Below are 115,343 nucleotides of genomic sequence, written 5' to 3'. Positions count from 1 at the left end.
ATTTCAGTTACGATCAAATTTTCTGTTACCGATAGCCATGTCTTAGTTTCAAACCCCTTTTCAGAAACGGCCTTTACAATTCCATCCTTCAGACTCTGCTCATATCTAAACGGACTATTTCCTGCACCGGCATCTATTCTTTCATAAATAATACTACCAAATGCAGTATTGTGATGATCAATACCGCTGGCAGGTGAATCCTCCCAAGCATCAGAGCGAGAAATAAATAGTTGCTGCTTGTTTTTATCTCCACCTAAAAAGGCGAGAACTGTACCATTTCCCATTAATGGACCGTCTGGTGTAAGTGAAGTTGTGTTACTAATTTTAGGAAGTTCTGTGTATTCGACTAGGTATTTATCTAAAACCTCTCTAACTTCCATCCATTCCCTATCAAGCTCCATCGATCCAAGTATGTTTTCGATATTCATTTGGCGTTATCCCCGTGTTCTTTTTAAATTGACGGATAAAAGTAGCTTGACTGTATATGCCAACCTGCTCTGAAACATCTGAAATTTTAATGTTTTTATCATTGAGCAACATTTGCTTTGCTTTTTCAATACGCAAATTCGCAATATAATTCGAAATATTAATGCCTACCTCTTTTGAAAAATAACTTGACAGATAAACTGTACTGATTTTGAAATCCTGCGCAATTGAATCTAAACTTAACTGTTCATGATACCTGGAATTAATGTACTCAATCAGTCTGCTTTTTAGGTCATGACGTTTTTTTTCATTACAGAGTTTATTGACTGCAGCATAATTGCCAAGTAAACAATCAAACATATATTTCGGGTTGTATAGTGTATTAAAATCTACTTTATGCGGTAACTCATCCTTTATATCAATCTTCATTATATTAATTACATATTCCAACAAAGTGGACAATAATGCATAATTATTTCGAAATTCCTGCAAGCTGCTATTTCCATTCAAAAGCTCCTCGAACACCTTATTAATGGTATGAATGGAGCCATTTATCGTGCAGTTCACAATTTCTTGTTGGACCTCGAGTTTTAATATGTGTACGTTGTTCGAAGCTTTATTTTCTCTTATTATCGTCAACGGTTTATTCGCTTCAATCGGTGAGCCATTTAGACGACTTAGGGTGAGATTAAATATATCTTTGATATTGTGACTTGCATCAATTCTGTCACTTATCACAACAAACACCTTTTTATCATGGAAATTTTCAATCATTTTTTCTAATTGACTGAAATATTCCTCGATTTTGAATTTGTTCGGAACAATATATGTAGTCAAATATCTATCATTGTTCGTACAAGTGATATCGGGAAACGTTTGTAGCAGTTGTTCCTTGATTGTTGTATCCGAATTGCCATTTTTATCTTGACAAGCAACCAGTAAAATAGAGGATCCATTATAAATATCGCCTATTTGCCCAACTAAATCCGGAATCCCTTCTATATTATTTAAAAGGTAATAGAGCGAAATATCCAACCCTAGCGAAGGTTGCAATTCATCCATGGAGTTATATTTCTTATCTTTCGTTATTAACTCTTGAATCTTGTCGGAAATAATATCGAAATCATTTTTTAACTGAGTATTGCCTCCGCCAATCAGTTTTATTATCTCATCTATAGGCTTATAAACCCCTCTATTGTAAAGTATGATGATCACACTAAAAAAAACAGAAATGAAAACGGATACAACACCAAGTGTAATAATAGACTTCAAATTCGATTCAATTAATTTAACTGAATTTAACGTTAAGCTACTGTATCCAATTGCTGACATTTCCTTGTAAGTTACGTAATAGGTTTGTCCATCCATCTCCATTTTCTTTTTCGCTTTAATGGTTTCAATATCATGGTGACTCATTTCTAAAGCATTGTTGCTAGTTAAAAAGACCTCTCCTTCTTTATTATAAATCGTATATTTTGTATTCTCCGGCAGACTTGCAATATTTAATAAGGACATAAACTTTTCTTTATTAATTTCGATGAATATGGTCCCGTAATTTTCTATATTACACAGAAATACTAAGTTATTGTTGATTACATAAATACCACTTTCTTTGGGTAATGAAGTCATATCAACTTTAAAATGCGGCATGTTGTCTAAAAAATATTGCACATCAACTAGTCCGCTTTTATAAACCAAGATCTTGTCCTTACTATTAATATATGCATAAATATTTTGCGCATAAGAAAGTGATGCCTTAATAAGCATCAGTTTTTCCGTTGTGAGCCTGCAGCTTTCCAGAAACGTTGAATCAGGGGATAATCCCGATAAACACAAAACAATGTCCCTGTCATTTTTGCTTAGTGTCATCAGCTGGTTTAGTCGAAAATATTCATCTTCAAAGCTTTTTGCTATGATATTGGAGGTATTCTGCATACTTTCAATATTGTCTTTTCTTACATTCAAAAATAAGTATAAAAAATTCACAATCATGACTACCAATAATATTACAGTCAACAAAAAATTTATTATTACCATTTTTTTCTTAACATTATTCGATATGGCCATCATTCACATCCCTAATATTATCCAAATGAAATAACGCAGCAATATTTGTTAAACATTGCTGCGTTTCCAATTCACTGAACAACGAACGATCGAAATTGTATCTCTTTTCCTCTAACTATAGCCAATAAACATGAACAATTCAATAATGAACGTACTACAGCTTACTGTTCATAATATCTAACGCATTATTTATATTACCCATTTTACCAATCTCTTCTAAATATTTGTCCCATTCATCAAATGAACGTTTACCAGAAATAAATTTTGCTTTCTGCTCCTTGGCGTAAGTATCAACAGCGGTCATCACATTCGCATAAGATTCATTTTCATCCGTGCTTAACACAATACTCGGTGTCAGGGGAGCTTCACGTTTCTTATCAAATTTTTCTCTTACGAAACTGTAATAATTCGTTTCTCCTAACATTTCGCCGTCATAATAAATATTGTTATTATCAGTCAAATATTTACCGCCAATACTAGGATCACTATAAGGATTTGCTCCGAGCTTTGCCCATAAAGTTTTATCTTCCATATATTTTTGTGTTAACTTATACTCGCCATTGGCCTCAACGGTGTAAGATTCATCTTTTATCCCCCACGTGCGCAAATCCATAACTTCTTTTGTGTAGTTTAAATTCATAAGAGCCATCAATTCATTTTTCACTTTGGACTTGGAAGATATAACATCTGAATAGCCTACATTATATTTCATATTATCTTTTGACGGATTAGTGAATACCCACGGCTCGCCGTATTTGTCATTTCTCAATGCGGGTACCAATACCCATTCCTGATCGGGATATGCTATATTCCATTCGCTAGGATATCCTGTCCATGCTTTAGGCATCAGAAATGCCTCTCCCTTTGACATGGAAGATTTCCCCTGCTCTACTGTATGAGTTAGAAAATCCGGTGCAATCAAGCCTTCGGAATAAAACTTGTTCATTAACATTAAGGCGTCCTTGTAACCTTCTTCAATTGGCCCATAGGCAAACTTGTTCCCATTAAAATATTTCTCTCCAGCCGTATGATTTGCACCAAATATGGCGCGCTCCATCGGTTCCCATTCCTCGTAAGTCATGATGGGATAAATGTTAGGATAGGCCTCTTTTAGAGCCTTCGCAACCGTATACAATTCATCAAGCGTTTCTGGAACCTTCAGACTGTGTTTATCCAATATATCTTTTCTAAACACAGAGCCGTATGCTAAATCAAACTCTCCGCTCGGAGTTGCGGAAGCGTTAGGGAAAATATATAGCTTGCCATCTGCTGAATAACCAGCATTTCTAAATTTGCTGTCTTGCTCTGCGGTTTTGAAAAAATCCGGAAGCTCATCGGCATTTTCAGTCAACTCGACGAACATTCCTTGTTCACCATATTTATTAACATCCGCTAAAGGATACCACGCTATAGAAACCACATCAGGAATGCTACCGCCTGCCAATAATACCTTTAGCTTTTCTGCATAATCATTAAACTGCACATATTCAGTTTTAATGTCCAATTCAAATCCAAGCTTCTCTTTTACAATCCTTTTATACTCCTCTTCTACTTTCGTATCCGTCGCGGGAGGCGTATTCGTACCATAGAGCCATGCCAATTTGGTGAATGAAAGTTTTTTGGTTTCGCCAGGCGTAGTGGTTGAGTTGCTGCTATCACTGCCGGTATTGCTGCCAGAGTTGCTGCCAGAATTGCTGCTGCAAGCCGCCAGAACTGTAGCCAATAATACACAGATCAATGCGGATGAAACGATTGATTTCCATTTTTTCATAGTCCTAATCTCCCCTGTTTTAATTTTATGTAAAAATCACGATTTTCGTGATAGATACCATGATAATAGAGACATCTGCTAGCCTTTTACCGTTCCGACAAAGACACCCTTTACGAAATATTTTTGCAAGAATGGGTAAATGCACATAATCGGAAATGTTGTAATCATAATAGCCGCCATTTTAATGTTTTCAGCTACCAATTGCTGATCTCTTAACAGAGCTTTTGTAGCCGGATCTGTATCACCTGCAAGCATTGTGCTGTTGAATAATAACTGTCTTAAAATCATCTGCACCGGAAACTTCGAGTCATCATTCAGGTAAATCAGTGCGGAAAACCATTCGTTCCACTGTCCTACAATCGTAAACAATCCAATGGTTGCAAGTATTGCTTTTGATAACGGTAAAATCATCGTTATGAAAATTCTAAACTCTCCTGCACCATCTATTTTGGCCGCTTCCCTCATCTCGGGAGGAATTCCCTGAAAAAAGGTTCTGAAAAGAATAACATTATAGGCACCTACACAAAAAGGTATAATCATGACTAGTGGGTTATTGATCAAGTGAAGGCTTTTCATTAGCAGATAAGTTGGTATCATACCGCCTCCAAAAAACATGGTAACCGTTATAAAAATAGTAACTGCCTTTTTTAATACAAAATCCTTCACTGACAAAGGATACGCAGTTAGAGCAGTAAAAACCAGAACCATAATTGTATTACCTAATGCATAGAAAATTGTATTACCATAAGCTGTGAAAATTCTCGAATCTTTGAATACGGTTTCATATCCTTTCAGATTAAATCCTTTGGGATAGAGGAAAATACCGCCTTTCATGACTTCCTTTGCATCACTCATTGAGACTGAAAAAACGTGAAGCATAGGGAATAGCATGGCTGCAATTATAAAACACATAAACAAAGTATTTGCGATGTCAAAAACCAGTTCGCCTTTAGTTCTTTTTATTTTCATATATTCCAAGTCTGAAACAACTCAGACTTTCCCTCCTTTACCACAGGCTGTTTTCACTTACACGTCTGATCACTTTGTTAGCGGTAAACAGCAAAATAAACGACACAATATTCAACATGAGTCCAACAGCGGTAGTATATTCAAACCGCCCGCCAGCAATCCCTTCTCGGTAAACATAAGTACTTATTCCGTCTGCTACCTCGTAGGTAGATTCACTGTACATCAATAAGATTTTCTGAAAATCAGATCCCAAAATACCGCTTATAGATAGAATAAAAAGAATGGTCGTAGTTGGAATCAATGTAGGCCAAGATATATAGCGTATCCTCTGCCAGCGATTCGCACCATCCATTAACGCTGCCTCATGTAATTGTGGATCAGCATTAGATAGTGCAGCTAAATATATAATTGTACCCCAGCCAATTCCCTGCCATATACCACTTCCAATAAAAAGGCTTCTGAAATACGATGATTCCGTCATAAAAGGGATTTCAGTCCCTCCGAAAGCAACCAATATGTCGTTGACCACTCCATCTACCGAGAAGAATTCCTTTAGTATTCCGACGACGACCACCATAGAAATAAAATGCGGTAAATAGGAAATCGATTGTACTAGTTTTTTAAATTTAGGAAATGAAATTTGATCTAGAAGAAGTGCCAAAATGATCGGTGCTGGAAATGCCCATAATAACGAATACAAACCCAATAGAAACGTGTTTTTGATTATCCGGAAAGCGAATGGATTTTCGATAAACATTTTAAAGTATTTGAGTCCTACCCACTCGCTTCCCCATATGCCAAGCGCGGCGTTATATTTTTGAAATGCGATTAATACTCCGTACATGGGAATGTAGTTAAAGATGAATACAATTAAAACGCCCGGAATTATCATTGCAATTAATGATTTCTGTAAAGCACACTTTTGGAAAAAAGTTTTGTTGCTTGTCACGGATTTCTCCAATACGTCTCCCTCCTTTTAATCATCACATATTCAAATCGCTGGTGTTAGCCAACTTCATGTTAGCCAGCTTCTTTGCAATATCGTATGTTAAGTATCCTATTAATTCAATTTTCAGATGCACTTTGTGTTTATCATTATTTTGGATGATCCTTTTTCAGTTTAAATAATGATAACTGTATTAAAATTTGATAACTCCATGCTTATAAAATAGAAAAACCCAGACTCCACTAGGGATTTCTGGGTCTGGGTCATTATAAGATAAAGTTAACAACCACATTTCTGTGGGTTACCGTTTCGATTTTTTTGTTCGATTAAGCAATGCTTTTATTTGTTTGTCCTGATATCGGTACAATAATTGCACCTTCAGCACCACTTCCTGTTTGAGATACAGCCTTAACAACCACTAAGCCATTACTTTTTGCAGAAAGTATACCAGTATGACTAATTGTTGCTTTGTCGCTTGCTGTTCCGTCCAGATTTTCTACACTCCAACTAACATCATTGTTTGAAGCAACCAATTGTAAGGTTGATCCATGTTCAGTTATTGCTGCCGGGTTAGTCGTTGTAGTAATTGTAAAGAGCTGCTTTTGGTCTTCATGCAGTTTGTAATAATAATTTTTATTATCTGAAAGGCTGATAACTCCAGTATTCGTGTAGTTTCCTGCAATAGTGAACTGCTTTTTTTCTATTCCTGACAAACCATGTGTTGTATAACCCCATTCATTATTTATATTCAATCGAACGCTTTGGTCTGGATTGACGCTTGCACGAACAGAACCTTTGCCAAGCGTTGTCAAACTTAAGATAATGACAAGCCTCAATCGATCTGCTCCGGCTCTCCTCCGTCTTCAAACCTGAAGCTGCTCTTCCATCCGCTGACTGTAGGCCTGCATATCAATAACCTGCTTGGTCAACCGGGATTCTTCCGCAGCAAAAGCCATTAAATGGCTTTGTAACGAATTTTTCGCGGAAGTAAGGCTGTTGCTGGACTCTCCGTTCTGCAACTGTCTAATAAAATCGCCTACAATACCGCCATCGCCGCCGCCATGCCCTGCCAGACCTTCCGATTTATTAAGCGAAATCGGTTTCTTCTCCCCTGTGTCGAACCGGAGTATTTCAATCTCTTCCTTTTCCATTGCAGCTCGAATCTCGCCCTTTGTGCCCATTAGTTTGAGCGTCCGACTGATTTGCTGGGTAAATGCGCTCATTGTGAATGCGGCAGTAACATCATTTTCGAATTCCATATTGACAACCTGATGGTCAACGACATCGTTGTCACAGTAGAACACGCATCGTCCGTATGGCCCTTCCTCAAGCGCCTTCACTCTGCCTTCGTAGCTCATGTCGTCAGAGATCGCATTTGTCGGCCATTCAATGCTTTCTGTCAAATATAGTTTCGGCGCATAATATTCACACGTTTCCGCCGCTGGACATCCGTCAAGGCATCGTTTGGGAGCACCATCTGGCGCGTTCTTCGCGTTGAAATATGTTAATGAGCCAAATGAAGACAGGCTTACACAATCCGCACCTATTAGCCAAGATAAAATATCAAGATCGTGACTGGACTTGGATAAGATCATCGGACTTGAATCGGCCTTCCTGCTCCAATTGCCGCGCACGAAGCTATGAGCCTGGTGCCAGTAACCAACATTCTCGTTGTGCTGGATCGTGACAAGCCGTCCGATTGCGCCCTCGTCAAGCAATCGCTTTATTGTCTGGAAAAACTTTGAGTACCGCAGCACATGACATATCACTAGCATTCGATTATGTTTTTCGGCTGCTCGGACCATCTGTACACACTCTCCGGGATCGGTCGACATCGGCTTTTCCAACATGACATGGTAACCCGCTTCAAGCGCCCGAAGAGTTGGCTCGAGATGCATCTGGTCTTGCGTGCAAATAAACACGGCATCGGCAAGTTTCGGTCCCGCAAGCAGATCCACCCAGCTTTTATAGCATTCGGATTCGTCCAGTCCGAACGATTTCCGCACATTATCTCGCCGGACGGGATTCGGATCGGCAACGGCGACGATTTCCGCGTCCAGCTGTTGATTTTTTACTTCATTTATATAATTAACTCCGCGAAGTCCTGCTCCTATTAGTGCAATTTTCATTTTTCTCATCATATGAATAGCTCCCTTAAATAGTATTATTTATTCTCCTAGCTTCTGAGTTACTCTTTCAAAAGCATTTTTAATTTTACATTTATATCTGTCAACGCATTAGGATCCACAATCATCTGCTTATGAATAAGCATCTCAGCGAATCGAACTTCTTTAGAGATATTGGCGTTACTTCCAATAGCACTGGCAGCCATAAGTCGATGATCGTTTGACAAATGAAAATAAAGTTTGTCAGACTTACTTAATTCACGACATACCGTCAGCACAGCGCTATCCGGCAATCCGGATACTTGAAGCGTGAGGTCATATTGATCGGACCAGAACCAAGGAAGATTCATATAAGTTTTGGAACCGCCGAGCATGTTGTGCGCCGCATGCATCCCCTGATCTTGCGCGTTTCTCCAAGCTTCAAGTCTAATTCTTCTTCCCTCGTACAGAGCATGCGGAAAGGAGCAGCAATCACCTGCAGCAAATATGTCAGGGTCACTCGTCGCCAGCGTTTCATCCACATATATGCCGTTTTCTATCTTTAAGCCACACTTTTCTGCCAAGTACGTCTCCGGTATGGCTCCTATACCTACGATGATATTATCGGCATCGATGACTGTTCCATCTGCTAGTACAACAGAATGTCCATCGCGATTTTGCACAATACTCAAAATGCCAACCCCAAGCTTAAACTCTACGCCAGCCTCACGGTGCCGCGCAGCAACGATATTGGCGATTTGTTCAGGAACGCCTCGCATCAGAATACGTGGACCGACTTCAATAACCGTAACCGAACATCCGATTTCCCGTGCGCTCGCCGCCACTTCCAGACCGATGAAGCCAGCTCCGATCACGACGATGCTGCTACCGGCCTTTAATCGCGAACGAAGCTCGATTGCATCCTCAAACGTTCGTAAATATAAGAGCCCGCTTGTATCCGAGCCCTCGACACTTAATCGCCGCGAGGATGCTCCAGTTGCTAAAAGCATTCGTTCATACCGAATTTGCTGTCCATCGTTTAATTCAATCGAATGGGCATTACGATCAATTTGGGCAACGGATCGATTCGTTATGAATTCAATATCGAATTCTGCTATTTTCTCCTCGGTAAGAATCGTTGAAGGAGAAGGTTCATTGCCGTCTGTCAGAACGCGCTTAGATAAGGGCGGTCGTTCATAAGGCGGCCGTTTTTCTTTTCCAATCAGCGTAATCGGACCTTTCCAACCCTCTATTCGAAGCTCAGCAGCCGCTCGGGCTCCTGCCTCACCTGCTCCGACGATTACCATTCTTAAATCTTGCATGACGCCCTCCCTAGTCGATTTGGATGAAAATTTTATCATTGTCAATCTTCACCGGATAGGTTTTAAGATCCACACAAACTGGAGACCGCTTTGCAGCGCCGCTTGTATAATCGAACCTGCCGTTATGCTTAGGGCATTCAATAATCTTGCCCATCACTAATCCATTCGCTAAGTGAAATTTCTCGTGAGTACAGTATCCGTCAGTTGCATAATACTCGCTATCCGCCGAACGATATACGGCAAACGTCCGATCTCCATGATCGAATCGAATGACATCTTCTTCGTCTATCTCCTCTTTATCGCATATTTCAATCCAATTCATAATAAGACTCATGGATTCAATCCTCCTCAATTAGTTGTTGTGCCGCGCCCGGATCCGTTCTGTTATACAGCACGAGGGTCCTCTCCGCCTTGCCGATCTCTTTCCACTTTTTCGGCAAATTCGCGATAACGCGGCACAACGTAAGTTGGGTCTTTTCTCGCCCGCTTAACGGCAGCAAACATTTCGCGAACGGCGCTCGGAAAGCTTGGCGCCGCGGCCGGACAATCATGCTTGATCTCCTCATGCAGAGCAGGCAAGTTATAATACGGTACTAAAGGGAACATATGGTGCTCCACATGATAGTTCATGTTCGTATAGAAAAATCTTAAAACACGATTTGTGTAGAATGTTCGCGCACATAATCTATGATCGAGCTTATCCTCATATAATCCCATATGCTGCGTGGCGACCAGGAAAGCGTTCAAGAAAAATCCGTAAATAGCAGGCAACCCAACGAACATAAGCGGTAGAATGCTATTCATGTAGAAGCAAGCGACAATCAATCCGCCGTAGCCGATTATGAAGAAACGCGCTTCCCAAAACAATTTGTTGTGCTCGATTTTCGGGATAAGCTCCCTCTCAACTTTGCTAAGATGACCAAAGGAATGGCTAAACAGTCTTACTACGGTTGGAATCAGTACATTATCGCGAATGACCCAATGAATCATCCTCCGCCATTTCGGAGGACGAGGCTCGAATATTTCCGGGTCACTTCCGACGATAAGGGTATCCGTATGATGACGGGTATGTGTCCAGCGAAAGTTCGTTGCTTGCTCCAAAGTAAGGAAAGAACAAATTTGGTACATTGCCTCATTGGGCCAAGCGGTACGGAACGGGGTACCATGGCTGAATTCGTGCCATTTGGACACTGCCGCCGTGCAATATATGATCCCATACAGGGCAAATGCCGGAATGCTCCACCATGTCCCCCAAGTTAAATAAGCGACATATCCCACTGCGATCTGGATCACGATCCAAAGGAACGTATCCCAAAGCGCAGGGGCATCCCGTCGAACCATAAGCTCCTTTAGACGCTTTCTTGGAACTTGGCATTGATACCACTCCGCGGATACGAGTCCTTTCGCAATCGCTTTTTCCCGTTCCGGCCCTAAAATGCTATAGTCCCTTTTACTAGACTCGCTCACGATGACACTCCTCTTCCTATTTCCGATTTGTTCTGAACTAAGTGTAAGCGAATACATGCGATTTGACTTCCCTGATTTAATTAAATAAAATCAGACACATAAGAACAACAGAAACAAACGAAGGAGTAACAGTATTTGGATAAATTTAGCTCGGCATCCATGCGGTGGGTGTATTACTTCGAAGATGAAGTTAGCGGTTTAAGCGGTATTCCCGAGCTGCTGCAGCTCGGAAGCCAAAAGCTCGCAGCAGCCTACCCGATCCCCCTTCATACCCATGATCAAGCTTACGAGTTCGTTTACGTAGTGAATGGAAACGTCACTTGGGAAATCGACAGCGAATACTACCAAGTCAATGCGGGGCAATGGTTTTACACACGGCCAGGAGAGCTCCATCGGGCGCGCTTCGATCATCTGGAGCCTAGTCGGATCTGGTGGTTCGTCTTAAAAGATCCTGCCGGTGAAAGCAATTGGCTTCGCTTGGATTGCAATGAGTTGGCTTTCATAACGAAGAGATTAGAGCAACTGCCGCGAATCTTTCGTGCAGGTTCACGTGCCTCGGAGCAGTTCATGCGTTTGAAAACAACCGTTGAGAACGATATACCGAATAAAGAGCTGTTCGCCCGCCATCAGCTTTTGGACATTTTGCTGGGGCTGCTGCAGCAGCCCCAAGCCAAACCAGTCGATCCGGATCTCAAGCAATCCATTGCAAACGTCGTCTTGCAGTTCGCACAAAATCCTGAAACTAGATTTTCAATTGAACAAATAGCCCAATCCATAGGAGTGAGCGTCTCACATTTTTACAAATTGTTTTATGAGCTTTACGGACAAGCTCCGCTCGCTTACATCGAACGCATTCGAATGGATCATGCCTGCTCATTATTGAGGACCGATAGGTTGATTACCGACATCGCGCTGGAGCTCGGCTTCAAGACGAGCCAGCATTTTACGACTGTATTCAAGAAGCTAATAGGCAGCTCGCCGAGTGAATGGCGGAAGCATACTAACCGCGTTGAGGGAGAATGACGATCTCCATACAGGCTCCCATGAGGGTGTCCTCACGCAAATAAGTTTGACGTTGAAGAGCAAAACCCCCATACATACAGGATTCCTACCTGATCATGGGGGTCTTAATGTGGACAAGCTATTTTATTTTTTTGTGACAAACTTACGTCTTATCTTTGACAACAGTAGGTATTACACATATTTGTGGGTAACGGTTATAAATGAGATAAAAATCAATCGAAAACAGGCGTTATTTCATCTATAAATGAGACTTATTACATTGTAAATTGAGACTTTTCGTTGTTTTTACAACTATAAGTGAGATTTATTGTTTATTTCATTTTACTAACTTATACTTAATTCTGAATTTTGTTTGCTTGCTGTGGAAGGTGCTTGCGAGCCCCAGTTTAGAACTCTCACGCTAGAGATGACACCCATGCCCATGCTTGGCATACCACAAACAAAGCGGACATCCATTGGGAATGTCCGCTTGTTTGTTAAGTTTTATATTTTTAGATCGAGCATTTAATCGAAATTAGCGGCAGTCTTAGACTTTAACTTCAAGTCTAAGACTGCCGCTTTTATAATGTGTTTTTTACCAATAACCTTTAATCCCCTTTTCCATGCGTACAAGAGCTTCAAGGTAAAAATAGTCGCCCCAAATCATATAATCATCCGGACCTGCAGAGCCACGGACATGGTATGATCCGTGTTGCAAAAGGCCTTCAGCATCCGGAAACTTCATTGTAGAGTAACGCTCCACAAGAGATTGCATTGATCGGTCAAATCCCTTGCTAAGTATCATTCGATCCGTGTCTTCTTCCGGTAGCAGCCCAAGCAGCTCAAGCAGTCCGGCAGCCACGATCGCTGAAGCGGAGCTATCTCTCGGGGTACCATCCTCAATCGGCACATCAAAATCCCAATATGCAACATGATCTTCGGGTAAGTGGTCAAGAAAGTATACTGCCAGTTTTTTTGCTGTCTCTAAGAACAAAGGGTCTTTCGTGTAACGGTAGCATAAAGCGAAGCCATACACGCCCCATGATTGTCCTCGTGTCCAAGTCGAGCCGTCTTGATAGCCTTGATGGGTTCCACCACGAATCGCGTTACCGGTCTCTTGATCGAAATAAAAGGTATGATATGAAGAATAATCTCCTCTTACTAGGAATTTACAGCTTTTGAGCGCATGTTTGTACGCAATGTCATAGTAACTTTGTTCACCCGTTTGTTCGTATGCCCAGAACAAAAGAGGTAAATTCATCAAACAGTCGATAATGATTCTGCCCCCGTTTATAGGATCATTCTCTTTTCCCCAAGCCTGAATAGCTTCGTATGCTGGGCGCCAACGGTCGCGCAGCTTCGCTGCAGCTTGCAGAGCGAGCTGCCGGGCATGTTCGTTACCCGTGATTTGCCACTCGGCAGTAGCCGATAACGAATACAGAAAACCAAGGTCATGATGATCAAGCTCAATGTGCTGCTCCAGCCTATGCTTAAAATTTTCATGGAACGATTCTGCGGCGTTTTTGAATGCTACATCCCCGCTATACTCGTAAGAAAGCCACATCAGTCCTATATAGAAGCCCTCAATCCAATCATTATTCTCTCCCCAACGGTATCGTTGATTTTCTGTTATATGAGGAAGTAAACCAGGATTTCGTTCAATATTCTGCTTAATTTTCGACATTGCGTCTTCGATTGCCAAATGCCACATTTATATTCACCTCTAGATTTTTTCTTCTTTATTTTCAGCATTATTCGAATACACCCCATTTTCATAAAGTTGTATCCGCTTACTATTAAGATAAACAAAATCGCCAATATCAAGTATGGACGATTGTTAGATAATCTATGGTAATTGATTAGGTCAATATCACTCATAAACTTTCGATATGAGTATTGGTTTCCACAGTTTTTGTCCCGTCAATTACTAGTTCTAAACTGTGTTGGCGTCATGTTAAATTGCTTTTTGAAAATTTTCGCAAAATAATAATAATCGCTGTAACCTACTTTTTCTGCTACTTCACTTACAGTTAACTCTGTTTCTTTCAACAACAGACAGACCCGTTCAAGTCTGATTTGAAGCAAATATTTAGTGAAAGTAGTTTGTAACTCTTTCTGAAAGAGTTGGCTTACATAGTTTGGATTAAAATTGAATTGATCTGCAAGATGATGTATGGTCAAATTTTCAAAATAATGTTCCTTGATATAGTTCACGAACTTTTTGGTATTAGCACAGAAATCGAGAGTTGAAAAGGATACACCTTCATATTCTAAATTTTCTATAACTTTTCTTTTGATTGATGAAAGCGTTTCACTAAAATTTGGGTACATCTCCATAAGCGCTTCATAGTTGTGCACATAAATATCATCTTCTTCTCCACTATGATACACAAAAGCATTAATAGCATTATAGAGTTGGTAGGCGTGCCGAATTGTCACCCCCCCTTGCTCTGCCTTATCCCTAATACTATCTATACAAACTGAAATTTCGATAGTATCTTTTGCGCGAATAGCCTCAAACAGCGGTATTAGAGAATCCTGGATTTGGAAATCAATATGCGATAACGAATAAGTCAGTCCAAATTGGCCCTTCATAAAATATTGACAAGACGCCTCACTTGCTTCTAAAATCGCTTCTGTTAAGGAGTTTCCACTTGTAATCGGAGTAGATACTCCAACCCCATTCATCTCTTGCGGCATCTGTGATAGAAAGCTTTGTATATCGTCTGACGACATTAAATAAGCAGTGGTATTTTTCCCAGTAATCACTTTCATAATATTCAATAGAAATGGTATGTTCACATTATCTCTATCATTATTTCGTATGACCACAACCGATAATGAGCTATTATTCCTCTTTATCCCCGAGTTGTCTAGGATGCGATTAATCTCCTCCTCTGAGTGGGATGCTCCGCTGAGAAGCAATCCCATTAATCGAGCCGATTCATCTTCTCGCAGTTTAGCCTTCCGCTGAATAACAGCTTCTATTACAGGCCGTAGTTCTTCTTCATCAAAGGATTTGAGTATATAACCTTCCGCACCTAGATGAATTGCCTTCTGTACATATGTAAATTCGGAATATCCGCTAATAATAATAAATTGCGTTTTAAGCCCAGCATCACGCACTCGCTCGATAAGTTCCAACCCATTCAAACCAGGCATGCGTATATCGGTAAATACAAGATCAGGCTTTCTTTGAATAATTTCTTGAAAACCATCCATACCGTTATAAGATTCACCAATTACCGTCATTCCATAGTGCGTCCAGTCTACTTTGGCCTTTATGCTTTGCAGGGTCCAATACTCATCATCCACTAAGAATACGTTCATCTGCCTCACTCTCCTGCGGCATTTTTAAAATTACCTCGGTGCCTTCTCGCTCAACACTTTGTACGGTAATGCCATACTGATAGCCGTACTCTAGCTTCAGACGTTGATTGACGTTCGAAATTCCAATTCTTTGGTTATTGTTTGTTTCCAGCATATCTAATTCATCTTCCGACTCGATATGCAAGCTTTGCTTCAGTTCTTGCAATCGTTGTGCTTGAATCCCGACACCATCGTCTTTTATCTGAATGATGATGTCTCCATTTTCAATACGTCTAGCCTTAATCCATAAATTACCTTTCGTCGACTTCATTTCAAGTCCATGAAAAATAGCGTTCTCGACGATCGGCTGCAAAATCATTTTTTTGACGGGTAACTTAAGTAATTCATCTGGAATGTCAAAGTGTACGTCAAACCGATTAACAAATCGAACAAGTTGAATGGAGATATAATGTTGCACTATACTTAATTCTTCGCTCAGACTAACCGTCTCATCACCTTTAATACTGTAACGGAAGATTTGACTTAAAGCAGCCGTCATCCTTTGAATCTCCTGAACACCTCTTACCGAAGCAATCCCTTGTATGCACTCCAACGTATTATATAAGAAGTGCGGGTTGATTTGACTGTTCAAGTATGCAATTTCAGCCTGCTTTTTCAATATTTCTAATTCGTAAATACGTGTATTCGTTTTGAGCAAATGCAACGTAAGCTCATTAATCTCGTCCATTAGTTGATTGAATTTTGTACTTACAACTCTTATCTCAGCATATCCGTCCAATTGAATATGACCCTTTGGCATATCTTCATTGTTACCTTTAATATTACTGACAAACTTCACGAATGCCTTAATAGGCCGAATAATATTGTTTCCTATTACTAAATAAGTTACATACATCAAACCAAACATTACAGTGATAAGTACTGCGGATGTCAAACGAACCTGATTTAACCCTCTGTATAATTCTGATTTTGGTATCACACTAACGAGTTTGAATTCAATATCCGGAATATCTTTCGTGCGAACAATTGCATTTTGAACCCATTCTACACTCCACTTACTCCCAATTTTCGCACTATCATTACTAGATACAACAACACTCTCCGAATCAAGTACATAATAATTTCCCGCGGTTTTATCCGCTTTAATCTCCGGAATAATCGCTTTTGTATCCATTAGCATAAACATATATCCTATTTCAAGACCGTATCGCACTCCGGATTCAACATTACGAATAGGAATTGCAGCAACTACATAGTTTGCTTTTGTCCCCTCAAAATAAAGTTCATTGATTCCCATATAAGTCGTGTTATTCGAACCCCATGAAACCCGGTCAATAATAGCCTCCATTGCCGAACGTGTAGCTGGAACATATCCAAGGTTGTAATCGTTTCCATAACTCCCGACAATAACAAAATCAACGATGCTGCGATTTAAAGGCTTAATGTTTTTTTCTAATGTAGTTACCACACTTTGGTGTAAATTGAACTTTCTCCTCGGATCTTGTTCAACCAGGTAGCGTTGAACCGTATCATTATACGCTGTCGATAATAAAATACGGTTTACAGCTTTGAAATTGTCATTTATTGTGCCAGCGACACTATTCATAAGCTCATTCAAATACTCGTCATTTTTATTTAAAATCGTTTCTGACATTTGCTTATAGTTAATCGATTGTGTCAAAAACATGAACATTGTGGGTACGGCAATTAATACCAACAATTGTATTTTTACCCCTTTACTCTTAAGCATCTGGTACATCCTTACCGCCCCCTATGCTCATTATACCAACTACTGTGGTACGAATAAACCTATGCCCATCAAAAGATGGGCATAGGCGTCTCTTTTTTTATTTTATTCAATGCCTAGCTCTGCAGCGGCATCGTTTACTTCTTTAATAGCATCATTAATTACTTTTTGATCAAATTGGGCATAAGCATCCTGCCACATTTTAACTGGATCATCCTTGCCTAGCACCACATTTACAACAGCATCAGCCCACTTGATTCCAGCAACATTTACTTTTGCCGGAGTATTTAGACCTTCTATATCGAAGTTAATCGGCACCGGCGTGGAGTTTTTAAGGAGGTCAATGTGCATTTCATTTGCTAGATCAATCAGCTTTTCCGGGATTGTAACTTTTTTGACTTCCTTCGCTGTTTCCATGCCCCAGCCAAGACCATTCATGTAGAAAAATGCGCTTGAACTTGGGTATTCCATTTTTTGAAGAATGGTAATTTGTTCGTTCTCTCTCTTGTAATTTATCCCTTCTATGCCATATGTGAACAAATCTTTACCTTCATCTGATAAATTAAAATCTATCAACCTCAAAATCGCATCCAACTTATCATCTTCAACATTACTGTTTACATATACTCCGGTATAAAACGTACTTCCGTTAAACCTGTAACTGTTTCCATCCGGTGCTGGCCAACCCGGAAGAAGCATAATTGAATCTTCAAATGCATTATCATGGGAGAAGTTATCCCACTTATTTTTTATACCATTCATCATGCCATCACTCATTTGAACGTTCAACGCTCCAACTATTCCTTGAGCGAATTTGTCCCCGCCGTCACCTACTTTGAGCAGTGCGAAATCTTTGTCCAAAGCTCCTTCAGCATAAAGGGTCCGATATTTTGTCAAATATTCACCCATTCCTTCAGATGCAAACGCTGGGATCCATTGACCATTTTCCTTCATCCATCCACCAAGGTTCGGTACAGGGCTGCCTAATTTAACCGTCGTGGTCAAAACATCTAAGAAGTTCGTCGTTAGACCGATTGTATCCTGCTTATTGTTACCATCTGGATCATTTTCGGCGAATGCTTTGAACATTGCCAAGTATTCCTCAAATGTTTCTGGGACCTTAATTTCAAGCTTTTCCATCCAATCCTTACGAACGATATAACCGCGTTCAAGTGCCCATTCATCCATTGAATTTTTCGAGAGACGAGGAAGTGCGTAAAACTTGCCATCTACTTTCGTTGCTTGGACATCTGGTAAATTCATAATTTTATTTAGGTTAGGATATTTACTATACATTTCTTCTGGTATTTCTCTTACTAATTCTTGCTCGATCCATTGGGAAGCCGTAGGACCGTTTGGCATTTCATACACTAGCATTTCCGGCAACTGATCGGATGCTGCCCATAGCTTAAACTTTTCGTTGTAATTATCCCATGTAACCCCTATTGGCTTTATCGTAATATCTAATTCAGTTTGAACCTTTTGAAGAAGCGCGTCCTTTTCCGGCTCTGCTAAAGATTTGTCAATGTCGAAAAAAGAAACCGTTATTTCTTGGTGCTTTTTTGGTTCTGCCGTTGTACCAGTTGGGGTTGCCGTCCCTTGTTCGGACGGACTTGGAGATGGTGAAGCTGGGTTATTGCTTCCGCTGCCGCATGCAGCTAAGAGCGAAGCTGAAAGCATCATGACAGATACAGCCGTTGTAATCTTCTTAACTACTTTCTTCTGATTCTGTTTCATTTAATAATCCCCCTCTAACGATTATGTTTTTATTTTAAGACAATTGTCTCAAAACCAATAGTATTATCCTTTAACCGAGCCGATCATTGCGCCGGCAGTAAAATAACGCTGAACCCAAGGATAAACAAGTAAGATAGGCAATGTGGTTACGACAACCATAGCCATTTTCAGACCATTCGTATATACATTGGCCCGATCCGTTAATTCCGAGGCAGCAAGTTCAGATCCTGCGATTCTACCTACATCGGCTAACAATTCCCTTAAAAACAATTGTAGCGGATATTTATTTGTATCTTGCAAATAAATCATGCCGTTATACCATTCGTTCCATCGATCCACCGAATAGAATAAGCCAATCGTAGCCACTATGGGCAAGGAGATCGGGAGGATAACTCGAAATAAGATTTGAATATCGTTGGCCCCATCAATTTTCGCCGATTCTTCCAATGCTTCTGGAACCGACCTAAAATAATTCATCATAATGATGAGATAAAATGTATTAACTGCGACCGGTAATATCATGGCAAATATATTATCCAAAAGACCGTAACTTTTCATCGTTAAGTACGTTGGAATTAGACCACCATGAAACAGCATTTGGAACACTATCAAAGCGACGAACAGCGTCTGTCCAGGCATACGTTTTTTCGTTAAAGCATAGGCACCGCAAACCGTAAGTAGCATGTTGATCGCTGTTCCCGCGATCGTAACGATAAATGAAACGCGAAATGCAGACCAACTGTTTTTATTCTCAAAGATAAGCTTAAATGAGGTGAAATCGATTGTCGTTGGAATTAAATAGATCGGCTGCTTCGCAATCGCAGCAGGCGTCGCAAATGATTGAAGCACGACATTATAGAATGGTATAACTGTAATCAGTGCCACCACCATCAAGAAAGCATGGATTGTATAGTCCGCCCAATTATTTTTATGCCGCATTAGAAAATTCCCCCATTCCCTCTGGACTTCACAATATAATTAGCAAGCAGCAGCAAGATAGCATTAATAATTGATTTGAATAACCCGACTGCAGTTGTAAACGAGAAGCTAAGTCCAAGGAAGAATGAAGCTCGGTAAATATAAGTATCAAGTACTTCTGAACTACTACGAACTGCGGCGTTATCCATATTGAAAATTTGGTCGAAACCTGCCCCGCCCATAATATTGCCAAGCGCTAAGATAAGGAGGATAAGCACTGTACTCTGCATAGAAGGCCATGTAATTGCCTTCATACGATGCCATCGATTCGCACCATCCATACTGGCAGCCTCGTACAATTCAGGATTAATTCCAGCTATTGCAGCGAGATAAATAATTGTTCCCCAGCCCATTTCCTTCCAAATACTGGTTCCGAATAATAAACCTTTAAACTTTCCTGCATCTAGCAGCCAGCTTTGCTTCTCCAAGCCGATGGCCTGAAATATTTGATTTAATACCCCCATATCGCTTAGAAAATTAAGCATGATTCCCGAAACGATTACCCACGACAGAAAGTGTGGGAATGTGTAAACCGTCTGATACACTCTTTTCAATTTTTTCGATGTAACTTCATTAATTAACAAAGCCATAATAATCGGAACCGGAAATTCAATAAGCAACCTACCAAAAGCAATTACAAGCGTGTTTTGAAACACTTTCCAAAACTCACGGAGTTGGAACATAGTTTCAAAATTTTGAAGTCCAATCCACGGGCTTCCCGAGATACCCGCTCTAATTTTGTATTCTTTGAAAGCTAGAATAATCCCGTACATCGGTACATAATGAAATAAGATAAAGTACAGCATAATCGGGAGGACAAGTATATACAAATATTTGGCATCCCACATTCGTTTCAGCAACTTTTTCGAAGCTTTTCGCTCTATTATTTGTTCTTTCCGAACCTCTGTTGGCATCGCTTCCATATGTATACCTCTCTGTTCTCAAGTAATTAATTTAATTATAAGTAATCGCTTACAATCTTTGTATGGAATACACGCAGATGGAATATGGAGAGAAATTAGTTTTCGAGAAATGCAGCCGTTGTGTTTTTATCGCTCGACACATAGCAAAAATTAACTCCACCCGACTTTTCACTGTCCCATTACAACATCACATTGGACTCGCAGAAATCTTTGTATTCAAAAAAATCCGACACCTATATAAACAGTGTCGGATTTTCACCTAAACTAGTGAAACACTTCTATTTCTATAACATTACCATACCTACTTGTTATAATTCAGTAGTGATAGAATCAGTGTAACAGCCTCCGCTCTAGTTGCAGATGCAGCAGGGATAAATTTCCCGTTTGGATATCCTTTAACAATGCCCGCTTCTGCAGCTGCTGCGACATAAGGCTTCGCCCATGCAGGTATTTGATCCGCATCTAAAAATGCTAATGTTGATGTTGAATCAATGGAAAGCCCTAGCGCACGAACAATCATTGCTGTAAATTCAATGCGTGATACCTTATTATTCGCGCGGATTGTCCCATCGTCATAACCTGACATTAATCCTGCTTCCATAAGTGCCTGAATAGCTGGCAGAGCCCACTTTGGTGTTTGATCCTTGTCGGCATAATCCATATCAGCATCTACAGACTTTAACTTCAATGCCCTAGCGAGCATCGTTGCAAATTCACCTCGTGTTACCATGCTATTAGGCCTGAATGTTCCATCCCCAAACCCTTTTACAATTCCAAGCCCAACTGCTTTTTCAACCGCCTCACTAGCCCAATGCCCGCCAATATCGGCAAAATCTATTTCAGGCGTTTCAGGTTCTGGTGTTGGTTCTGGCGTTGGTTCAGGTGTTGGTTCAGGTGTTGGTTCAGGGTTTTGCGGCGGTATCCATCCACCGTTTGAAGAGCCTGACTTAGTAGTTACTTTTATACTTGGACCATTAGAGCTCAAGTTCCCTGCAGCATCACTTGCTTCTACTATAAAGGTGTAACTGCTGTTAGCAGTTAGCCCGCTCACATTATAACTGGTAATATCACCCTCGACGGTCGCTATTTCGTTGCCATTTTGATAAATTTTATAGCTGGTTGCACCGGCATCACCCGTTAATGCTAGCCATGTCAGCGTAAGGCTCGTAGTGCCAATATTGGTAGCTGATAGTGTTGCATCTTGCGGCCATACTGGAGCTATTTTATCAAGATAATTAGGTTCATTTATTACAACATACGCTTTTCCTGATATAGCTACTTTCGGGTAAAATAACGTTTCTACACCGTCATCCGTTAAGCGGAAAGGAGTGAACTGTTCTATAGCAATAATCGTAGAATCATCTGTCTCTGTAAAACCCTTCACCTTTACGCCGTATCCGGAACCATCACCGAACTTAGTTGATAGCCACGCCCCTTTTAGTTGCTCCTGATTCGCAATTTTCCCACGAACAGTAATCGTATTTTCTCTAACCTCTGGATCTAATGCAAGATTGATTGAAGCTGTAGTTGTACTGGTAATTTCCAATTGTTGCGATTCAAAACCAGCCAAACTGCTATTTTTATCTTTTACCGCACCATCTCCGTAAATGTAACTGTATACAAGCTCATTAGTTGCTTTATCTATTCTCGCAAAAGCGACATGCCCCGAAAAAGTGAGCGAATTATATTGACGCTCAATTAAATCATTGCTTGTATAAATAATGTCTACATAGTTTTTGCTCGTTACAACAGCAATATTTGTCATCGGATCTGCATCGTCTGGTTTGACCCACTTAACACTTTCAATCTCTCCAGTTCGATCTTTTTTAAGCGTTTCGTACACAGCGCCATACTGCGTTATTTCGCTACTATCAGAGACGATATTTCTTCTCGTAATATGGGGTGTAGTGTACTTAGTTTCGTCTGCTTTTGTTGTAGTTCTTCTAGCTGTTGGCATTTGCGTCAGAAATACATCCGATCCCTCTACCCCGTTCATGAACGTTCGAACTTTTGATCCCGTCTCTTCCCCTGTCCATTCAAAGGAAAAATCGCTCGCTCCAGATCCGGCTTTTGGATTCTGCAGAACATCTCTACTATTCGGGTAGCCTTCTAAGCTATTAATACTCGTTAAATATTCTTTAAGATTGGTTTTCCCTGTATCCTCCAGCATTTCACTATCATCAAATTGAACGTTCATATTTTCTAATTCTGTCCCACGCTGGAAAATCTCATGCGCTTGGCCACCCTTCATACGGGTCAAATCAAATGCAAAGTTTCGATTTCCTCCTAGATTTACAAGCATAACCAATCTTCGATTCATTTCTGCACCTATCTCCACTGGGCCGGGATTAGATGCTTCAACTAACTGTATTTGATTTCCGTTCGTTGTCCCAGAATCGTATGCTAATAAGGCAGATCTTTGCCAAGATCCGTCTGATTTGATATTTTTTCCATCCGCTCGGGATACCCACGGCATATTTCTCCATATAGGCCCCATCGAATGATATCGTAATGTACCGCCACTTCCATCCCCATAGCTAGTTCTGTTAATATAGCCTGTGTACGGGAACATCTCGATTCCTCCGCCCCATAAATTAAGAGACAGTAAATTAAAGTGGGTATGACCGCCACTCAATCCCAAATCTAATGGCTGGGTCAACAATCCTACATGCATGGCATCATTCAGATCACCTTGATGTAATCCATAATACCCTAAGCCCGGCAAAGTAATATTCTTCATGCCGTTTTCAGTCAGTGGCAAAGGTTGTGGATCCCCTGTTCTGCCATAAGAATCTCCTAGCGGAATTGTTGTACCATCCGGATAGATAAGCTTCTCCGAAGCAGCCTTTTTTGTAAGTTCAAGTAGTGGCCATCTTGAGCTCAAATCAGTTCGATCAAGGTTTAATCCGAATCTTTCATCGTGAAAGCCTTCAGGATCCGTAAATTTTTTAATTAATTGCAATGAATGTGCTGTCACGGCGTTAGATACTTGATCCGCATATGAGCTAGCTTGTTCATTCCATGTTCCGTCAAACATATAATATTCTGTGCTTAGAAGGTCATCAAAAATACCAATGATTTCGCGAACATAAGTTGGGTCATTAAGAATCAAAGCTGTTGCAGCAACTGCCCGCGCCCCAAAAGGCGTTATATTGTTCTTTTTAGTATTAGTATCATTCATAATTCTTAATGCCTCATTAACAGCGGGTCTAATCCAAAACTCCTCAACAATCTGCTTCATCTCTTCACCAGAATAAGACGAGTTAATATCACCCCATACATCTGAGTTAAGTAAAATATTGTAAGCATTAATTGCACGTATTGGAACTACTAAACCTGAATCAAAAAAAACTATCTGATACTTGCTTGTTACAATACGGGAATAATCCAGTGCCTGGGTATAAAGAATAAGCGCTGCCTTTCTAGCATAACTGACTTCTTTAGTTTCTTGATAGATCTGGGCAAAAAATGATGCATACCCTTGGAATTTTGTTTGTTGATTTGGAGCAGTAATTGATCCCGATGCTGCCCTTACTTCTTCAACTAGCGTAGCTTCATCCATGTCCATGTACTTAACAAAATCAGGATACAAATTTACAATTTGCTCTTTACTATAATCTAAAGAGACAGCATCTGAAACTCCCATTCCCTTCTTCATATCATCTTTATGAATGGCTTGAGATTGCCATTCATTCGATGCTGCTTCCACAGTGACCTTAAATGTGCTGCTTACTCCCGACAATTGCTCTGTCACAGTAATGAAAGCTTCACCTGTTTCCAATGCTAGCAATCCATTGCCCACTACTTTTACAGTTTCGGGATTGAGAGATTGTACCTCTACTTTTTCAATATAAGACCTTTCTGGAATTTTCTGATAGCTGAAAACGGCTCCCGACCCTTTAGCGATAACCATATCCGAAACTTGGATTTCTTCTATTAGGGGTACAATATCGCCCGCTCTCATATAAGCAATCATCATGCTGCTTGGCACATCTTCACTATGTTTATGTTGCTCAACCTTATTTTGGAGTATTCCTACATAGTTGTTTCCCAGATCCAAATTGTCGACCTTTAGTTCCCCATTAATCCAAACACTGTAGCGATGATTAGGGATGTCGAAGTCAATCAGGAGATCATACCATTTCTCTGCTTCGTATACTCCAATTTCATTCTTCTTCCAATCCAATATTTTTCCGTTATTGCTGAATTGAAGCAATAGCGGCCATGCTGGACTGCCAGTTGGCGGATTAATACTCTTTACCTCGAAAAAATTTCTATTCGATTCGGTATTATTAAACTTAACCCGGGTTTGAATCCCGAATCTGTCAGTTTTATTAATACCAAATCTATAAGTACCAACTTGCTTGGTAACCGCCTCCATTTGCAGCGCTTTTCCGAGATCATATTCTACTAAACTCACACTATTGGCATCCGGTGTCACATCAGTGTATCCTAAATATCGAGAATCTATTGTAACTCTGTTTCCAGCTCGTTGAGGCTCGTAGTTGGTAAAATTAATATTCACCAGATTAGGATCAATATAAATTAGAGAAGACGCCACAGTACCTGGATCAGCTACTTCCACAGTAACTTTAAAAGTGGTACTCACTCCAGACAACTGTTCTGTCACAGTGATGACAGCTACTCCCGGTTTCACCCCTAGCAATTCATTGCCGACTACTTCCACAATCTCAGCATTGGAAGATTCTAGATCCAACTTTCCAATATAAGCACGTTCAGGAACTTTCTGATAGCTCAAAACAGTACTTTTCCCCTCAGTCATAACCCGATCTGAGACGTGAATCTCTTCTAAAGGAGGTAGAATATCGCCCGCTTTCATGTAAGCAATCATTACACTGCTGAGCTTATCTTCTCTATGCTTTTTTTGCGTAATCTTATTTTGAAGTATTCCTACATAATTGCTCCCTAGATCCAATTTATCAACCTTTATTTCTCCATTAATCCAAACGCTGTAGCGATGGTTAGGGATGTCAAGGTCGATTAGAAGATCGTACCATTTCTCTGCTTCATACACTCCTATTTCATTTTTTCCCGAATCTTTTATTTTTCCAGTATTATCAAATTGAAGCAATAGCGGCCATGCTGGACTGCCAGACGGCGGATTCATACTCTTTACTTCGAAGAAATCTCTAGTCGAATCGGTATTATTAAACTTAACCCTGGTTTGAATGCCCAATCTGTCAGTTCGATTAACATTAAATCTATAAGTACCTACTTCTTTGGTAGTTGCTTCCAATTGTAGTGCTTTTTCAAGATCGTGTCCTACTAAATCCATACTATTAGCATCTGGTGTCACTTCAGCGTATCCCAAAAATCGGTTGTCTACAGTAACTCTGTTCTCAGTTCGTTGAAGCGCATGGTTTGTAAAATTAATATCGACAAAGTTGGGATCAATATATATTGGGGGAGGCGAGGCATTATCTGAATCAGGTACCGGGCCTTGCGCATAAATCGGCGTAGCTGACATAATTAACAAAATAGTTAGCAACATAGTCATTAACTGTTTTCCAAACTTCATAATTATCCCTCCAAAAAATTGATTGTAAGTAATAACGGTCAGGATCTGGATCGTTTAGTTGGCTTTGTTGGACGTAAAGATGACATTAGTTAACCGCTTTCAAAACTAATTATTTATTTTTGAAGAACCTAATTTAATTTCAACAACCGTATTGATATGCACCTTAGTAGCAGTAAATACAAATTCTTTCGCGTTGAAATTAATAAGCCATCATAGCGTCCGTCAAACGACCGTTTCCTTAAAAAATCATTACACTTTCCCAAAAACTTTTCGTATGTTATGTGTCATGCCCTCCCTTCAAGTTTTATTTTCAAGGTATTTGTTGCAATAAGAATTAGTTGTGTCGTTGAAGTGCTATACTAAGCCCCTCTGTACCTAAGTAGTCAGTTAGATTATAGGTAATCGTTTACAAATTCGGTATGGAATACACGCAGATGGAATATGGAGAGAAATTAGTTCCAGAAAAATGCAGCCGTTTTGTTTTTTATCGCCCGATACACAGCAAGATTATCTTCAACCGACTTTTCACTGTCTAATTAATTGCCTTGCATAACCACAAAAAAAGGTCCATCGATAAACGATGAACCGTTGTGAATCAGAACTCTAGCAATCAGCATCCATATAGTACCTAATACAAATCATGAATTTAATGGGATAACCATGTTCCAAGTATTCTCAGCGTTTGTAAACTCTCCTGGTCCGTCTGCTGTCGCAAAAAACATGTGGGTTCGCTTGTTATCTTGAAATAGGATAAACGGTCTTTCTAAGCTTCCCATTACTTGTTCCGTCCCATCATCCCACTCGATCTTACGCGAATATGATTTTTCCCCTTCTATAAAGTCCCACTTTGTTCCATCCGATGATTTTGCCACAACCCCACCATGTAATTCACCGCAAATATCCCCAGTCATATCTTTCGCAACCATCTCATAACCGCCAGGTACTTGGTAAATAAATGGATCTTCTAAATTATACTTTTCCGAAGGGAATATATTTTCATCCGATACTGCTGTATAAGGACCCAAATAATGATTAGCGCGCGCAACTCCAAATGACATTTGAAAACTATGCAAAAATGTCGGGTATGGCCGCGATTTATAAGTTCTTGTTTTATAGACTAATAATACGGAACCATCCTCGTGAATACATGGCGCCGGATTAGAAGTGAAAAAGTTATCAAACTTATCAGGTCTAGGGTGCAAAATGGGGGTAACCAATCTTTCCCATGGACCATTAATACTCTTCGAAGTCGCAATTCCGATTCTTTTATTTGAACGCGCTACAATGCATCTCGGATCATCCATATCAAATGGTTCATCCGCCTCTACATCCTTAAACGGATGAGTCGATCCCATATAATATAAAATATAGGTATCCTGATGCTTAAATATTTGCGGGTTATGCGTACTTCTTCCATCCCAGTATTCCGCCCCTCTGCTTGGCAAAACAACCTCTTCAAATTGATAGGGCCCTTCGGGAGTATCTGATACTGCACGTACAATTTCTGAAGCAGCAAGCCAGCCCGGATGCATAGAAAAATCTTTGCTCCATCTTGAAGCAAACATATGAAATCGACCGTCTTCAGCCTTTATAACGGATCCGCACCATATCCAATAGCCATCCATTTTAAAACCGCCATTTCGAGGTGCAGGCAGCATGTTTTCAATAATATTCATTATTCATCTTCACCTTCTACATTAATTTTCAAAGCTTACCAAGAGATGAACCATTTGATTGGCTTCAAGTTTTAACTTAATAATATCCTTTTCTATATCCGCGATTTCCTCTAAAACTTCCTCCAGCACATTTGTGGTAAAAGCATTACGGATTTTCTTTTTTGGAAAACTAATGTCAGCATTTACTTGTTGATTGTTGCAATTTCTCAAGCGCACAACAATGCACGAACCTTCTTCCGAAGGTAATACATCGTATACTTGTACACCATCTCCGCTTACATGTATAAATTTTCCTGACTCTTCTTCCTTGCATATGATTGCCGGTACAATTAATATTGGTGCAGTTGCTTTTACCGACGCTTTCATTACTGACACCGGATTAAAAGTTTGGAATGTTAACAATAGATACGTAAAAGAAACTGCTCCGGGTTGAGATGCACGGAAATTGGTATCCCAGTAATTATTCATCGGCCATGCCAATAAGAGCGGATTCGCTTGCTTAATAATAGTTTGCTGCTCTTTGCCAAAGTTGAAATCGCCTACCTGTACTAACGGGGCATCGGGACAAATCAATGTAACCCCATGATTGTGATCATAAACAGATACACTTTTGTCAACTGTAATGTAATCTCTACAAACATCTGGCAACTGTTGAGCGTCCAATTCAACAAATTGACCTGCCGTATCATAATGATAACGCCATGCCTCGACATTGATTGGAATTGCGAAATAAATGCTTTCAGGCGTCTTAATATCTAGTTTATTATAAAAAACCTTCATTTCTATTTCAGGCTGGTAGTCGAAGAAAGTATATCTTTGTTCCAAATTCTCTACGCCAGGAGCTGTAGCACGAATAATAAGAGTAGCATGATGCGCGCTTCGCTCTACACTGCACAATTTGATTTCTGTGTACGATTGTCGCTCCGCCTTCCAACTATGATTCCATACACTTATTCCATCATTTCCTTTATCCCCATCCCTTGGAAAGATAGTTGTGCGGTAATTCAAGTTGTAGATAGGATCAATCGTTTCCTGTACATATTGAAACAATGTCCAAGGGCTTGATAAGTCAAGCACTTCCCAATCGCGTTGTTTATCGTATAGACTAGTAATACGTCCTGTAATCGGATCAAAGCTGCATTTGTGGTAAGGAGTTTCTATAGATCCTTCTGTTACAGTAATATTCCGCAACCATACCCATCTTCCTTCCGGCTCGATAGTCCCCGGATGAGTTACAAGTAATGTTGATTCAGCCTCCTCTATGCTTGTGTCCTACTTCAGTCGGGTAGAAAGCGTTTCCGAAATGACACTTTGTGAAAATGCCAGCCACGTTTATATGTGCCCGTACCAACTCGCTTACAAATTGTTTCGCATTAAAATCCTTTACAGCTTCTTTCGGGAATTCGGGCATATGGAAATCCACATGAACCTGACAAATATAGTCTTCAAACCAATCTTTGCACATGCTATCCTCCAATATTTTTCCAACAAATTTATTACCTCAAACAGTGAGGCTACGTCCATAATCAAAACTTAATCGGCAGAAGCCAACGTACCTGTACAGTTGTAGCTCAAATATTAAAACCTTAATATTTGAGCTGCTGTTCCACCTATTTTAAAAGTTATTAGCATCCAAACGCTTTGCTACACGATGCAATAGTTCAACAGATTGTTCAGCCAAACTGCCGTCTTCATAAATCCCGATGTTTATAGTAGCAGCAGCGCCTCTCTTCTTGCACTCCACAATAAATTCATACAATTCATCTTCCGACATTTTAGGCGGTACAATCTCACCAGGCGCCTCCCAATGCCCCCAAGCACAATCGATCCAAAACAGCGCATGAGGCTGCATCCCAGGAGGAAGATCGTCAGGCGGATAAATTCCAAAGAACGCCTCGCCAGCCAAATAATCCTCCGTATCAAAAACATACTTCATATCGTTGGCGCCTGGACACATGGCGACAGCAGCATTGGGGTTCCCAGAACGAGTAGCTGCAAACCATAACTCACGATCAAATCGGGTGTTATCCCATTGCATACCGCTTTCTGGGAACTTAGTAGGCGTATCATAGCAACCATCAAACCACCAGCCATCAAGCAAAAGACCAAATTTTTTCGCATAATCCTTAATAAATTCCATGTATCTTTCCATGAAAACGCTCTTATCATACGGATGTATATCCCAGCCCATTGGGCCTTTCACATTGTCATTTTGTTCAAAGTCGGCAGGAAGATACGCTATAAACTTAATACCCTCTTCCTTCACCCGAACAGCTATTTCTAGACCAAGATCACGTCTTGAAAAACAGCCAGGCACCAAGCTTTCAAGATACTTATTATAAGAACAGTAGTGGCCTGAATTTTGACCCAACGTGAAAATCAACCAATCGGCGCCCGTATATTTCAGTTGTTCCATAAACTTTTCTATATCAAAACGATCAATCATTCGGTCAAAATCTTGCTCATGTTCTCCTGTTCTAGGCTGTGTATTACTTAAATAATGTACCATTACACCAAAATGTTTCGATTCTTTCATCCAAGCTGCATTATTAGACATTCTGATTTTCCTCCATACTATTTTATAGCTATACCGATGACTAATCCGGACAGTCAGATAACACTCAAACTGTCCGGATTCTTCTACATTTACGTGTGCCCGTGCCAACTCACTTACAATCTTTTTACATTAAATCCCCTTACAGTTTCTTTCGGAAATCCGGGCATATGGAATTCCACATGAACCCTAAGAATATAGTTTTCAAACCAAAACTTGCGCATGCTCTCCCTTCAAAATATATTTTCAATGTAAATGCAACAAAAGAATTAATTGTGTCGTTGAAGTATTATTCTATACCCCTCTGTTCTCAAGTGGGTAATTAGATTATAAGTAATCGCTTACATTCTTTGTATGGAATACACGTAGATCGAATATGGAGAGAAATTAGTTTTCGAGAAATGCAGCCGCCGTGTATACCGTTTGAGCAAACCTAACTCCTCCTGACTTTTCACTGCCTAATTAATCGACTTGCACAGCACACAAACAAAGGCCCGTCGATGAACGACGAACCCTTGTGGATTAGATTTATATCAATCAGCAATCATTTAGATCATGTGCGTAATAGTTATAAATGAGACTAAAACCATAAGAAAAGCACCCAAATTATACTTATAACTGAGACTTTTTATATCATAAAATGAGACTTTTCGTAGTTATTATATGTCTAAATGAGACTTTCAATTTCTTCTAAAGTAATAACATAAATGCTGTCTGCTTTTATAGGGAATTAATTAGCGGCAGCCGTTTCTACAAGAGCTACTTCCTTACTTCGAAGCTCTTGACTCAGCTTTTTGATTTGGCGTTCTTTCTCGCGATTATTCTTTTGTAGTTGATTGGCATGTTCTGCAACACCGCCATTGGCTTGCATACAGGCATCACGCCAGGATTTTCTTTGTTCCACATACAATCCTTTACTACGGCAATATTTTGCCAGTTCTATTTCTCTAAGCGCAGCGATCTCAACTAAAATGGAAAACTTGTCCTGCGTACTCCAACGTTCGGAATAAAAACAGAATTTATGTCTAGTAATCGTTACATTCTCTGCTATTAGAAAATAACAAAAACAGTTGATGATTTGATTATCAACTGTCTTGTTATATTTATTGTGTTATCCTACTGGCACACATTCTCCATGCGAATGAAGGTTTTTGCCTATCACCGTGACCACTAAGATGTTGTCCTCACCTTCGACTGTAGGACCAATAAAAAGTTCGCTAGGATCATGTTTAGTCCAAGCTCTTATGCTCGGTATTTTTCTCTCTTTCCTTGCTATTGCCCATTTCCAAACTACCAATCTGTGACATATTACTTTTTCATGTTAAACAACTCAACATATTATTCGGTTTTGTCTAACTTTATTGCCCAGAACCGGCTAATGGGAAATCATTCAATCATTCAGAATTAACTGTTCGACCTAAAGACAAGGTAGCATAACTCGCATTTCTCGGCAATGTACAATTATTTTTTCTGTATTCAAAAACACCTAATGAACATCTCACGATTAAAGTCATGAGTTTGCGACAACTGTTCATCAATGAAGCATTTCTCATCTATCAACTGCTGGAATTAATGAGCTCCATAAGGAGCAATATTTTCAATTCCGCAAGGTCCTCCTTCAGTATTCGCTTCAATATCTACCGGTTGTCCATCTGCCCGATACAACGGTCGATAGTAATCTGCAATCTTCGTTGCCGACCCATTCGCATAATGGCATATAAATGCCCTACGGAATCGGTCTTTGGATTTATTCCGATATGAGCCATGAATCATATTCCCGTTAAAGAAAAGCACGTCGCCCGCTCCCATATTCGCAGGCACAGCCTTTTGATCTTTGGGCGGTTTAACAAGATGTGTCGTGAATGACTCTTTGTCATCTGCTACATCAGGACATACCAATTCATATTGATTCGTTCTCGGCACGACTAGCATACCGCCGTTCTCCTCATCGGCAGGATCAACTGCCGTCCAGGCTGCAATACAATTGCCTGGCTCCACCATGAGATAGAAATTATCTTGATGCAAAGCTTGACCCCGAGAGCCTGGAGGCTTGTAATAAAACATACTCTGCACGGCCAATGGCTCTTCTTCGTACAGGTCCTCCATTATGGACATGACTTTAGGATGAACCATATACTTCTTAGCAACGTCATTGAACCGATGTGGGTGGATAAATCTCGGATAGCGCTTGAGCGGATCTTCCGTCTCTTGATTCAGCAACGGTTCGAAATATCCGGGAAATGTTTCGTGACTAAGCTTCTCGAAGGTTAGCTTAATTTCATCTAATTCTTCCTCAGAAAACAACTCGCGAATGATGAGGTACCCCTCCGTATTGAATTGTTGTTTTTGTTCCGTCGTTAAGATTAGCATTTTCTTAGTCATGTAATTGTTCCCCTTCTCATCAAAGTAACGTTTCTTAAACAACATCATAGGACTAAGACCGATCATATAGAAGGATAATTCCTGCTCAAAACTCATCATATTCTGCTATGATTAAGCTAGAGGAGATGAGCACATGATCATAGCAGACCACTTTAACGAGACAGGGACATTCGGGATTGAACGACCTGAGGGGTATAAGGAATGGGAATGGTTGCTTTGTTATACGCTGGATGGAGAGGGGTTATTTCATTCAGAGCAAACCGGGGAGAGACGATGCAAAGCCGGAGATATGGTACTATTGCGCTCCGGTATACCTCATGGGTATCACGCAGCTCCCGGGCACCATTGGCGATTCGTCTGGGTTCACTATAACCATATTCCTCAGAACTCTTTTTTCTCTGATATTTCCCTGCTGGTTTGCCCGATCGATGCGGATCATCGTCGTAAACAAGTGTATCGCGCCTTTAAAAACATTATCCTACATTTCCGCGAGCGCACGCTACTTTGGAAAGAACTGTGCATGACACTCATAGGGGAATTGCTACTATTATTAGCCGAGCAGCATAACAAAACATTGGACCCCCGAGTGGATAAACTCCTTCATCTGCTCACTATAAGAATGAAAGAACAAGTTCGAATCGAGGAATTGGCCCTAGCTATTGGCCTATCGGCCTCGCGTCTTTCCCATCTATTCAAACAGCAGACCGGTCAATCCATTATACAGGTCTTAACTGAAATGCGGCTCCGTCAGGCAGCGCTATTGCTTGAACATTCTAGTCGAACCGCAACCGAGATTGCCTTTGAAGTCGGGTTTCAAGACTATAATAATTTCGCCTTACAGTTTTTCAAATATTACGGTGTTAGACCAAGGGAGTACTCTGCAAAATGCCGGACAAAGGTTTGAGCTTTCTTTCATCACCGCTAGCATTTCAGCTGTCATCAATTCTTGCAGCTCACCGTATCAATATGCATGATACCTACAATGAGATGATCGGGCTTTTCCTTCTGAAAGATGCCGAACCAAAAACACCTCCAAGTTGTACGATTATTTTAAAATAGTCGTACAACTTGGAGGTGTTTAATTAAGACCAACTTAGTCAGCTAATATCGCGCTTCCTTGCATATCACGCAATAATTTCAATGCTGCATCAGTTTGCCATGGACATGGTTCTATTTCTATTTCCGAAAGACATAATAAACGATCAAATCCTTTTTGGAGACGAATTTCCTGCGATTGAAGTTCCAATCTAACATTCATGCTCGAAGATCTACCTGATAATAGTGCTTGCATCTGAGCTTTTGTAGGCATAACTACTTTCAACTAGAATACCCCCAAGTACGATTTCAGTAATATTATACCAGATATTGTATATAATTGACTGTCGATAATAGTCGTTAAATATCACAATTTATAATTAAAAAATCATCTTTATGGTGGATTGATTTACTTTATGTTACGGCATGGTATGTCGTTCGCCATGCAATGTTAAAGGGGCATAGCCCAAAGGCCATACCCCTTAATTCATTAAGGTTGTTCCGGATCTGTGGAACCGGAATATTTGTTTATCAATCTGTACATAATGACTGCGACTTCTGCTCTTGTCGTCGTAGCATTCGGGCTAAGTAAATCTGCTCCTCTACCTGATATAATGCCATCCTTGACTAGTGTCGCCACAGCATCTACCGCATACGCTGCAATGTCAGAGGCGTCAGTAAAGCGTTTCAGATCAGATGCCGTTCCATGAGATTCCCATTGACCGCTAGCCTGTAGTGCTCTTGCCACTAGCACCATCATATCCTGTCTAGATATTTTCTCCTGCGGATTGAACATCCCATCTCCAGTTCCTTTCGCGATTCCTAGCACCTTCATAATGCCGAGCGCTTCATAGTAGTAATCGTCTTGCGCGACATCCTGGAAGTTGTCGCTAATGTCAGCTTTTAAGCCTAGTGCTCTGACAAGCAACGTCGCGAAATCAGCCCTTGTTATCTCTTTACCAGGCTTAAACGTCGTTGCCGAAGTGCCTTTAATGATACCTTGTTTGGCTAATGTCTCAATCGCTAACTTAGCCCATCCATAATTGTCGATATCTCCAAAGATCGGAGTGCTCGGATCTGGATCCGGAGATGAACCGTCGCCATCGCCCCCAGAGTCCTTAAGGATTACCGTAACTGCAACTACTGTTGATTTCCCTAAATAGCTTACCGTTACGTTTGCACTTCCCTTTTTGACTGCTGTTACGACACCATTCGCACTTACTGTGATTACACTTGGATCCGACGATGTATAGGACGCTTTATCCGTTACGTTCGCCTTGGTTCCACCACTATATTTTGCCGTGACATCAATCGCGTGTGTCTGACCTACTTCCAGTGAATAGCCGTTAGAATCGACGTTAATCCCTTCTAAAACGCCCTCACTTTCTGTATTTCCTGCGTTCGGATAATCCCAATCTTTGACAGTTACCTTGTACACAGCCTTGTGTCCGCCGTCAGCTGTCATTGCGGTAATTGTAGCTTTCCCTGCGGATACTGCTGTTACTGTAACGCTTGTCGTACCACTTCCCGCATCATACACTGCATTTGAAATGGTCACTGCGCTTCCTTCCACAGCATAGGTCACCGTTTTATCCGTTGCGTCGGCCGGACTGACCTCTGCAGTTAAGCTATCCGCTGCGCCAATATTCAGTACAGCGGACGTTTTGTTCAGTGTAACTCCCGTTGTCGGTACTGTTATTGCAATTACCGTTACTTTATATTCAGCAGTTAGTCCACCTGCCATTGTAGCTATAATTTTCGCGTCCCCTTCGGATACCGCCGTTACCGTAACGTTTGTCGTTCCGTTTACCTCATCGTATACAGCACTTGAAATGGTCACTGCGCTTCCTTCTACCGTAAAGGTTACTGTTTTATCGGTTGCATCAGCTGGACTAACCGTTGCGATCAAGTTATCTTTAGCTCCAACAATTAGAGTCGAGGAGGACTTATTGAGTGTAACCCCTTCTTCAGGAACTTCAGCTTCGTTAACCGTTACCTCGTACACAGCCTGGTGGCCGCCGTCAGCTGTCGTTGCCGTAATCTTCGCTGTACCTGCGGACAGCGCCTTCACCGTTGCACTTGTCGTTCCGTCAGCATTGAAGACTACATCGGACAATTCAACTACTTGGTCATTGTCTACCGTGAACGTTACTGTTTTATTGCTTGCATTCGTTGGTGTCACGGTTGCCACCAATTGATCGGATGCCCCTACGCTTAACGAAGCCGCTGTTTTGTTCAATGTAACTCCAGTAGCTGCTATCTCTTCAGGAATCGTTGTTGCCGCTAGCACAGTCACGCTGATGCTCGTTGCCAATGCTACGTTGTTTGGATTTACCACTCCTGTAGGCAGGGTTACAGTTCCATCTACAGTAAAGAGTTGTTCCGCCTCAACATCTGCATCATAGCTTGAATCGCCTACATTCCATGTTACATCGGCATTTACGTTGCCTGCATCGGTAACCAATTGCACTGTTGCTGGTAACCTAAGAGCTTCCGCTGTTTTTGCGGTTCCATTTGTCAATCCTGTAACAGCCGCAGGTACTGTAATACTAGTCACGACTTTGCTACCCGCATTGAACATAAACCAATTTAGGTTACTTACATAAGCTTTAGAAGTCTTAAACACAAGGTATACGTCATGAATACCTGTAACACGTGTAATTGGGGTAGTTAGCGTCTTATAGTTCGACCATCCGCCCGTATCACTCACAGTAAGCGTTCCCGCTAATGTACCTGTTGGGCTGTCTAGCCTTACTTCAATCGTACCCCCTCGTTGTTGCTCTACAGATACTCTTGCACTAAATTCCGAAGCGCCACTCGCAAAGTTAAGATTTTTATATACTAAATAATCACCGTTCCTAATACTCCCCATATTCTGGCCGCCGCCTATATCCGGGGTGTTATTTTCGGTTTTAATGTCCCCTGACATGGAATCAAAGCTTTCTGCTTCGATCTGAATGGACAATGCCGAGGGCGGTGCAGGCACTAGAGTCACATCGATGCTCGTTGCCAATGATACTCCATCGTTCGGATTTTCCACTCCTGTAGGTAGAGTTACAGTTCCATCTACAGTAAAGTTCTGTCCCGCCTCAACAGCTGGATTATAGATTGAATCTTCTACATTCCATGTCACATTGGCTCTTACGCTTCCTGCATCGGTAACCAATTGTAGCGTTGAAGGCAATCCAAGCGCTTCTGCCGTCTTTGCTTGTCCGAGGGCCCATCCTGTAATGGCTGCAGGTGAGGTAATGCTTAATAATGTCCTTCCATCAATATATGGAACTATTGAAATAATCATATTTCCCTCAGATCCGTCTCCGGTCTGCGAAATCGCCCTTACTACCACAACACCCTCTGCTAGGGGCGTCAAAACACCGGTATTACTAATGGAAGCGATAGTGCTTGGACTTCCATCCTGATTCACAACACTCCATTCAACATTACTGTCTGAGGACTTCAATTGTAATGATGCCCCTCCTAACATTGTTGAAGAACTGCCGTCATCAGTCGTAACAGTAATTGAATGAGATGGAGACGTGTAGGATTTATAATAATTATTTTTAGTATTAGATAAATCCATCACTACAGTATTGGTGTAGTTTGCCGGAATAGATACAGATTTTGAAGAGATCCCAGACAATCCATCTGCGGGATATCCCCAGTCATTATTTACATTAATAGTAATCGTCTTATCCTTGTTTATAGTGGCACGAACAGACCCTTTCCCATCACCATGTATTGAAAGCAATGTATCAGGATCCTTAAATCCCATTTCTGCGTAATAGAAACCTGTCTTTGAAGATCTAAAATCATTGGTTCCTTTTCCACCTGGGTCAGGAATGCCATTTTCATAGAGCGAATAGAAAAATTCTTTATCATCATCTTTCCATTCCATTTCAGGTTCAGGTTTAACTCCATATTCGCGCTTCCATTCAATCTCTTTCGGCGCAGTACCTGCGAGTCTACCTATCTGATGCTCAGGATAATGGCTTAAATATCCTTGACGTTCCCAAGAAATTGAATTGGTATCCGATGTTAATTGGTACGATACTCCAACTTCATAATTTACAGTTATTGCTGATTTGTTCCCCATTGCGTACTTAGTTTCAATTCTACCGTTTGAATATATTTTCAATGTAAATGTAGTATCGCCTATACTGCTATATTTACCATTAATAGTAACGATAACGGCATTGTCTTCTATCTGTTGAGTTATATTAGTTAAGGTCCAAGCTCCCACAGATGTTTCACCTAAATTTAGTTCAGGACCACCAACTAATACAGATTTCCCGTTATAGATTCCATCCGTAATTTTACCAGTAGCTTTACTGAAAGTGAGCTCATAATTATCGCCTGAAACGGATATCTCGTTGTCATCCTCTGTCACAGCAGGTGCATTGCCATAGCCATCAACAAAAAGATAATTTGGCTCACCGATCGTGATGGCATTCGTCATTACATTTCTTTTCACATCTTGCATTTCCAAACCAGTCGTTGTTTTATAGAAATCCAATGTGATTTGGTCGCCAATTTTCCAGCCAGCTGCAGGTGCAGGCACTGAAATTTTACCCATTTGTTTAGGTGCAATATTGCTTTCAATTGTTCCATTACTTACGATACTGCCATCTTTTGCATGGATCGTATATTGTATTTCAAAATCATCGTCTCCAAAGTTAACGGTTTCATATCTGTTTTCATACTGCAGCTGCAAGGGACTATTCATACCTGGATAATTAACCGCTTTAGCACCTTTATATTGGACTGGTGAATAGACGTTTTTAGTAGCCCAGATTTCAGGCTTATCTCTTCCCCAAACATCTAACTGCCCCCAATTGGTGTTACCAACTACTTGGTTGTCACCCTCATAGGCATTATCCATTGAATTCCAGATTGCACCACCCATCATATACGGTGTGGAATATATTTTTTCCCAATTTGTTTTGATCACATTGTAATAATTTTCTCTGTAACCCGGATCAAAAGGCATGTTTTTTAGCCCGCTTCCATATCCGTGAGCATATTCATCCCATATTTGAGGTCTACTTCCTCTGTTACCGTCCATCTGATAGTGATTACTGTGAATGTCTATCTCCTTAAAGTTAGCAGGTACATTACCGCCCCAAGAAGCTTTCGTTGGAACATACGGATGCACAGCCTTAACATACTTGGCTAATGTTTCAACATTCGGTCCCCAGGCTGATTCGTTAGTGAGTGACCAAATAATGATAGACGGATGACTGCGATCCTTTTCAATCATTTCACTTACCGTGTTCAACATGGGTTTCGTGTATAAAGGACTTTTTTCAAAATCGTATCCTCGAAATGTGATAGAATTCTCCTGTTCTACAAAAATGCCTAGTTCATCGCACATTTCTAATGTTTTATTAGATAGTGGGTAGTGTGCTGCACGGATATAGTTAATATTATTTTCCTTTAATTTTTCTAGCAGCATTCTTTCTACTTCAAGACTATATGACATTCCATCTTGGCCATAAACGGTTAGATAGTTTACACCTCGTAATTTTGTAGGGATACCATTTACTTCAAACACATCATTACCATCAATCTTCTTGATGTCGACTTGCCTGAACCCTATTTTTTTCACTACTGTTTCAACGATTTGCCCGTCCACTTTTAAGTTAGTCGTAAGCGTATATAGATTAGGGTGTTCCGCATCCCATTTTGCTGGGCTAGAAATCGCAGCAGAGATATTATAATCTGTAAATGAAGCGTTTATAGGAATAGATGACGCAGCACCAAGCGGCACATCATTTCCGTCCATATCCTTAAGCGTTACATCTACGGAAGCTTTGACCCCCGTCTCGACGAATGCATTCATGCTAAGCTTAAGTGTCGCATCATTGTAAGCGGAATCAAATTCTGTGTCCGCCTGCACTCTGTTGAGGAAGTTCTGAGGTTTGGCATACATCATTACTTCACCAAGTATCCCTCTCATATGACGAAGCTCAAGAAACTTTAGGCTATCTTCGCCTTGTGCTGTTACGGATATCGTAATCCAATTGTCTTCACCAGGAATTACATAATCTGTAATATCGGCATCCCAAGTATTAAAACCACCAGCGTGTTCGCGGACGTACTTTCCATTTACCCATACGCGTGAGTAGTTGAAGGCCTTGTCAATGCGTAAAAATATTTTTTTATCCGAAAAATTGTCAGGCACAGTTACCTGCTTTTTATAAGCCATTTCCAAGTTATCTCCTGGTTGAAATAAAGCAGTACCATAATTTCCGTACCAATCAGGGTTATAATTAGGAGCATACACGGGAAATCCCTGAGCATCTAAGTCACCTGGCACTTTTGCACTACTCCAAGCAGAAAGATCGGCAGCATCTTGCCAAAAAGCGTTTTGTGGAAACATCGTAAATTCCCACTCCCCATTCAAAGAAATGATTGGGTCAGAAACATCTGTCACAGTTGTTGGTAATGGATTAACAACGACACGATCGTATATATTTGTTGCAGGGTCTTTATACATCGGAACGACCGGAACTGAATCACTCGGGCTGCCAATGACTTCTATTTCACTAATTCCGAATTTTTTACCAGCATTTAAACCAATTGTTTTGATTCTCATGTATTGGCGATGCGTTTCAAGATTAGGAATGACATGATCCTTTGATGACATATAGCCGGTTGGGTTTGTAAAATAGTTATACCAAGAAGTACCATCAGGTGATGTTTGAATGATATATTTATAGTTTGCACTATCATCAGTCCAATGAATACTAATGTTAGAAAGATCAATGCTCGTACCAAAATCAATCTTCAACCACTCACCGGCATTATTGGTGTTTGGTTGCCAATACGTATTCGGGTCATTATCAAATGCTTTGTTTACGCTGCTGCCCGCCAGAGTTGAAGATGCTGTATATGTTTTGCCTGTAGCTAAATTTTCTATAGCATATACAAATCGATATACATCTGATGATTTGTTTTCTCCTGAACTATAGGCCTGAATCATTGTATAGCCTGTTATTAGAATAGGAGCAGAGTAAAGCACTCTAGTAGATGATATTTTTGGATCACTTCCATCAATAGTGTAATAAATAGTAGAATCTACCATATTATTCGTAAGAGATACCTCAGTACCGCTTATAACAATGCCAGGAAGTACATCAGTATCAATTTTTCGTATCGGATAATATAATTCCAATACGTCTGAATCAACCTGCCCACTATTTACAGCGTAGGCTTTAATCTTCATATCACTATTTACTATAATTGGACCGGTATAAGTTAATTTAGATAAGCTACTCGTTGGGTCACTACCGTCAATAGTATAATAAATAGTACTTCCTGCAATAGCTGAAAGCTGTACTTGATCACCCTTTAAGAATATAGTTCCTGAAGGTACTGAGCTTAGAACTTTCGGAACTTTCCCTAAATAATATAACTGAAGGTCAAATATAGCAGGCCAGGATGCAGCGGTTTGATTCACCATTTCAAATTTAACATAGGTAGCTGTTACAGGTGCAAATGAAACCACTATATCTGCTCGTGAAGTTTTTTCAGCCGGTGTTACTACATGGTGGGCTACTTCTTTCCAGTCCGCACCATCGCTTGAATACAAGATACGAAATTCTCCTATTTTCTCATCCTCTCTTCCCGAATTTTTTAATACCGCACTATCGAGGGTTTGCTCTGATTTTAATTGCAGCGTAAGGTTAAATGGATCTCCGTTATTTGCTTGTGCATATGTGCTTAAACTTCCATCTACAGCATGAGAAGCAGGATGTCCTGAATATGCAGGTTTGTCCATACTTGCTGTACTACCTAATGCATAATTGATATAATTAGATAAATCTGTCGTTTGTTTTTGCACAGAAGCCATATCTACTCCACTAGTCTGAGTATTCGTGATTCTTGTATTAATGGTATCCGCAGAAGCAACCTTTGTACCACCAATATTAATGAACATGGAGAAGACAATAGTTACAATACACAAGACTGCTACATATTTACTTTTCCTCATGATTTACATCTCCTTTGAATTATGACCCTTATAAACACTAACTCGATAAGATAATGTTTTTAATTTTTTTCTATTTAATTCAACTTAATCGCAGACCTGAACTTCGAATCTTCTTCATACCATATTCAATTAATCTTATGAGTATCGAAACAGCATTCTCAATATCAGAAGGAATAATCAATATTCCAATTCTACATTATCACCAATAACTTCAAGATCGTATTTAATAGCCGGATTTCCAGTTAGCTCCAGACTTCTGCGATCCGGCTGGCTTCCCCCAACATACAGCTCGAAGCGACCAGTCTCAAGCATCCGTTTTCCTTCTTCATCAATAAGAGATAGATCCCGAGGCGCTATGTTAAAAGAAACAACTCGCTGATCTCCTGCTTTAAGGAACACTTTAATAATTCCCTTGAGTTGCCAATGGGGAACCTCAACTGAAGCTTCAACATCTTTAATGTACAGTTGTACCGTTTCTTTACCATCCCAGATCCCAGTATTGGTAACCTGAACTTTAACCTCTAGCGAGTCACCAGCTGTAATCCGACTAGCATCTAATGGCATTTCTTTATATTGAAATTGTGTATAACTCAGCCCGTATCCAAATGGATAAAGTGCGTCTTGCTTCATATATCGATAAGTCCGTCCTGCCATAGCATAATCGCGGAAGTCAGGTAATTCCTCTGTTGAACGATATAGTGTAATTGGCAAGCGGCCGGATGGACTATAATCACCAAATAATAGAGATGCGACAGCCTTCCCCCCCTCAGCGCCTGGATACCAAGCCTGTACAACAGCAGTAACATGCTCATCTGCCCATGCAAGATCTAGCGCACTTCCAGCCAACACGATAAGAATGACAGGCTTGCCAATCGCCGTAATTGTCTCCAGTAATTCCTGCTGATATCCTGGAAGACGAAGGTTGGGCTTATCACCGCTCCCATCCATGTTATACGCGTCGCCCTGCTCACCTTCCAGATTCGGATCCAAACCTAAGCACATGATGATCGCATCAGCACGCTCTGCTACAGATACAGCTTCTGAGAAACGATCTTTCGGCTCTGCCAAGCCTTCAACGCTTTCATTTGCCAGATGACAACCTTCAGCATATAACACACGTGTATGATTAGCGACTGCTCGCTTGATTCCATCAAGCACAGTTACATATTCAGAAGCAGTGCCTGCATAATTGCCTTTCAAAGCAGCACGGTTGTCTGCGTTCGGACCGATAACCGCAATTGTACCCAGTTTATCGCGATCAAGTGGAAGAATATCTTGCTGATTCTTAAGCAAGACCATCGTTTTCTTCGCAACCTCAACCGCAAAAGCACGATGCTCCATGCTATCATTCAGTTCATAAGGGATTTGTGTGTATGGAACATGTTCGGGGTTATCGAACATTCCTAATCTCATACGGCTGATGATAAGCCTTGTTACAGCCTGATCAATCGTTTCTTCGGTAATTAATCCTTGTTCTACCGCACGAACCAGATTAATGAACATGTTGCCACAATTCAGATCACAGCCATGGTTAACGGCATATGCGGCTGATTCCACAGGCGTACTCGTCACCTTATGGAACTCATGAAAATCTTTGATAGCTTCGCAATCGGATACAACATGACCTTCAAATCCCCAATCATTCCGTAGTATCTGATTAAGCAAAGTTTCGCTTCCACAACTAGGCTCACCATTGACACGGTTATAGGCGCCCATTATTGCTTCTACCTTCGCTTCCTTCACACAGTCACGAAATGCCGGCAAATAAGTCTCGTACAAATCCTTCTTAGATACAATCGCATTAAACTCATGACGCTCTGCCTCTGGTCCGCTATGTACAGCAAAGTGCTTAGCACATGCCGCTGCTTTAAGATAGCGGGAATCATCACCTTGAAGCCCCTTGATAAAAGCGACTCCAAGACGGCCTGCCAAATAGGGATCTTCACCATAAGTTTCATGCCCTCTTCCCCATCTGGGATCCCGAAAAATATTTACATTCGGCGACCAGAACGTTAAGCCTTTATAAATGCCACGATCACCTTTACGCTGAAACTCATGATACTTTGCTCGCCCTTCTGTTGAAGTTACCTCTGCTACTTGGCCAATCAACTCAGAATCGAATGTAGCAGCCATACCGATTGCTTGCGGAAACATAGTTGCAACACCAGCTCTGGCAACGCCATGCAACGCTTCATTCCACCAATTGTAAGCGGGAACACCAAGCTCAGGGATTTCTTTGGCTGTATGAAGCATTTGGGAGACCTTTTGTTTTAATGTCATACGAGAAACAAGATCTTGTGCTCTTTCTTCAAAGCTGAAGCTTTCATTTAAATATATAGACTCTTGCATGATTGTATCTCCTCCTAATTACCCGTTACTTAACTGCACACTGTGATCTCGGTAATGTTTAATATGATTAATTGTAAATACAACTACGACAATGACCATAAGTGAAATAAAGACAGTTACATTGCTAATTATTTGAAATTAATTTCTGAATTAGGGCAAAAAAAAAAAAAAAAACAGTAAAGATGTTATCTGTGGGTGCAATATTGATATCCACTCTGACCACAATTTCTTTATCTGTTATGGAAATTTAAAAAGGGCAATTATAATAAAAACCAATCCTATTGGTAAGACCGCACATGATCCCGATTGCTACTAAACTATCAATTTAGTTTTCTATTTAACTCAAGTTGATCTTGAACCTGAACTTCGAATCTTCTTCATACCACATCGGGAAGTTTGTCCCCCAAACATTGTTATAAAGTAGGTAATGAAAGCCTTCTTCCAATGGGGCGAACGTATTATCGAACTGTAGCAAACGTCTCCTGCCAGGTGCCACTAATGGTGTGTCTAACGTCTCGATCATCATCTTCCCGTCCGCGCCATCATAGACAATTCCCATCTGAACGCCATGCAAATTTCGATTTCCATCCTTAACGACTTCAAATGGCGATATCCAATCCCCCATCTTGTCTAACTTCCACAAGTTCGAATTATTCACCATCGGAGCGAAGGAAAACCAAAAGGCCTCAGGGAGCCGGTTCGCCTGCTTACCGAACCAACTCAAAGTTACTTCGATACTCTTGCTCTGCTTCGAGAAAATATATTCCAGATACACATCCGACGGAACCCCGAACGATTCTAACGTTATAGCTGGAAGCTTCAGGTGCACGAATACTTTGTCCGCTTTATCCCCTTCGCACTTCACAAGCGTTACAACACGTGGAGCATACAATGCATGTCGCGGAACCGGTAGTAAATTCTCGAAGCCGGGCTTACCAAAGTCCGCATCAGCCCAGCTGTGCGTAACACCAATGTTCTCCATATATCGCTCGAACCAATGATGATAATTTTCCGGGCCGAACGTCTCATATACAAATTGACCAAGACGGTGCTGATCATCGGCCCACGATTTCCCTTGATTATCACATAACTGAACGATCGAACCATCTTCTCCGAACTGTACGTTGAACTGCCCCAATCGAACAGATGTGAAGAGAGGAATCTCGATTGCATCTGTAGGTATGTCAAGCTGCTGCGGCTCCAATACTGCGATTGCATCCCGTGCCTCTTGTCTAAGCTCAGCCGATAATGCGTCAGTCGCTTTCGTCAAGTACGCTCTCTGCTCTGACCACGAGCTCTCAAACATGGAATATGTGCGTATGAATTTCTCCTTATCCTTGTAAAGCTCTTGAGATAGTTGGTCAAACTCGTTCATTGCAAATGCGCCTATATAAGCATACTTAGTTGTAATCGCATCCTCAGGCACAATATTAGCTGTTCTAGCTGCTTGAAACTCAGATAACGAGTAATTTTTGAAATCTAACAGAAACTTCTTCTCATCCAGACCCCAAGTATGTTCTGCAATAAGCAGTAGATTTTTAGAAAAATCCCCATGCTCAAGACTATTCTCATCCATTCTTCCTTCTGCCAGCCACTTCCGGCGAAGGCGCATCAGCTCGCGAAACTGGGCAATCTTCTTTGGATCAGTCGCCGCACCATGAATCCAAGTATCTCCAATTTCCTCATGAACGACAGGCAGCAGATACTTTAATGGTTGAAGCTTCTCTGCGAAAGCATCCATCGTAGATGCCACGATCTCCGCACCTGGGAATCGCTCGGCAAGCCTTGCAAATTCCTGCTTGATCTCTTCCGCAGAAGGGGGGCCACAATTATCTCCAGTGTGAGCAAATACCATCGCATCTTTTAACCCGTCTAATTCTAAGACATTGCCGTAATTATCCGCATAGTTAACGATGAGATCAGACCCATCCGCTCCTTTCCAGACGAATAACGCTGGAACCGCCGGAACTTTTGAGGCTGGATTAACCCCCAGATGTAAATATTGAATACCGTGCCTAGACATATGAGCAATAATCGAACGAGAATGCCCAGGCACATCCGTCATTTTCGCTGAAATGGTGTTCATACCGAATTTTCGGTCAAGCTTCTCAGAAAGAGTTAGGCTATAGCTGAATAAGCTATCATCTAGTAGCTCCGTATGTGTGGTGAACGGAAGCCCATGCCAGCGAATATATCCTTTTTCAATCGCCTCTTCCATCTCACTTGCGCATGATTCTCCGCTCTTCATATATTCATGGATCAACCATGAACCTGTCGTCCAGATAAATCTAGCTTGACCACCTTCTGCCTCTAGCTGCTTCGCTAATTGAATTGCTTTAGGAATATATGATTGTATATATTCCTCCCGTACTTGAGCAGCCATTTCAGTAAAGCCAATATCCAAATGTGTCTTGAAGATCACATGAACTTTCTCAATCATTGCCATACCCCTCACTCTCTATCATCAGAATAATATTTTCCTAGCCTTTCAATCCTGAACTAGCAACGCTTTCAATAAATTGCTTCTGGAACATTAGGAAAACAAGTACAACTGGTGCCGCCGTAATGACACTTGCAGCCAGTAACGAAGGAATGTTCTTCGAATTATCCGATGATAAAGACATTTGTGATAGCACAAGAGGCAAAGTTCTCATACCATCCTCAGTAATTACGATTCGTGCCCAAGCAAATTCATTCCACATGAATGAAAACGCTAGTATAGCTAATGCCGTCATCGAAGACTTCAACATCGGCATGGCGATCCGAAAGAAGATCATCGGTTCACTACAGCCATCTAGACGGGCAGATTCCATCATTTCATTTGGCATATAACGGGAAAATTGCATCATCAGAAAAACGCCAAATCCGCTATAGAAGAACGGGAGAGCTAAGCCTAGATGGGTATCGATCAAGCCCAATTTTTGGATGACCGGATAAATCGGAAGGAACGTAATCTCTTGCGGTAGCATCATTGTCGCCATGATCAAAACAATGATACTTTTCTTGAAACGGAAATTGTATTTCACAATAACATAACCCGTCATTGAGCATAATAGAACGTGAAAGAGTAACATAATTACCGATGCCAAAGCACTATTAAACAAGGCTGCATCTATATTCCCTGCTATCCAAGCAGAGACATAATTCTCAAAGGACGGATTAGACGGAATCCATTGAAATGGCACCTTGAAAATTTCTCCTTTCCCCTGGAGTGAAGCCGAAACCAACCATAGAACGGGGGAAAGCATAAGTAAGGCAAATATTAACATGAAGATAAAGGCAATAACAGATTTGAATTTTAAAGTTTCTTTATGCAGCATGGCAAGATCTCCTTATTCGGAAAAGAACTTCGTTACCTTCATTTGAACTAAGGTAATGAGTAGTGTGATTAGGAATATAACGAATCCGATTACGGATGCATAACCAACATTTCTAGACGTAAAGCCCTGATCGAATAAATACATCAGTATTGTTTCTGTTGAACCATAAGGACCTCCAGCAGTTAAAATCATCACCTGCGGATATATTTTCAGAAAGGTCATAATCGCAATAATGGAGGAGAAGACTATGACTGGATTCAGTTGTGGCAATGTAATGTGAAAGAAGGTAGCTGTTCGATTGGCACCATCAATCTTAGATGCTTCATACAATTGTGAATCAATATTCGATATGCCCGCCATGAAGATGACCATGAAATATCCAACAAGTAGCCAAACACTAAGAATAATAATACTCACCATGGCCCAAGTAGGATCAGTTAACCAAGGTACTTTAGAAATTCCAAAGACCGACAACACGCCGTTGACAAATCCAAGCTCCACTCCAAACCATACTTTGAAGACTACTGCCGCGACAATAATCGAGATGATGTATGTCGTAAAGATTGCACTGCGAATAAATGCTTTACCAATCTTTAGATAGAATACGCCCATAGCTACGAAAAGCGAGATGATTAATGTAATTGGTGTGCTAATTACTGTGATCAGTAATGTATTTTTCAACGCCATATGCGCCTGCGTATCATGGAAGAACTTCGTGATGTTTTTCATACCCACGAATTTTCCTTCATTTAGAAAATTGTAATCGGTGAACATCCAATATATATTTTTTATGAATGGAAAATAGAAAAAAACTCCGAAAAAGATCATTGCTGGGATAAGCGCTGCATAGACAAATCCCTGTTTCTTCATCCTCTGTTTGACTGTGAGGGTCGCCATATTCTCTCTCCTGACTTCAAAAATCGATCTAGCCAGAAATACAACCGGCTAGATCATTTTTTTTATTAGATTATTCGGCCTGAAGGGCCTCTTCGATCCCTTTATTAATTTGAATAGCCGCTTCCTTCATTACTTTCTCTGGATCTTCCAAACCAATTAGAACACGCTCTAATGCTTGTTTGTACACCTTCGCCCCGTCCGGGTACAAGTAAGGAGCCTCAAGGAAGTTATATTGTGAATCCTTCATTTGATCACGAAGCGCAAGCTTTGCTTCCAAAGTACCTTCTTCTTTCCACGCTGCTTGCCTTTCTTCATTATCATATAAGCTCAGATCGCTAACTCCGCGAGAGAACTTCATTTGGAATTCTTCTGATACCATGACCTTCAAGAAATCCAATGCTTCTTTTTTGTTGTTGGAATTTTTGAATACGCCCCATTCAACGCCGCCTAGACTTGTAATGCTCTGTCCACTTTTACCTATTGGCAATAAAGTATAACCAACATCGATTCCCGCATCTACCGTTGAAGCGACGGCCCAGTCTCCTGTTGGGAAGAATGCAATTTGTCCATTCAACCACATTTGGTCGTAAGTACCATCAACTTTTGGAGCCCAACCATTTTTAACGAAATCACTCATTACTTGGAAGGCTGCAATAGATTCCGGAGAGTCGATCAACGTTTTCGTGTAATCTTCATTCATTTGTTGACCGCCATTGGACCATAACCAATAATCTGTTGCCCAATTGCCACCCTCGAAGTTAGTCGCATAAATCGTCTTGCCATCATCCGTCTTCAAATCTTGGGCTTTAATTAGCTCAGCAATTGCCGTTAACTCTTCAATTGTTTTCGGAGGTTCAGTAACGCCTATTTTGTTTAAAATATCTTTGTTGTATAAAAGGAATACCGAATTATTGCTCGCTGTTATTCCGAAAATCTTATCGTCGTAGGTAATCCTTTGCTTCTGTCCTTCGGATAGCTTGGAATAGTTTTCCCATGTCTTTACTTCATCCGTAATATCTTCAAGCACGCCGGATTTGAAAAACTCCTTCCCCCATACCATCTTGCCGATATCAGGAGCTTGTCCACTGCTCAGCAGAATCAATTCTTTATTCCGCATCTCTTGTCCGCCATCGCCCCACGGTGAAGTAATTACCTCGATTGTTGCATTCGGATATGTTCTTTTATAAATTTCAGTTGCGATGTCCAAACCATCATCTTCATTGCCTGATGACACAATTTTCAATGTAAATTTCTTGTTGGTATCCGCTGCCTGGTCATCTCCCCCTACATTTTGCGATGGTGATGAGCCGGCTTTCTCTTCTTTATTACTCGTCCCACACGCAGCCAACAGCCCAACAATCAACATCATTACAATTAATAAAGGTATTTTTTTCATCTGTCTTACCCCCAAAGTGATTATTTATTTCCCTGCACTTTTATTATAAAACGCATACAATTCCTTTGACATAATCAGATATTCCGAATCTTGTTCTAATATTCCTCACTTCATCCTTTGCCGGAATTCATTCGGAGTAATCCCCGTGCCCTCTCGGAAAACCCTACCAAAATGGCTCTGATTTTTGTAACCAACCTTCGTTGCTATTGTACCTGCACTCCACTCGGTCGTACGTAACAACTCTTTCGCCTTGTCCATACGCACTGCAGTGAGATAATCCCAAAAATTATCCCCAGTCTTTCGCTTGAAGAAGGCACTGAAATAATTTTTGCTCATATTAACCTGCTCTGAAATACTCTCAAGCGTGATCTCTTGAGCATAACCTTCCTCACAATACTTTAATACCTTCGTAATAACCCGCCCATCTGCATCCATGCGATTCCTATCCATTAGATCAAATAACTGTACCGTCAATTCATAGATCGAAGAGGCCAGTACAGATAACGTCGCATATGTCTTCAGCTCTTCTATGCCGATAGCTTGGATCAGTTGCGGTAATTTTCCGTCCTTATCCGTCAATAGGCTTGATTGCTGAATTACTTTCTTCAAAGCTACCACATGCTCATAATAGAACTGGTACACTTCTTCTGGTCGTCTGTTCTTGCTACTCGTCAATTGTTTCTCCGTATCAATTAAGTACTGAAGAACCTCTTCACGCATGCCTTGTGACACTTGCTCGAAGAACTGCGCAATCCTCCCCGAATCATTGTAAAAATTATTATCCCAGCTTGCCTCAACTGCATACTCAAACCGTTTTACTTGATCGTTATAAAACCGCATTTCCAAAGCCATTTTGGCTTCCTTGTAAGCCGTTACTAGCTGCTTGAGCGCATAGTTCGCACGGCTAATCCCGATGATGAACTCATCTGCGAATTCTTTATGCAGCGCTGCTTCGATTCGGTTCAAATATTCTTCTTGCTCGTATATGACAACGAGTTCATCGTTATGATTGAAGAAGACGACTCCACTCGTCAGAGAGCAACGATTATCTTGTTTGCCCTCTAATATTTTTCCAATTTCATTACGGGATACTGTAATATGATGCTTAAACATAATAATAGCGAGTTGGCATTTTTCTTCATTGAAATGATGGCGGTAGCCTATTGTTTGATTCATGTCTAGATACAGTTCATAATCCACAATTAAATAACGCAACAAATTTTCCCGAATCATCGGCTCCAATTGTACGACTGACTGCTTCAACTGATCGTTCTCTGTTTCTTCATCCAACTCACGTACTACAACGCCTATAGTTTCAACAAGCTTCACCTCATCGACTGGTTTAACAAGATATCCGCTCGCTCCATAATCAATTGCTTGGCGAGCGTATTCAAATTCTCGGAATGCGGACAGAACAATAACTTTGAGATGAATATTTTGTTCCTTGAGCTCACGCATCACATCCAATCCATCCATTTGAGGCATTCTAATATCCATAATGATAAAATCTGGTCGTTCCAATTTAATAATCTCTAACGCCTGCAAGCCGTCAAATGCCTCACCGACAATAATAATATCAAGTTGATTGCGTTCGATTAATTTTTTAATAGACTGAACGATTAACATCTCATCATCGATAATAATTGCACGTTTCATGTTAATCCTCCCAAGGTATGTGAATTTGCACTTTGGTCCCTTCGTAACGGCGACTCAGAATCTTAATTCCATAAGGCTCCCCGTACTTTAATCTAATTCGCTCATGAACATTAAGAAAGCCTATTCCTTGTCTTCCTTCCCTCACAATATTCGATTCTGAATAGGACTCCAAATCAGCTTTAAGCTCGGTGAGCTTCTCTTCGGACATTCCGACTCCGTTATCGCTTACTTCGAGAATGAGCACCTTTTCCTTGATTATGCTAATAATACTTATGAGCCTTCTGTCTTTCTTGTTCTCTAATCCATGAAATACAGCATTCTCAACAATTGGTTGAAGTAATAACTTCATGATCTGTGAGCGCTCAACCTGCTCGTCTAACTCGATGACAGTATCAATGGTTCCATTGTAACGAATATTCTGAATTTCTAAGTAGCTCTTAATATATTCAATTTCTTTGAACAGGTATACCATATCGTTCTTCTCGTATATCGTATAATGAAGTAAGTTTCCAAAGGCCACTGTAACTCGCTCTACGTCCCGACTTCGTTCCATCACAGCAAGAGAGTGAATCGTCTGCAGTGTATTATAGAGAAAATGCGGATTGATCTTTGCCTGCAACTCCTTGAACTCAGCTTCCTTCTTTCGAATTTCCTCTAAATACAAATCACCCATCAGCTTTTCTATCCGATCCAGCATCGAATTAAATCCATCGTTAAGTACGCGAAATTCATAAGATGTTGGTTTCTTCGGAATTCTTAGATGAAACCGACCTCTACCAGCCTCACGCATATAAGAAACAAGATTGATAATCGGCCGTGTATTGAATCGGGATAAGAGACTAGCAATAAAGACACTGACGACCAAACATAATAGAAGGAGATATAAAGTAAATTTAGCCATTTCATGAATATTCTTCTTCACGGTAATCAACTCGCTAATATATATTAACCTCCATCCATTTAGCTCAGAGCTCTTGAAATTGAGCAGTACCTTCTTCCCATTCACTTCAGTGATGAAGTCCCCATTCTGCTTCTCCATAATCATGTTCCGATATTTCTCTTGATTAACCAGCTCAATCCCTTGTGTCGTATCAGCTGAAGTTGTATAGAGCGGACTATTATTATGATCGACAAGCAGCACCAAATCTCCCTGTTCCAGAACGGATTGGTCAATAATGTTAGAAACTTTAGTGAAATTTACATCTACTAAAAATACAGCTAGATTAGACGTGCTAAAACTATTCAAATCTCGGATCGGATAGGTTAGAGATATTCGGTCCTGAATGTACGGGATATAATAATAGTTGGTTAAATGATTACCATAATACGTTATTTCCAATTGTTTCATGTTATGAGTATCTTTCCATACTTGCTGCAAAAAAGGGGAGTTAAAATTAATAGAAGGAATCATCGAGCTCATATGGAACTCTTGATTATAGATCATGATGTTATAAATATCTGGCTTTATTACTTGGACATCTTTCAACAAACTAACAACCCGCTGCTTATTCATATAATTTGAATAATCGGAGTTCCCGTTGTAATTCTTTAAGGCTTCAATAACATCTCGATTAACAGCTACGGACTGTATTGAATTCTCAATATTAGAGAAATATTCATCCATTAACAGCATCGTTTGTTCCAATACTTTGGACGAGTGGGTTCTCATATCCGCTTCCATGGAGTTGGAGGATTTCACATAGGCAACGTAACCTAATGTGCTTAAAGCGACGACCAGTAGTATGGAATATGACACAATCATCTTCGTAGATATGGAGCGAAATCGGTTATTCCAGCGCTCTTTGTTCCATAAATTCATCTAAGCATCCGTCCTCTTGAAATAATAGTTATTGATAGGTGAGCAATGTTGCTAGGTGAATCAACCACCGATTTAACTAAAACTTACTTCACAATAATGGACAACCCCATGATTCGTCAATGACAATAACAAAGTTTCAACGGATCGATTATAAACAATAATGCGGATACTAGACTGTTACATTATCCTTAAGTGGCCCCATGCTAAAAAGCACCAACCATTATGGTTGGTGCTTTTTTTCTTATCCATTAAACCAATTTGAATAATAAGTTTATCCGTTTCAGATTAATACAACTGGAACTTCTGACGGAGATCCTCGCGTTGAAGTACATTTGAATCCTCGCGAATGTAATGGCAAACGTACGAACGACGTCAGCCGTTACTCACATCACTTGTGAGTAACAGTTATAGTTGAGACTTTTAGATAAAGAAAAAGGCACTATTTACAGTTATAAATGAGATTTCATTCACCTTCACAATACGTCATGCGAGAGCACATCTACCAAACGAAATTAACTCCTTGCATAGGGGGAGGTTGTTCATTCCAATATATATTAGCAAAGTAGCTCCAAAGTAAACGAAGTTCTGTTATAAATAATTAATATCACAAACCCCGTTTAATTTGCTTGCTGCAACTGCTGATAAGCTTGGAACACAAATATAAAGATTTTTTTGAGCTCGACTTGCGGCTACATAATAAACTCTATGGTTTTCGTTTCGTATATCTGGACTCAACAGAAAACTAAAATCTCTTTTTTCATCATATTTTTGGTTAGGCTTAGGCTTGACGATGACTAAAACATTTTTGAACTCGCTACCCTTTGCTTGGTGAATAGTTCGATCAAATCCAACTTTTTCTTGATTTTTAATGAGTAAAGCAAGTTCAGAGTAATTAGTACTTCTGTAAAAAGACTCAGCAGGTGTTTAGCTACCACTTCTCATTTGAAACTTGGGTAATTTAAAGGAAGTTGTTGTCTTTATTTTTTCATAAAAATCCATAATTGATTTACTGCTATATTCCGTATATGCACTCAACATTTGATGGATGATCAAGATGGCTTGCCTCCGGCTGTCCTCTATGTTCAAATACTTGCTTAACTCATGAAGTGCTTCCTTATAGCTTTTTTGTCTTGCAAATTCAACAGCCTTTATCATAGAAACTATTACTTTTCTTCGCTCTCTATTGGAATCGTTCTCGAAAAGAATTGCATCAATAGTTGTCGATGGAACATTATCCTCATATTCCACTTTATCTCTCATAGAATTCGCTGAGACGTTAGAAAAGGAGAGCGTGTATAAATTATCCGTGCTTATTAAACTTCGAATGTGATTAACAACTGAAAAAGGCTCTCCTACAATGATAAGTGGCTTTTCCCCTTTCTTTGTTTCGGGGCTTTCTTGTGTGATATCCCTCCGAATCTTGTTCAATAGATTTAGGATTTCTTGAGTGCTTCTGTGATTATCTTTCATTTGATAAGCATCATATTCAACAACTGAAAACTGTTAAACTGCTCAACATCCGCTCCTTGAAAACTATAAATGGACTGCGCACTATCCCCAATCACACCCATAATAGTCTCTTTCTCAGCGATTAATTTCAGGATTTCTGCTTGAATCGGACTGGTATCTTGAAATTCATCCACGAAAATATAAGGAAATTTAGAACGAATGACTCTCAAAGTTTCGGGATGATTGTGTAATATTTCCCAAGACAAAGCTAACACATCATCATAATGTAAAATTCCTTTCTCCCAAAACATTTTCTTATATTTATACAAGTCGGCGTGCATATCTCTTGTTCTTTTTCTTACATGAAGTTTGCAACCATTCCCGTCAATAAACCAAAAAATAAACTATTTGCGAACGATTAAATCTTATAAGCCTTCATAGCCTTACGAATCTCTTTAAAGCTAGGGCGCTTGCCATACATAAGTACGCCAGTACGATAGATTTTGGCGGATATCCATACAGCAGCATAGATAGTGACGAGCAGAAGAGCGATTGACACCAGTACCTCCCATGGTGCTGGGTCGGATAATCCGAGTCTCAGCAGCATAACGTAAGGCGAAAATATAGGAATAAACGAAGTTACTTTTACTAGCATGCTATCCGGGCTGCTAATGCTGAAGATCGTGATGTAGAAACCAGCTAGTGAAACCATCGTTATTGGTAATACAGCCTGACCTAAGTCTTCAGTACGGCTGACGATCGATCCTACTGCTGCGAACAGTGTCGCGAATAGGAAGTAACCAGTTAGATAGAATAGAACCGCGTAAAGTAATAATGCTATGTCGATTTGTCCAAGATCGATGTTCATATCTTTTAGTATTTTGATATTATGCGGTAATGAAACATTCGCGATAATAACGAGAACGTAAGCTGAAATCTGGATGAGACCCACGAAAAACATACCTAGTATTTTACCGAACATTTGCTTAAGTGGAGAAACACTTGTAATGAGCAGCTCCATAACACGTGAACTCTTCTCTGCTGTTATTTCGGAAGCTATCAATTGACCTGTAATCATAATAGCCATAAAGAGAAGAATAACGATAGCATATACGAGCACCATATTCATTCCTTGCTGCTCTGGCGTTTTTCCATTGCCAATACTGCCTGCGCCTTCAGTTGCAGAAATTTGAACGGTATCAATACTTATAGCTGAAAATAAAAGTGCTTTTTGTTCTTCCGTCAAGCCAGCATCTTGAAGTATGGTTTGCTGACGAATAACCTGCAGACCGCTTTCCAGATCCTCCGTTACTCCAAACTCCATAAGCTTCTCCGATTTATACGTCATTTGCGGGAAGCCGTTCTCCGTCATTTCTCCGAATTGCAGATATCCTTTAATCTCTTTATTTGTTATAGCCTTCTTAAGCTCTGCTTCATTAGCAGCCTCAGAGCCTTTATCCTCGAATGCAACAAGCTTAATGCCTGGCTTCTCCTGCGATTCGTAATACGTTTTTAGCTGATCACCGACCTTGATATCACTAGATTGAACATAACCGACATTTGTTATTTTATCGCCATTGCTGAATTGAGAAAAGATATAAGGAAGATTCATACCAATCGTTATAATGACCGCAATAATTAAAGTAGTAATCAGAAACGCTTTGCCTCTGAATTTGTTCTTTATTGTAAAACCGACGACCGTCCAAAAACTATTCATGGCTATCACCTACCGTTTTTATAAATATTTCATTCAATGTTGGCTCTTTGATCTCAAACCGCTGAATCGTTGACTGCCCCATCGCATGACGCAAAATATCGCCGCCAACCGCTTCGTTTGCAATTCCGATTTCATAGCCATACTCATGGCGAGTTACTTTTGTAACACCTTTAATATCCTTAAGTCCTGTTACTTCGTTTTCAGTGCTTAAAATGACACGTTCCTTCGGAAATTGCTTCTTGATATCTTTCAAGCTTCCCTTTAAAACGGCATTAGAGCGATGTAAAATGGTAATGTTGCGGCATAATTCCTCTACATGCTCCATACGGTGGGTCGAGAATAGTATACTTGTTCCAGAATCCCGAAGCTCCTTAACCGTAGATTTCAAGAGCTCCACGTTTACTGGATCAAGTCCGCTGAAAGCCTCATCAAGAATAACAATTTTCGGAGAATGAATGATGCTTGCTATAAATTGAATTTTTTGCTGATTACCTTTGGATAGCTCTTCAACCTTCTTACTGTAATATTCCGGAACCTCGAATCGATCAAGCCAGCGCTTCAAATTTTGATCCGCGTCCTTCTTGGTCATCCCCCGCAGCTGACCCAAATAGATGAGTTGGTCACTTACACGCACCTTAGGATATAGACCTCTTTCCTCTGGCAAATAACCGAGATTACGAAGCTCATTATTGCTGTAAGGCTTTCCTTGATACAATACTTTGCCTTCGTCGGGATAGATGAGACCGAGCACCATCCGCATCGTTGTTGTTTTTCCAGCACCGTTAGCGCCGAGTAATCCGTATATTTCCCCTTCACTTACTTCAAAGCTAATACCGTTTACTGCTCTCTTATCTCCATACTGTTTGACGATTTTTTCTACTATTAATGGATTCATTTTGTTGCTCCCTTCATTTCGTTAGCTCTGATACTCAATCTGTCCTGCAGCAATAACGCACTCATAATTTCATCAAGCTCAAGAGCTTGCCGACTAACGATCTTCAAGTCTTCTGCTGCACACCATCGTTCGGCTTCTGCCGCTTTATTGGTAGTAATACGATAGGTCGTTCCTCCAGCATGCTCCACACCGCATTGGCCAGGAATATTCGCTGCTTTTTTTGCTGTCAATACTTCTCCGCTAATAAATAAGGTAAACCAGCTGCTGAATAACTCATCCTTCTCGTACATGCCAAGCACCCGACCCTGGGCCATAAAAACAATATAATCGGCAAGACGTTTTACTTCTTCAATAATATGGGAAGTCATTAGAATGGTTCGATCGCCTTGGTCCATAAAATGATGCAAAATTTCAATCATCGTTTTCCAAGCAAGCGGATCGAGCCCAGATGACGGCTCATCTAGCATAAGTAGTTCAGGACTATGTGTCAGAGACAATGCAAACTCAAATTTACGGCGCATCCCCTTCGACATTTTAGCAAGTGTTTGGTTATCATCAACCTCTAAAAGCTGCAAAAGCTCTTTATACCGATTAATATTCCAGTCTTTGTACCAAAACCGATGGAATTCAGCTTTCTCTCTCGCCTTCATTTTATCCTCATGCGGAGATGACTGATCATGCAGATATCCGATTCTACTCTTCAACTCTGCATCTACTCCATTTCCCACTTTATGTCCCAACAGTTCTATCGTTCCTTCATCCGCTTTCTCCAAATCAAGCATGAGACGAAAGGTTGAGCTCTTGCCGCTGCCGTTCGGGCCGACAATTGCTGTAATGTAACCTTTTGGTATGTTCATATGCAGCGGCCCTAATCTGAAATTCGGACGGTTTTGCACGACCCCTTTCAACTGAATCGCCATCGTCTCTTCCAGCATGATTCCACTTCCTTCATTCAAAGTGTTTTTTCATTGCTTCTTTAAACATTTGTTCCAGCTCTTTCTCCGTACATTGCACCATCTTGCCAGCTATAACAGCAGCCTCAAGAGCTTCAATAATTGCTGCTAGTCGATGCCGATCACGCTCTTGCTCCTCAACTTTGGCAACAAATGTGCCTGTTCCTTGACGAGTTCGAAGCAAGCCTTCTGCTTCCAAATCGTTATACACTCGTTTGACCGTTATAACACTGCATTTTACAGTCTGAGCAAGCTCTCGAATCGATGGAAGGAGCGTACCTTCTGTTAATTGCCCACTGACGATCAATGCGCGCAGCTGCACTTCGATCTGATGATAGAGCGGTTCCGCGCTTTGTTCATTAATTTGAATTGGGAGCCGCACGACTACACCCTCTTTCCTTCAACCCTGTTTAAATCGTATAACTCCGTTTATCAAGACGCTTTACTAATTGTTTTACTCCGACCAACAGTGCTCCAATGCCAATAGCCAGACCAACAAATGATATCCACCAATGACCTTGCTGTATGAATTCCAATGAGTTAAAGACTAAATTTCCAAGCTTCAAAGCTCCCAAACCGATTGTTAGAATCAAAATCACAGCACTGAATAACATGCTTATCATGAAATACATTTTCCCTGAATACCCAATCTCCCAGTAAACATAAAAGACTGCGACCACTAGTGAATAACCGAACCATAACAGAGCATATAGTCCAAAATCCGAAAGCAATATTTCACTGCCCATTGCGCTTACCAAACCGTATTGAGCACTAAAAAATATGAGTTGAGCTATAAATAATACGATCGTCATTTGAATTAATCGACCTATCGCAATCTGTTTGGAGGAAATAGGCATCGTACGCCATTGTGCCATTTTCTTTGTATAAGAGTTATACTTCCAGTAACTAAACATCGATTGATTCATTACAAAGCCTAATAACGGAAGGATAAGTATATAAATGAAGTCCGTAGCCCAACTTGTCATTACATCTCTATCTCCACGTAAGCTCTGTTCAAATGATGGAACACTGAAAAGCAATATATACGCTATAAAGATTAATGAAAATAGTGATTTCCAACGATCCTTAACTAACTCATGCTTAGCGAGAAACCATGCGGCCTTCCAGTCATTCAAATGATTTGCTCCTTCCATTTCGTTTTGTGGTTATACTGTGTATATCCTTATACACAGTATAACCACACCCTGATCCATTGTCAACACTTACCATAAATAAAAAATAACCGTAAGCTTGAAAGAGATACTCTTTCCTAGCTTACGGCTTTTAATTCATTCCTAGTTCTTAATTCAAACACGATATCATAGTCCAAAAATAGCGTTTATCGGAGGCTCAGTATGACCACCCGGATACATTAGATAAAGCAATACATACACGAAAGTACCCGTTATTGCTGTAATAAACCAAATAATTGATGTTACCCTGCCCCACTTACGGTGCTTAGTATACTTCTTACGGTATCCAAGCGTTAGCGTCGTAATTCCAAATACAGCAGCTACTGTAGCAAGCACGATATGGAACAGTAAGAAAGTAATATAATATGGTTTTAAGCTATCCGGCCCGCCCCATACTGTATTGCCCACGAAGATGGATCTAGAAACGTAAACGATAAAAAAGATAATCGCAGCTACTGCAGCAAAAAACATGACCTTTTTATGCTGCTCAAGTTGACGCTTAATGGCCAGTCTCCAACCAATAGCTACTAGAACTGCGCTTAACACGATAAAGAATGTACTTATTGTCGGCATAATATTATAACTATTCAAGTTTTCCCCACCTATTGTAAAAGAAATTATTATTACTTAGCCGTTCCGGTATTCGGCAGCTCATCTTCCGTATGCTCACGCTTAAACCATATTTTGAAAATGTAAGCGAGTATAATACCATACATAAGCTCCTGAACAAGCTTCATCACGATACCGCCTAGCTGCTGATCCTCAACAACGTCCATCATATTAAAAAATTGCGGACCGCTAAATTCTTGTAACAACCAGCTCGTATCCCCTGGTATACAATAACCCATCGCTGTTGCCCAAACGTTAGGATCACTGTAAATCGCGTACAAGGAAGAGTCGGAAAATATAATTAAGGCACACGCAGGCGTAAGCAACATACCATTTGCGAACACATACCCCATTTTCTTAAGATCAGTTAGACGACTCCATCCTTTGACAGGAGTTGCAATTTGCCACCACATCAAAAAGGAGGTTAGCAATAAAATAGTGTAATAAATACGGTGCATCGTAAAATGTGTCATTACATAATCATGAACCATAGGTATATGGTAGATGGAAAATAACATATTAAACAGTACTAAAGAAACAATAGGATTCATAAATAGTCTTAGCTTCTTCCAAAAGCTTGCAGAAAACATTTTCCGCCATAAAAACTCAGGGATACCAAGCAAAATGAGCGGCGGGACAATTAAATAAGAGACTGACATATTGATCATATGAAAGGTAAACATCATATGTCCTAATAAATTTGATGGGCCGCCCTGAACAAAGTAAAACAAAAAAGCTCCGGACACAAACATAGTTTTTTGCAGCCATGTTGCAGCAGGTGCATGTGGAGCATGCTTCTCCCGCCATGGACCTATCAAATAGAAATATAGAATAATAATCGCAGCAGTTGCGAATAAGAACATCGGGGTCCACATTTCTTCAAATCCGAAATATTGTAAGCCAAGCATTGTCGGATCTCCTTTCACTTGCAATAAGCTCATTTTTACAAAAGAGGAGGGACCCAACCTTGGGACCCTCCTCTTTTCTATTTTAAAACGATGGAATTACCACCAAGCCCAATATTCGGCCATGATGACACATGTGAAAACGATAAAGACTCCGAATAGAATCCCAATAATCGGGAAGATATGACCGCGATCCTTCATATGCATCCAGAAAGCCATCTGTACGAATACCTGTAGCAGCGCTGTTCCAACTAAAACGATGTAAATGAAGTCTTTGTTTAGTTCTCCACTCATTACGGTTGCAAATGCAATTAACGTGAGCAAGATAGAGAACAAGTAAGAAATTACATGTTTCTTAGGTCCTTCAACCTTATGACGCTTGGTGCTTTCCTCTGTGGCAGAATGATTGTTCGCCATTGATTAGCCCACCTTCCCCATCAAATAAACGACGGTAAAAATGAATACCCAGACTACGTCGATAAAGTGCCAGTACATACCAGCTACATACACTTTTGGTGCAGTAGTGGTGTTCAAGCCGTTTTTCATCAACTGGCCGATAATTAACGAGATCCACACGATACCTAGGGCAACGTGGGCACCATGGAAGCCGACAAGCGTGTAGAACGACGAGCTGAATGCGCTCGTTGTAAAACCGTGGCCTTCATGCACATAGTGGTAAAACTCATAAATTTCAAGACCAAGAAATCCTAGTCCAAGTACGACTGTAACAATTAGCCAATTAATTAAAGCTTTCACTCTGTGAGTGTGAAGAGCATGAATAGCGAACACGCTCGTCAAGCTTGATGTTAACAATATAGCTGTTGCTGCTGCTACCAGCGGCAGCTGGAACAACTCATTAGCAGTCGGACCACCAAGCACCTGGTCGCGAAGGGCTAAAAATACGGCGAATAGTGTACCGAACAATACGGTTTCCCCGCCTAGGAATAACCAAAACCCTAGTATCTTATTGCGTCCCTCGAGGGTCGCCTTCTCGGGCTCATGAGGCAATTGCCCTTCTACATGCGAATGCGCACTCATGCTTTCCCCCCCTTATCATGCAGAAGCTCTTCTACTTCAATATGGAAACCATGATCAGGCTTCACAGAACGAGTGATCATACAACCGAATGTAATTAGCAAGCCAATCCCGCCAAGTACATAACCCGCATTAAGTGAACCTAATTTACCCCAGTCCGGTGCATACATGAAGCCGAAGCCTGCAATGAATAAACCTAAGGACATAAGGAATGGCAAGATAGAAGCTGATGGCATATGAATTGGACCAAGCGGTTCAGCAGGTGTCATTTCACTATGACCATCCATCTTTTCTTTCCAATAAGCATCATAACCGCGAACAAGCGGTGTTTGGATGAAGTTATACTCAGGAGGCGGGGACGGAATCGTCCACTCCAGCGTACGACCATCTTCCCAAGGATCTGCTGGCGCATTTTTCGGCTTGAATGCCGTTACTGTAACGTTCAGCAAGAAGAAAATGGTGCCAAGTCCCATAAGGAACGCGCCTACCGTACTAATCATGTTCATTTCATTAAATCCTAGTCCGTCGAGATACGTCCAAATACGACGCGGCATACCGAGCAAACCAAGGAAATGCTGAATGAAGAATGTCATATGGAAGCCTATGAAGAATGTCCAGAACGTTAACTTACCGAGTGTTTCGTTAAGTACTCTTCCGAACATTTTTGGCCACCAGTAGTGAAGACCTGAGAAAATACCAAGAATCAAACCACCGACGATAACGTAGTGGAAATGCGCGACTACGAAATACGAATCGTGATACTGGAAGTCAGCAGGTGCTGCTGCTAGCATTACGCCGGTAACTCCACCCATAACGAAGGTCGGTATAAATCCGACAGCAAATAAATTTGCTGACGTAAATTTAATTGAACCGCCCCACATCGTAAACAACCAGTTGAAAATTTTAATACCTGTTGGTATTGCAATAAGCATCGTTGCTATCGAGAACAGCGCGTTCGCAATCGGTCCAAGACCTGTCGTAAACATATGATGCGCCCAAACCATGAAGCCCAAGAAGCCGATTAGGATTGTAGCGAATACCATCGAGCTGTAACCGAATAACCGCTTACGTGAAAATGTACTAACAACCTCAGATATAATACCGAAGGCCGGCAAGATGAGGATATAAACCTCAGGATGCCCAAATATCCAGAAAATATGCTCCCACAGTACTGCGTTACCGCCACCTGAAGGATCAAAGAAGTTAGCGTCAAACAGTCGATCAAACATAAGCGCGACTAGTCCAACCGTAAGCGCCGGGAAAGCGAACAAGATAAGCGCCGACGTAGTGAATGAAGCCCATGTAAACATCGGCATACGCATGAATGTCATGCCTGGTGCACGCATATTAATAATGGTTACAAGGAAGTTAATTCCTCCGATTAACGTACCAATACCCGCAATCTGCAAGCCGATTACATAATAGTCAATACCGTGATCACCATTGTAGGTTGTTCCGGCAAGCGGAGCATATGCCGTCCAACCCGCATCAGGCGCGCCACCGGCGAACCAGCTGACATTCAGCAATACTCCGCCGAATAAGAAGGTCCAGAACCCAAGAGCGTTAAGGAAAGGGAAAGCTACGTCACGTGCTCCGATTTGGAGCGGAATGACTGCATTCATTAAAGCAAATATCATAGGCATTGCTGCTAGGAATATCATTGTTGTTCCGTGCATCGTAAGCAGCTCATTGAATGTACCTGCACTTACAAATTCATTCAACGGTTTCCACAGCTGAATCCGAATTAAAAGCGCTTCTAAACCGCCGACTAGGAAGAAAAATCCTCCTGTTATCAAATACAAAATTCCGATTTTCTTATGGTCAACCGTTGTCAGCCAGTCCATAATGCCGCTGTAACGTTTGACCTTATGCGTATGCGCATGCGCCAAAGTAGGTACCTCCTTCAATCACCGATAAATTATTGTTCGTAGTCAAGTTTCAATTCCGATAAATATTTTGCAATACCATCGAGTTCTTGTTCAGTTAAATTATATGCGCCAGTCATTTGGTTACCCGGTTTTACTTTCTCCGGATCTTCGATCCAACGTTTTAAATTCTCATAAGTAGAACCCTCGTTTGAATATTTCGGATCATCGGTGTTGATAAGTATACCTCCGACAGATTGACGACTGCCGATACCTGTCAAGTTAGGGAATGCTGGTCCACCCATATCGCCGACAGCATGACAAGTTAGACATTTGCTCTCAAATGCCGCTGCAATAGCGGGATCACTTGGTAGAGCTACCGGCTCTTGTATAGCCGCAACCCAGCGATCAAATGAAGATTGATCTACCGATTTAACTTTAAAGTCCATTAAACCGTGAGAATCTCCACATAACTCGGCGCATTTACCTTGGTAAACGCCTTCTTTTGGTGCTGAGAAGTGCATCTTATTTACGTTAGAGTTAGGGTTTGTATCGATTTTACCTGCAAGTGATGGAACCCAGAACGAGTGAAGCACGTCTGCTGACTTCGCTTCAATCGCGATTGTTTTTCCTTTCGGAATAATAAGTTCCTGAGACGTCTTAATTCCATATTGCGGGTATTCAAACTCCCACCAGTATTGATGTGAAGTTACGATAACTTGTACAGCGTCTGGATCCTTACTGTAATCTTTAGCCAAATTAAATACAGATTGTACCGTAGGAACACCAAGAATAATTAGCATGATAATTGGAATAACTGTCCAAATAATCTCAAGCTTATGGTTTCCTTCAACTTGCTTTGGAATCGTCTTGTCTCCCTTGCGTCTGCGGAAACGAATAATTACAAACAAAGAAATCGCAAATACGACAATAATCACGATCGACATGAGAATTATCGCCAGCTTCATCAGTCCGAATTGTTCTTCCGCTACAGGTCCCTGAGGATTAAGCGTAGATAAATCTTCCCGTCCGCAAGCAGATAGCACCAATACCATCATGGCCATTAGCGGCGCAAGCCGTTCTACAAATTGCCACCGTTTCATTATTAATCAACCCCACTTTTGACTTTTTCACAGCTGCCTGATTTCACGTGGCAAGCGGCCAACTGCGTATATCACAGATGTTATTAAAACCCTGCAACTTAAATCACTTTATTAAATATAAAGTTGAAGCCCCTTTTTGTCAATGTTCCACAGAGAGTTCACAAATTGTTCTCAAAGCTGTCAAAAATCGCATCACTACAAGGATTTTTAGCTTTTACCGCAGTAATGAGAAGCCTATCCAAACGGCTCCATCTCTATCCTACATTGTGCACCAAACCCATGGTCAATTATGTATGATGCATAAAACGTATAATTATTTCGATCTGACAAACCCTAAAGTTATTATTAACTGAATGGGGGTCCGTTCTTTATGATTAAACGAATGGCTGCGCTGTTGCTGTCTGCCGCTGTATTAACAGCCGCAGCTGGTTGTAATTATCAGGAGCTCGTCCAGAAAAGCGACACCGATTACGGAAGCCGCAAAGCGAATGATCCAAAGATGATCCACGGCAAAACGTTTGGTTCCTTGTCGACAAATCCGAACCAGCATCATAACACTTTTTTTGAATACAGCTCCAACATATCTCAGAAAGTGTCGAATATTAACGGCATAGCTTCCGCTAATGTCATGCTAACCGATAAAAATGCTTATGTTGGAATTATGCTGGATTGGACGGCGGTCGGTACTCGTAATTCGGGTGGTACAGAAGAGCAAAATAACACCCCCTCTACAAAGGGTCTTAAAAATAGTGATACCGGGAACCCTTATCGGGAAGACGGCATGCTTGCCTGGCCCTCTCAATCCTATTTCTCAGTCAATGATATCAATAATCTCTCCGATGAATTGAAAAATACAGTCGCGCTTAAAGTACGCAAGCTCGCTCCAAATGTTCAGGAAGTACACATCTCGGCTAATAAGGAACTGGTTAATTACTTTAATGAATTTGCTAAGGAAGCATGGGGCGGTCGCTCTTTAATGCCTTGGATCGATGATTTTAACACCGTTGTTCAATACCATTTTGCAGGTGGAAAAGTGATGCCCGTACCCTCAAGCCAGCTTAAAACAAATCGCCCAATTGATGCTTCTAACGGCTCGAAAAACGAATCGTTTCCTATTAAATAGAAAAATAAAAATGGGCTCTTCTATGTGAGGAGCTCTTTCGTTTATCCCAAGAAAATTTATTTCATTTTATAATGCCAAGTCTTTATACTATACTTATTGCAACAATCAGCTGAGAGGGGTAGTAATCATTGAGTTCTACTAATTATGTTCCGAAAGAACCAGAAGTTATCGCATGCAATATTGAAAAAACATTAGATGTCATTGGTGGCAAATGGGCATTTCTCGTACTGAGAGAGCTGTTCTGCGGTACGAAAAGATTCGGAGAATTACATAAGCTTATACCGGCGGTAAGTCCTCGCGCGCTAACAAGCACGCTCCGTCATCTTGAGGATAAGGGCGTGCTTGAACGCAAAGTATTTCCCACCGTACCAGTAACCGTTGAATATACACTAACGCCTAAGGGCGAGGATCTTCATCATATCTTGAAAGAAATGAAGCTATGGTCGGCTAGATGGACATAGCTTTGAGCTAATGTCTTGGCAGCTCTTTTGACAGTTGATCCGGCATGGAATGGAAGCTTGCTTGGAATCTGTCCAACGCATTCTGATAGATGCGCCGGTCACTCTCATTTCGAGATTGCTGCTCAAGACGGCGCAGCTCCGCTTCATACTGCTCCATTAAATAGCCGACTCGCTCCTTCGGCTTCGTCTGGTCATTTTTCTCCTGCTTGCTTTCTTCACCCGTCTGGATCGACAATTTACCATTACTATCGATTTGAGCGAGAAATATATCTTTCTGTTCCAATTTTTTTCGTTTGATTTCATGATCTAGCCATTCCCTATTAAAACCTGCGTTTTCCAATGCGTCATTCAGAATTACACCATCCATAATGATGGTCTGAGCCTCATGCTCTTTGCCGACTCTCCAGCCCATCAAATCTGATGTGAGAGGTTGATATTCCTTCTTAAGCAACACGTTAATTTCACCTGTTGCCTCCATAACCGCAAACTCCACATCCGCTACACGGTACACATCCTTCATCCGAAGCTGCCCGAGCAATTCATCCAGTGTCAGACGTTCTTTGTGCAATTCATGCTTAAGCAATTGCCCGTCTTTAATTAAAACGGTTCCTTTACCGTCTACAAAATCTCTAGCAGCTTTGCTTTTCATCGTTAAAAATTCCAATCCAATTGACATGGCTACCCACACTGACATCGATACTATGCCCAAAAACCATAAATTATCAAGATCGAGTGACACATAAGCGGCTATATTGCCGATTGAAATTCCTGTTATGTACTCAAACAGAGATAACTGAGAGATTTGGCGCTTACCTAAAATTTTTGTGAAACCAAATAAAACAACAATCGCTAATATCGTTCGTAGAACAATTTCTAACCAATCCGGCATTTTGCTCCCCCTTTACCTCCCTATAATGTCCAGATTATCCAAAGTCATTCGGTTTATCAAAAAAGAGAAAAATAAGATGTTGCATTCTCATTTCAATTATAGTATTATAGAAATAATGTATTATATTTAACCCCTGCAAATCCCCAGTAAGATTCAATGTTTTCCTCAGATTTTGATTTCTTTGCTGTTAATTCCCAATCATGTTTCGTGCTGTATTTCTGATTCACACTGGCGCGGTCATCGGAGCCGCAAGGACGAGAGAGAGGTAGGGCTTTCGTTGTTTTAGGATGCGAGGTAATAGACAACTTAGTACACATGCAGTTTGTTGTTAACAAGGGGATTCCATACGACCTTTCATTTCGAAGAGGTTCGGTTAAATATAAGATACAAACAAGGGCTGTCCCATGAGCAATACCATTGCTCGAGGGACAGCCCTATCCAATTTATTCGATAATTGACTTAAGAGAAACGTGCCAGGAAATAGTTTTTCTTTCCTCGGCGCAGCACAATATATTTACCATGAAGTCTTTCTTCCTTCGTAATTATCGCATCCGTTTCTGTACGTCTCACACCATTGACATATACCGCTCCGCTTTCAATATCCTGCTTCGCTTGTCTTTTAGATGGAACCGCTCCTACTTCAATAAGCAAATCCATAATATGGCTTGATTCTTGATCAGCAAGCTCTGTAGTCGGCATATCCATTAATGCTTCCACAAGCTCTTCTTCACTCAAACTTGTCACATCGCCCGAGAATAAAGCATGTGTAATCTTCTCAGCACTGATGACAGCCTCTTCGCCATGGACTAAACGTGTCACTTCGCGAGCTAATTCCCGCTGAGCCGCACGTTTCTCTGGATGCTGCTCAAGCTCAATCTCTAACGCTTCAATTTCGGCGCGAGTTAAGAAAGTGAAATATTTCAAGAACTTGATCACATCGTTATCGAAAGTGTTGATCCAGAACTGATAGAACTGGTACACAGAGGTTTTACTGCGATCCAGCCATACTGCGCCTGATTCTGATTTGCCAAACTTCTTGCCGTCACTCTTCGTCACGAGAGGCATTGTCAGGCCGAAAGCTTCGTCTCCTCCCAATTTTCCGATTAGATCAAGCCCTGCGATAATGTTGCCCCATTGGTCGCTTCCTCCAACCTGCAAAGCACAGCCATGCTTTTGCTGCAGCATGTAAAAATCGTATGCTTGCAAAATCATGTAGCTGAATTCGGTGAAGGAGATGCCATTAGCTAGACGTGAATCGACCGAATCCTTTGCCAGCATGTAATTAACTGTGAAATACTTTCCAACGTCTCGGAGAAATGTTATGACATCTATAGACCCGAGCCAATCATAATTGCTTACTAGCTTGGCAGCATTATTACTTGCATCAAAATCAAGAAACTTGGATAACTGACGCCCTAAGCTGTTCGTCCATTCCCCTACCGTATCAGCTGTGTTGAGTGAACGTTCTGTTGAGCGACCGCTCGGATCGCCGATTAATCCTGTCCCACCGCCAACAAGCGCAAGCGGTATATGGCCAGCCTTTTGGAAGCGGCTCAAGCAAAGAATCGGCAGTAGATGACCGATATGAAGACTGTCAGCCGTTGGATCGAAGCCGCTATATAGAACGACACGATCGTTTTGCAGCTTTTTCAGCAAGCCTTCACGATCCGTCATTTGATAAATAAGCCCGCGGTATTCCAAATCCTCTAGAAACTCATTAGCATTTTTTATTGCGATATCTTGCCCCATTCTAATTACCTCCGTCATTTGGATTTTTAACACAAGCGTAAACGGCTGCCTCGGAGATATATAAGCATATTTATAAATGAAAACATAAAATGCTTATATATCAAAAAAAGACCCGCCCCTGTCATAGACAGGGACGAGTCATCGTGGTACCACCCTAATTGAAAATACCGCGTAAGTATTTTCCGCTCGAATCGGATAACGGCCGACACCCGTCTCACCCTTCTGCATTCGCGCAGTTTCGGATAAAGATGCTCCAGGATGTAATTCACGCTCATTCTGTACCGGCTTGCACCAACCGCCGACTCTCTGGAATCTCGAGATGAACGCTACTAATTCCCTTCATTGCTTTGTATTCAGTTCATTGGTTTCATTGGATACACTTTATAACAAATAAAGACTCTATGTCAACCCGTGAATATTACCTAGACAGCGTTACTCGCTAACCAAATTATTCCTCATAGATCATCTTCCTCGTCATTCCACCATCAATTGTGATGTGAGTGCCTGTAACAAACTCGTTTCCTGGGGCAGTCAAGTATAAACAAGCACGAGCAATATCCTCTGGTCTGCCGACTCGCTTAGATGGATGCTGTTCATGATCCACTGGACGCAGCTTGCCATAATCCCCATTTTCTATCCAACCTGGGCAAATGGCATTAACCGTTATACGATCCTCTCCCAAGGAAACAGCCATCGCATGTGTAAGTGATAAAATTCCACCTTTGGAGGCCGCATAAGCTTCTGAGTTTGGCTCTGACATTATCGCGCGCGTTGAGGAAATATTTACAATCGCCCCTCCGCCGCTTGTCTTCATAATCTTCGCAGCCTCCCGAGAGCATACAAAGGTACCTCGCAAATTCGTATTCACAACATCGTCCCATTCCTCAATCGACAGTTCATATGGAGACTTCCAAACTCCAAACCCTGCATTGTTTATTACAATGTCCAGTCGGCCCAACATGATTTCAACATCCTGCAGCAGCTGCACAATATCTTCTGGCTTGCTCATATCCGTCACAAACGATAATGAGTCATACCCTTGATCTTGCAAAAGTTCGGCCGTTACCTCCAATCCATCCTCGTTTTTGTCGACAATTACGGGAAGCGCGCCACGCTCCGCATAAGCTATAGCAAGCGCGCGGCCTATTCCTGCACCGGCGCCTGTTATAAGAACGATTTTATCGTTATGGTTTAATTCCACTCGTGTTCCTCCTTCGTTAGCCGAAGCTGTCCTTCTCACTCATGTGCATTAATCAACGGAAACCGTATAGTCAATAATAAAGGTTTCATCTTTTCGCTGAAATTGGCCCCATATTTTGTAGAGTCCCGGATCCGGGAAGGTCGTTGAGAAATCAGCTGTTGGCCCGCTCCCATTATTATCCGCCGGATGCACATGCAAATAACGATTCAAATCCTCGTTTAAAATAACGACATGGCCAATCGCACCCAAATACGGCTGTAGATCTGTAATCGGCTCCGTCGTTTTCGCATCTTTGAAAGAGAACGTCAGTGCAGCCTCCGCACCTGCCTTTAACGATGAAATGGAAAGCGATGCTTCTATTTCGTTCTCTACTTTCTTCAATGAAGAATCCTTAGACAATGGCTGCTCAGCACGCTTCTCTCCAGCAACCTTCACTCGTGACGTTACCGTTGTCTGGGCAGCGCCTTTAGGAATGAAGTCAGCGAATAGCTTGTAAGTTCCGCCTGTAGCAAACTCCGTTTCCACTTCAAACTTCCCTTTTCCCCTGTACTCGGGATGAATGTGGTTAAACTCGGTTAAATCATCTCTAACAACAATAAGATGCATCAGCTTCTCATGATTATTTTCGAAATTTTCAATGGGCTTACCCGATTTATTATATAAAAACAGCTCGACCCTTGTCTTCTCTCCCGGCTTTGGGCGTTCAGGCGAATAACGCCACTCCAGCTTCAAGTCGTCAGCCGGCATGCCCTCTGACGACTCACTGCTATGTCCAGCGTGTTTGTCTGCACTTTCATTTCCTCCTGCTTTCACCTTGCTTGCATGATCATCAATGGCGCCATTTACGGCCTTTGTATCATTTTTCATATTATGCTGGTTATGGTTGTTGCCGCCAGCGCTTCCGCAGCCTGCTATTATCCCAGACAGCACAATTATAACAGCAGCAGTTGCGTATCGTTTGTACATTACTTTTTGCCAATTATAACTCCTTAACATATGTACTCCACTCATCCTTTCATTCTTTCCATTCGAATTCAAGTCCCTATTAGCAATTGTTACCCAATTACCTCTATCGAATCCCAAAGCTCATGACAAGCCCTTCAACATACCTCTACTGGATATGTCGAAGCACAAAAAAAATGGAGGCTTCATTCAGCCTCCATTCAATATCAGTAGTTAAAATACTATTAAACAACGTCGTAGCCTTGGTCTTCAATCGCTGCCTTAATCGTATCGAGCGTTACTTTCGTTTCATCATACTGCACAGAAACCTTCTTAGTCGCCAAATCTACGGTACCGCTAGCACCTGCATTTACGAGCGCCTTCTCCACTGAGCTAACGCAATGTCCACAAGTCATACCCTCTACCTTCAAAGTTGCAATTGCCATTGTTCTATCCCCTCTCAGCCTATTTCATTAATTTATTTACTGTAATAAGCAATTCATCAATAACTTCACTCTCGCCTGCCTGAATCCGATCAACAACACAGCTTTTCATATGGCCTTCAAGCAGCAGTCTTCCAACGCTATTCAGCGCCGACTGCGCAGCGGCTATTTGGGTCAGCACATCATCGCAATACGTATCTTTCTCGATCATCGCCTTCACACCTCTAATTTGTCCTTCAATACGATTGAGGCGTGCAGTTAGATTCCCTTTCGTCTGAGCGGAATGATGGCTCTTGCGCGATGCGTTAAAATCACAGGAGGTATCCGCTGCTTCTCCATGCTTTGAAGTACAGCTATTGGTTTCAGAATGTTCCATCTAACATACCTCCTCGGGGTATATGCTGCTAATCACATAATAACATACCCCTAAGGGGTATTCAAGAGACAAATTATCATTATTTTGTTACTGTGAAAGTACTATTCATCTGGAAACTTATGTGCTACGATTCACGTATTCAGGTGTAGATCGAATGGTATTTGTATCGCTCAATTTAACAATAATCGAGAGGATGGATCATCATGAAACAACTAATTAATTTCGCACATCGAGGTGCAAGCGGCTACTGTCCAGAAAATACGATCGCAGCATTCGCAAAAGCTATAGAGCTAGGAGCAAGCGGCATCGAAACCGATGTACAATTAACTAAAGATGGTAAAATCGTTATCATTCATGATGAGTCATTATCACGCACTACCGGGCTAAAACAACTTATAAAAGATACTCATTCTGACGAACTTTTGAACCTGGATGCCGGCAGCTGGTATGATCCGCAATTTAATAACGAACGTATCCCGACACTACAGCAGCTGATGGAGCTGCTCCAGCCTACAGATCTCCAGTTAAATATTGAGCTTAAAAATGGCTATTTCCCTTACCAAGGCTTGGAGCAGCTGGTTATCGATATGGTACGTGAGTATCAGATGACCGACCGTGTTATTATATCTAGCTTTAACCATTACTCCCTTGTGTTATGTAAACAGCTTGCTCCAGAAATTAGAACTGGCATCTTGTATATGGAAGGCCTTTATCGTCCATGGGACTACGCCAAGCAGCTGCAAGCGGATGCGCTTCACGCATACAAATTTGCCGTTACACCGGAATGGACAGCGGAAGCTGCCGCAAATGGTATCGCCTATCATCCATTTACAGTGAATGAAGTGGCTGAAATGGAAAAATTAATCGACGCCGGTGCAGCTGGCATTATTACTGATTATCCAGATCGACTGGTTGAGGTGCTTAAAAAGAGAGGAGCACCTGCGGAATGAAAAAAACGTGGTTGCTCGGCTTTGGTTTTTTCAGCATCAGCATCACATGGGCACTGTACAATGCATTTGTCCCGTTTTTCCTAGAGAAGTTTTTGACGAGCATCACTTTAATAGGCTTCATGATGACAATCGACAACTACTTTGCGATGTTTTTGCAGCCATGGATCGGTAACCGAAGTGACCGTACGAATACCCGTTTTGGCAAAAGAATGCCTTACCTCATTATCGGTATGCCGCTCGCCGCTTTGTTCGGGGCACTCATTCCGTGGCATACCGGATTGCTCACGCTAGTCTTATTCATGATGCTGATGAACCTGTCGATGAGCTTATATCGGTCTCCAACCGTCGCGCTCATGCCTGACATTACGAAAGACGGCAAACGGACACAAGCTAATGGCATCATCAATTTTATGGGCGGCATCGGCTCCATTCTTGCTTTTGGAGGGGGCGCGTTATTGTATGATAAGCATGAATCACTCCCTTTCTTCGTTTCGTCTGTTTTAACCCTGATTTGCTTATTTATTCTGATCTATGCAATTAATGAAAAACGAGATTCAATCTCCTACACACCAGCAGAGCAGAAAACTTCAATTTCGTTTAAAGGAGAAATGAACATCCCGACCGTTTTCTTGCTAGGCGCCATCTTTTTCTGGTTCCTTTCCTATCAAGGCGTCGAAGCTTTGTTCACCCTCTATGGCAAAAATCATTTACAACTGACAGAAGGTCAGTCTTCATTCTCTCTTGCCTTCTTCTCACTTGCATTTGTTGTCGCTGCAATACCCGCCGGCCTCTTAGGAAAGCGCTTCGGCAAAAAGCTTATTATTATGATTGGGGTCATTGGACTTATAAGCATATTTGCTTCTATATCTTTTGTAGATGCCTTAATTCCGCTGCGTGTTATGCTTCTTATCGGAGGGGTCTTTTGGGCAATGATTAATATTAACTCCTACCCTTTTATCGTAGCGCTTGGCAAAGAACAAAGCATCGGTACTCGGACAGGAATTTATTATTTGGTATCCTCTCTCGCAGCGATCGCTTCACCGCCGCTAATGGGGGGGCTGATCGATTTATTCGGTTATAATGTGCTGTTTTACGTAGCTGCGGGCGGAATGGTGATTGCCTTGTTATTCCTCTTTGGTGTAAAAGATAAAGGGATCTCAAAGTCACTAACAACGGAAAATGCATCAGCAATCAATTAAAAGAAGTGGAGCTACCATTCTGGCCTTTGTTGAGAAGCATAAACAAAAAATCAATCCTGGTCCGGATGACCTTGTAGCAGCGGAAATGACACTTGTCATTGCTGGTGAAAGAAAACAGATTAAGCAGCTTAAAGAACTTTTATTAAACGGCTAATTTTCACAGGACAACATTCAAAAATAAAAATGCGTCCACACTATATAGTGGACGCATTTTCATTTTAACTGCTGCTTTATCTCTAGCCGTTCTATTTGTATTTAAACTAATGAATGCTGCCTTTGCTGAAGCCGCCACCCATTACGTCAGATACATGCTCAATAGCGATGAATGCTGAAGGGTCTATAGACTGCACGATCGACTTGAGCTTCGCCAGCTCCAGCCTCGACACCACACAGTAAATAACTTCGGTTTCATCCTTCGAATAGCCGCCGCGCGCTTGAAGCAATGTCGTTGTTCGACCTAAACGATCAATAATTGCCTGGGAAATTTCGTCGTATTCACTCGAAATAATGGTCACTGATTTCGACTCGTCGAGACCTTCCACAACGATATCAATCAATTTAATGGCGATATAATACGTAAACATCGAATACATCGCAGAATCCCATTCGAATACAAAGCCCGCAATTACGAATATAACAACATTGAAAATCATAATGACTTGCCCAACAGGCATACGAGACTTCTTTGAAATCAATATGGACACGATTTCCACACCATCAAGAGAGCCTCCAAACCGAATAGCGAGACCTACACCAGCTCCTAATATAAGACCGCCGAACAAAACAGCGAGCAGCTTCTCTTCGGTAAACGCCTCAACATGATGCAATAATGAAGTCGTAACAGACATAACCACTATTCCATACAACGTCGAAAGGGCAAACGTTTTACCGATTTGCTTGTAGCCTAAAATTAGGAAAGGAACGTTAACAAGAAACAAGAAAATACCAAGCGGAAGATTTGTCAGGTGCGCCAGCATAATCGATATTCCGGCAATGCCGCCATCGATAACATCATTTGGAACGAGAAACAATTCTAATGCTACGCCCATCAAGATCGAACCAATTGTAATAAATAAAAGCCTTTTCAATATCTCTAATAAAGATAGCCCTTTGTGTGTCGCTGCCAATAATTCAACCTCCGATTCTATTGAGTTTCAATTTAATAATTTTATCATAAAAAAAGAAATTTTCAAAAAACGGGATTCTAATCACAAAATAAAAAAATTCAGTTAAAAGATTTATCGACTTAGTTAAACGTGTAGGCGTGTTTGACTAAGCAACTTTAATCCTCTAAAAATATGAAATAGGACCAATCAGAAAGTACTGGTTGGCCCAATAAAGCTTAATATGGTATGACCCAGATCCGTACTTGCTGGGTACTGCAATGAATCTTGAATTACGCATAATGGCAAGAAGCATAGTGGCCTTTACTCACTTCAAGCAGCTTCGGCTCATCCACCTTGCATTTCTCAGTCACTTGAGGGCAGCGTGTATGGAACTGACAGCCTTTCGGCAGGTTAATCGGGCTCGGCTGTTCACCCTTCAGCACTATGCGCTCACGCTCCGCTTCCACTTGCGGATCCGGTATTGGAATCGCGGACAGAAGAGCTCTCGTGTAAGGATGGCGAGGATTGTCGTAAAGCTCGCTGCTATCCGCCAACTCTACAATTTTACCCAAATACATAACCGCTACGCGATCACTAATATGCTTGACCATGGACAGGTCATGAGCAATGAACAAATAAGTCAGTCCCATCTTCCGTTGAAGCTCCTGCAGCAGGTTGACGATTTGCGCCTGAATGGACACATCCAACGCAGAAATCGGCTCATCGGCTATAATAAACTTCGGATCTACCGCTAGCGCACGCGCTATACCGATCCGTTGGCGCTGGCCACCAGAGAACTCATGTGGATAACGAGTCGCATGCTCGGGATTTAGTTTGACCATATCTAGCAAGCCTTCTACCTTGCGCCTGCGCTCGGTACGACTACCCGCCAAATTGTGAATGTCCAGCGCCTCTCCAATAATGTCCGTGACCGTCATTCGAGGATTCAATGACGCATATGGGTCCTGGAAGATCATTTGCATATTGCGGCGCAGAGACTTTAACTCTGAGCCGCGCAGCTTGTAGATGTCCTTGCCATCGAACGTAACACCACCACTTGTCGGCTCATATAGACGCATGATTGTGCGGCCAGCTGTCGTCTTCCCACAGCCGGATTCGCCAACGACACCTACAGTCTCACCCCTTGCGATGGAGAAGCTTATTTCATTCACTGCTTTAAGAATATTTCCTTTGTCAAGATTGAAAAATTTGCGAAGATCGTTGACTTGAACTAATGGTGAAGTCATGCCGGCACCTCCCGATTCGCGCCCGAATGCAGCATCCAGCAAGCTGCTGCATGAGATTCACTTCCCTTGATACCATGCAGATCAGGATCGCTCTCCACACATACTTCCATTGCCTCTTCGCATCGCGCACAGAAGCTGCAGCCTGCTGGCGGCTGAATCAGATCCGGTGGTGTTCCAGAAATTGGAATGAGAGGTTCGTCCTTCTTCCGGTCAAGGCGAGGCAAGGAGCGGAGCAAACCGCGCGTATACGGGTGCTGCGGGTTCTGGAAGATCTCCCATTTTGTGCCTGTCTCCACTATCCGGCCCGCGTACATGACGATGACTCGGTCGCATACGTCAGCAACGACACCTAGGTCATGCGTAATTAGAATAATTGATGTGCTCATCTTCTCCTGCAATTCTTTCATGACGCGCATAATTTGCGCTTGAATCGTAACGTCCAGCGCCGTCGTTGGCTCATCTGCGATTAGTAAGGAAGGATTGCATGCCAGCGCAATCGCAATCATAACTCGCTGACGCATGCCTCCAGAGAATTGGTGAGGATATTGCTTAACCCTGGATTCTGGATTAGGTATTCCGACAAGAAGGAGCATTTCAATTGCTCTTACCCTCGCTTTTTCCGAGTTTAGGTTCTGATGCTTGATTAGCCCCTCCATAATCTGATTGCCAACTGTCATCGTAGGATTTAGCGATGTCATAGGATCTTGAAAGATCATACCGATTTTGTTGCCGCGCACCTTCTGCATGTCTTTCTCCGATAGGGTTAGCAGCTCCTCCCCTTCGAACAAGACAGAGCCACTTTTGATCCTGCTAGGAGGAGCAGGAATTAACCTCATAATCGATTGAGCCGTTACACTCTTCCCTGAGCCGGACTCACCGACGATCGCAACGACTTCCCCTTTCTTCACATCGAAGCTCACGTTGCGGACCGCTTGCACTTCGCCGCCGTATACATCGAAGGATACACTCAAATCTTTCACTTCCAGCAAGGTCTTCATTAAGCTTTAACCTCCTCTCAGCTAAACTGGTTGTTATTTTTTCAGCTTCGGATCGAACGCGTCCCTAAGACCGTCACCGAATACATTAAAGGCAAAGATCGTCAAGCTCAGGAAGAATGCCGGGAACATCAGTCTCCATGGGTAAATCGTCATCGCGCGGATTCCGTCGTCAATCATCGTTCCCCAAGAAGCGATCGGCGACTGAACACCAAGTCCAAGGAAGCTGAGGAACGCTTCAGTGAAGATCGCGCTTGGAACCGACAGCGTCAACGTAACGAGAATCGGCCCCATCGCATTCGGAATTAAATGACGGAAAATAATTCGCATCGCGCTAGCACCAAGCGATTTGGATGCAAGGGAGTACTCCTGATTTTTGAGCTGCATGATCTGACCTCGTACAATCCAAGCCATATTAATCCAACCCGTGATCGACATAGCAATGATAATAGTCAATAAGCTTGGATCCATGACCACCAGCAGCATGATAACAACAAGAAGATATGGAATCGCATACAAAACTTCTGAAAAACGATTCATAATCTCATCCACTTTGCCGCCGAAATATCCCATAATGCCTCCATAGATGATTCCGAAAATCAAATCAATTAAAGCGGCCACTAAACCAACGAACAGTGATATTCGAGCTCCCATCCACGTTCTCTCCAGTAGATCACGGCCAAGATCGTCGGTACCGAACCAATGTGCCATGCTCGGCGGCTTGTTCGTATTCGTCAGCTCGGTCGTATAATGATCGTTCGGGGATATGATAGGAACAAAGATGGCGCAAAGCATAATGACTACAATTATCCAAAAGCCGGTCATGGCCAGCTTGTTGCTAATCAATCTGATCTTAATGTCTTGCCAAGCGGTCAGGCTCTTGCGTCCAACCTCTTCCCCGCCGACATGCTCCCGCTTAATCTTCTTAAACATTCCTGGATCAAGATTGCCCACTGAATTGATGTCCACTCTTCTCGACATAATCTATTTCCCCACCTTTCCGCCGGACACCCTCATTCGCGGATCAACGAACACATAAGCGATATCGGCCAAGAAACGGGTTACCATCAAAATAACGGCATAAAAAATCGTGATGCCCATAATCAATGGATAATCTCTATCTGTTACACTCTGAACAAAGTACTTTCCGATTCCCGGTATACCGAAAATTTTTTCAATGACTACAGATCCTGTAATAATCCCAGCCGTAAGGTAACCTAAGTACGTAACAACAGGCAGCATGGAGTTGCGCAGCGCATGTCGCATGACGATCACATATCCGGAAAGCCCTTTGGATTTGGCCGTTTTAATGAAATCCGCACTTAGAACTTCGATCATGGTGGATCTTAGCAATCTTGCGATGAATGCGATTGGAGCAGCCGACAAGGCGATGGTCGGCAATACGTAATCCATAGGGCCATTAAGCCCTGCTACTTCAAAAACCCTTATCTTAACCGCAAATACATATTGCAGTAACGGCGCCACGACCAGGCTAGGGATGGCTAAACCGATTACGGCAATGATCATTGCGAGGTTATCCAAAAACTTGCGGTAATACATTGCAGAAATAATACCCAATGCGCTTCCTGCGACAACAGACGTAACAATGGCCGACAGTCCCAGCTTCAACGAATAGCTGAAGGAGTCTGCAATCATTTTGTCGACAGACTGAAACTTTTTCTTCATGGAAATGCCCAAATCGCCCTGAACAAGGTTTTTCAAATAGATTCCATATCGGACGATAGGCGGCTTGTCCAATCCGTAATACGCTTTCAAATTTTTCTGAATTTGCTCACTTGTCGCTTTCTCTGATTGCAACGGACTGCCAGGAACGGCGTTCATCAGAGCAAACGTTGCTGTGATAAGCAAAAACAATGAAAGCAGCATAAACATAAATTTGCTTAATATGTAGCGGACCAAGAGATCACCCACTCTCTATATCTTTAATAGCATTTCGAAAGGGTATATATAGAGACTATATATACCCTTCTGAAACCAGTTATTCTAAGTTAGCTGCTATAGATAACCAATAATGAGTAACCTACTCTTTGCTGCCGAACACCCAATCCAAATTACCAGAATAATCGGATACTACATTCTTAAATCCATCTTTGACCATCGTAACTGTCGTGTAGTAGTATAGCGGCAATGCGCCCATGTCGTCCGCGAATGCAATTTTCTCAGCTGCGGCAATTTTGTCCAATCCTTTTTTGATATCCGTAGTCTGTAGAGATTCGTCAAGCAGCTTTCCTACTTCTGGATTGTTGTATTTGCCGTCATTGTTGCCGGACAACGGGTGAATCAGGTCATATGTGAAGTTGATCGGATGGTTGAAGTCCGCTCCCCAGCCGGATCGTGCAATATCGAATTGACCGGCTTTTCTGGACTCCAGGAATGTACCCCATTCTTGATTGGCCATTTTCACCTCAACGCCCAGGTTGTTGCGCCACATGTCAACGATAGATTCCGCAATCGCTTTATGGCCGTCATCTGTGTTGTAGAGCAGAGTTATTTCAGGAAGTGCCGTCAAACCGCTGTCAGCCAAGCCTTCTGCAAGAAGCTTCTTAGCTTCTTCTATGTTCTCTTTGAAGTAGTCCGTGTCTGGAAACATTTCACGATAGGATTTTCCATCAAAGCCAGCGATACTTGGCGGTACTAGTGCGAATGCCGGCTGTTGATTCGCTTTTGTAACATTGTCGATCAATGACTGTCGATCAACGGACATTGCGAAGGCTTTACGTATCTTCGTGTTATTGAAAGGTGCTTTCGTCGTGTTGAACAGGTAGTAGTATGTCGAAGCGACTGTTTTGATATTTGCTTTTTTATCTTTAACAAGTTGAGGTGTCCTGTCAGTAGGAACAGAGCCTGCTTGAGCGCCAATCCAGTCGATTTTATCCGTTTCGAACAGGTTGAATACCGTATTTGTATCATTAATTAACGTAATCGTTACTTTGCTGAAATTAACTGCGGATTTATTATAGTATTCTGGGTTTTTCTCAAGCACAAGCTTATCCTCATGCTTCCATTCTTTAAGGAGAAACGGCCCGTTAGATACGATCGTGTTGGCTTCTGCAGCCCAATCGGGCTTGCCTTCAACCGTTGCTTGGTGAACCGGGAGGTATGTGTAGTGGGAAACTAAGCTGATGAAGTACGGAGTCGGAGTGTACAGCTTTACTTCTAATGTGTGCTCGTCCAAAGCTTTAACGCCCAGCTGATTCAGATCAGTAATTTCTTCTTTATTGATTTTTTCTGCATTTTCAAGGTAATAAAGCATGTATGCATAATCAGAAGCCGTTTCCGGTTTAAGCGTACGCTGCCAGGAGTATACGAAGTCGTTAGCTGTGACAGGGTCGCCATTGCTCCATTTCACATCGTCGCGCAAAGTGAACGTGTAAGTTTTTCCGTCTTCGGAAATCTTCCATTTTTTTGCGATTGCAGCTTCAGGCTCTCCGTCTGTGTTCAGACGAGTCAGCCCTTCATACAAACCCGAAGCTACGATACTGGACTGAGCATCCGTCATTGTAGCAGGATCCAAGCTTGGAGGCTCACTTCCTAGAGTGAAACGGAACTCTTGAGGATCTTGTGATTTTCCTCCGTTGTTTGTGCAAGCTGTCAACAACATACTGAACGCGATTACTAGAACCAACATAAATTGAGCTGGCTTCTTCAATCTCTTTTTCACATACATCAACTCCCACTTTTTAAATAATTTTTTAAAACTACTAGAATGGGTTAAGATGAATTGCAATAAACAATGTAATAAATATTGATACCCAAATAGGGGTCAATATAAGTTTCGCTAGACAATGCAGTACATGTTGATACCAATAATTCATATCCACATTTATACAATTGTCAGCAAGTATTTTTTCTGTAAAAATATATGCAAAACTTTTCGACTTATGTTTTTATTTGTCCACATTGAAATTATATATGTATAGGCATACTTTCCGTTTTCCGTTAAAAGCTTTAATGCATTAATACGTATTTGCATTACAACACATAAGCATTAATGCATATTTGCTTTAAATCACTTTTATTAAGCGCACAAAAAAAGGATCCGCTCACTTAAGGTGGCCACTGAAAAACCTGTGTATTAATCTTGTGAATCGAATTTATATTAAAATAGGCTGTCTACCATTCTATTCTGAATGGTAAGCAGCCTATTTTTCTTCTCTATCTTTTTCACTTCATAAGTGTCAATATTCTTTTGAGATTAACAGCGAATATGGTCATCGCCCATTGCATGTGCATGCCAATCAAACCCGAGGAAGATGCCACATCATACTGTGTCTATTTTTAGTTCGCTAAGCTCTGTTCATTTGATGCTTATCGAATACGATTTTGTCATTGATCCTTCTTTATAACACCCCGCTTTGGTGATTTCTGATTGAATCATGCTTTCGTATGCGTATTTCAAGGCATATAAGTGGGATAGATCCGCATGTAGAATGGATATCATACATTCAAACAGCTTATATTCCCATGTTTCAATGTGTTTGAATGGAAAAGATACAATCAAATAGGTTGTTTGAAGCTCTTTATCTGCGTAACAGGCGATTAGCTTGTATGAAATACAGTCTGGGACAAATACAACGTTTTTGAAGTGGAGTTGGTTGTATAAAATACAGTCAAATACGACAACAGAAGAAAAAAGTAGAGTAGAGTAGGCTGATCTCATTTTCTGTCGAACGCTGATTTTTAGGTTGAGCCATATTTAAACATTCAAATGGGAGGCACTGCTTTTCGGCCGTTATCAAGGCAATATTTATTTTGTAAAAACAGGGTACTCTTCATCAAAAAACCGAGGAAGGGTACCCTGTTTTAATGCTATGAACTTTTTCAGTGATCATTCACTTAAGCAGATCCTTTTTCTTCATGTCCCTATTTGGTTTTCTTGAATGATTTAATGTGAAACACCAGGAGTCCAACAAATAATAATGTTACAATAGCCGGAAATATTGCCAGTGAATATTTACCACTAAATACCATTAGCAGAATAGTAAAAATTCCTAATAGTATATATACTACATCAATAATTAATTTTCGTATCGACTGTTTCACTAAAGTTTGACCTCCACCACTGCTTAAAGCATTATTGCTCGCTCACACATGTACGCTTCTAGCAAAAAGACTCATGCCCCATCGTGAGGCATGAGTCTTTTCATTCAGGGGTACTAGTCGACGTAGCCGGCAAGTCCCTTTTCCATCAAATAATCCATTTCCGCGTCCAAAATCGACTCTACGATCAACTCATTGGATTTTACGTCAGGACGGCTTAGCACGTAATCAACCAGCTCATCGCCATCGATATCTACCTCGCCGTTTTTATCTTCCTTCGCATTGCCGATGAAGGTTTGTTCATGCTTTAATACTAGCTTAATCAGCTTTTCGTCTGCTTTTGTTTCGCCTGCTATGTATTCCACAAGCTCTTGCTCGTTCAATTGTTCAGTCATCGTTAGTCATCTCCTATTTGTAAGTGATCCCATTGTACCACAACTCTACTCCACTTCGCGCAGCAGCTTCTCCATACCATTTATACGCAAGCGTAATTGTGTCAGCTCTTCATGGATTTTGTCCTGCCCTTCCTTCAGCTCTTGTTGGATTAGGTAAGAGCTTTCTGCTAATCTGCGATATTCCTCATCTCTAGCGATTTCCGCCGAGCTTGATATCTGTGAAGGCCTCGATTGTTTTCCTTTTCTTATTAGGACAATGATTGAAACGGTAATCAAAGCAATTATGCCAAGTACAATAAAAAAAGAAATTGTCGTAAAAAGGACGGATGCCACATTTATACTCATATCATTCTTCCTCCTTCGAACTGCGAGTCTCCAACTTCGATTTGATCGTGAGTGACTTGACCACCTCTGAGATCGACTCAGCTGTTACATCATATTGAAATGGATTCAACTCGTAGTACTTCATCGATTTGCCAGCCTCGGACAGCTCCAAGCTTCCTGATACCAATCCAGCGATCTCCAGCCGTTGCAAATGCAAATAAAGCAGCGGTCTGCTCATTTGCACTTCTCTTGCCAGTTCACTTACGTACTTCCGGTTTTCCTTTAATGCAGCAATAATGCGTAACCTATGAGGATTGGCTAAGGCTTCAAACATATACAGCCATTCATCCCCTGTTCCGTTCATAAGCAACTACTCCACTTCATGACCATTTTCATATTTACTCTAGACAAAAACCTTACACCTGTAATAATAATATTACAGGTGTAAGGTATTGTAAACATTTGTATATTCAAATCATTATTAAGCTTTCTGCAAAAATTGATTCCCATGCAGTTGATAGTATAACCCTCTGCTTGCAAGCAGCTGTTCATGATTTCCTTGCTCTACGATTTCGCCAGCTTGAATGACCAGAATCGTATCCGCATTCCGTATCGTACTTAAACGATGGGCGATGACAAAGCTTGTTCTGCCGTTAAGAAGCTTTTTCATAGCTTCTTGGATTTGAATTTCGGACAGCGTATCGACACTGCTCGTAGCCTCATCCAATATGAGCAGTGCAGGATCCGAAAGAATAGCACGGGCAATCGTAATGAGCTGCCGTTGCCCATGACTGACATTGCCGCCCTCGGCTGCTAGCTTTGTATTATAGCCATCCGGCAGCTTGGATATAAAAGGATGCGCATTCGCTTGAACAGCAGCCGCTTCTACCTCTTCATCGGATGCTTCGAGCTTCCCATAACGAATATTGTCTCTAATCGTGCCTGCGAAGAGATGAGCATCCTGCAGCACAATGCCAAGCTGACGGCGAAGACTATTTTTATCAATCCGGCTTATATCCTCATCGTCAACTAGTATTTGTCCTTCATTGATTTCAAAGAAACGTCCGAGTAGATTAATAATTGTTGTCTTGCCAGCACCCGTCGGACCGACTAACGCTATTGTCTCGCCCGGCTTTGCTGTAAAGCTTATATTTCTCAATGCCGCTGTTCCTGTATTGTACTCAAAATGAACATTACGAAATTCCACTTTGCCAGCTATAGCTTGCGCCTGATTCATAGTATCCGATTCCTCGTATTCCGAAGGAATATCCATAATTTCAAACACCCGCTCCGCCCCTGCGACTCCGGATTGAATCATATTATATTGATTAGCTATTTCATTAAGAGGTCCACTGAATTGTCTAGAGTATCCGAGAAAACTGATAATGACACCGACGGTAGCTAAATCACGCAATGCCAGCCAGCCGCCGACACTCGCAATAATCAAATAGCTGATATGACTGAACATGTTCATGAATGGACCCATTGTTCCCGCGTAGATTTGGGCTTTGATCCCAACCTTCTTCAGCTTGGCATTCACTTCGCCAAACTGCCTGGCCAACCGTTCTTCCTGATGAAACAAGGCAACCACCTTCTTACCGGTCACTGTCTCCTCGATAAAGCTATTCAGTCCGCCAAGCTCCTGCTGCTGCCCTTGGAATTGACGCTTCGTAATCCTTGCAATTCGTTTGGAAACAAATACGATAAGCGGAATAACGACAAGTGCAACCAACGTCAACCAAACATTCAAAAATAACATCATCGTAAAGGAACCTAAGAGCATAATGACGCTCGAAATAATTTGGATGAGACTTTGATTGAGCGTATTCGTGACATTATCGATATCATTCGTAGTGCGGCTCATCAGCTCTCCGTGATTTTTGCTGGAGAAAAACGGAATAGGCAACTTTTGAAAATGAGCGAACAAATCTTTCCGCAGGCTCCATACTGTTCGCTGCGACACATCGGCCAATAGAAACGCCTGCAGCCAGCCTATAAAGCTGCCAGCAGCGTACACGCCAATCATTAGAAGGCAGAGCTGAAACAGTCCATCTTGTTTCTGTTTAATAATATAATCATCTAAAGCTACTCCGAGCAAATAAGGCCCAGCTAATGTTAAACCTGCTGCAATAACAGTAAGTATTATGACCGAAATGAGCTTATTCCGCTGTTTAAATAAATAACGCCCAAGTTTTTTTAATGTCGAAAAAGTATGATTCATACGCTTACGCTCCTTGCTGGGATAAGGCAATTTGCTGGTACAGCTTACTCTGTCCTAGCAGCTCCAGATGTGTGCCGACCGCCGTTATTTGACCATTCTCAAGCACAATAATACGATCAGCTTGCTCTACGGATGCGATTCGCTGCCCAATAATCAGGCATGTGCTGTTTTTCATAATGGTTTGCAGCGATTTTCGAATGAGCATATCTGTATTCAAATCGACTGCGCTTGTGCAATCGTCTAAAATAACGATCTTCGGCTTCAGCAGCAGCGTCCGCGCAATAGATATCCGCTGCTTCTGACCGCCTGACAAATTGACTCCTCGCTGCCCAAGTACAGTATCATAACCTTTTTCCAGCTTCATAATGAAGTCATGCGCCTCAGCAGCCTTTGCTGCCTCCTCTACTTCCGCTTGACTAGCTTCCGGCTTGCCATAGCTAATATTGTCTCGAATCGTTCCGCTGAAGAGCAGTGCTTGCTGAAGCACCATCCCAACCTGGCTATGAAGCTCCATAGGATCAATATCCTTAATAGGATGTGAATCAATACGAATTACACCCGCAGTTGCCTCATAAAAGCGCGGGATTAGGCTGACCAATGTCGATTTTCCTGCTCCATTCACACCAACAATTCCAATCGTCTCACCTGGCTCGGCTGTGAAATGAATGTCCCGCAGCAAAGCTTTCTCCATATCTCCATCATAGCTAAAGCTCACATGCTGAAATTCCAGCCGTCCTTCACGCACTTTAGTAGCACTGGTCCCCATCAGCGGCGCCTCTGATTTATCAGCTGTCACAGCAAGCACTTCATTAATACGATTCGCCGATGCCTTAGCACGGGATATAGTCATCAATTGATTGCCTAGACCAAGTGTAGAAAATAGAAGCTGTGTAATATAAGTAAGAAAAGCAGCAAGGTTGCCGACAGACAATGATCCCTCTGCAGAAAGCATCCCCCCGTACCATAGCGCGGCAACAATGCTGAAATTAAGAATAATAGACATAATTGGCGTATTTAATGCCACTATTTTGGCAGCCTTAACGCTGGCCTGAAGTAAATTCGTATTCGTGTGGTTGAACCGTTCTTCCTCATAATCAGATCGTACGAAAGCTTTCACCACTCTAATACCCGATAAATTTTCCTGCATAACGGTATTCACCTGATCCAGTCTCAGCTGCATACTCGAGAAGAGCGGTATCGTGATACGCGTAGTAATGACAAGAAAAGCAATTAGCAGCGGAATCATCGCCAATAAAATAAGTGATAGACGCGGACTGATCGTAAATGCCATAACTAAGCTGCCAATAATGATAAACGTATCACGAGCAAAAGTTCGCAGCAGCATCAGCACTAAGCCTTGAATCTGCGTGATATCTCCAGTCAACCGAGTAACAATTGAACCTGATCCAAAACGATCTAACGTACGAAGTGATAGGGACTGAATCTTTTGAAACAGCTCCTGTCTTAGATCCGCCCCAAAGCTTTGCGCAGCAATCGTCGCGAAAATGGTGCAGCCAACACCTGCAAATAACCCTAATATAGCCGCCACCAGCATTTTGGGCGCAGTTTGAAAGATAGACTCTAAATCCCCAGCAATAATACCATCATTCACAATACTCGCCATGAACCTGGGCTGGAGCATATCCAGACATACCTCAAGCAGCATAAACAGTGGTCCCAGCATAGCTGCAAACCAATACTTCTTCAAAAATCTAGTAAGCTTTAACAAATAATCACCTCTCTATTACCTAGTAATTTATGAAATCTGTACCCAGAAGCATAAACGGCTTGCGCGGCTCTTGGCAGCGCAAGCTCATTTCGTGGTTAAATATAAGCAAAGTATAAAGCGAAGCTTATCTCTCTTATATTTTAAAACAAGCAGAGGGCAGCCCTTCAGGCTCCCCCTTGTTAGAGAAATTATAGCATGTTCATTGTTATTTTGCGCTAATACTGCTACCATATAATTACCAAATAAAAAACTGCGCGTCACTGGCGGAACATGGGTAACCATGAGGGAGCGCGCAGATATTCAGCCGTACGCCTGGGCAAAGGTAAGGGGACATTCCTCTTGCCTTTTTATGTTTTCCAATAACATTCGAGGGAGCTGGGTTAGAAGATGACAGAAAAACTTATTTTAGACGGTGCGCGTGTTGCTGCTTCTATCAAAGAGGAGCTTAAAACGAGAGTTGCGACTCTCGCCGAAAAAGGGACGATCCCATGTTTGGCTACCATTCTAGTAGGCAATGATCCGGCTTCCGAAACCTATGTTCGTATGAAGGGAAATGCTTGTAAGCGTCTTGGCATTGAATCCAAGCGAATTGTATTGGATAAACATATCTCAACGGAAGACTTGATAGCCGTTATTCGCCAGCTTAACGATGATCCACTCGTGCACGGTATCCTATTACAGCATCCGGTTCCACATCAAATCAATGAACGGGCAGCATTTGACGCGATTAGTATCGATAAGGATGTCGATGGCGTCACTACTTTAGGCTTCGCCCAAAATGCGTTTGGATTCGCAAGCTATCCATCCTGTACGCCAGCGGCAATCGTGACTATACTCAATTACTATCAAGTTCCGACTGAAGGGAAACACGCCGTCGTCATTGGCCGCAGCCCGATACTCGGAAAACCAGTCTCTCTCATGTTATTGAATAGAAATGCAACCGTAACGACCTGCCATTCCAAAACAGAAAATTTGGCGGATATCGTTCGTCTCGGTGATATCGTCGTTGCCGCTGTCGGCAAACCGAAATTAATTCAAGGCGATTGGATCAAGCCTGGAGCTGTCGTGCTTGATGCTGGGTATAATGAAGGGAATGTAGGTGATGTCGATTATGAGGCATGCCTCAAGCAGGCTAGCGCCATTACACCAGTACCTGCGGGTGTTGGCCCTGTAACTATCGCTATGCTGCTCAAGCACACGGTTGATGCTGCTGAGAAATCAATGCTCGTATAAGAGATATAAAGAAAAGTCGTTCAGGTCAAATTCCTTGAACGACTTTTCTTAAATTTAAGGAGATTATAGGCTCATCAGCCGGATTCAGGGGCACTTGTACTAGGCGCTTCTGCCCCTCATTTCGCGATTATCGGCTCATTCGCCGAAGAAGCCTTTTCCCCTTTTTGCAGCTGATACATTTTGTAGTACCTGCCTTCGAGCGCCATCAGCGTTTCGTGATTGCCTCGTTCGACGATCTCGCCGCGATGCAGGACAAGAATTTGATCGGCATTGCGTATTGTAGACAATCGATGCGCGATAATTAAGGTCGTACGGCCTTCACTGACAACTTGCAGCGCCTTCTGAATTAAGCCTTCCGTTTCACTATCGATGCTGGCTGTCGCTTCATCCAGAATAAGAATGGACGGATCGAAAGCAAGCGCTCTAGCGAAGGAAATAAGTTGTCTTTGTCCAGAGGATAACGTGCTTCCTCGTTCTACGACCGGCTCCTCATAGCCGCCGGGCAGCTGTTCTATGAATTCTGCTGCGCCAACATCTCGAAGCACGCTCTTCACACGCTCAAGCGATATGTCCTTATTGTACAAGCTCACATTGAAGCTGATATCTCCAGCAAATAGATAAGGATCTTGAAGAACAATACCCATATGCTTGCGAAGCGCTTGCTTAGAATAGGTCGTAATATCCCGGTCATCAATTGTAATTTTGCCTTCACCCGGTTCATAAAAGCCAAGGAGCAGATTCATAATCGAGCTTTTACCAGAGCCTGTATGTCCGACTAACGCGACCGTCTCCCCTTTACGAGCCTCGAACGAAATACCTTTCAGCACATTTTCGCCTTTTTTATACGCAAAATTAACTTTATCGAACTTCACGGACCCATCCGGACGCTTCACTTGATCGACCTTCTCAACCTCCGCACCGTCTATATCCAATATCGCAAACACCTTCTCAGCGGAAACAAACGCTCTCTGCGCATTCGTCAATTGATCAAAAATGCCGATTATCGGATGAAAGATACGCCCTAAATACTCAATAAACGCATAAAATACACCTAATTGAATGACACCTTGCAAGGATTGGCCGCCAAAATACCAAATGACCAATGCCGTAACCAAGCTTCCTATAGTTCCAACTATATTACGAGATGACAGAGAAAACACTCTAAACTGTTTGATTTGATTGATATAACGATCTTCATTCAATACTTCAAACTCTTTCAACGTCAATTTTTCTCGGCGAAACGCTTGAATGATTGGCATGACGACTATGGACTCATTGATCATCGCGTTCATATCACTTAGTCTAGCGCGCATGATCGTAATATACTTCTTCGAATACTTCAGATGGATGACCATGATCAGCGCAAATAAAGGCGGCAGCAATAAGCAGAAAAGCGCCAGCCGCATATCCAAAATAAACAACGCGATGAAAATACCAAGCAGCTGTACAAAGCTTACAACGAAGGTCGCCATAAAGCTCATAAATAAATCTCGCACAGCTTCCGTATCATTGGCAATTCTCGATACAATTTGACCGATTGGCGTATTATCGAAATAACGCAGCGGAATGCGTTGTATATGCTTCATGAGGTCCATACGCATGTTTTTAATAATTTGCAGAGCAGTTGATTGCAGCATATAGGATTGCGTAAAATTACAGATGCTCGCTACAACTAGCAGCCCCATATATAAACCAAGCAATAATAAAACCGCATTGAGATCACCTGTATTTTTATATAAATGCGAATCGATTATGGTCTTGATAATAAAAGGACCAGCCAGCTCCGCGCCTACCGCGGAACATAGAATAAGCAGCGCGCCGATTATTCTGAATTTATATACGAGAGCGTATGAGATTAATCTTCTCGCCGTTGATTGCTTAGGCATTCTTCTACCTCCTCACTCTTCTAGACTGGCTTCCATTTGCTGACGTTCCCACTGCTCCTTATACCAGCCACCGAACAGCATAAGCTCGTTGTGGGTCCCTTCTTCTATGATCCGTCCATTATTTAATACAACAATCCAATCAGCGTGACTTACTGCGGAAAGACGGTGCGTAGTAATTAATGTAGTCTTCCCCTCGCGTTCCAAACGAATATGATGAAGGATACGGCTTTCTGTCCTCGCATCTACAGCCGAGAGGGAATCATCAAGCAGCAATATTTCAGAATCAACGAGCAATGCTCTCGCGATCGCCAGTCGCTGCTTTTGCCCGCCTGATAACATAACGCCATTTTCACCGACAACCGTTTCCAGTCCCTCTGGCATCGCTGCAATATCGTCGGTAAAAGAGGCCATTTCGATCGCCCTAGCTATTTCCGGCACTGTCGCATCCGGCTTGCCGAGCGCGATATTGTCTCTAATCGACTTGGACAGCAGCAGATGCTCTTGCGGCACATATGCAATCCAACGCTTCATTTGATCCAGCGCAATATGCTCAGCCGCAACGCCTGCTATCAATAGTTTCCCGTCCTCAATTGGATATTGGCGCAGCAGCTGCTTCAGCAGCGTGCTCTTCCCACTCCCAGTTTTCCCTACAATCCCTAGCGTTTGACCTCGTTCTAAGCTGAAGGATACGTCTGCAAGACTAGGCTGGGTCGCCGTCGGATACGTGAAGGTCAGCTTTCTCATTTCAATTCGGGTCGGAATTTCCACCTGAGTGGGATTCGCCTCATCCTCTACATCCGGATTCTGAGCTAACGCCGTATCAAGACGATCAGCCGAAGCACTCCCGCGCTGCAGAACATTAATAAATTCACCGAAGGAGATCATAGGCCAGATCAACATTCCCAAATACATATTAAAGGAAATGAGCTGCCCCAGCGATATTTCTCCTTCAAAAACAAGATAAGCTCCATATCCAAGTCCGATCGTATAGCTCACGCCGACGATTAACGAAATGATCGGCTGAAACAGCGCATTTAGAATTGAGACTCGCTTATTCTTGTTCATAACATTGGAAGTTACTTTGTCAAACGCTAACAGATCATGCTCCTCCTGCACATAGGAACGAATTACGCGAATACCGGAAATTGACTCTAGTGCATGCTCGTTCATTTGGCCAAAGGAGGCTTGAGCATCCAGAAAACGAAATCTTACTTTTTTGCCTAAACGACTAATAACTATCGCAAGCAATGGAAGCGGTATGAGTGCGGCGAGCATCAATTTGTAGCTGACTAAGGAAACCATCATCACGATAACAACGGAAGCACCAACGAGCGTATTAACGAGCGTCATAACTCCATAGCCTGCTGTTTGCCCAATCGCAAGAACGTCATTGGTAGCTAGCGCCATTAATTGCCCTGTACTGTTCCGTTGAAAAAATGCCGGTGTCATTTTCGTCAAATGGGCAAGCAGCTTCCCTCTCAGTACCTTCTCAATGAGAACCGAATTGCCAAATAGTGTAGTAATCCATAAATAAACGAGCACGTAAAGCAGCAAAGCTAGACCGATCAACAATAACACCGTCTGCGTTAAGCCTGAGGAGGTTAGCTCCTCATGACCGATTTGATCTACCGTAATACCGATTAATCTAGGGGGTATCGTTGACAAGAGGCTGACTATCGTCATTAACCCAATAGCAAACGCATAACTTTTCCATCTATCTTTGAAGAACCATCTCAATCGAGTTATAAATGACATGCCATTCCCCTCTTCCCTTCACTTTGCATATTTACATTTACACTTACACTTACACTTACGCAAATACACAGACTACCACTATACACACATTTCTTATTTTACATTTTCTTCCGACCCGCGTCTATGTAATGAAAAGCTATAACTGATAATTCCTCTTCCATATTTTATTAGCCCTATCTAAACCTCCAGATCTCATTCAGTAAAGTTCCCCTATATCCATTTTCTCCATATCAATTGATTAGAGCTCCACGTCATAATAAAGGAAACAAATGACACCGAATAAACTAATGATTATAGAGAAGAGGTGCTGGCATGTCCATTTCATTGCGGCCTTTACGGCTGCCGGATGATTATGCTGCTTTAGCAAAGCTGTTGAACACACACTGGTCGGAGCCTTATACGGCAGAGCGGCTCGAGGAAGACGATGCCAAATTATACGAAGTTGGCCATACTTATAAGGATGATAATGGACTACTCGCAGGATATGACCGTCTCAGACGGGTGGCCGTTACGGAGCAGGATGAGATCGTCGGTTACCTTTGGTCTTGGCGGGCGCCTTGGACAGAACCAGGTCATCTCAACAATACACTTGTCGTAGCAGAGCAGTACCGCAATCTAGGAGTTGGCCAACAGCTGTTTGCTGAGATTATTAGCTGGGGAGGTGCACTTGGAGCTACAACACTAGTATCAGAAGTATGGGACGATAGCCAAAGCTCGCTGCATTTTGCCGATCATAGAGGATTTATTACGGATAGACATTATTTTCAGTCTGTACTGGAGCTTGATCGAGTCAGCCAGGACCGCACACAAAACGATGACGTTTTCTATACGTTGGAACAGGGAGGTCTCCGATTCACTACGCTGGCGGATGAGCCCGGTGAAGAGAATGAACGGAAGCTTTACGAGCTTTACAAAGAAACACTCGTCGACATTCCTGGGTATACCGGTGAGGTTCCTGAAATTAATGAATGGCGAAAATGGAACTTACAGGTTGATGGTTATGCGCCAAACCAGGTTATCCTAGCGGTGGATGGCGATAAATTTGTAGGTGTAACGAATGTCCTTCATAATAAGCTGAGTAACGGGATGTATCATGAATATACCGGTGTCAGCAAAGCATATCGCGGTCGAAAAATCGCATTAGCATTAAAGTTAAAGGCTATACAACTTGCCAAACAACATAATGCTGCATATATCCGTACAGATAACGAATCTACAAATGAGCCCATTCTTAAAATCAATCGTCGCTTAGGCTATGAGCCATTACGGGGAAATTACCGGATAACAGCTCAGCTTCAAGAGGTGTCGCACTTAGCGGCTGCGCAACGATAACGTAGACAAAAATGCCAAAGTATCATCCTGTTCCTCCATGCCATGTTTATGTACATAATGGGAACGATCGGGGAGTTGCAGAAAGGGCATCCGATTAACAATCGTTATATTCAACGAACTTAATGGGCTAGGTTAGGAGATTAGAGTGGATTTTGTACAATCAAAAACCGATTACTTTCATTTTTTATGTGTTTGAATGGAAAAGATCCAATCTAAAAGGTGGTTATTAGCCCTTTGTATGTCAAATGGACGACTAGCTTGGATGAAATACAGTCTGGGCTAAATACGACGCTAATATGTAGAGTTAGATTGGATGATATACAGTCAAATATGAAAAGTAAGCTTTCATATTTTACAATAACTGTTGGTTTCAGATTTCGCACGCGTTGAATGCTCGAGCTCGATTTTGTCCGATGCATTCTATTCTATAATTGGCGAAAAGACTGACCACATAGCTAGCAACTGAGCTGTGACCCACATGACGAACTCTTTTTCAAGTGTCCATCCTTTACGGTCACAGCTCATTTAAAGGAGTCATCCTCTATTTATTATTTTTTATGAGATCCATTTATTTAAAATCATTAAAAGCAAGCCATGAAGCACAAGCGTCTACCCATCCAATTGTATGCGCTTCATCATCAGCGAGTCCTAAACCATGGCGTCCCTTTGTATACACATGTAGATCAAACTTTACTTTATGCTTACTAAGCGCGGAAGCAAACATCAGACTATTCTCAACTGGAACAGCCGCATCATCTGACGTATGCCATAAAAAGGTTGGCGGCGTATCTTCCGTTACATTTTTCTCAGGACTGTGCAGATCAATGTGTTCCTGCTTCACTTCTTTTCCAAGCAGATTATCTCTAGAACCGGTATGAGTAAAAGGATCTGTTAATGTGATTACAGGGTAACACAGTACGAGAAGATTAGGTCTAGATGACTGACGCTCAATCAAGTCTGCCGCTTCTACATTTCCGCTATCATAGCTGGTACCTGCATTCGCCGTTAAATGTCCGCCAGCAGAAAAACCTAGCACACCTAGCTTGTCCGGATTGATTCGAAAACGGCTTGCTTCATGTCGAATGGTACGAATGGCTCTCTGCACATCAAGCAATGCGTACGGATATTGATAAGGGGCCACTCGGTAACGAAGCACAAATGCTGAAATACCAAGCCCATTTAACCATTTTGCAATCGGTTCCCCTTCATGGGGCGCACGTCCACTATAGCCCCCGCCCGGACATACAACGACAACTGGACGATTTACGCCCTCTACCAAGTAAGGCGTAATCGCGGGACAATCCTCATCTGTATCGCCATTCGCGCCAGGCGCTCCATTTGGCCATAACAAAATTTCCTTCAAACTTTATCCCTCCCAATACAGTATCTAGAAAAACATCCTTTTTTATTATATAGCTAAGTCATAAGCTCTTGCTATAGAACAATCAAATGCATCTAGAAAAATGTAAGTGAGTTTAAGCACATTACAGTTTATAAGCGTTTCTTCACGGTAATGGCCCCAATAAAACCAATAACAGCACCGAGCAATGAGCCAGCGACGACTTCACTCGGCTGATGTCCCAATCTTTCCTTGAGTCGCTTACTTCGCCTGCTATGATCAATGCCAAGACGATCACCCGTCAGCTTCTCTACATCAGCTTCAAGGTCATTTACACGAATAGCGGTTTCTCCCGCATATCGACGAATATTCATTGCATCGTACATAACAATAATTCCGAGCATGGCTGCTATTGCGAATTCTGGAGTCTTTCTGCCATACCTAGTTGCTGTATAGACAGCTAACGCCGATACGCCGCTAGAGTGCGAACTCGGCATCCCGCCTGATTCGAATATTTTGCTGGCATCCCATTTCCCTGACTTCGCTTTATGCAATGGCAGCTTTAGCAGCTGCGCTGCGCCTACGGCGGCGATTGCTGTTCCTAATCCTCTGTTCATGACAAACGTTCAACCTCCCGTTTTTACTCTCACGTTAGTTTGCCCGATTCCACAGGAACCATGCCTTTTAGAACTATAACGGAGCGCAGGGCTAAACTTGTTCATTCCCCATATTTTGAATTCGCAATTCCTTCGTAAACCACGATTTATAGCTGATTAGGCTTAAAATAATACTCGTTACAGCAGCAGAGCTAGCGAATGCAAACACGATTAGAATTTGATAGCGAACCGCCTCAACCGGATTTGCTCCCGCAATTATCATTCCAGTCATCATTCCTGGGAGTTGGACGAGCCCAACAGTCTTCATCCCGTCAATCGTCGGGATCATGCTTGATTTGACCGATCTCTTCATGACATCCTGAATGGCCTGTCTTGCTGAAGCACCTAGTGAAAGCAGCGTCTCAATCTCTCCCCTTGAGGCATCGACCTCTCGTCTCATTTGATTCAGAAATAAGCCCGATACCACCATCGCGTTACCAATCGTCATTCCGCTAATTGGAATAATATATTGCGGCGTTGCTTCAATAATCCGAAATCCGAGCAGAAGTCCCATCATAAGGAGCTCCGTCGAAGTAATCGCAATCGCGATTTTCCATACAATGCCCTTTAGACCCTTCCCTCTTTTCCCAGCGTTAAAAGAAGCGACAGCGATCATAACAATTAATATCATCGCTATAAATATAGGATTTGTCGTATTGAAAATAAATTGCAATACATAGCCGACTAGCAGTAGCTGTACCGCTGATCGTATCGTTCCAATGGCGATATCACGTTCAAGGCCAAGCTTTTGCCAAACGGATACTAACATCGTAATCATAACAAATAATAGCGTGAAGCTCAGAGCTAAGATAGACATGGCGGTTACTCCTTAAGGACCGGGGCTTGTATGTAATTTCGAGCAAGCTCGGTTGACGGATTTTCAAAAAACTCATCAGTTGCGCAGTTCTCCAGCAATGTTCCGTCCCCCATAAACCACACGATATCACTCATTTTCCTTGCTTGGTCGATATCATGCGTAACCCAAATTATCGTTGTTCCTTCTTGATGATGCCACTCTCGTAGTACTTGCTCGACCATTACTTTGCTGCCTCCATCGAGCGATGCTGTAATTTCATCGAGCAGCAGTACCTCTGGGCGAAGCAGCAAAGCGCGAAGCAGAGAGACACGCTGCTTTTCTCCTCCCGATAAATCATCTGCGTTTTTGCTTAAATCCAAATGCTCTAGCCCTAAGCGCGGCAGTAGAAAATTCACGAGCTTGTCATCATAAGGAATTCTGTGCAGCAAGCTGACCGTCCTCAAATTATGCTCGATGCTCCCTTGAAGCATCACTGACTGCTGTGCTACATAACATACCTTCATCCTCCACTTTCTAGGATCCATATCACATTGCGATACATTTTTTAAGTGAATTTCCCCTTCATCAGCGTGATCCAAGGAAGCAAGAATACGCAGCAATGTGCTTTTTCCTTGACCAGATACGCCTAGTAAAGCTATGATAGCGGGCTCCATAATTTCAGTTGTTATATTGGAAAACAAAGCTTTGCAGTTTGTACCCTCCCTATTCTTTCTAAGCTGCTGCATATGTAAAATAGGCTCCACAGGCCGTCCTCCATTCTATTTCCATAAATATTATAGCTCTAATGCGGTTGTTTATGAATAAACGTAAACGGCTATTACCGTCCTTTGCTGCGTGAGTTCGTTTCGCGGACATCTCGAAAAGGCTGACAGCAAACCAACCGCCGCCAGAAAGGTACCAGAAGTTCGGATAGGAGTCTCGTGACCTAGATAATAGTCATAATTACCTATGATCAAATATGATTTTTCCACAAAAATATGTTTTTCTAGTAAATTCCTACTTGTTTTTTCAGGAATACTATTCATATTCGGACAATAAAGTACGATATTATTAAATAGTATATGTCTAAATTTGTAATCGTAACAAATTTATAATAATTCAATATGGTTATTATGGAATCTTGTAAATGGAAAAGGAGTGTGTTAATGAAACCAATAGATTCACCTATTCATCAACATAGAAATATTAACAAGGAGCGCTGACTTATGAAATTAATGAAACAAATGTCCTTTTTCACCAAAACTTTACTGTTAGCCTGCATTAACATTGTCCTAATAGGTACCATCTTAATTACTTCCAGTTATATGTTACAGAAGAGTATTCTCATTGAGCAGTTGCGCGGGCAAATTACGGCAATTACCCATGAGTGGGCTATTGAGATCGACCCTAAAGTAGTTTCACAGGCTGTCAGCCAGAAGAGCTACGAAGGAGAGGCACAAGCCACGCTTCAGGCGAAGTTCGACCTCATTCATAAATACAATCCTAATATTGCACAAGCTTACATATTTGGCACGGAACTGACAGAAGGTCTTCAAACCTCCGTTGTTGCGATGCCGACAAGTCTTGTTGAAGCTTTCTCAGCTGAAAACGTAGGCGTCGGGGATATGTATGAGCAACCGAAGACAATGGCGATTGCAGTTGCCAAAATGCTGGACACCGGGAAGCCGACCTTTACCAGCTTCTATAGCGACAGCTTTGGGACCTGGACATCCATTCTTTACCCGATAGCTGATGAGCAAGGAAAGATCTTCGCGTTCTTTGCTGCCGATGTAGATGCAAGCGCCGTCCCGGCAGGCCTGCATAAGCTTCTTATTAACGGCATTAGCATTATGGCTGTCTTCCTGGTCCTTATTTTCATTTTCCAGTATTTCATGACACGCCGGACGCTTAATCCTATCAAAGAGCTGGTACGAGGCATTGACGAGGTCAGGGATGGCAACTTGAATATCAAGCTAAAGACCGGAAACGACGATCTAGGTATGGTCAATCAAAAGTTCAACGAAATGGTCCAGCGTATTAACGATGCGATGGTTCAAGTTCAGCATACTTCGTATGCCGTAACGAATTCCGCTAAAAATTTGCATGAGATATCCGAGCAGAACAGTAAGAATACAACGCTGATCACAAACAGCATTCAGGAAATTACGAATGGAATCGCTGGTCAAGAGCAAATATCCGTGGATAGTGCAAGAGCGATGTCCGAGCTGTCATCTGTTATCCAGACGATTGCGGATAATTCCTCCAAAGTAGCGGAAGAAGCGTATGACATGGAGAAGAAGTCTATAGAAGGAAATACGATCGTCAAGCAGGTTATAACCCAAATGGAGCAAATTCAGACCTTTGTCAGCCAGTCTGCGAATGCGATGCAGTCGTTGGACAGCCGGTCCCAGGAAATTGAGGATATTGTCTCTATTATTAGAGGGATTTCCAGCCAGACTAATCTGCTCGCGCTTAATGCTGCTATTGAAGCGGCAAGAGTAGGTGAGCACGGCAAAGGCTTTGCGGTTGTAGCCGGAGAAGTCCGCAAATTGGCTGAGCAGTCGGATCGTTCCGTAAGTCAAATTTCAGAGCTTACGAAAGGAATTCAAGAGGAAATCCAAATTGCCGTTCGGGCGTTGGAGCAAGGTACAAATGAAGTTCGTGAAGGGCTGCTTATCTCGGATGCAACGGGACAGCTGCTCAGTGAAATTTTGAAGGCAACCCAGAACGTTACGCATCAGATTCAAGAGGTTTCCAGCTCGACGGAGCAGCTGTCAGCCGGTACGCAAGAGCTAACCGCAACATCGGAAAATTTGTCCGAGTCCGTTGGAGTTACAGCACTGAACAGCTCGAAAATCGCTCAATCCGTAGAAGAGCAGAAGGAAACAGTGAATGTGATTGTTCACTCTTCCACAGATTTGACTGCTTTGTCAGAAGAGCTTCAAAAGCTGCTTAATCAGTTTCAGGTGCGCCCTAAGGAGTTCAAACAGTCTGTTTAAAGCTTATACCACCCTAATAAAATAATAAGTCCTCGCATCTTTGTTGATGCGGGGAAATTTCCTATGAGGAGGATGTTACTAAAATGACGGAAATTATTCTAAGCGCCGCTGCTTTTACGCAAGAGAATGCCTTATTGTTTATACCGCTCGATTTTTCACGTCACAACCGTACTTATTCTTTCTCGTCTGCCGAACTTCCGCTGGATGAACGAATAAATCATCGTATGGCGCTAGCGTTCGATAATGTGGAGGAAGAGACGGCTATGCTTGGAGCGGTCTATTTTTCTTTGCTTTATCGCCTATCCGGAGAGAAAGAGATTATGGCGGGATGGGCTTCGGATGATGACAGGAGATTTCCGCTGCTGCTCAACTTTGATGAAGACAACCGGACGTTTCAAAGTATTACGAATAATATAAGGACTTGCTTGGCTTCTAGTCCGAAGGTCGAACTCGACTTCGATACATGCTTTTCAGTCAGGCATACGATCAAGTCAGAACGGGAGCTGCTAAATTGGCAGTTGCTTGAAAATAACGGCAGATGGAAGATTCGGGTGGATTACGATGCTTCTGTCTTCAAGAAAAGCTCTATCCTTCGATTCATGCAGTACTATATGATCCTGCTTGATTCTGCTCTTGCAGATACGAGCAGCCTTATTGCGGCAGTAAACATTTTGACGGACGAGGATAAAGCGGTTTACGAGCGGATGAATGATACAGCTTGGGATTACGCCAAGGATCAGACCATTCACGGTATGTTCGAGGAAGCAGTTAAACAGTTCCCCGAACGGATCGCATTATCCTCCATTCATGGAGAGCTAACTTACAGGGAGCTTAACGAGAAGGCTAATAAAATCGCCAGATTGCTCATTGACAAGGGACTGGATAAGGGCAGCTTCGTCACCATATTTATGGAGCGCAGCCTTGATCTACTCATCGCCCTGCTTGGCATACTGAAGGCCGGAGGCGTGTACGTTCCTGTTGATCCAGATCATCCGGAAGAACGCAACCGCTACATTCTGGCCGATACGGAATCGGCATTCGTACTGACCAAGTCGCAGTATAGAAGTGAAGCAGAGCTGCTATGCGTCCAAGTAGAAACCGTCAAGGAAATTATTGCGATGGATACAGGGATAGCGGATGCGTACCAAGGCATCGATAATGTGAATACAAGCGTGGCGGCAAGCGATTTGGCTTACGTAATCTACACCTCAGGCTCAACCGGCAGGCCAAAGGGAGCGCTTATCGCTCACGAGGGTGTCGTCAATTTAGGCGAAACAGTCAGGACGGACTGCCAGATCGAGCCGGAGGATGTGCTTACCCAATTTGCCACTTACAGCTTTGATGCCTCTGTATGGGATACTATCGGAGCCTTGTTCTATGGAGCCCACCTGTACTTGCTCTCACCTGATGAAAGGGTGTCGGTAGAGGAATTTGCCGCAGCTATCGAAAGAACCGGAACGACGATCATTACGATTTTGCCGACTGTTTTCTTCAACCAGCTGTCCGCTTTTCTATCTGATGAGGGATACCGCAGACTTTCCAAGGTGAAGCTCATAACGGTAGCGGGTGAAGCGTTGTACGGAGAGCAGGTTAGATCATTCCAACGCAAATTTCAGGACGGCATCGATATTGTCAACGTGTATGGTCCAACCGAATGCACGGTATGTACCACAACGCATAAAATTACAGGCTACATATCCGAGGATCTGACGAACGTTCCGATCGGCAGGCCAATCCATAACTATAAAGTGTATATCGTCAACGAAGAAAATCAGCTATGCCCTGTTCATGTACATGGAGAGGTATATATTGCTACAGTTGGGCTTGCAAAGGGTTATCTGAAGCAGCCAGAGAAAACCGCTGAGGCCTTCATAGCTAACCCTTTCGGTGAAGGACAAATTTATAAATCCGGTGACATAGCCAAGCTGCTTCCTGACGGTACGATTGAGTATGTGGGGCGACGGGATTCACAGATTAAAATTCGCGGACACCGGATTGAAATCGGAGAGATCGAGGACAGCTTTTCCAAAATTCCAAACGTGCAGAACGTAGCGGTTATTTGCAAAAAAGATGTTGATGGCCAGAATATGCTGGTCGGCTATTTTACGTCCAAAGACGGCAGTGCCTTGTCTTCTGCTGAAATTAAAGGAATGCTTGGTGACAAGCTGCCTGCTTATTTCGTTCCCAAGTGGATCGTGCAGCTGGATAATATGCCGACATCCCCTACCGGCAAAATTGACCGGAAAGGGCTGCTCAGCTATGAGCATCGTGTAGGCCAGTCTACGGAAGAGAGCTTTACAGAGCCTGCAACAGCTGTTGAGCGGATTGTCGCCCATTCATGGCAAGAAGCGTTGAACCTTGAAGAAGTGGGAAGGCATGATGATTTCTTCTCCGTTGGCGGCGATTCTCTTGCGATTATTCACGTACTCGTTATTTTGAAGCCGCATTTCCCGAATTTGAAAATAAATGATTTCTTCCAATATCGTACGCTGAATGCACTATCCAATCGCATCGAACAGCTGCAAGCGGAAGAACAGCCAACAATAGATTCATCGGCCTATACGGGACCGATTATTCCTTTGGATGAACACCCTTCCCTGCCTTCCGCAAGAGGAGCTGGATTAAGCTTTGAAGCACCATCTGCGGTGCTGTTGACCGGCTCAACTGGATATTTGGGCAGCTATTTGTTGCATGAACTGCTTGTACAGAGCCAAGCAGTCATTTATTGTCTCGTACGTCCAGGTTTGGATTCGGGAATTAGCAGAATACAAAACAGCATGGCATTTTTCTTCGGTGCCCGCATTTCCAAGCTTATGGAGGGACGCGTTATCGCCATAGAGGGAGATTTGGAGCGGCCTGAACTAGGGCTATGCGCTGAGGACCGGCAGCAGCTTTCTGCTAAGCTGGAGGCTATTTTGCATAGTGCGGCAGATGTCAGACATTTCGGTGATGAGGAGCAGTTTGCCAAGACAAATATTGCGGGAACGCTCTCCTTGATTGAGCTTGCTAAGGTATGCGAGAAGAAAGTAAGGTTCCATCATATTTCGACGCTAGGCATACCAGAGGATCTGGCATTAAGCGGTCAATGGAATGCTGTAGTGGAGCAGCAGCAGCTAGCTCCGGAACTTCGCGTTGACAATCTTTATACGAACAGCAAAATGGAAGCGGAGAAAGCTCTTATGCTTGCAGCAGAGCAAGGGCTAGCCGTAAGCATCTATAGAGCAGGCAACTTGTCCTCTCATTCCAAAACAGGTCTGTTTCAAAAAAATATAGACAGCAACTCCTTCTATCGGATGATCAAAGCGATGCTGCTACTTGGCAAGGCACCTGAGGTGAAGTGGGAAATGGACTTTACGCCTATCGATTACGCAGGACAGTCCATTGTACATTTGGCACTTCGTTCAGACACTTCCGGACGTATGTTCCATATTTGCAATCCGAAGACCGTTTCCTATTCCGATTGGATCGCTATCATACAAGAATATGGCTATGAGATTGAGGCACTTGCTCCAAAGGCGTATACCGAGTGGCTGTTCGACGATCGTTACTCGAAAGATCCAGAAGGCGTGAAGCTGGCGATTGCGCAGCTGGAAGGTGACGGTGCGAAGGACTCTCCGTTCCACTACGGATGCAAGTCTACCAGCCAAGCACTGCAGCAATCCAGCATTCGTTGCGCGGAACCCGATAAACAGCTTATGAAAAGCATGATTGATTACGCGGTAAAAATCGGGTATTTCCCAAGACCTACTGTATTACAGAAGATATAATACGGATTACACGAGAGTACATGGGAACAAAAAAAGTTGTTCTCGGAAGATGTGCTGAACGCCGTGAGGAAAAAACTTATCGTTGGTATGGATAGCGTAAGCAGCTTAGACAGGGAATCACGCTAGTAGGAACGTCATTTAGCAGAAAAACGTGGTCACTTCGGTGATCACGTTTTTCTAAATACAATCATTCCTGGAAGAAAGCTTTTCCCCTTGGGCTTCTCCATTAGTAATAATTTGTCGTTATGGAAGAGAAACGCCGCTGCCATTTGCCTTAAAGTAATCTTATTTATCCCCTAATCTAAAGTTCAACATTGCCTTGGGAACACACTTCTATTATTCTGATTTCAATATATTCGCAAACAAAGCCATATAACTGTACCTAAAGCTATGAGAGCAGCCAGTGAAACAAATAACAAATAACCAATTTTAGTTTTAGTAATAGCGTGATTATCATAAAATTCAGGTTTTCTATCCATTCCCAGCCATAATTCACCGATTAAGTTTACTACTACAAGAGCAAAGTTTTTAATAGTTCTCACTTAATCCCCTCCATCACCAGCTATACGATTGGATACTGATTCCAATTCATATTCTAGGCTTGATTCGCAATTGATGCAAACAGAGGCCGTGCTAGTTTCTGTCTATGGTCAGTTTTCCGGTTAAGCCAATATATTTTTGAGTTAACGATAAGAAACTGCTACATTAGACATTTTAGTAGCTTAATCCTCAATAATTGTGAAGTTAGGTTCACTATGTTTCAAGTCGCTGCTTCTCTCTTGATGAATTAGTGAAGTAGAACCTCATTAGCGATGAGGTTAAGCTCATGGGTAGTGAGGTTCACCTCACTATTACCCTTAGATATACAATAAATATGGATATTAGTGAGCTTATCCTCACTAAATAGTGAGTTTCCCTCAGTAGCTAGACCATTGCTCTTCTCATGTTTAGTCAAGCCATAATACGGCGACACATCAATCAAATTATTACCCATATCCACTGCCGTATGCACGGTACGGACACTTTCTGCTTCATCCGTCTCCCGGAATACTGACCCAAGCGACGACGCGCCAAAGCTAAGTACAGATACTTCCAGCCCCGTCTTTCCAAGCTTGCGATATTTAATCAACCCTCACTCCTAGTCCCTTGCAATACCCTTACAAAATAACGCCGTCTTTAAAAATAGCGATTTCCTTAAAGCCGTTTCTCTCATTATTAGTTTGAGACTCCCCCGATGCGAGACTAATTAGCTGCTCCCATAGCTCATCCGTCAGAGTCCCCATGCTTTTGTCCTCCAGAAGCTGACCCGCGTTGAAATCGATCCAATTTTTCTTCCGTCCAGCGAGCTCGCTATTCGTCGCAATTTTAACGGTTGGAACCGGACCGCCGAAAGGCGTCCCTCTGCCTGTTGTAAACAAGACAATATGGGCTCCGCCCGCAGACAATGCAGTCACCGATACGAGATCGTTGCCCGGTGCTTCCAGCAAATTGAGCCCGCTATGCGTAATACGCTCTCCATAAGGTACAACGTCCTGAACAATCGCATGTCCACCCTTCTGAGTACAGCCAAGCGACTTTTCCTCCAGCGTGCTTATTCCGCCAGCCTTATTGCCTGGAGATGGATTTTCGTAAATTTCTTGATCATGCCTTATAAAATATTGCTTAAAATCATTTACTAAATGAACAATTTTATGAAAAACCTGTTCATCCGCTGCGCGGTTCATCAAAATCGTCTCGGCTCCGAACATTTCCGGCACCTCCGTTAAAATCGCCGTTCCTCCTGCTGCGATAAGACGATCAGACACTGCGCCAACAAGCGGATTCGCTGTAATGCCTGATAATCCATCCGAGCCTCCGCACTTCAGCCCCAGCTTCAGCTTCGAGACAGGTACCGGCTCACGCTTATACCGCTCTGCATAGATGATCAGCTCATCGATTAGCTCCAATGCATCCTCGATTTCGTCCTCCGCCTCCTGCGACTTCAGAAACTTGATTCGATCTGAGCTATGCTCGCCAATCGCTTGTTTGAACGAATCAATTTGATTATTTTCACAACCGAGACCGATAACAAGCACACCAGCTGCATTCGGATGATTCGCCAGCGATGCAAGCAGCTTCTGCGTATGAACCAGGTCATCACCGAGCTGCGAGCAGCCGAATGGGTGAGCGAAATGAAAGACGCCATCGATCCGTCCCTCGTAAAGCGTATTTGCCCTTCTCGCTATAAGCTCACAGGTTTTGTTAATGCAGCCAACTGTGTTAATAATCCATATTTCATTTCGAATGCCAACATCGCCATTTTCGCGAATGAAGCCTTGGAATGTACGGTCTGCATCAACTGTCGCAGCTTTTCTCTCCGTCACATTAGCCTGTGGCTCGTATGAGTAATCAAGAAAGCCTTTCAAGCCGGTACCCATGTTATGCGTGTGTACCCAAGTGCCGGGCTCGAGATCTTCCTTCGCTTTACCGATCGAGTAGCCAAACTTCAGCACATCATCACCCTTATGAACAGCTCGAGTTACTATTTTATGACCCTTCTCCACATCGTTCAGCAGCTCCAATGTATGAGACCCGCCTTTGCCATCCAGCACCAGCTTATCTCCTTTGGCAAAAGACTGAAGCGCAATAACGACATGGTCGTCCTCATGTAGACGAATCCAGCTATTCATCTGTTAATCCCTCCATTTCTGCTATATTTGAGCTTACCTTAACAGTAAGATCTGGCCACTCTGCTGCTAAATCCATCCCCCAAATTTCTTTTATGCTAAGCAACTTCATCACGCTTTGTTCAGTCGACCAGCCCTGTTCATCCGATTCTAGCCATACATCTGCAATTCTATTAAGCATTGCCGCGTCATCACGCACCATATAGGAAGCACCGCTAAGTGTTGTTCCTTCGAATCCGCTGTTTGTCTGTTTCACCTTGTAATATCTCAATAAGCCGGCAAAGCCTAACGCTAGCCCTGTAGGTATGGACTGTCCGCGCTCCCTAAATGCAAATAAAGATGGAAGCAGACGCACTTTAAATTTGCTTAAACTGTTCATAGCGATGTCGGCCAGCCGATGGCGAATAAATGGATTCAAGAAACGTTCATATACATCCGATGCATAAGCACGCAGCTCTTCAACCGGAATTGGCAGTACAGAAATAATTTCCAGCTCTACCGTATTCCTTACTAGTTCTCCTAGCACCGGATGCTCCATCACTTCGCGAACCTGCTCCATATCCTGGAGCAAGCCTAGCGGAGTCATTAGCGTGTGTGCTCCGTTCAGGATACGCACCTTTCTCAATTGGAAAGGTCTTAGATCATCAACCCAGTGAACATTGAGTCCCGCCTTCTGCAGCGGCAGCAGCTCTTCAAGCTCAGGCTCCGCTTCAATTGCCCATAAATGATACGGCTCAGCTGTGCTCAACATCGAATCCGAATAGCCCCATTCACTAAACCAGGCCTCAGCCTGTGCCTCATCCGGATAACCGGTTACGATTCGATCAACGAGCGAGTTCAGAAAACGGTTATGCTCCACAACCCATTGCTTAAACGCTTCAGAATAACCCCAATCATCGCTATACTTTAAAATACAGCTGAGAAGCTCATCTCCATTACGTTCCAATAACTCACATGGCAAGCAGATTAATCCGCGCTTCGGGTCGCCTTTAAAATAAGTAAATCTTCTATATAACAGCTGAGTCAGCTTGCCTGGGAATGACTGAATCGGCTGGTCCTCGACAAGCTCTTCAGGGCGATAGACAAGACCAGCTTCCGTTGTATTTGAGACGACAACCTGCAGTTCACTACTTTCAGCTAATGCAAGATAATCATCCCAATTGGAATAAGGGTCGAATACCGAGCCGAACACCGAAATAACCTCTTTCCGCTCCACGCTCTCACCATTTTCCAAGCCTCGAATGACCAATGTGTATAAACCGTCTTGTTTAGCGAGCGCTTCGATCTTCGGTTTGCCGCCTGTCCTAGGCTGTGTTACTGCGATACTGCCTTTGTATAGGCCTTGCTTCTTGCACTCGTGAATAATCCAGTCGAAAAAACCGCGTAAAAAGTTACCTTCGCCAATTTGCAGCACGGTTATTGGACCGATGACCGTCTCATCGAAGCTCAATAGCTCTTCTTTATTTAAACGGTTTCGATTCAAGTTTGTCATCGTTTATAAAACTCCATCGCATTTAGCCCAAACAGCCGCTGCTGCTCCTCTTTCGACCACGAGGCTGGAATAGCCGCCTGCAAAATGTCAATAACCTCATCATAGGATGCTGCGAGCAAGCATACCGGCCAATCGCTTCCAAACATTACTCGGTCAACACCAAACACTTCGAGCACATGAGTAATGTACGCCGTAAAGTCGGAAGGCTTCCAATTGCTATGATCAGCTTCAGTCACCATACCCGATAGCTTGCAATAAATGTTCGGATGCGAAGCGATTTGCCTCATTTGGCTTTGCCACGGCTCCATTACTCCGTCACGAATTCTCGGCTTTGCAATATGATCAATTACAGCGCGCAAGCCTGGCACCCGGTCCAGCAGCAAGACAACCGGTTCGAGCTGATGAGATACAACGAGCAAATCAATCGGTACATCTAATTCGGCAAAATAAGTGAGCGCTTCCACAAAGCTAGGCTCAAGCACCGCGTTTGCATCCGGCATCTCCTGAATCATGACACGGAATCCAACAAACTTCGGATGGCCCGCGAATCTTTCATAATGACTGCGATATTCAGGATTAGCAAGATCAAGCCACGCTACTACGCCAACAATCGTATCTTCCGTTTCACTTAACGATAATAAAAAGTCCGTTTCCTCAAGGGTCGCTGCCGCTTGTACGACGATCGTTCCATCTATTTGATGCTTAATTAAGTCCGGCTCCAAATGCTTCGGTAGAAAATCATGATAAAGCACCGGAATCTCCGGCGTTAACCAACCATAATCTTCCCGCTCAATCTTCCAGTAATGCTGGTGTGCATCTAATCTCATTTGATTCGCCTCTTTTCTAAATTTTACTAATCCTCTTCATTATAAAAAACAATATGGATGATTTAAATGTTCAATTAGAGCTTATTTGTACTCTATTTTGATATTTGCTACAATGAGGCTGAATAATACTGAAAGTGAGGTGATTTGGATGAATCCGTACCGTAAAAAGTTCGATACGACAACCGCTTTCCCATTCGAATATGTTTATCAAGATACAAAAAGCGCGCAAAATGAGCTTCCTGACCATATTCACGACTGGTATGAATTTGTATATGTCTATAGCGGTAGAGGAACTTTTTTTATTGATCAAACGATATATGACGCCGTTGCCGGCGACGTGTTTATGATTCCCGGCAATACCATTCATCGTTCCTTTCCTGATCCGGAGGACCCGAAAACATCAACTGCTATATTTTTTAATGCCTCCTTTGTTCATAGCTCGCCGCTCGGCGATTCGTTTTCTTATTTACGCTGCTTTGAGCAAGCCAAACGCAGTAAAACTTACAAGCTATCCGCCAATGCTTCCGAGAAGCAGCAAATCGTACAGTTAATTGAGCGCATCCATAAAGAAAACATAGAGGAAGAGCCGGGCTATCGCCAAGCTATACTGCTTCATGTACAGCATTTATTGCTGCTGCTAAGCCGAAGTATTTCGTCAACGAGCGGTGGACAGGCAGAATCAGCTGCTCCTCCCAGCTGGATGACGAACATTTTAACCTATATCGATGAGCATCTAGATAGCGCGCTTAGCTTATCCCAGCTTGCGAAGCGCGCATCTGTAACACCCGCTCACTTCTCACGTGTATTCAAGAAGCTTACAAGTCTAAATGTAACGGAATATGTAACGACAAAAAGAATTATTCACGCCACTGAGCTATTGCTCGAGACAGACGTTAATATCGCCGAAATTGCTGAGCGCTGCGGTTTCGAGAGTCTGCCCCATTTTCACCGCATGTTCAAGAAGCTGACAGGAATGACCCCGGCTCACTACAAGAAGAATGAATAATTGATCCAAGTGTCAGATACAATTAGCCGAGTCAAAAGGTCTACCTCTCTCATAAGCTATATAGCAATCTATCAATAGCCTGCGAGGATCATGGCAATGTTCTCGCACTAAATCGGAACAAATGACATAGGAAAAAAAGCTGCCTCGCGGCAGCTTTTACATAGATTAATAGGTTCAATTTCTGACCAGTAAGTTAGGCTCCGAACAACCGCATGAGCAATATCCCTGCAAATGCAAGCGTAATTCCCGTCACCTCAACCTTAGTAAACTTCTCCTTCACAACAAACCGTGTATATAGCAGTACAATAAGTACATTAAGTGCCGTAACCGCTGATACGAGACCAGCCTTGCCAAGATCGAACGCTGTCACGATGAACATCATGCCTACCGCATTTGTTATACCGACTGCCAAGCCAACCAGAAAAGTACGTTTGCCGCTCCAGCCTGCTGTTTCTTTGGCCGCCGCCGCGGTCTCAGATGCTGAAAATGCCGATACATGGACCGCGCCGCCTGTGGCTTTTGCTTTATGATATGACCGTTCCTTTTGCTGACTCCGTTCTTTCTGCAAATCTCTCAGCCACCAGATTCCAAAGCAGCTTGCTCCAGTCACGAACATAAAGAACATCGTCGGAAACAATTCCGCTTCCATCATCGTCGACCATTTACCTGACAAATCATTCGCCGCAAATAACAGCATAGCAAGTAAGCCCCACTGAGCACCTTGTAGGTTCCGCAACGAAATATCGTTAGAGAGACGAACAAGCAATACGCCGCCTACGATTACAATAAATGCGATAAGCTGCATAGCATGCAATTTCTCGCCCCATAGAACAAAAGCAATAATAACGACAATGACCGAAGGAAGTGCTGTTAATATCGCCACTAGTGATGCTTTCCCTACCGCGAAGCCTTTAAACATACTTGCATTAGCTCCAAAAGAAAACAGCCCCATTTGAATGCCGATAAGTGCCGCCATCGTCCAATTTGATGAAAAAACAAGCGCACATAATCCACTTATGATGGCTCCCATAGTAAACGTGCCGCAGAGTAATAAATTCCGATTAAGCGGTTTTTGACTGGTCCAATGATACAAGATGCCCCGCAAACCAAAGAAAATAGCTGCGAATACTGAATAAGTAAGCCACATAAGATGAGAAAGCCCCTTTCCAAGCTCATAACAATACGAATGATAAACACAATAGTTCTTATCATAACAAGCGTATTGGATTTTGTCTGCATGGAAAGAGGATTTGTTAACTTAATCATGTTGAATCTCGTAATTACTTGGCTTTAATCTCACGCTGCTCTTCATTCAGCTCGTAAAGTAATTGGCCCGTTGAATCATAGGCGTAGTGCTATGCCTCCAATGACAACAAGAAATGTCCATTCAATAACTTTCAGCGCTTTTCTCATTCTTCCTCCTAATTTATACGTCTAGATCCTCATTATTGTGATGATTGTGAGGAGAGCCTCACTATTTTCACGCCTGTGAGGGAACCTCACTAAATATGATGTTTGTTCACTAATTTCAAAGCTTCTTATTCATTCAATATGAATTAGTGAGGTAAACCTCACTAGCGGTGAAGATATCCTCATGGGGAATGAGGTTTACTTCACTATACCTAATAAGTTACCTTGAATTATTGATATTATTGAGTTTATCCTCACTAAATAGTGAGTTTTCCCTCATAAGCGAAGGTAGCAGATGTAGCATAGGTACCAGATGTAGCTAGGTACCAGATGTTGCACCTATAGCACAGGTAGCGAAGGCAACCGCTGCAGCGAATGCAGCGGTTGCGGCTATTTCTATGATTTGGAGGATCATCATCTTATAGCTTCCTTCTCAGCATCCTCCCAAAATAATAAACAATCATTCCGAGCACTATTAATCCTGAAACTTCGATTACGATCCACATAGGGCTGGAGATCACTCCAAAGGCGACTTTACTCTGCAAATAATCAACAGAGTCGTAATTCTTCATAACACCTGGAACATAATTAAGAGTAAGGAACATACCACGAACAATTTGAAAAGCATAATAAACAAATACAACAATCAGTCCTACAGTAAAAGCTCGAACAATTGGTTTTCTCACTGTCTACCCCCTGCTTTTTCGAACTAGTCCTGCGGCCTTTCTAATGATGTAAATCGAGCCTACAACGAGCATTAAATCAAAACAAACATTAAAGAGAAATAAATGTTTGCCAAGATCAGCTTCGCCATCGCCTAAAAGCGGTACCGCGAAGCCAAACATTCCAATCAGCCCAATTCCAGCGAAAATATCCACTCGAGCACGACCAGCTAAATTTTGTTTTCGCGTATATTCATATACAATTCCAGCATAATAGAGAACATAAATAAGAATGACAAATGCTAATGTATTTGGAATATGCTCACGTTTAAATTGACTCCAGCCGCTGAACGTATACGCAATCGCACCCTTCGGCTTACCTTCTGATTGGTCGTAGCTGCCGAGATAGTACGGTCGAATGGTCATGCCATTCTCCGCTCCGCGCTCCATTTTCTGAATGAAACGTGATGGGTTTTTCATGTAATACAAGAGAACGTCTTTGTGTCCGAGCCTGTTATACAGATGTTCATATAGGATAGGATCATTTTGTTTGATCGCGGTGTCGCCCTGAAAATAATTTGTTCCCGCCAATACCTTTAATTCAACCGGCAATCCAAGTTCCTTAAGTGCGGCTTCTGGATTAGGTGAATCCTTCAATATACCGTAAAACACAGTTTGATATAAATTGATGTTCTTCAGATCCTTGGGCGCTGCAATATACATGACAGCCGTAGCAAATAACAGTACCGCTGAGCTAATGACAATCATTTTGCGCCACGAACGATCCGCTCTTATCGACCAGAAACGCAATCCTATCAAGATTAACAGCAGGCCAATCGGTGCATTTTGCAGCTTGGTGCATACTAGACAGAAGCTTGCTATGTAGAATAGCAGTAATAACCGTTTTGAAGGCTCCTTGCTTTGGACAACAGCAAGACCAAAACCTAACGTCATCAGCATGAATATAAGTGTAATAGCCTCGCCAAAGAAAGAGTTGAAATAAGCGATATAACCAATATCCACAAATACGAATACCGCAATCGCAACCGTGACGGCATTCAGCAGCTTGGATTCACTTTTGTTATATTTCATCCATACATATAGCGCACCTAAATACATTACCGCATACATAAACGATAAAACTCGGATATCAAAAAAATCACCATTCAGCACTCTGCCAACTAATCCAGCTATTAGAACGATAATGATTTGGGTTGAAACGTAGCCGCCCCACTTCGCAGCTGCATATTCATATTGTTGATGAAAATAACTAAAATACCGATCCTGATAAGACTCGTCAGCATCGTAATCTATACCACCTGCCGTCATAATCCGATTAAAGTCACCGTTATCGGCAACACCTATAACCGGTGATAGCATAAGTATGACGAAGAGTATAACAGCTGCAACAATAATAAGAGCAATCTCACTTTTAAACCAACGTTTCTTCAAAATAGCCTCCCGATTTTAAACATTAATTTTTGGATCAATTGATATCTAAGATCCATTTTCCAATATTCTACATTAAACAGACGGCAGAAACTAGTCTTAAGTTTCACCACCTTAAAATTTAGGTGTTGCCATTCCCTAACTCTGTGTATATACTAAAAGTAAGTTATTATATAAAAGTAAGTATAGTGGTTATAAGAAAGCATGGTTACAACTATCCAATAGGAGTGATTATATTGCACACACAAATAGATCCAAATATTACACTTGGTGAAGTTAAATTAAAGGTTAGTCATTTAGAAAGTTCGATACGATTTTATCAGGACGTTGTCGGCTTGAAGATCATGAAGCATAAAGAATCGGAACGTACGGTTTCGTTTTCGGCTGACGGACAAACATCCCTGCTAGTGCTCGAGGAAGTTCCAAATGCGGCTATACCTTCAAGACGGTCAAATGCTGGATTGTACCATTTTGCGATATTGCTGCCGGACCGCATGTCACTTTCCATATCGCTGCGTAATTTGATCCGTTCTGGTATTCCTATCGGACAGGGCGACCATCTGGTAAGTGAAGCGCTGTATATTTCTGATCCTGACAATAACGGCATCGAAATTTACGCTGATCGTCCTCGGGACCAATGGAAGCGTGATGCGAACGGCGACTATGTGATGGCTACCGACCCACTTGCATGGGAAGAGCTGCTCGCGCTTAGCGAAGGCTCAGAATGGAGCGGCTTGCCGCCGCACACAGTTATCGGTCATATTCATTTACATGTTGGCAATTTGAAAACATCAAGAGCTTTTTATGAAGGAAAGCTCGGCTTCGATGTCGTGGGCGACTATGCGCAAATGTCAGCCGTTTTCGTCTCAGCAGGCGGATACCACCACCATATCGGCATGAATATTTGGGCAGGCGAAGGCGCCACATTGCCTCCTGCAAATACGGTGGGATTGAGCTATTTTACAATTATGTTCCCTTCCGTAGAATCCCGTGAAGTACTGCTAAACCATCTTCGCGGCGAAGGCGTTACAGTCAGTGAACAAAACAATGTGTTCGTCGTTCATGACCCTTCAGGCATTGCAATTCATCTTGATTGTAAGCACTGATTATGGTGTTGAGCTCCTCTTATGATTAAGACTATTACTTATAGCTTCTATATAAAAGCGTGGTTTGGATAATCCAGACTACGCTTTTTTTATTTGTAGAACTGGAAAAATAGTGCAACTTCATCTTTCCCATCAGAGTCTATAATCAGTATAAGGAATGGATATGAAATCTTAATATCTTCCTATCATTCATTTGGATAAGATGGTTACTCTTAGCATCGGAGGTAATAAGAATGGCAATGCCAACCCATATTGTAGCAGTAGGCGGTATCGTAGTTAATGAACAAGAAGAAGTCCTTTTGGTGAAAACACAACATGGCGGGTGGGTATTTCCTGGCGGTCAGGTGGAAGCCGGAGAAAATCTAATGGATGCATTAGAAAGAGAAATAAAAGAAGAAAGCGGTATCGACACCACTGTTTCTCACTTGATAGGCGTTTATTCGAATACATCCCTATATAAATGGCATGACGGTGTTACTGATGTTCCTACTAAAGTCATATTGGATTATGCGTGTAAGGCCATTGGTGGACAATTGTGTACTTCAGAGGAAACATCAGATAGTCGCTGGGTTGCAAAAGATAAGGTGCTTGATATAATTACAGCGCCCGCGATCCGTACCCGCTATCAAGCCTATTTGGACTTCGTCGGAAATGTACATTATATGGAATATGTAACAAAGCCCGAATTTGAATTGAAACTGAAACGGAATGTATAGCTCGGCATTTTGGTGCTAGAAGAAATTCAGAGATGTTATTTTGAAATATAATTCAATACGTTTATTTTTCATGAAAAACATATTTAGATCGTCATGGAGTATAGATCATTATAGAAATTCCATTGTATTTCATTTAGGTTTTTGCTACTATCTAGATTAGATATCCAATAACTTCCACAATTCAACGATTCAAGAAGAGTGGTACCGCGAAGGTTAAACCTATCGCCTCTTTGCAGGTGATAGGTTTTTTCTGCTTTATTATAAAAAACTAAAGGCAGGTGTTGTGGCAGATGAAGCAAGTTATTGAGTATTATTCTATTTTTGATGAATGGGGAAGGTTGGATAGAGAACCATTGGAGTTCACTATTAATATGCACTTTATTAGGAAGTACCTCCCTGCATCTGGAGCTGTGCTTGATAATGGGGCAGGACCTGGGAAATATGCAATTGAATTGGCGAAGCTTGGATATAACGTAACTCTCTCCGACCTAACTCCTAAGCTGGTTGAAATAGCAGAGCAAAAAGCTTCTGATCATGGACTAACACAACAATTTAATGGATTTCATGTGTTAAACGCAACACATCTAGATGGAATACCCGATGAGATATATGATGCTTCTTTGATGCTAGGCCCTCTATATCATTTACAAAAAGAAGAGGAAAGAATATCAGCCATTAAAGAGCTGCATCGTGTGACTAAGAAAA

Annotated in this window: 92 protein-coding genes, 2 pseudogenes, 1 riboswitch and 1 other annotated feature (2 of these 96 running past the window's edge); of the genes and pseudogenes, 16 read left to right on the top strand and 78 right to left on the bottom strand. The window is 42.1% G+C overall.

Annotated elements, in window-relative coordinates; translation table 11 throughout:
• The 10 genes from AC0YN7_RS20280 to AC0YN7_RS20235 all read right to left on the bottom strand — a co-directional run.
• Positions 1–428, bottom strand: partial view of a glycosyl hydrolase family 95 catalytic domain-containing protein gene (locus AC0YN7_RS20280; protein WP_475811843.1) — the 5' end (the start) only. The gene continues 1,891 nt to the left of window position 1, outside the view; 428 of the gene's 2,319 nt are visible here — the first part of the coding sequence; its start codon is at positions 426–428; the stop codon falls past the left edge of the window.
• Positions 391–2,496 carry a helix-turn-helix domain-containing protein gene (locus AC0YN7_RS20275; protein ID WP_475811842.1) on the bottom strand — a complete coding sequence of 702 codons (2,106 nt, stop codon included), beginning with the start codon at positions 2,494–2,496 and terminating at the stop codon, positions 391–393. Before AC0YN7_RS20275 ends, AC0YN7_RS20280 begins: the two co-directional genes overlap by 38 nt.
• A 151-nt stretch (positions 2,497–2,647) precedes the next feature.
• Positions 2,648–4,264, bottom strand: a complete 1,617-nt coding sequence (locus AC0YN7_RS20270) for an extracellular solute-binding protein (protein ID WP_475811841.1) — start codon at positions 4,262–4,264, stop codon at positions 2,648–2,650.
• Between the two features lie 78 nt (positions 4,265–4,342).
• On the bottom strand, positions 4,343–5,233 hold the full coding sequence (locus AC0YN7_RS20265; RefSeq protein ID WP_475811865.1) for a carbohydrate ABC transporter permease: 891 nt from the start codon (positions 5,231–5,233) through the stop codon (positions 4,343–4,345).
• Positions 5,234–5,270: 37 nt separating this feature from the next.
• The gene (locus tag AC0YN7_RS20260) at positions 5,271–6,194 is read right to left on the bottom strand and encodes an ABC transporter permease (RefSeq protein ID WP_475811840.1); all 924 of its coding nucleotides are present in this window, start codon (positions 6,192–6,194) and stop codon (positions 5,271–5,273) included.
• Positions 6,195–6,505: 311 nt separating this feature from the next.
• A complete protein-coding gene (locus AC0YN7_RS20255; RefSeq protein ID WP_475811839.1) occupies positions 6,506–7,015 on the bottom strand; it encodes an Ig-like domain-containing protein in 510 nt (169 codons plus the stop codon).
• Between the two features lie 27 nt (positions 7,016–7,042).
• Positions 7,043–8,320, bottom strand: coding sequence for a Gfo/Idh/MocA family protein (locus AC0YN7_RS20250; RefSeq protein ID WP_475811838.1), 1,278 nt, complete (start codon positions 8,318–8,320; stop codon positions 7,043–7,045).
• 47 nt (positions 8,321–8,367) lie between these two features.
• Positions 8,368–9,606, bottom strand: a complete 1,239-nt coding sequence (locus AC0YN7_RS20245; protein ID WP_475811837.1) for an NAD(P)/FAD-dependent oxidoreductase — start codon at positions 9,604–9,606, stop codon at positions 8,368–8,370.
• Between the two features lie 10 nt (positions 9,607–9,616).
• Entirely contained in the window at positions 9,617–9,940 is a 324-nt protein-coding gene (locus AC0YN7_RS20240) for a MocE family 2Fe-2S type ferredoxin (protein WP_475811836.1), read from the bottom strand.
• A 50-nt stretch (positions 9,941–9,990) separates the two neighbouring features.
• Positions 9,991–11,073, bottom strand: coding sequence for a fatty acid desaturase (locus AC0YN7_RS20235; protein ID WP_475811835.1), 1,083 nt, complete (start codon positions 11,071–11,073; stop codon positions 9,991–9,993).
• 135 nt (positions 11,074–11,208) lie between these two features.
• Between AC0YN7_RS20235 and AC0YN7_RS20230 the strand changes: the two genes are divergently transcribed.
• Positions 11,209–12,096, top strand: a complete 888-nt coding sequence (locus AC0YN7_RS20230; RefSeq protein WP_475811834.1) for a helix-turn-helix domain-containing protein — start codon at positions 11,209–11,211, stop codon at positions 12,094–12,096.
• Positions 12,097–12,670: 574 nt separating this feature from the next.
• On the opposite strand, the gene AC0YN7_RS20225 is transcribed toward AC0YN7_RS20230, so the two are convergent.
• From AC0YN7_RS20225 to AC0YN7_RS20165, 13 genes are all read right to left on the bottom strand, one after another.
• A complete protein-coding gene (locus tag AC0YN7_RS20225) occupies positions 12,671–13,786 on the bottom strand; it encodes a glycoside hydrolase family 88 protein (protein WP_475811833.1) in 1,116 nt (371 codons plus the stop codon).
• A 209-nt stretch (positions 13,787–13,995) separates the two neighbouring features.
• Positions 13,996–15,405, bottom strand: a complete 1,410-nt coding sequence (locus AC0YN7_RS20220; RefSeq protein ID WP_475811832.1) for a response regulator — start codon at positions 15,403–15,405, stop codon at positions 13,996–13,998.
• On the bottom strand, positions 15,383–17,164 hold the full coding sequence (locus AC0YN7_RS20215) for a sensor histidine kinase (RefSeq protein WP_475811831.1): 1,782 nt from the start codon (positions 17,162–17,164) through the stop codon (positions 15,383–15,385). Before AC0YN7_RS20215 ends, AC0YN7_RS20220 begins: the two co-directional genes overlap by 23 nt.
• A gap of 93 nt (positions 17,165–17,257) precedes the next feature.
• Entirely contained in the window at positions 17,258–18,889 is a 1,632-nt protein-coding gene (locus AC0YN7_RS20210) for an extracellular solute-binding protein (RefSeq protein WP_475811830.1), read from the bottom strand.
• 63 nt (positions 18,890–18,952) lie between these two features.
• Positions 18,953–19,828, bottom strand: coding sequence for a carbohydrate ABC transporter permease (locus AC0YN7_RS20205; protein ID WP_475811829.1), 876 nt, complete (start codon positions 19,826–19,828; stop codon positions 18,953–18,955).
• Complete coding sequence (locus AC0YN7_RS20200) at positions 19,828–20,790, bottom strand: ABC transporter permease (protein WP_475811828.1); 963 nt, start codon at positions 20,788–20,790, stop codon at positions 19,828–19,830. Before AC0YN7_RS20200 ends, AC0YN7_RS20205 begins: the two co-directional genes overlap by 1 nt.
• A gap of 301 nt (positions 20,791–21,091) precedes the next feature.
• Positions 21,092–26,329 (bottom strand): S-layer homology domain-containing protein, encoded by a 5,238-nt coding sequence (locus AC0YN7_RS20195; RefSeq protein WP_475811827.1) that lies wholly within the window; start codon positions 26,327–26,329, stop codon positions 21,092–21,094.
• 638 nt (positions 26,330–26,967) lie between these two features.
• Positions 26,968–28,005, bottom strand: a complete 1,038-nt coding sequence (locus AC0YN7_RS20190; RefSeq protein WP_475811826.1) for a glycoside hydrolase family protein — start codon at positions 28,003–28,005, stop codon at positions 26,968–26,970.
• 21 nt (positions 28,006–28,026) lie between these two features.
• Positions 28,027–29,196: a glycosyl hydrolase-related protein gene (locus AC0YN7_RS20185; RefSeq protein WP_475811825.1), complete on the bottom strand. Its 1,170-nt coding sequence runs from the start codon at positions 29,194–29,196 to the stop codon at positions 28,027–28,029.
• 58 nt (positions 29,197–29,254) lie between these two features.
• A complete protein-coding gene (locus AC0YN7_RS20180; RefSeq protein ID WP_475811824.1) occupies positions 29,255–29,470 on the bottom strand; it encodes a hypothetical protein in 216 nt (71 codons plus the stop codon).
• Positions 29,471–29,620: 150 nt separating this feature from the next.
• The gene (locus AC0YN7_RS20175; protein WP_475811823.1) at positions 29,621–30,562 is read right to left on the bottom strand and encodes an alpha-L-fucosidase; all 942 of its coding nucleotides are present in this window, start codon (positions 30,560–30,562) and stop codon (positions 29,621–29,623) included.
• Positions 30,563–31,289: 727 nt separating this feature from the next.
• The gene (locus tag AC0YN7_RS20170; RefSeq protein ID WP_475811822.1) at positions 31,290–31,463 is read right to left on the bottom strand and encodes a hypothetical protein; all 174 of its coding nucleotides are present in this window, start codon (positions 31,461–31,463) and stop codon (positions 31,290–31,292) included.
• Between the two features lie 665 nt (positions 31,464–32,128).
• A complete protein-coding gene (locus tag AC0YN7_RS20165) occupies positions 32,129–32,941 on the bottom strand; it encodes a phytanoyl-CoA dioxygenase family protein (protein ID WP_475811821.1) in 813 nt (270 codons plus the stop codon).
• Positions 32,942–33,074: 133 nt separating this feature from the next.
• Between AC0YN7_RS20165 and AC0YN7_RS20160 the strand changes: the two genes are divergently transcribed.
• Entirely contained in the window at positions 33,075–33,845 is a 771-nt protein-coding gene (locus tag AC0YN7_RS20160; protein WP_475811820.1) for a helix-turn-helix domain-containing protein, read from the top strand.
• Entirely contained in the window at positions 33,827–34,000 is a 174-nt protein-coding gene (locus tag AC0YN7_RS20155) for a hypothetical protein (RefSeq protein ID WP_475811819.1), read from the top strand. The genes AC0YN7_RS20160 and AC0YN7_RS20155 overlap by 19 nt, the downstream gene beginning before the upstream one ends.
• A 34-nt stretch (positions 34,001–34,034) precedes the next feature.
• Here AC0YN7_RS20155 and AC0YN7_RS20150 read toward each other — a convergent pair whose 3' ends face one another.
• From AC0YN7_RS20150 to coxB, 23 genes are all read right to left on the bottom strand, one after another.
• Entirely contained in the window at positions 34,035–34,262 is a 228-nt protein-coding gene (locus AC0YN7_RS20150) for a hypothetical protein (RefSeq protein ID WP_475811818.1), read from the bottom strand.
• A 204-nt stretch (positions 34,263–34,466) separates the two neighbouring features.
• Positions 34,467–41,969 carry a carbohydrate-binding protein gene (locus AC0YN7_RS20145; protein ID WP_475811817.1) on the bottom strand — a complete coding sequence of 2,501 codons (7,503 nt, stop codon included), beginning with the start codon at positions 41,967–41,969 and terminating at the stop codon, positions 34,467–34,469.
• Between the two features lie 177 nt (positions 41,970–42,146).
• Entirely contained in the window at positions 42,147–44,318 is a 2,172-nt protein-coding gene (locus AC0YN7_RS20140; RefSeq protein WP_475811816.1) for a glycoside hydrolase family 3 C-terminal domain-containing protein, read from the bottom strand.
• Between the two features lie 337 nt (positions 44,319–44,655).
• The gene (locus AC0YN7_RS20135; protein ID WP_475811815.1) at positions 44,656–46,758 is read right to left on the bottom strand and encodes a DUF5054 domain-containing protein; all 2,103 of its coding nucleotides are present in this window, start codon (positions 46,756–46,758) and stop codon (positions 44,656–44,658) included.
• Between the two features lie 40 nt (positions 46,759–46,798).
• Positions 46,799–47,503 (bottom strand): carbohydrate ABC transporter permease, encoded by a 705-nt coding sequence (locus tag AC0YN7_RS20130; RefSeq protein ID WP_475811814.1) that lies wholly within the window; start codon positions 47,501–47,503, stop codon positions 46,799–46,801.
• A gap of 147 nt (positions 47,504–47,650) precedes the next feature.
• Complete coding sequence (locus AC0YN7_RS20125; protein ID WP_475811813.1) at positions 47,651–48,535, bottom strand: carbohydrate ABC transporter permease; 885 nt, start codon at positions 48,533–48,535, stop codon at positions 47,651–47,653.
• A gap of 70 nt (positions 48,536–48,605) precedes the next feature.
• Entirely contained in the window at positions 48,606–49,931 is a 1,326-nt protein-coding gene (locus AC0YN7_RS20120) for an ABC transporter substrate-binding protein (protein ID WP_475811812.1), read from the bottom strand.
• A 105-nt stretch (positions 49,932–50,036) separates the two neighbouring features.
• On the bottom strand, positions 50,037–51,587 hold the full coding sequence (locus AC0YN7_RS20115) for a response regulator transcription factor (RefSeq protein ID WP_475811811.1): 1,551 nt from the start codon (positions 51,585–51,587) through the stop codon (positions 50,037–50,039).
• A 1-nt stretch (position 51,588) separates the two neighbouring features.
• Positions 51,589–53,406 (bottom strand): sensor histidine kinase, encoded by a 1,818-nt coding sequence (locus AC0YN7_RS20110; protein WP_475811810.1) that lies wholly within the window; start codon positions 53,404–53,406, stop codon positions 51,589–51,591.
• A 588-nt stretch (positions 53,407–53,994) separates the two neighbouring features.
• Entirely contained in the window at positions 53,995–54,240 is a 246-nt protein-coding gene (locus tag AC0YN7_RS20105; protein WP_475811864.1) for a 3'-5' exonuclease, read from the bottom strand.
• Between the two features lie 90 nt (positions 54,241–54,330).
• The gene (locus tag AC0YN7_RS20100) at positions 54,331–54,876 is read right to left on the bottom strand and encodes a hypothetical protein (RefSeq protein ID WP_475811809.1); all 546 of its coding nucleotides are present in this window, start codon (positions 54,874–54,876) and stop codon (positions 54,331–54,333) included.
• Positions 54,873–55,196 (bottom strand): UvrD-helicase domain-containing protein, encoded by a 324-nt coding sequence (locus AC0YN7_RS20095; RefSeq protein WP_475811808.1) that lies wholly within the window; start codon positions 55,194–55,196, stop codon positions 54,873–54,875. The genes AC0YN7_RS20100 and AC0YN7_RS20095 overlap by 4 nt, the downstream gene beginning before the upstream one ends.
• Before the next feature lie 77 nt (positions 55,197–55,273).
• Positions 55,274–56,572 (bottom strand): ABC transporter permease, encoded by a 1,299-nt coding sequence (locus AC0YN7_RS20090; protein ID WP_475811807.1) that lies wholly within the window; start codon positions 56,570–56,572, stop codon positions 55,274–55,276.
• Positions 56,565–57,467, bottom strand: coding sequence for an ABC transporter ATP-binding protein (locus AC0YN7_RS20085; protein ID WP_475811806.1), 903 nt, complete (start codon positions 57,465–57,467; stop codon positions 56,565–56,567). The genes AC0YN7_RS20090 and AC0YN7_RS20085 overlap by 8 nt, the downstream gene beginning before the upstream one ends.
• The gene (locus AC0YN7_RS20080; RefSeq protein ID WP_475811805.1) at positions 57,464–58,402 is read right to left on the bottom strand and encodes an ABC transporter ATP-binding protein; all 939 of its coding nucleotides are present in this window, start codon (positions 58,400–58,402) and stop codon (positions 57,464–57,466) included. Before AC0YN7_RS20080 ends, AC0YN7_RS20085 begins: the two co-directional genes overlap by 4 nt.
• Positions 58,403–58,415: 13 nt before the next feature.
• Entirely contained in the window at positions 58,416–58,802 is a 387-nt protein-coding gene (locus AC0YN7_RS20075) for a GntR family transcriptional regulator (RefSeq protein ID WP_475811804.1), read from the bottom strand.
• A 28-nt stretch (positions 58,803–58,830) separates the two neighbouring features.
• Positions 58,831–59,556 (bottom strand): hypothetical protein, encoded by a 726-nt coding sequence (locus AC0YN7_RS20070; RefSeq protein WP_475811803.1) that lies wholly within the window; start codon positions 59,554–59,556, stop codon positions 58,831–58,833.
• 183 nt (positions 59,557–59,739) lie between these two features.
• A complete protein-coding gene (locus AC0YN7_RS20065; protein WP_475811802.1) occupies positions 59,740–60,204 on the bottom strand; it encodes a DUF420 domain-containing protein in 465 nt (154 codons plus the stop codon).
• A 32-nt stretch (positions 60,205–60,236) separates the two neighbouring features.
• Positions 60,237–61,130 (bottom strand): cytochrome c oxidase assembly factor CtaG, encoded by an 894-nt coding sequence (gene ctaG, locus AC0YN7_RS20060; RefSeq protein ID WP_475811801.1) that lies wholly within the window; start codon positions 61,128–61,130, stop codon positions 60,237–60,239.
• Between the two features lie 96 nt (positions 61,131–61,226).
• Positions 61,227–61,544, bottom strand: a complete 318-nt coding sequence (locus tag AC0YN7_RS20055) for a cytochrome C oxidase subunit IV family protein (protein WP_475811800.1) — start codon at positions 61,542–61,544, stop codon at positions 61,227–61,229.
• Positions 61,545–61,547: 3 nt separating this feature from the next.
• A complete protein-coding gene (locus AC0YN7_RS20050) occupies positions 61,548–62,165 on the bottom strand; it encodes a cytochrome (ubi)quinol oxidase subunit III (RefSeq protein ID WP_475811799.1) in 618 nt (205 codons plus the stop codon).
• Positions 62,162–64,006, bottom strand: a complete 1,845-nt coding sequence (gene ctaD / locus AC0YN7_RS20045; RefSeq protein WP_475811863.1) for a cytochrome c oxidase subunit I — start codon at positions 64,004–64,006, stop codon at positions 62,162–62,164. The genes AC0YN7_RS20050 and ctaD overlap by 4 nt, the downstream gene beginning before the upstream one ends.
• Before the next feature lie 74 nt (positions 64,007–64,080).
• Positions 64,081–65,133 carry a cytochrome c oxidase subunit II gene (gene coxB, locus AC0YN7_RS20040; protein WP_475811862.1) on the bottom strand — a complete coding sequence of 351 codons (1,053 nt, stop codon included), beginning with the start codon at positions 65,131–65,133 and terminating at the stop codon, positions 64,081–64,083.
• 367 nt (positions 65,134–65,500) lie between these two features.
• Between coxB and AC0YN7_RS20035 the strand changes: the two genes are divergently transcribed.
• Complete coding sequence (locus AC0YN7_RS20035; protein WP_475811798.1) at positions 65,501–66,253, top strand: YhcN/YlaJ family sporulation lipoprotein; 753 nt, start codon at positions 65,501–65,503, stop codon at positions 66,251–66,253.
• A gap of 128 nt (positions 66,254–66,381) precedes the next feature.
• Complete coding sequence (locus AC0YN7_RS20030) at positions 66,382–66,714, top strand: winged helix-turn-helix transcriptional regulator (RefSeq protein WP_475811797.1); 333 nt, start codon at positions 66,382–66,384, stop codon at positions 66,712–66,714.
• Between the two features lie 7 nt (positions 66,715–66,721).
• On the opposite strand, the gene AC0YN7_RS20025 is transcribed toward AC0YN7_RS20030, so the two are convergent.
• From AC0YN7_RS20025 to AC0YN7_RS20000, 6 genes are all read right to left on the bottom strand, one after another.
• Positions 66,722–67,603, bottom strand: coding sequence for a DUF421 domain-containing protein (locus tag AC0YN7_RS20025; RefSeq protein WP_475811796.1), 882 nt, complete (start codon positions 67,601–67,603; stop codon positions 66,722–66,724).
• 459 nt (positions 67,604–68,062) lie between these two features.
• A complete protein-coding gene (gene tyrS, locus AC0YN7_RS20020; protein WP_475811795.1) occupies positions 68,063–69,352 on the bottom strand; it encodes a tyrosine--tRNA ligase in 1,290 nt (429 codons plus the stop codon).
• 126 nt (positions 69,353–69,478) lie between these two features.
• Positions 69,479–69,704 (bottom strand) — a binding site (T-box leader).
• A gap of 96 nt (positions 69,705–69,800) precedes the next feature.
• Complete coding sequence (locus tag AC0YN7_RS20015) at positions 69,801–70,553, bottom strand: SDR family NAD(P)-dependent oxidoreductase (protein ID WP_475811794.1); 753 nt, start codon at positions 70,551–70,553, stop codon at positions 69,801–69,803.
• A gap of 48 nt (positions 70,554–70,601) precedes the next feature.
• Entirely contained in the window at positions 70,602–71,549 is a 948-nt protein-coding gene (locus AC0YN7_RS20010) for a hypothetical protein (protein WP_475811793.1), read from the bottom strand.
• 191 nt (positions 71,550–71,740) lie between these two features.
• Positions 71,741–71,941, bottom strand: a complete 201-nt coding sequence (locus tag AC0YN7_RS20005) for a cation transporter (RefSeq protein ID WP_475811792.1) — start codon at positions 71,939–71,941, stop codon at positions 71,741–71,743.
• 19 nt (positions 71,942–71,960) lie between these two features.
• Positions 71,961–72,314 carry a metal-sensitive transcriptional regulator gene (locus tag AC0YN7_RS20000; protein ID WP_475811791.1) on the bottom strand — a complete coding sequence of 118 codons (354 nt, stop codon included), beginning with the start codon at positions 72,312–72,314 and terminating at the stop codon, positions 71,961–71,963.
• Between the two features lie 203 nt (positions 72,315–72,517).
• Between AC0YN7_RS20000 and AC0YN7_RS19995 the strand changes: the two genes are divergently transcribed.
• Genes AC0YN7_RS19995 through AC0YN7_RS19985 form a run of 3 tightly spaced genes read left to right on the top strand, consistent with a single transcriptional unit; the run spans position 72,518 to position 74,617 of the window.
• Complete coding sequence (locus AC0YN7_RS19995; RefSeq protein ID WP_475811790.1) at positions 72,518–73,264, top strand: glycerophosphodiester phosphodiesterase; 747 nt, start codon at positions 72,518–72,520, stop codon at positions 73,262–73,264.
• Positions 73,261–74,463, top strand: a complete 1,203-nt coding sequence (locus AC0YN7_RS19990) for an SLC45 family MFS transporter (protein WP_475811789.1) — start codon at positions 73,261–73,263, stop codon at positions 74,461–74,463. Before AC0YN7_RS19995 ends, AC0YN7_RS19990 begins: the two co-directional genes overlap by 4 nt.
• Entirely contained in the window at positions 74,444–74,617 is a 174-nt protein-coding gene (locus AC0YN7_RS19985) for a cation:proton antiporter regulatory subunit (RefSeq protein WP_475811788.1), read from the top strand. Before AC0YN7_RS19990 ends, AC0YN7_RS19985 begins: the two co-directional genes overlap by 20 nt.
• 106 nt (positions 74,618–74,723) lie before the next feature.
• Here the strand turns inward: AC0YN7_RS19985 and AC0YN7_RS19980 are convergent, their stop codons facing one another.
• From AC0YN7_RS19980 to AC0YN7_RS19925, 12 genes and pseudogenes are all read right to left on the bottom strand, one after another.
• Positions 74,724–75,590, bottom strand: coding sequence for a YitT family protein (locus AC0YN7_RS19980; protein ID WP_475811787.1), 867 nt, complete (start codon positions 75,588–75,590; stop codon positions 74,724–74,726).
• Positions 75,591–75,859: 269 nt separating this feature from the next.
• Positions 75,860–76,816 (bottom strand): ABC transporter ATP-binding protein, encoded by a 957-nt coding sequence (locus AC0YN7_RS19975; protein ID WP_475811786.1) that lies wholly within the window; start codon positions 76,814–76,816, stop codon positions 75,860–75,862.
• Positions 76,813–77,814: an ABC transporter ATP-binding protein gene (locus tag AC0YN7_RS19970; RefSeq protein WP_475811785.1), complete on the bottom strand. Its 1,002-nt coding sequence runs from the start codon at positions 77,812–77,814 to the stop codon at positions 76,813–76,815. The genes AC0YN7_RS19975 and AC0YN7_RS19970 overlap by 4 nt, the downstream gene beginning before the upstream one ends.
• 33 nt (positions 77,815–77,847) lie before the next feature.
• Positions 77,848–78,792 (bottom strand): ABC transporter permease, encoded by a 945-nt coding sequence (locus tag AC0YN7_RS19965; RefSeq protein ID WP_475811784.1) that lies wholly within the window; start codon positions 78,790–78,792, stop codon positions 77,848–77,850.
• A 3-nt stretch (positions 78,793–78,795) separates the two neighbouring features.
• Positions 78,796–79,731 carry an ABC transporter permease gene (locus tag AC0YN7_RS19960; protein WP_475811783.1) on the bottom strand — a complete coding sequence of 312 codons (936 nt, stop codon included), beginning with the start codon at positions 79,729–79,731 and terminating at the stop codon, positions 78,796–78,798.
• A gap of 121 nt (positions 79,732–79,852) precedes the next feature.
• Complete coding sequence (locus tag AC0YN7_RS19955; protein WP_475811782.1) at positions 79,853–81,493, bottom strand: peptide ABC transporter substrate-binding protein; 1,641 nt, start codon at positions 81,491–81,493, stop codon at positions 79,853–79,855.
• 503 nt (positions 81,494–81,996) lie between these two features.
• Positions 81,997–82,189, bottom strand: a pseudogene (locus tag AC0YN7_RS19950) (IS5/IS1182 family transposase); the annotation flags it as partial.
• Between the two features lie 799 nt (positions 82,190–82,988).
• On the bottom strand, positions 82,989–83,267 hold the full coding sequence (locus AC0YN7_RS19945; protein ID WP_475811781.1) for a hypothetical protein: 279 nt from the start codon (positions 83,265–83,267) through the stop codon (positions 82,989–82,991).
• Positions 83,268–83,312: 45 nt separating this feature from the next.
• Complete coding sequence (locus AC0YN7_RS19940) at positions 83,313–83,612, bottom strand: hypothetical protein (RefSeq protein ID WP_475811780.1); 300 nt, start codon at positions 83,610–83,612, stop codon at positions 83,313–83,315.
• 1 nt (position 83,613) lies between these two features.
• The gene (locus AC0YN7_RS19935; RefSeq protein WP_475811779.1) at positions 83,614–83,955 is read right to left on the bottom strand and encodes an ArsR/SmtB family transcription factor; all 342 of its coding nucleotides are present in this window, start codon (positions 83,953–83,955) and stop codon (positions 83,614–83,616) included.
• 117 nt (positions 83,956–84,072) lie between these two features.
• Entirely contained in the window at positions 84,073–85,812 is a 1,740-nt protein-coding gene (locus AC0YN7_RS19930; RefSeq protein ID WP_475811778.1) for an ABC transporter ATP-binding protein, read from the bottom strand.
• Positions 85,813–85,816: 4 nt separating this feature from the next.
• Complete coding sequence (locus tag AC0YN7_RS19925; RefSeq protein WP_475811777.1) at positions 85,817–87,541, bottom strand: ABC transporter ATP-binding protein; 1,725 nt, start codon at positions 87,539–87,541, stop codon at positions 85,817–85,819.
• 246 nt (positions 87,542–87,787) lie between these two features.
• A riboswitch (ZMP/ZTP riboswitch) is annotated at positions 87,788–87,866 on the top strand.
• A gap of 62 nt (positions 87,867–87,928) precedes the next feature.
• Between AC0YN7_RS19925 and AC0YN7_RS19920 the strand changes: the two genes are divergently transcribed.
• On the top strand, positions 87,929–88,774 hold the full coding sequence (locus AC0YN7_RS19920; protein WP_475811776.1) for a bifunctional 5,10-methylenetetrahydrofolate dehydrogenase/5,10-methenyltetrahydrofolate cyclohydrolase: 846 nt from the start codon (positions 87,929–87,931) through the stop codon (positions 88,772–88,774).
• Between the two features lie 116 nt (positions 88,775–88,890).
• Here the strand turns inward: AC0YN7_RS19920 and AC0YN7_RS19915 are convergent, their stop codons facing one another.
• Both AC0YN7_RS19915 and AC0YN7_RS19910 read right to left on the bottom strand, forming a co-directional pair.
• Complete coding sequence (locus tag AC0YN7_RS19915; protein ID WP_475811775.1) at positions 88,891–90,660, bottom strand: ABC transporter ATP-binding protein; 1,770 nt, start codon at positions 90,658–90,660, stop codon at positions 88,891–88,893.
• 12 nt (positions 90,661–90,672) lie between these two features.
• Positions 90,673–92,415: an ABC transporter ATP-binding protein gene (locus tag AC0YN7_RS19910; protein ID WP_475811774.1), complete on the bottom strand. Its 1,743-nt coding sequence runs from the start codon at positions 92,413–92,415 to the stop codon at positions 90,673–90,675.
• A gap of 312 nt (positions 92,416–92,727) precedes the next feature.
• Between AC0YN7_RS19910 and AC0YN7_RS19905 the strand changes: the two genes are divergently transcribed.
• A complete protein-coding gene (locus tag AC0YN7_RS19905) occupies positions 92,728–93,747 on the top strand; it encodes an N-acetyltransferase family protein (protein ID WP_475811773.1) in 1,020 nt (339 codons plus the stop codon).
• 568 nt (positions 93,748–94,315) lie between these two features.
• On the opposite strand, the gene AC0YN7_RS19900 is transcribed toward AC0YN7_RS19905, so the two are convergent.
• From AC0YN7_RS19900 to AC0YN7_RS19885, 4 genes are all read right to left on the bottom strand, one after another.
• Positions 94,316–95,110, bottom strand: coding sequence for an alpha/beta hydrolase (locus AC0YN7_RS19900; protein WP_475811772.1), 795 nt, complete (start codon positions 95,108–95,110; stop codon positions 94,316–94,318).
• A gap of 128 nt (positions 95,111–95,238) precedes the next feature.
• Positions 95,239–95,703: a divergent PAP2 family protein gene (locus AC0YN7_RS19895; RefSeq protein WP_475811771.1), complete on the bottom strand. Its 465-nt coding sequence runs from the start codon at positions 95,701–95,703 to the stop codon at positions 95,239–95,241.
• Positions 95,704–95,794: 91 nt separating this feature from the next.
• A complete protein-coding gene (locus AC0YN7_RS19890; RefSeq protein WP_475811770.1) occupies positions 95,795–96,559 on the bottom strand; it encodes an ABC transporter permease in 765 nt (254 codons plus the stop codon).
• Between the two features lie 5 nt (positions 96,560–96,564).
• Positions 96,565–97,302: an ABC transporter ATP-binding protein gene (locus AC0YN7_RS19885; RefSeq protein WP_475811769.1), complete on the bottom strand. Its 738-nt coding sequence runs from the start codon at positions 97,300–97,302 to the stop codon at positions 96,565–96,567.
• A 462-nt stretch (positions 97,303–97,764) separates the two neighbouring features.
• On the opposite strand from AC0YN7_RS19885, the gene AC0YN7_RS19880 reads away from it, so the two are divergent.
• Positions 97,765–99,537, top strand: a complete 1,773-nt coding sequence (locus tag AC0YN7_RS19880) for a methyl-accepting chemotaxis protein (RefSeq protein WP_475811768.1) — start codon at positions 97,765–97,767, stop codon at positions 99,535–99,537.
• Between the two features lie 83 nt (positions 99,538–99,620).
• Positions 99,621–103,304, top strand: coding sequence for a non-ribosomal peptide synthetase family protein (locus tag AC0YN7_RS19875; RefSeq protein WP_475811767.1), 3,684 nt, complete (start codon positions 99,621–99,623; stop codon positions 103,302–103,304).
• Between the two features lie 347 nt (positions 103,305–103,651).
• Here AC0YN7_RS19875 and AC0YN7_RS19870 read toward each other — a convergent pair whose 3' ends face one another.
• From AC0YN7_RS19870 to AC0YN7_RS19850, 5 genes and pseudogenes are all read right to left on the bottom strand, one after another.
• Positions 103,652–103,846, bottom strand: coding sequence for a hypothetical protein (locus AC0YN7_RS19870; RefSeq protein WP_475811766.1), 195 nt, complete (start codon positions 103,844–103,846; stop codon positions 103,652–103,654).
• A gap of 374 nt (positions 103,847–104,220) precedes the next feature.
• Positions 104,221–104,430, bottom strand: a pseudogene (locus tag AC0YN7_RS19865) (aldo/keto reductase); the annotation flags it as partial.
• Between the two features lie 31 nt (positions 104,431–104,461).
• On the bottom strand, positions 104,462–105,973 hold the full coding sequence (locus AC0YN7_RS19860) for a UxaA family hydrolase (protein WP_475811765.1): 1,512 nt from the start codon (positions 105,971–105,973) through the stop codon (positions 104,462–104,464).
• The gene (locus tag AC0YN7_RS19855; RefSeq protein WP_475811764.1) at positions 105,966–107,462 is read right to left on the bottom strand and encodes a tagaturonate reductase; all 1,497 of its coding nucleotides are present in this window, start codon (positions 107,460–107,462) and stop codon (positions 105,966–105,968) included. The genes AC0YN7_RS19860 and AC0YN7_RS19855 overlap by 8 nt, the downstream gene beginning before the upstream one ends.
• Entirely contained in the window at positions 107,459–108,289 is an 831-nt protein-coding gene (locus AC0YN7_RS19850; protein ID WP_475811763.1) for an amidohydrolase family protein, read from the bottom strand. Before AC0YN7_RS19850 ends, AC0YN7_RS19855 begins: the two co-directional genes overlap by 4 nt.
• A 148-nt stretch (positions 108,290–108,437) precedes the next feature.
• Here AC0YN7_RS19850 and AC0YN7_RS19845 point away from each other — a divergent pair, with 148 nt between their 5' ends.
• Positions 108,438–109,295 (top strand): AraC family transcriptional regulator, encoded by an 858-nt coding sequence (locus AC0YN7_RS19845; protein ID WP_475811762.1) that lies wholly within the window; start codon positions 108,438–108,440, stop codon positions 109,293–109,295.
• Positions 109,296–109,488: 193 nt separating this feature from the next.
• On the opposite strand, the gene AC0YN7_RS19840 is transcribed toward AC0YN7_RS19845, so the two are convergent.
• The 3 genes from AC0YN7_RS19840 to wsfD form a co-directional block, all read right to left on the bottom strand.
• Positions 109,489–110,442, bottom strand: a complete 954-nt coding sequence (locus tag AC0YN7_RS19840; RefSeq protein WP_475811761.1) for an EamA family transporter — start codon at positions 110,440–110,442, stop codon at positions 109,489–109,491.
• 682 nt (positions 110,443–111,124) lie between these two features.
• On the bottom strand, positions 111,125–111,379 hold the full coding sequence (locus AC0YN7_RS19835; protein WP_475811861.1) for a hypothetical protein: 255 nt from the start codon (positions 111,377–111,379) through the stop codon (positions 111,125–111,127).
• Between the two features lie 15 nt (positions 111,380–111,394).
• The gene (wsfD, locus tag AC0YN7_RS19830; protein ID WP_475811760.1) at positions 111,395–112,819 is read right to left on the bottom strand and encodes a glycan biosynthesis hexose transferase WsfD; all 1,425 of its coding nucleotides are present in this window, start codon (positions 112,817–112,819) and stop codon (positions 111,395–111,397) included.
• A 233-nt stretch (positions 112,820–113,052) separates the two neighbouring features.
• Between wsfD and AC0YN7_RS19825 the strand changes: the two genes are divergently transcribed.
• The 3 genes from AC0YN7_RS19825 to AC0YN7_RS19815 form a co-directional block, all read left to right on the top strand.
• Complete coding sequence (locus AC0YN7_RS19825; RefSeq protein ID WP_475811759.1) at positions 113,053–113,922, top strand: VOC family protein; 870 nt, start codon at positions 113,053–113,055, stop codon at positions 113,920–113,922.
• Between the two features lie 233 nt (positions 113,923–114,155).
• Positions 114,156–114,638, top strand: a complete 483-nt coding sequence (locus AC0YN7_RS19820) for an NUDIX hydrolase (protein WP_475811758.1) — start codon at positions 114,156–114,158, stop codon at positions 114,636–114,638.
• A 290-nt stretch (positions 114,639–114,928) separates the two neighbouring features.
• Positions 114,929–115,343 carry the 5' portion of a class I SAM-dependent methyltransferase gene (locus AC0YN7_RS19815; RefSeq protein ID WP_475811757.1) on the top strand. 392 nt of this gene lie beyond the right edge of the window, so 415 of the gene's 807 nt are visible here — the first part of the coding sequence; the start codon lies at positions 114,929–114,931; its stop codon lies beyond the right edge, outside the window.

The sequence above is a fragment of the Paenibacillus sp. J31R122 genome, from assembly GCF_056269185.1.
The sequence above is the reverse complement of the archived record's forward strand: the minus strand, read 5'-3'. Positions and strand labels throughout refer to the sequence as shown.

Bases quoted from the DNA above. Each gene is read 5' to 3' on its own strand.
- AC0YN7_RS20275 (WP_475811842.1), bottom strand. From the start codon at position 2,496: ATGATGGCCATATCGAATAATGTTAAGAAAAAAATGGTAATAATAAAT.
- AC0YN7_RS20270 (WP_475811841.1), bottom strand. From the start codon at position 4,264: ATGAAAAAATGGAAATCAATCGTTTCATCCGCATTGATCTGTGTATTA.
- AC0YN7_RS20265 (WP_475811865.1), bottom strand. From the start codon at position 5,233: ATGAAAATAAAAAGAACTAAAGGCGAACTGGTTTTTGACATCGCAAAT.
- AC0YN7_RS20250 (WP_475811838.1), bottom strand. From the start codon at position 8,320: ATGATGAGAAAAATGAAAATTGCACTAATAGGAGCAGGACTTCGCGGA.
- AC0YN7_RS20245 (WP_475811837.1), bottom strand. From the start codon at position 9,606: ATGCAAGATTTAAGAATGGTAATCGTCGGAGCAGGTGAGGCAGGAGCC.
- AC0YN7_RS20240 (WP_475811836.1), bottom strand. From the start codon at position 9,940: ATGAGTCTTATTATGAATTGGATTGAAATATGCGATAAAGAGGAGATA.
- AC0YN7_RS20225 (WP_475811833.1), bottom strand. From the start codon at position 13,786: ATGTGGCATTTGGCAATCGAAGACGCAATGTCGAAAATTAAGCAGAAT.
- AC0YN7_RS20220 (WP_475811832.1), bottom strand. From the start codon at position 15,405: ATGAACGTATTCTTAGTGGATGATGAGTATTGGACCCTGCAAAGCATA.
- AC0YN7_RS20215 (WP_475811831.1), bottom strand. From the start codon at position 17,164: ATGTACCAGATGCTTAAGAGTAAAGGGGTAAAAATACAATTGTTGGTA.
- AC0YN7_RS20210 (WP_475811830.1), bottom strand. From the start codon at position 18,889: ATGAAACAGAATCAGAAGAAAGTAGTTAAGAAGATTACAACGGCTGTA.
- AC0YN7_RS20205 (WP_475811829.1), bottom strand. From the start codon at position 19,828: ATGCGGCATAAAAATAATTGGGCGGACTATACAATCCATGCTTTCTTG.
- AC0YN7_RS20200 (WP_475811828.1), bottom strand. From the start codon at position 20,790: ATGGAAGCGATGCCAACAGAGGTTCGGAAAGAACAAATAATAGAGCGA.
- AC0YN7_RS20195 (WP_475811827.1), bottom strand. From the start codon at position 26,329: ATGAAGTTTGGAAAACAGTTAATGACTATGTTGCTAACTATTTTGTTA.
- AC0YN7_RS20190 (WP_475811826.1), bottom strand. From the start codon at position 28,005: ATGAATATTATTGAAAACATGCTGCCTGCACCTCGAAATGGCGGTTTT.
- AC0YN7_RS20180 (WP_475811824.1), bottom strand. From the start codon at position 29,470: ATGTGCAAAGATTGGTTTGAAGACTATATTTGTCAGGTTCATGTGGAT.
- AC0YN7_RS20175 (WP_475811823.1), bottom strand. From the start codon at position 30,562: ATGTCTAATAATGCAGCTTGGATGAAAGAATCGAAACATTTTGGTGTA.
- AC0YN7_RS20165 (WP_475811821.1), bottom strand. From the start codon at position 32,941: ATGACTAAGAAAATGCTAATCTTAACGACGGAACAAAAACAACAATTC.
- AC0YN7_RS20160 (WP_475811820.1), top strand. From the start codon at position 33,075: ATGATCATAGCAGACCACTTTAACGAGACAGGGACATTCGGGATTGAA.
- AC0YN7_RS20155 (WP_475811819.1), top strand. From the start codon at position 33,827: ATGCCGGACAAAGGTTTGAGCTTTCTTTCATCACCGCTAGCATTTCAG.
- AC0YN7_RS20145 (WP_475811817.1), bottom strand. From the start codon at position 41,969: ATGAGGAAAAGTAAATATGTAGCAGTCTTGTGTATTGTAACTATTGTC.
- AC0YN7_RS20140 (WP_475811816.1), bottom strand. From the start codon at position 44,318: ATGCAAGAGTCTATATATTTAAATGAAAGCTTCAGCTTTGAAGAAAGA.
- AC0YN7_RS20135 (WP_475811815.1), bottom strand. From the start codon at position 46,758: ATGATTGAGAAAGTTCATGTGATCTTCAAGACACATTTGGATATTGGC.
- AC0YN7_RS20125 (WP_475811813.1), bottom strand. From the start codon at position 48,535: ATGGCGACCCTCACAGTCAAACAGAGGATGAAGAAACAGGGATTTGTC.
- AC0YN7_RS20120 (WP_475811812.1), bottom strand. From the start codon at position 49,931: ATGAAAAAAATACCTTTATTAATTGTAATGATGTTGATTGTTGGGCTG.
- AC0YN7_RS20115 (WP_475811811.1), bottom strand. From the start codon at position 51,587: ATGAAACGTGCAATTATTATCGATGATGAGATGTTAATCGTTCAGTCT.
- AC0YN7_RS20110 (WP_475811810.1), bottom strand. From the start codon at position 53,406: ATGAATTTATGGAACAAAGAGCGCTGGAATAACCGATTTCGCTCCATA.
- AC0YN7_RS20100 (WP_475811809.1), bottom strand. From the start codon at position 54,876: ATGAAAGATAATCACAGAAGCACTCAAGAAATCCTAAATCTATTGAAC.
- AC0YN7_RS20095 (WP_475811808.1), bottom strand. From the start codon at position 55,196: ATGCACGCCGACTTGTATAAATATAAGAAAATGTTTTGGGAGAAAGGA.
- AC0YN7_RS20090 (WP_475811807.1), bottom strand. From the start codon at position 56,572: ATGAATAGTTTTTGGACGGTCGTCGGTTTTACAATAAAGAACAAATTC.
- AC0YN7_RS20085 (WP_475811806.1), bottom strand. From the start codon at position 57,467: ATGAATCCATTAATAGTAGAAAAAATCGTCAAACAGTATGGAGATAAG.
- AC0YN7_RS20080 (WP_475811805.1), bottom strand. From the start codon at position 58,402: ATGCTGGAAGAGACGATGGCGATTCAGTTGAAAGGGGTCGTGCAAAAC.
- ctaG (WP_475811801.1), bottom strand. From the start codon at position 61,130: ATGCTTGGCTTACAATATTTCGGATTTGAAGAAATGTGGACCCCGATG.
- AC0YN7_RS20055 (WP_475811800.1), bottom strand. From the start codon at position 61,544: ATGGCGAACAATCATTCTGCCACAGAGGAAAGCACCAAGCGTCATAAG.
- AC0YN7_RS20050 (WP_475811799.1), bottom strand. From the start codon at position 62,165: ATGAGTGCGCATTCGCATGTAGAAGGGCAATTGCCTCATGAGCCCGAG.
- ctaD (WP_475811863.1), bottom strand. From the start codon at position 64,006: ATGGACTGGCTGACAACGGTTGACCATAAGAAAATCGGAATTTTGTAT.
- AC0YN7_RS20035 (WP_475811798.1), top strand. From the start codon at position 65,501: ATGATTAAACGAATGGCTGCGCTGTTGCTGTCTGCCGCTGTATTAACA.
- AC0YN7_RS20025 (WP_475811796.1), bottom strand. From the start codon at position 67,603: ATGCCGGATTGGTTAGAAATTGTTCTACGAACGATATTAGCGATTGTT.
- tyrS (WP_475811795.1), bottom strand. From the start codon at position 69,352: ATGGGGCAAGATATCGCAATAAAAAATGCTAATGAGTTTCTAGAGGAT.
- AC0YN7_RS20010 (WP_475811793.1), bottom strand. From the start codon at position 71,549: ATGTTAAGGAGTTATAATTGGCAAAAAGTAATGTACAAACGATACGCA.
- AC0YN7_RS20005 (WP_475811792.1), bottom strand. From the start codon at position 71,941: ATGGCAATTGCAACTTTGAAGGTAGAGGGTATGACTTGTGGACATTGC.
- AC0YN7_RS20000 (WP_475811791.1), bottom strand. From the start codon at position 72,314: ATGGAACATTCTGAAACCAATAGCTGTACTTCAAAGCATGGAGAAGCA.
- AC0YN7_RS19995 (WP_475811790.1), top strand. From the start codon at position 72,518: ATGAAACAACTAATTAATTTCGCACATCGAGGTGCAAGCGGCTACTGT.
- AC0YN7_RS19990 (WP_475811789.1), top strand. From the start codon at position 73,261: ATGAAAAAAACGTGGTTGCTCGGCTTTGGTTTTTTCAGCATCAGCATC.
- AC0YN7_RS19985 (WP_475811788.1), top strand. From the start codon at position 74,444: ATGCATCAGCAATCAATTAAAAGAAGTGGAGCTACCATTCTGGCCTTT.
- AC0YN7_RS19975 (WP_475811786.1), bottom strand. From the start codon at position 76,816: ATGACTTCACCATTAGTTCAAGTCAACGATCTTCGCAAATTTTTCAAT.
- AC0YN7_RS19970 (WP_475811785.1), bottom strand. From the start codon at position 77,814: ATGAAGACCTTGCTGGAAGTGAAAGATTTGAGTGTATCCTTCGATGTA.
- AC0YN7_RS19965 (WP_475811784.1), bottom strand. From the start codon at position 78,792: ATGTCGAGAAGAGTGGACATCAATTCAGTGGGCAATCTTGATCCAGGA.
- AC0YN7_RS19945 (WP_475811781.1), bottom strand. From the start codon at position 83,267: ATGACTGAACAATTGAACGAGCAAGAGCTTGTGGAATACATAGCAGGC.
- AC0YN7_RS19940 (WP_475811780.1), bottom strand. From the start codon at position 83,612: ATGAGTATAAATGTGGCATCCGTCCTTTTTACGACAATTTCTTTTTTT.
- AC0YN7_RS19935 (WP_475811779.1), bottom strand. From the start codon at position 83,955: ATGAACGGAACAGGGGATGAATGGCTGTATATGTTTGAAGCCTTAGCC.
- AC0YN7_RS19930 (WP_475811778.1), bottom strand. From the start codon at position 85,812: ATGAATCATACTTTTTCGACATTAAAAAAACTTGGGCGTTATTTATTT.
- AC0YN7_RS19920 (WP_475811776.1), top strand. From the start codon at position 87,929: ATGACAGAAAAACTTATTTTAGACGGTGCGCGTGTTGCTGCTTCTATC.
- AC0YN7_RS19915 (WP_475811775.1), bottom strand. From the start codon at position 90,660: ATGCCTAAGCAATCAACGGCGAGAAGATTAATCTCATACGCTCTCGTA.
- AC0YN7_RS19910 (WP_475811774.1), bottom strand. From the start codon at position 92,415: ATGTCATTTATAACTCGATTGAGATGGTTCTTCAAAGATAGATGGAAA.
- AC0YN7_RS19905 (WP_475811773.1), top strand. From the start codon at position 92,728: ATGTCCATTTCATTGCGGCCTTTACGGCTGCCGGATGATTATGCTGCT.
- AC0YN7_RS19895 (WP_475811771.1), bottom strand. From the start codon at position 95,703: ATGAACAGAGGATTAGGAACAGCAATCGCCGCCGTAGGCGCAGCGCAG.
- AC0YN7_RS19890 (WP_475811770.1), bottom strand. From the start codon at position 96,559: ATGTCTATCTTAGCTCTGAGCTTCACGCTATTATTTGTTATGATTACG.
- AC0YN7_RS19880 (WP_475811768.1), top strand. From the start codon at position 97,765: ATGAAATTAATGAAACAAATGTCCTTTTTCACCAAAACTTTACTGTTA.
- AC0YN7_RS19875 (WP_475811767.1), top strand. From the start codon at position 99,621: ATGACGGAAATTATTCTAAGCGCCGCTGCTTTTACGCAAGAGAATGCC.
- AC0YN7_RS19860 (WP_475811765.1), bottom strand. From the start codon at position 105,973: ATGAATAGCTGGATTCGTCTACATGAGGACGACCATGTCGTTATTGCG.
- AC0YN7_RS19855 (WP_475811764.1), bottom strand. From the start codon at position 107,462: ATGACAAACTTGAATCGAAACCGTTTAAATAAAGAAGAGCTATTGAGC.
- AC0YN7_RS19850 (WP_475811763.1), bottom strand. From the start codon at position 108,289: ATGAGATTAGATGCACACCAGCATTACTGGAAGATTGAGCGGGAAGAT.
- AC0YN7_RS19845 (WP_475811762.1), top strand. From the start codon at position 108,438: ATGAATCCGTACCGTAAAAAGTTCGATACGACAACCGCTTTCCCATTC.
- AC0YN7_RS19840 (WP_475811761.1), bottom strand. From the start codon at position 110,442: ATGTGGCTTACTTATTCAGTATTCGCAGCTATTTTCTTTGGTTTGCGG.
- AC0YN7_RS19820 (WP_475811758.1), top strand. From the start codon at position 114,156: ATGGCAATGCCAACCCATATTGTAGCAGTAGGCGGTATCGTAGTTAAT.